Source organism: Blautia coccoides, assembly GCF_034355335.1.
Lineage (GTDB): Bacteria > Bacillota > Clostridia > Lachnospirales > Lachnospiraceae > Blautia > Blautia producta.
This window is the reverse complement of sequence record NZ_CP136422.1, coordinates 4,352,953-4,468,295: the sequence shown is the minus strand read 5'-3', so window position 1 is coordinate 4,468,295 and position 115,343 is coordinate 4,352,953. Positions and strand designations below refer to the sequence as shown.

Annotated in this window: 96 protein-coding genes, 1 tRNA gene, 1 pseudogene and 1 other annotated feature (2 of these 99 only partly in view); of the genes and pseudogenes, 80 read left to right on the top strand and 18 right to left on the bottom strand. The window is 46.3% G+C overall.

Going from position 1 to position 115,343, the window contains the following annotated elements:
* The 20 genes from rsmB to BLCOC_RS20025 all read left to right on the top strand — a co-directional run.
* A protein-coding gene (gene rsmB, locus BLCOC_RS20120; RefSeq protein ID WP_115623163.1) for a 16S rRNA (cytosine(967)-C(5))-methyltransferase RsmB crosses the window boundary here: on the top strand, positions 1-573 show its 3' end. 780 nt of this gene lie to the left of the window's left edge; the window shows 573 of its 1,353 coding nt (coding positions 781-1,353); the start codon falls outside the window, past its left edge; the stop codon is at positions 571-573.
* 1 nt (position 574) lies between these two features.
* Positions 575-1,621 carry a dual-specificity RNA methyltransferase RlmN gene (rlmN, locus tag BLCOC_RS20115; protein WP_115623162.1) on the top strand — a complete coding sequence of 349 codons (1,047 nt, stop codon included), beginning with the start codon at positions 575-577 and terminating at the stop codon, positions 1,619-1,621.
* Position 1,622: 1 nt separating this feature from the next.
* On the top strand, positions 1,623-2,369 hold the full coding sequence (locus BLCOC_RS20110) for a Stp1/IreP family PP2C-type Ser/Thr phosphatase (RefSeq protein WP_115623161.1): 747 nt from the start codon (positions 1,623-1,625) through the stop codon (positions 2,367-2,369).
* Positions 2,363-4,480: a Stk1 family PASTA domain-containing Ser/Thr kinase gene (gene pknB / locus BLCOC_RS20105; RefSeq protein ID WP_115623160.1), complete on the top strand. Its 2,118-nt coding sequence runs from the start codon at positions 2,363-2,365 to the stop codon at positions 4,478-4,480. The genes BLCOC_RS20110 and pknB overlap by 7 nt, the downstream gene beginning before the upstream one ends.
* On the top strand, positions 4,480-5,358 hold the full coding sequence (gene rsgA, locus BLCOC_RS20100) for a ribosome small subunit-dependent GTPase A (protein ID WP_018598421.1): 879 nt from the start codon (positions 4,480-4,482) through the stop codon (positions 5,356-5,358). The genes pknB and rsgA overlap by 1 nt, the downstream gene beginning before the upstream one ends.
* Before the next feature lie 2 nt (positions 5,359-5,360).
* Positions 5,361-6,032, top strand: coding sequence for a ribulose-phosphate 3-epimerase (gene rpe / locus BLCOC_RS20095; RefSeq protein WP_115623159.1), 672 nt, complete (start codon positions 5,361-5,363; stop codon positions 6,030-6,032).
* A gap of 28 nt (positions 6,033-6,060) precedes the next feature.
* A complete protein-coding gene (locus tag BLCOC_RS20090; RefSeq protein WP_018598419.1) occupies positions 6,061-6,711 on the top strand; it encodes a thiamine diphosphokinase in 651 nt (216 codons plus the stop codon).
* A gap of 132 nt (positions 6,712-6,843) precedes the next feature.
* Positions 6,844-7,941, top strand: coding sequence for a redox-regulated ATPase YchF (gene ychF / locus BLCOC_RS20085; RefSeq protein WP_018598418.1), 1,098 nt, complete (start codon positions 6,844-6,846; stop codon positions 7,939-7,941).
* A gap of 15 nt (positions 7,942-7,956) precedes the next feature.
* Complete coding sequence (gene lgt, locus BLCOC_RS20080) at positions 7,957-8,823, top strand: prolipoprotein diacylglyceryl transferase (RefSeq protein ID WP_115623158.1); 867 nt, start codon at positions 7,957-7,959, stop codon at positions 8,821-8,823.
* 2 nt (positions 8,824-8,825) lie between these two features.
* Positions 8,826-8,996, top strand: coding sequence for a Spo0E family sporulation regulatory protein-aspartic acid phosphatase (locus BLCOC_RS20075; RefSeq protein ID WP_018598416.1), 171 nt, complete (start codon positions 8,826-8,828; stop codon positions 8,994-8,996).
* A 311-nt stretch (positions 8,997-9,307) separates the two neighbouring features.
* Positions 9,308-9,739, top strand: a complete 432-nt coding sequence (gene mraZ / locus BLCOC_RS20070) for a division/cell wall cluster transcriptional repressor MraZ (protein WP_018598415.1) — start codon at positions 9,308-9,310, stop codon at positions 9,737-9,739.
* A 22-nt stretch (positions 9,740-9,761) separates the two neighbouring features.
* The gene (gene rsmH / locus BLCOC_RS20065; protein ID WP_029468299.1) at positions 9,762-10,706 is read left to right on the top strand and encodes a 16S rRNA (cytosine(1402)-N(4))-methyltransferase RsmH; all 945 of its coding nucleotides are present in this window, start codon (positions 9,762-9,764) and stop codon (positions 10,704-10,706) included.
* Between the two features lie 29 nt (positions 10,707-10,735).
* Positions 10,736-11,218 (top strand): hypothetical protein, encoded by a 483-nt coding sequence (locus BLCOC_RS20060; protein ID WP_018598413.1) that lies wholly within the window; start codon positions 10,736-10,738, stop codon positions 11,216-11,218.
* A gap of 28 nt (positions 11,219-11,246) precedes the next feature.
* Positions 11,247-13,370, top strand: coding sequence for a peptidoglycan D,D-transpeptidase FtsI family protein (locus BLCOC_RS20055; protein WP_029468301.1), 2,124 nt, complete (start codon positions 11,247-11,249; stop codon positions 13,368-13,370).
* Between the two features lie 153 nt (positions 13,371-13,523).
* Positions 13,524-15,248 (top strand): peptidoglycan D,D-transpeptidase FtsI family protein, encoded by a 1,725-nt coding sequence (locus BLCOC_RS20050; RefSeq protein WP_018598410.1) that lies wholly within the window; start codon positions 13,524-13,526, stop codon positions 15,246-15,248.
* A gap of 250 nt (positions 15,249-15,498) precedes the next feature.
* On the top strand, positions 15,499-16,458 hold the full coding sequence (gene mraY / locus BLCOC_RS20045) for a phospho-N-acetylmuramoyl-pentapeptide-transferase (protein ID WP_029468303.1): 960 nt from the start codon (positions 15,499-15,501) through the stop codon (positions 16,456-16,458).
* Between the two features lie 16 nt (positions 16,459-16,474).
* Complete coding sequence (murD, locus tag BLCOC_RS20040) at positions 16,475-17,860, top strand: UDP-N-acetylmuramoyl-L-alanine--D-glutamate ligase (RefSeq protein ID WP_018598408.1); 1,386 nt, start codon at positions 16,475-16,477, stop codon at positions 17,858-17,860.
* A 158-nt stretch (positions 17,861-18,018) separates the two neighbouring features.
* Positions 18,019-19,080, top strand: coding sequence for an FtsW/RodA/SpoVE family cell cycle protein (locus BLCOC_RS20035; RefSeq protein WP_026255770.1), 1,062 nt, complete (start codon positions 18,019-18,021; stop codon positions 19,078-19,080).
* 95 nt (positions 19,081-19,175) lie between these two features.
* On the top strand, positions 19,176-20,423 hold the full coding sequence (gene murA / locus BLCOC_RS20030; RefSeq protein WP_029468305.1) for a UDP-N-acetylglucosamine 1-carboxyvinyltransferase: 1,248 nt from the start codon (positions 19,176-19,178) through the stop codon (positions 20,421-20,423).
* Between the two features lie 12 nt (positions 20,424-20,435).
* Positions 20,436-21,440, top strand: a complete 1,005-nt coding sequence (locus BLCOC_RS20025) for a cell division protein FtsQ/DivIB (protein WP_018598405.1) — start codon at positions 20,436-20,438, stop codon at positions 21,438-21,440.
* A 206-nt stretch (positions 21,441-21,646) separates the two neighbouring features.
* On the opposite strand, the gene BLCOC_RS20020 is transcribed toward BLCOC_RS20025, so the two are convergent.
* Entirely contained in the window at positions 21,647-23,422 is a 1,776-nt protein-coding gene (locus BLCOC_RS20020) for an IS1634 family transposase (RefSeq protein WP_115623156.1), read from the bottom strand.
* A gap of 529 nt (positions 23,423-23,951) precedes the next feature.
* On the opposite strand from BLCOC_RS20020, the gene ftsZ reads away from it, so the two are divergent.
* From ftsZ to BLCOC_RS20005, 3 genes are all read left to right on the top strand, one after another.
* Positions 23,952-25,139 carry a cell division protein FtsZ gene (ftsZ, locus tag BLCOC_RS20015; protein WP_018598404.1) on the top strand — a complete coding sequence of 396 codons (1,188 nt, stop codon included), beginning with the start codon at positions 23,952-23,954 and terminating at the stop codon, positions 25,137-25,139.
* A 113-nt stretch (positions 25,140-25,252) separates the two neighbouring features.
* Positions 25,253-25,762 (top strand): cyclic pyranopterin monophosphate synthase MoaC, encoded by a 510-nt coding sequence (gene moaC, locus BLCOC_RS20010; RefSeq protein ID WP_029468307.1) that lies wholly within the window; start codon positions 25,253-25,255, stop codon positions 25,760-25,762.
* A gap of 22 nt (positions 25,763-25,784) precedes the next feature.
* Entirely contained in the window at positions 25,785-26,276 is a 492-nt protein-coding gene (locus BLCOC_RS20005) for a MogA/MoaB family molybdenum cofactor biosynthesis protein (RefSeq protein WP_018598402.1), read from the top strand.
* A gap of 209 nt (positions 26,277-26,485) precedes the next feature.
* On the opposite strand, the gene BLCOC_RS20000 is transcribed toward BLCOC_RS20005, so the two are convergent.
* Positions 26,486-27,661: an ISL3 family transposase gene (locus BLCOC_RS20000; protein WP_115622724.1), complete on the bottom strand. Its 1,176-nt coding sequence runs from the start codon at positions 27,659-27,661 to the stop codon at positions 26,486-26,488.
* A 316-nt stretch (positions 27,662-27,977) separates the two neighbouring features.
* Here BLCOC_RS20000 and BLCOC_RS19995 point away from each other — a divergent pair, with 316 nt between their 5' ends.
* Together BLCOC_RS19995 and BLCOC_RS19990 are read left to right on the top strand one after the other, a co-directional pair.
* On the top strand, positions 27,978-28,472 hold the full coding sequence (locus tag BLCOC_RS19995) for an RNA polymerase sigma factor (RefSeq protein WP_026255768.1): 495 nt from the start codon (positions 27,978-27,980) through the stop codon (positions 28,470-28,472).
* Between the two features lie 13 nt (positions 28,473-28,485).
* Entirely contained in the window at positions 28,486-29,640 is a 1,155-nt protein-coding gene (locus BLCOC_RS19990; protein ID WP_115623155.1) for a DUF4179 domain-containing protein, read from the top strand.
* A gap of 142 nt (positions 29,641-29,782) precedes the next feature.
* Here BLCOC_RS19990 and BLCOC_RS19985 read toward each other — a convergent pair whose 3' ends face one another.
* Positions 29,783-30,649 (bottom strand): shikimate dehydrogenase, encoded by an 867-nt coding sequence (locus BLCOC_RS19985; protein WP_115623154.1) that lies wholly within the window; start codon positions 30,647-30,649, stop codon positions 29,783-29,785.
* Positions 30,650-30,894: 245 nt separating this feature from the next.
* On the opposite strand from BLCOC_RS19985, the gene aroD reads away from it, so the two are divergent.
* From aroD to sigE, 3 genes are all read left to right on the top strand, one after another.
* The gene (gene aroD, locus BLCOC_RS19980) at positions 30,895-31,656 is read left to right on the top strand and encodes a type I 3-dehydroquinate dehydratase (protein ID WP_018598398.1); all 762 of its coding nucleotides are present in this window, start codon (positions 30,895-30,897) and stop codon (positions 31,654-31,656) included.
* Between the two features lie 197 nt (positions 31,657-31,853).
* Positions 31,854-32,723 (top strand): sigma-E processing peptidase SpoIIGA, encoded by an 870-nt coding sequence (locus BLCOC_RS19975; protein ID WP_018598397.1) that lies wholly within the window; start codon positions 31,854-31,856, stop codon positions 32,721-32,723.
* Between the two features lie 111 nt (positions 32,724-32,834).
* Entirely contained in the window at positions 32,835-33,539 is a 705-nt protein-coding gene (gene sigE, locus BLCOC_RS19970; RefSeq protein WP_233457061.1) for an RNA polymerase sporulation sigma factor SigE, read from the top strand.
* Positions 33,540-33,635: 96 nt separating this feature from the next.
* Here sigE and BLCOC_RS19965 read toward each other — a convergent pair whose 3' ends face one another.
* Entirely contained in the window at positions 33,636-34,391 is a 756-nt protein-coding gene (locus BLCOC_RS19965) for an IclR family transcriptional regulator (protein WP_018598395.1), read from the bottom strand.
* Between the two features lie 257 nt (positions 34,392-34,648).
* Here BLCOC_RS19965 and eda point away from each other — a divergent pair, with 257 nt between their 5' ends.
* The 6 genes from eda (at position 34,649) to BLCOC_RS19935 (ending at position 41,390) form a co-directional block, all read left to right on the top strand.
* On the top strand, positions 34,649-35,284 hold the full coding sequence (gene eda, locus BLCOC_RS19960; protein WP_018598394.1) for a bifunctional 4-hydroxy-2-oxoglutarate aldolase/2-dehydro-3-deoxy-phosphogluconate aldolase: 636 nt from the start codon (positions 34,649-34,651) through the stop codon (positions 35,282-35,284).
* Between the two features lie 68 nt (positions 35,285-35,352).
* Entirely contained in the window at positions 35,353-36,378 is a 1,026-nt protein-coding gene (locus BLCOC_RS19955) for a sugar kinase (protein WP_018598393.1), read from the top strand.
* A gap of 195 nt (positions 36,379-36,573) precedes the next feature.
* Positions 36,574-37,596, top strand: a complete 1,023-nt coding sequence (locus BLCOC_RS19950; protein WP_018598392.1) for a sugar kinase — start codon at positions 36,574-36,576, stop codon at positions 37,594-37,596.
* 186 nt (positions 37,597-37,782) lie between these two features.
* The gene (locus BLCOC_RS19945) at positions 37,783-38,037 is read left to right on the top strand and encodes a YlmC/YmxH family sporulation protein (protein WP_018598391.1); all 255 of its coding nucleotides are present in this window, start codon (positions 37,783-37,785) and stop codon (positions 38,035-38,037) included.
* 76 nt (positions 38,038-38,113) lie between these two features.
* Positions 38,114-39,646, top strand: a complete 1,533-nt coding sequence (locus tag BLCOC_RS19940) for a glucosyltransferase domain-containing protein (RefSeq protein WP_115623153.1) — start codon at positions 38,114-38,116, stop codon at positions 39,644-39,646.
* 241 nt (positions 39,647-39,887) lie between these two features.
* Positions 39,888-41,390 (top strand): alpha-N-arabinofuranosidase, encoded by a 1,503-nt coding sequence (locus BLCOC_RS19935; protein WP_018598389.1) that lies wholly within the window; start codon positions 39,888-39,890, stop codon positions 41,388-41,390.
* A 124-nt stretch (positions 41,391-41,514) separates the two neighbouring features.
* Here the strand turns inward: BLCOC_RS19935 and BLCOC_RS19930 are convergent, their stop codons facing one another.
* The 4 genes from BLCOC_RS19930 to BLCOC_RS19915 form a co-directional block, all read right to left on the bottom strand.
* Positions 41,515-42,342 (bottom strand): undecaprenyl-diphosphate phosphatase, encoded by an 828-nt coding sequence (locus BLCOC_RS19930; protein WP_115623152.1) that lies wholly within the window; start codon positions 42,340-42,342, stop codon positions 41,515-41,517.
* A gap of 44 nt (positions 42,343-42,386) precedes the next feature.
* Positions 42,387-44,348 carry a threonine--tRNA ligase gene (thrS, locus tag BLCOC_RS19925; RefSeq protein WP_115623151.1) on the bottom strand — a complete coding sequence of 654 codons (1,962 nt, stop codon included), beginning with the start codon at positions 44,346-44,348 and terminating at the stop codon, positions 42,387-42,389.
* Positions 44,349-44,391: 43 nt separating this feature from the next.
* Positions 44,392-44,586 (bottom strand) — a binding site (T-box leader).
* A gap of 110 nt (positions 44,587-44,696) precedes the next feature.
* Positions 44,697-45,476 carry an RNA polymerase sporulation sigma factor SigG gene (gene sigG / locus BLCOC_RS19920; RefSeq protein WP_115623150.1) on the bottom strand — a complete coding sequence of 260 codons (780 nt, stop codon included), beginning with the start codon at positions 45,474-45,476 and terminating at the stop codon, positions 44,697-44,699.
* A 211-nt stretch (positions 45,477-45,687) separates the two neighbouring features.
* A complete protein-coding gene (locus BLCOC_RS19915; RefSeq protein ID WP_115623149.1) occupies positions 45,688-46,863 on the bottom strand; it encodes a Gfo/Idh/MocA family protein in 1,176 nt (391 codons plus the stop codon).
* Between the two features lie 386 nt (positions 46,864-47,249).
* On the opposite strand from BLCOC_RS19915, the gene BLCOC_RS19910 reads away from it, so the two are divergent.
* The 5 genes from BLCOC_RS19910 (at position 47,250) to BLCOC_RS19890 (ending at position 53,892) form a co-directional block, all read left to right on the top strand.
* Complete coding sequence (locus tag BLCOC_RS19910) at positions 47,250-48,581, top strand: sugar ABC transporter substrate-binding protein (protein WP_018598383.1); 1,332 nt, start codon at positions 47,250-47,252, stop codon at positions 48,579-48,581.
* Positions 48,582-48,653: 72 nt separating this feature from the next.
* Positions 48,654-49,562, top strand: coding sequence for a carbohydrate ABC transporter permease (locus tag BLCOC_RS19905; RefSeq protein WP_018598382.1), 909 nt, complete (start codon positions 48,654-48,656; stop codon positions 49,560-49,562).
* A gap of 12 nt (positions 49,563-49,574) precedes the next feature.
* Complete coding sequence (locus BLCOC_RS19900) at positions 49,575-50,414, top strand: carbohydrate ABC transporter permease (RefSeq protein ID WP_018598381.1); 840 nt, start codon at positions 49,575-49,577, stop codon at positions 50,412-50,414.
* A gap of 149 nt (positions 50,415-50,563) precedes the next feature.
* A complete protein-coding gene (locus BLCOC_RS19895) occupies positions 50,564-52,402 on the top strand; it encodes a cache domain-containing sensor histidine kinase (protein WP_018598380.1) in 1,839 nt (612 codons plus the stop codon).
* On the top strand, positions 52,399-53,892 hold the full coding sequence (locus BLCOC_RS19890) for a response regulator (protein ID WP_044911949.1): 1,494 nt from the start codon (positions 52,399-52,401) through the stop codon (positions 53,890-53,892). The genes BLCOC_RS19895 and BLCOC_RS19890 overlap by 4 nt, the downstream gene beginning before the upstream one ends.
* 60 nt (positions 53,893-53,952) lie before the next feature.
* Here the strand turns inward: BLCOC_RS19890 and BLCOC_RS19885 are convergent, their stop codons facing one another.
* On the bottom strand, positions 53,953-54,360 hold the full coding sequence (locus BLCOC_RS19885; RefSeq protein ID WP_018598378.1) for an HIT family protein: 408 nt from the start codon (positions 54,358-54,360) through the stop codon (positions 53,953-53,955).
* A gap of 271 nt (positions 54,361-54,631) precedes the next feature.
* Here BLCOC_RS19885 and BLCOC_RS19880 point away from each other — a divergent pair, with 271 nt between their 5' ends.
* Both BLCOC_RS19880 and BLCOC_RS19875 read left to right on the top strand, forming a co-directional pair.
* Positions 54,632-55,141 carry an L-2-amino-thiazoline-4-carboxylic acid hydrolase gene (locus BLCOC_RS19880; protein WP_115623148.1) on the top strand — a complete coding sequence of 170 codons (510 nt, stop codon included), beginning with the start codon at positions 54,632-54,634 and terminating at the stop codon, positions 55,139-55,141.
* Between the two features lie 30 nt (positions 55,142-55,171).
* Positions 55,172-56,152 (top strand): GNAT family N-acetyltransferase, encoded by a 981-nt coding sequence (locus BLCOC_RS19875; protein ID WP_115623147.1) that lies wholly within the window; start codon positions 55,172-55,174, stop codon positions 56,150-56,152.
* Here BLCOC_RS19875 and BLCOC_RS19870 read toward each other — a convergent pair.
* The 3 genes from BLCOC_RS19870 to BLCOC_RS19860 are packed head-to-tail and all read right to left on the bottom strand — an operon-like array spanning position 56,133 to position 58,660.
* A complete protein-coding gene (locus tag BLCOC_RS19870) occupies positions 56,133-57,164 on the bottom strand; it encodes a M42 family metallopeptidase (protein ID WP_044911948.1) in 1,032 nt (343 codons plus the stop codon). The genes BLCOC_RS19875 and BLCOC_RS19870 overlap by 20 nt on opposite strands.
* A gap of 58 nt (positions 57,165-57,222) precedes the next feature.
* Positions 57,223-57,939, bottom strand: a complete 717-nt coding sequence (locus BLCOC_RS19865; RefSeq protein WP_029468321.1) for a queuosine precursor transporter — start codon at positions 57,937-57,939, stop codon at positions 57,223-57,225.
* Entirely contained in the window at positions 57,929-58,660 is a 732-nt protein-coding gene (locus tag BLCOC_RS19860; RefSeq protein ID WP_018598373.1) for a radical SAM protein, read from the bottom strand. Before BLCOC_RS19860 ends, BLCOC_RS19865 begins: the two co-directional genes overlap by 11 nt.
* Positions 58,661-59,203: 543 nt before the next feature.
* Here BLCOC_RS19860 and nrdR point away from each other — a divergent pair.
* The 14 genes from nrdR (at position 59,204) to BLCOC_RS19790 (ending at position 77,716) form a co-directional block, all read left to right on the top strand.
* Positions 59,204-59,653, top strand: coding sequence for a transcriptional regulator NrdR (nrdR, locus tag BLCOC_RS19855; RefSeq protein ID WP_018598372.1), 450 nt, complete (start codon positions 59,204-59,206; stop codon positions 59,651-59,653).
* Positions 59,654-60,076: 423 nt separating this feature from the next.
* On the top strand, positions 60,077-61,648 hold the full coding sequence (locus BLCOC_RS19850) for an ABC transporter substrate-binding protein (protein WP_026255765.1): 1,572 nt from the start codon (positions 60,077-60,079) through the stop codon (positions 61,646-61,648).
* Between the two features lie 58 nt (positions 61,649-61,706).
* The gene (locus tag BLCOC_RS19845) at positions 61,707-62,651 is read left to right on the top strand and encodes an ABC transporter permease (protein ID WP_018598369.1); all 945 of its coding nucleotides are present in this window, start codon (positions 61,707-61,709) and stop codon (positions 62,649-62,651) included.
* A 15-nt stretch (positions 62,652-62,666) separates the two neighbouring features.
* The gene (locus tag BLCOC_RS19840; protein ID WP_018598368.1) at positions 62,667-63,479 is read left to right on the top strand and encodes an ABC transporter permease; all 813 of its coding nucleotides are present in this window, start codon (positions 62,667-62,669) and stop codon (positions 63,477-63,479) included.
* 1 nt (position 63,480) lies between these two features.
* The gene (locus BLCOC_RS19835) at positions 63,481-64,314 is read left to right on the top strand and encodes an ABC transporter ATP-binding protein (protein ID WP_018598367.1); all 834 of its coding nucleotides are present in this window, start codon (positions 63,481-63,483) and stop codon (positions 64,312-64,314) included.
* Positions 64,311-65,036, top strand: a complete 726-nt coding sequence (locus BLCOC_RS19830; RefSeq protein ID WP_029468326.1) for an ABC transporter ATP-binding protein — start codon at positions 64,311-64,313, stop codon at positions 65,034-65,036. The genes BLCOC_RS19835 and BLCOC_RS19830 overlap by 4 nt, the downstream gene beginning before the upstream one ends.
* Before the next feature lie 684 nt (positions 65,037-65,720).
* Entirely contained in the window at positions 65,721-66,941 is a 1,221-nt protein-coding gene (locus BLCOC_RS19825; protein ID WP_018598365.1) for an aminotransferase class I/II-fold pyridoxal phosphate-dependent enzyme, read from the top strand.
* Positions 66,942-66,955: 14 nt separating this feature from the next.
* The gene (locus BLCOC_RS19820) at positions 66,956-67,843 is read left to right on the top strand and encodes a DMT family transporter (RefSeq protein ID WP_018598364.1); all 888 of its coding nucleotides are present in this window, start codon (positions 66,956-66,958) and stop codon (positions 67,841-67,843) included.
* 18 nt (positions 67,844-67,861) lie between these two features.
* Positions 67,862-69,250 carry an MATE family efflux transporter gene (locus tag BLCOC_RS19815; protein WP_018598363.1) on the top strand — a complete coding sequence of 463 codons (1,389 nt, stop codon included), beginning with the start codon at positions 67,862-67,864 and terminating at the stop codon, positions 69,248-69,250.
* 249 nt (positions 69,251-69,499) lie between these two features.
* Positions 69,500-69,934: a MarR family winged helix-turn-helix transcriptional regulator gene (locus BLCOC_RS19810; RefSeq protein ID WP_018598362.1), complete on the top strand. Its 435-nt coding sequence runs from the start codon at positions 69,500-69,502 to the stop codon at positions 69,932-69,934.
* Between the two features lie 18 nt (positions 69,935-69,952).
* Positions 69,953-72,118: an ABC transporter ATP-binding protein gene (locus tag BLCOC_RS19805; RefSeq protein WP_018598361.1), complete on the top strand. Its 2,166-nt coding sequence runs from the start codon at positions 69,953-69,955 to the stop codon at positions 72,116-72,118.
* Positions 72,111-73,955, top strand: a complete 1,845-nt coding sequence (locus BLCOC_RS19800) for an ABC transporter ATP-binding protein (RefSeq protein WP_018598360.1) — start codon at positions 72,111-72,113, stop codon at positions 73,953-73,955. Before BLCOC_RS19805 ends, BLCOC_RS19800 begins: the two co-directional genes overlap by 8 nt.
* 538 nt (positions 73,956-74,493) lie before the next feature.
* Positions 74,494-75,504 (top strand): 3-deoxy-7-phosphoheptulonate synthase, encoded by a 1,011-nt coding sequence (gene aroF / locus BLCOC_RS19795; protein ID WP_018598358.1) that lies wholly within the window; start codon positions 74,494-74,496, stop codon positions 75,502-75,504.
* 4 nt (positions 75,505-75,508) lie between these two features.
* A complete protein-coding gene (locus BLCOC_RS19790; RefSeq protein WP_018598357.1) occupies positions 75,509-77,716 on the top strand; it encodes a DNA topoisomerase III in 2,208 nt (735 codons plus the stop codon).
* A gap of 70 nt (positions 77,717-77,786) precedes the next feature.
* Here BLCOC_RS19790 and BLCOC_RS19785 read toward each other — a convergent pair whose 3' ends face one another.
* Positions 77,787-78,140: an ArsR/SmtB family transcription factor gene (locus BLCOC_RS19785; protein WP_018598356.1), complete on the bottom strand. Its 354-nt coding sequence runs from the start codon at positions 78,138-78,140 to the stop codon at positions 77,787-77,789.
* A gap of 197 nt (positions 78,141-78,337) precedes the next feature.
* Between BLCOC_RS19785 and BLCOC_RS19780 the strand changes: the two genes are divergently transcribed.
* The 6 genes from BLCOC_RS19780 to BLCOC_RS19755 all read left to right on the top strand — a co-directional run bounded on the left by BLCOC_RS19780 (position 78,338) and on the right by BLCOC_RS19755 (position 83,633).
* Complete coding sequence (locus BLCOC_RS19780; RefSeq protein ID WP_018598355.1) at positions 78,338-79,696, top strand: citrate/2-methylcitrate synthase; 1,359 nt, start codon at positions 78,338-78,340, stop codon at positions 79,694-79,696.
* 161 nt (positions 79,697-79,857) lie between these two features.
* Positions 79,858-80,370, top strand: a complete 513-nt coding sequence (locus BLCOC_RS19775) for a YqeG family HAD IIIA-type phosphatase (RefSeq protein WP_018598354.1) — start codon at positions 79,858-79,860, stop codon at positions 80,368-80,370.
* 85 nt (positions 80,371-80,455) lie between these two features.
* Positions 80,456-81,013, top strand: a complete 558-nt coding sequence (efp, locus tag BLCOC_RS19770; protein WP_029468334.1) for an elongation factor P — start codon at positions 80,456-80,458, stop codon at positions 81,011-81,013.
* Positions 81,014-81,556: 543 nt separating this feature from the next.
* A complete protein-coding gene (locus BLCOC_RS19765; protein WP_018598351.1) occupies positions 81,557-82,447 on the top strand; it encodes a DUF5688 family protein in 891 nt (296 codons plus the stop codon).
* A 125-nt stretch (positions 82,448-82,572) separates the two neighbouring features.
* Positions 82,573-82,645: transfer RNA gene (locus BLCOC_RS19760), tRNA-Arg, on the top strand.
* Positions 82,646-82,712: 67 nt separating this feature from the next.
* The gene (locus BLCOC_RS19755; RefSeq protein WP_018598350.1) at positions 82,713-83,633 is read left to right on the top strand and encodes an SH3 domain-containing protein; all 921 of its coding nucleotides are present in this window, start codon (positions 82,713-82,715) and stop codon (positions 83,631-83,633) included.
* A 59-nt stretch (positions 83,634-83,692) separates the two neighbouring features.
* On the opposite strand, the gene BLCOC_RS19750 is transcribed toward BLCOC_RS19755, so the two are convergent.
* Positions 83,693-85,321 carry a polysaccharide deacetylase family protein gene (locus BLCOC_RS19750; RefSeq protein ID WP_049946352.1) on the bottom strand — a complete coding sequence of 543 codons (1,629 nt, stop codon included), beginning with the start codon at positions 85,319-85,321 and terminating at the stop codon, positions 83,693-83,695.
* Positions 85,322-85,550: 229 nt separating this feature from the next.
* On the opposite strand from BLCOC_RS19750, the gene BLCOC_RS19745 reads away from it, so the two are divergent.
* The 15 genes and pseudogenes from BLCOC_RS19745 to BLCOC_RS19675 all read left to right on the top strand — a co-directional run bounded on the left by BLCOC_RS19745 (position 85,551) and on the right by BLCOC_RS19675 (position 107,237).
* Complete coding sequence (locus BLCOC_RS19745) at positions 85,551-86,288, top strand: pseudouridine synthase (RefSeq protein ID WP_018598348.1); 738 nt, start codon at positions 85,551-85,553, stop codon at positions 86,286-86,288.
* A gap of 1 nt (position 86,289) precedes the next feature.
* Positions 86,290-88,245, top strand: coding sequence for an NAD-dependent DNA ligase LigA (ligA, locus tag BLCOC_RS19740; protein WP_115623144.1), 1,956 nt, complete (start codon positions 86,290-86,292; stop codon positions 88,243-88,245).
* Between the two features lie 17 nt (positions 88,246-88,262).
* Positions 88,263-89,822 (top strand): cardiolipin synthase, encoded by a 1,560-nt coding sequence (gene cls, locus BLCOC_RS19735; protein WP_018598346.1) that lies wholly within the window; start codon positions 88,263-88,265, stop codon positions 89,820-89,822.
* A gap of 58 nt (positions 89,823-89,880) precedes the next feature.
* Positions 89,881-90,801 (top strand): homoserine O-acetyltransferase MetA, encoded by a 921-nt coding sequence (metA, locus tag BLCOC_RS19730; protein WP_115623143.1) that lies wholly within the window; start codon positions 89,881-89,883, stop codon positions 90,799-90,801.
* A gap of 483 nt (positions 90,802-91,284) precedes the next feature.
* The gene (locus tag BLCOC_RS19725; RefSeq protein WP_115623142.1) at positions 91,285-92,556 is read left to right on the top strand and encodes an AAA family ATPase; all 1,272 of its coding nucleotides are present in this window, start codon (positions 91,285-91,287) and stop codon (positions 92,554-92,556) included.
* A 2-nt stretch (positions 92,557-92,558) separates the two neighbouring features.
* The gene (locus BLCOC_RS19720) at positions 92,559-93,044 is read left to right on the top strand and encodes a hypothetical protein (protein WP_115623141.1); all 486 of its coding nucleotides are present in this window, start codon (positions 92,559-92,561) and stop codon (positions 93,042-93,044) included.
* Positions 93,045-93,148: 104 nt separating this feature from the next.
* Positions 93,149-93,379 (top strand): annotated as a pseudogene (locus BLCOC_RS19715) (hypothetical protein); the annotation flags it as partial.
* A 182-nt stretch (positions 93,380-93,561) separates the two neighbouring features.
* Positions 93,562-95,277 carry a DUF4091 domain-containing protein gene (locus tag BLCOC_RS19710; RefSeq protein ID WP_115623140.1) on the top strand — a complete coding sequence of 572 codons (1,716 nt, stop codon included), beginning with the start codon at positions 93,562-93,564 and terminating at the stop codon, positions 95,275-95,277.
* A 217-nt stretch (positions 95,278-95,494) separates the two neighbouring features.
* Positions 95,495-95,914, top strand: a complete 420-nt coding sequence (locus BLCOC_RS19705) for a YjdF family protein (RefSeq protein ID WP_018598343.1) — start codon at positions 95,495-95,497, stop codon at positions 95,912-95,914.
* A gap of 197 nt (positions 95,915-96,111) precedes the next feature.
* Positions 96,112-96,807 carry an aspartate/glutamate racemase family protein gene (locus BLCOC_RS19700; protein ID WP_115623139.1) on the top strand — a complete coding sequence of 232 codons (696 nt, stop codon included), beginning with the start codon at positions 96,112-96,114 and terminating at the stop codon, positions 96,805-96,807.
* A 206-nt stretch (positions 96,808-97,013) separates the two neighbouring features.
* The gene (locus tag BLCOC_RS19695; protein WP_115623138.1) at positions 97,014-98,522 is read left to right on the top strand and encodes a catalase; all 1,509 of its coding nucleotides are present in this window, start codon (positions 97,014-97,016) and stop codon (positions 98,520-98,522) included.
* 282 nt (positions 98,523-98,804) lie between these two features.
* On the top strand, positions 98,805-102,248 hold the full coding sequence (locus tag BLCOC_RS19690; protein WP_115623137.1) for a pyruvate carboxylase: 3,444 nt from the start codon (positions 98,805-98,807) through the stop codon (positions 102,246-102,248).
* Positions 102,249-102,445: 197 nt separating this feature from the next.
* On the top strand, positions 102,446-104,980 hold the full coding sequence (locus BLCOC_RS19685; RefSeq protein ID WP_018598339.1) for a ribonucleoside-diphosphate reductase subunit alpha: 2,535 nt from the start codon (positions 102,446-102,448) through the stop codon (positions 104,978-104,980).
* On the top strand, positions 104,977-106,020 hold the full coding sequence (locus BLCOC_RS19680; RefSeq protein WP_115625449.1) for a ribonucleotide-diphosphate reductase subunit beta: 1,044 nt from the start codon (positions 104,977-104,979) through the stop codon (positions 106,018-106,020). The genes BLCOC_RS19685 and BLCOC_RS19680 overlap by 4 nt, the downstream gene beginning before the upstream one ends.
* A gap of 233 nt (positions 106,021-106,253) precedes the next feature.
* Complete coding sequence (locus BLCOC_RS19675; protein WP_115623136.1) at positions 106,254-107,237, top strand: ROK family protein; 984 nt, start codon at positions 106,254-106,256, stop codon at positions 107,235-107,237.
* A 60-nt stretch (positions 107,238-107,297) separates the two neighbouring features.
* Here BLCOC_RS19675 and BLCOC_RS19670 read toward each other — a convergent pair whose 3' ends face one another.
* Positions 107,298-108,653: an MATE family efflux transporter gene (locus BLCOC_RS19670; RefSeq protein WP_018598336.1), complete on the bottom strand. Its 1,356-nt coding sequence runs from the start codon at positions 108,651-108,653 to the stop codon at positions 107,298-107,300.
* A gap of 260 nt (positions 108,654-108,913) precedes the next feature.
* Here BLCOC_RS19670 and BLCOC_RS19665 point away from each other — a divergent pair, with 260 nt between their 5' ends.
* Positions 108,914-110,089: an IS110 family RNA-guided transposase gene (locus BLCOC_RS19665; protein ID WP_115622538.1), complete on the top strand. Its 1,176-nt coding sequence runs from the start codon at positions 108,914-108,916 to the stop codon at positions 110,087-110,089.
* A 152-nt stretch (positions 110,090-110,241) separates the two neighbouring features.
* Here the strand turns inward: BLCOC_RS19665 and BLCOC_RS19660 are convergent, their stop codons facing one another.
* On the bottom strand, positions 110,242-110,661 hold the full coding sequence (locus BLCOC_RS19660; protein ID WP_115623135.1) for a MarR family winged helix-turn-helix transcriptional regulator: 420 nt from the start codon (positions 110,659-110,661) through the stop codon (positions 110,242-110,244).
* Between the two features lie 194 nt (positions 110,662-110,855).
* Between BLCOC_RS19660 and BLCOC_RS19655 the strand changes: the two genes are divergently transcribed.
* Together BLCOC_RS19655 and BLCOC_RS19650 are read left to right on the top strand one after the other, a co-directional pair.
* On the top strand, positions 110,856-111,653 hold the full coding sequence (locus BLCOC_RS19655) for a GNAT family N-acetyltransferase (protein WP_115623134.1): 798 nt from the start codon (positions 110,856-110,858) through the stop codon (positions 111,651-111,653).
* A gap of 331 nt (positions 111,654-111,984) precedes the next feature.
* Positions 111,985-112,491: a coiled-coil domain-containing protein gene (locus tag BLCOC_RS19650; RefSeq protein WP_029468362.1), complete on the top strand. Its 507-nt coding sequence runs from the start codon at positions 111,985-111,987 to the stop codon at positions 112,489-112,491.
* On the opposite strand, the gene BLCOC_RS19645 is transcribed toward BLCOC_RS19650, so the two are convergent.
* A complete protein-coding gene (locus BLCOC_RS19645) occupies positions 112,488-113,327 on the bottom strand; it encodes a LysR family transcriptional regulator (protein WP_029468363.1) in 840 nt (279 codons plus the stop codon). The genes BLCOC_RS19650 and BLCOC_RS19645 overlap by 4 nt on opposite strands.
* Before the next feature lie 177 nt (positions 113,328-113,504).
* Between BLCOC_RS19645 and lysA the strand changes: the two genes are divergently transcribed.
* On the top strand, positions 113,505-114,755 hold the full coding sequence (lysA, locus tag BLCOC_RS19640) for a diaminopimelate decarboxylase (protein WP_115625448.1): 1,251 nt from the start codon (positions 113,505-113,507) through the stop codon (positions 114,753-114,755).
* 251 nt (positions 114,756-115,006) lie between these two features.
* Here the strand turns inward: lysA and BLCOC_RS19635 are convergent, their stop codons facing one another.
* Positions 115,007-115,343: the 3' end of an ABC-F family ATP-binding cassette domain-containing protein gene (locus tag BLCOC_RS19635; RefSeq protein ID WP_018598329.1), read on the bottom strand. The gene runs 1,295 nt beyond the window's last position; 337 of the gene's 1,632 nt are visible here — the last part of the coding sequence; its start codon lies off the right edge, out of view; it ends in the stop codon at positions 115,007-115,009.

Below are 115,343 nucleotides of genomic sequence, written 5' to 3'. Positions count from 1 at the left end.
ATTGATCTGTGCGCGGCCCCGGGAGGAAAAACCATCTGTGTGGCGGACAAAATGCAGGGAACAGGACTGGTGGATTCCAGAGATGTAAGCGAGAAGAAAGCGGATCTCATCCGTGAAAATGTGGAACGTATGGGTATGGCAAACATCAGTGTATCGGTTCATGACGCCACAGTATTTGACCATGAGTCTGTGGAAAAAGCAGACCTTGTCTTGGCGGATGTGCCCTGTTCCGGACTTGGCGCCATGGGGAAAAAGACGGATATCAAGTATAAGATCACACCGGGAAAACAGGAGGAACTGGTGGAGCTTCAGCGAAAGATCCTGGAGCAGGCAGCCTGCTATGTGAAACCCGGCGGTGTACTTCTGTACAGCACATGCACGGTGTGCAGAGAGGAGAACCTGGAAAATGTACTCTGGTTTACCAGGGAATATCCATATAAGCTGGAGAGCATAGATGATTTTCTCTGTGAAGAGCTGAGAAGTGAAACTACAAAACAAGGATATTTACAGCTTCTGCCCGGGGTCCATAAGTGCGATGGATTCTTTCTGGCAAGGCTTAGAAGGATAGAGTAAAATGGAACCAACAGATATAAAATCCCAGTCTCTGGAAGAGCTGAAGGAGACAGTGGAAGCCCTGGGAGAAAAGCCCTTTCGGGCGAAGCAGCTCTATGAGTGGATGCATGTGAAGCTGGCGGAAAGTTATGATGATATGACAAACCTTTCCAGGACCTTCCGTGAGAAATTAAAGGAGTCCTGCGTCCTCACCACGCTCACGGCCCTGGATGTACAGACTTCCCGGATCGACGGCACACAGAAATACCTATTTGCCCTCCACGACGGGAATGTGGTGGAGAGTGTGCTCATGCGGTATAAGCACGGAAACAGTGTCTGTATTTCCTCCCAAGTAGGGTGTAAAATGGGGTGCAGATTCTGTGCCTCCACCATAGGCGGATGGACCAGAAACCTGACTCCGGCAGAGATGCTGGAACAGATATACAGGATCCAGAAAAACAGCGGTGAAAGGGTGTCTAATGTGGTCGTCATGGGAACCGGTGAACCCCTGGACAATTATGATACTCTGCTTCGCTTCATACATATGATAAGCGATGATAACGGGCTTCATATCAGCCAGAGAAATATTACGGTTTCCACCTGTGGGATCGTTCCAAAGATGGAGGCCTTGGCTGAGGAAAAGCTGCAGATCACACTGGCTTTATCCCTCCATGCATCCAGTCAGGAGAAGCGGGAAGCGCTTATGCCCATCGCTAAAAAATATACCATTTCCCAGGTTCTGGAGGCCTGCAGAAATTACTATGAAAAGACGGGCAGACGCATTACATTTGAGTATGCTCTGGTAGGGGGAGAGAACGATTCCCAGGAGGATGCAAAGCGTCTGGCTGAGCTTATAAAGGGCCTGAACTGTCATGTGAATCTCATACCTGTAAACCCCATAAAAGAGCGCAGTTACGTGCGTTCTGATAAAAAAGTTATCGGGAATTTTCAAAATAAACTTGAAAAATACCAAATTAATGTTACTATTAGAAGAGAAATGGGCCGGGATATCGATGGGGCCTGTGGGCAATTAAGAAAAAGTTATATCGATAAGAAAGAGGATTCGTAGGATGAAGTCATATTCTATCACGGATGTGGGACAGAAGCGGACAGTGAATCAGGATTTTGTATTCACGTCTGAGACCCCTGTGGGCAATCTGCCAAACCTCTTTGTAGTTGCTGACGGCATGGGCGGACACAAGGCAGGAGATTTCGCTTCCAGTTATGCGGTAGAGGTTCTGCTCTCTACTATCAGGGAAGATGAAAACAGCAATCCGGTGAAAATCATCCGGGCTGCGATCGAGACTGCCAACACCCAGCTGCTGAGAGAAGCATCGGACAATGAGGCGATGAGCGGCATGGGCACCACTATGGTGCTGGTGACCATTGTAGGGCATTATGCATATGTGGCCAACGTGGGAGACAGCAGGCTGTATCTGATTGATGAAAATAAGATATCGCAGATCACCAAAGACCATTCTCTTGTGGAGGAGATGGTCCGCATGGGAGAGATATCCAGGGATGATGCAAGGAATCACCCGGATAAAAATATTATTACCAGAGCACTTGGAGCAGGAAGAGATGTGGATGTGGATTTCTTTGACGTTCGCCTGACTCCGGGTGACATTTTGCTGCTTTGCTCAGACGGTCTTTCCAATATGGTGCCGGATGAGGATATCAGGCAGGTGATACTGACCAGCGAAACGCTGGAGGAGGCGGGCCGCAGGCTTGTTTCCATGGCAAACGACAACGGAGGCAGAGATAATATAGCAGTAGTTCTGGTAGAACCAGAGACAAAAGAGGTGGAAGTATGTTAAATGTGGGAGTTATCGTAGGAGAGCGGTACGAGATTGCCGGCAGGGTAGGCTCCGGCGGTATGGCCGATGTCTATAAGGCAAAGGATCATAAATTAAACCGTTTTGTAGCCATGAAAGTTCTGAAGCCGGAATTCAGCGCTGACACGAACTTCATTAAAAAGTTTCAGAGGGAAGCCCAGGCAGCAGCCGGACTTGCCCATCCCAATATTGTAAATGTATTTGACGTTGGAGAGGACCAGGGGATCAATTATATTGTTATGGAACTGGTGGAAGGTATTACTTTAAAAGAATACATCTCCAAAAAAGGCAAACTGACCGTAAAAGAGGCAACCAGTATTGCGATCCAGGTGGCAATGGGACTGGAAGCTGCTCACAACAGAAATATTGTGCACAGGGATATTAAGCCCCAGAATATTATTATTTCTACAGACGGCAAAGTGAAGGTGACGGACTTTGGTATTGCCAGAGCCGCATCCTCCAACACCATCAGCACCAACGCTATGGGTTCTGTACACTACAGTTCACCGGAGCAGGTGCGCGGCGGTTACAGTGATTATAAGAGTGACATTTATTCCCTGGGTATCACCATGTATGAAATGGTCACAGGCAAAGTTCCCTTTGACGGGGATACCACTGTGGCGATCGCCATCAAGCATCTGCAGGATGAAATGATCCCCCCTTCCGAATTTGTGCCTGAGCTTCCCCACAGCCTGGAGGAGATCATTTTAAAATGTACACAGAAAAGCCCGGACAGACGTTACAGCACGCTGGCTGAGCTGATCAATGACCTGAAGCATTCCCTGATAGATCCAAACGGAAGCTTTGTCAATCTGGCTCCTCTGAGCAATCATGCACAGACTGTAGTCATCTCACCGGATGAGATGAAGGAGATCAAGAATGCGGCCTATACTCCGTCCGGCTCCGGCCGTTACAGCGATGATGACGAGGATGAGGATGACGACGATTACGGCTATGACGACGATGAGGATGATGACGAGGATGACGATGACAACGGCAAAGGGATCAGCACAAAGCTTGAAAAGGCCATGACCATCGGCGGACTGATCGTGGGAGCGATCATCATCTGTATCCTGGTATATTTTATTGTGTTTGCATCCGGCGGTTTGAAATTTGGCGGCAAGGATAAAGACAATGATAAAAAGGTTGAAAATACGGATAACTCCGATAAAGAAAACAGCGAAAAAGTTGAAGTTCCGGATCTGACAAACAGTACACCGGATGAAGCACGTACCGCCCTTAACAACCTGAAGCTGGGCTACAAAAAAGGCGGAGAGGAACCCTCCGACACAGTGGAGGCCGGAAAGATCGTCCGTCAGGAAACAGAGGCGGGAACAAAAGTAGACCCCCATACGGAAATCGTATGTTATATCAGTACAGGAACCCAGGAAGTGGAGATTCCAGACCTGGAGAACGAAACCCAAACATCAGCAGAGGCAACTTTAAAAGAGCTGGGATTGCAGACACAGATCAATAAGGCAAACAGCAGTTCTGTGAGCATCGGAAATGTTATTTCCACAGACCCGGCGGCAGGAACCTCCGTGAAGTCAGGCACCACAGTGACGCTGACCATCAGTATCGGTGAAGGCGATACGGCAGCAAGAGTCCCGGATGTGCGCGGATGGGCCGAAGCAGATGCCAAGACAGCTCTTTCTGATGCCGGTCTTGTGCCGGTGGTACAGACTGGTTCTGACCAGACTGTGGACGTAGGTGAAGTGTATGACCAGAGTGTAGCTGCGGGAACGAGAGTGGATGCAGGTACTACAGTGACCATATATGTGAGAAGTGAGGATGCCTCCGGTGAAACACCTACGGGTGAAGGAGGAACCTGGAAAGCTGAAGGCCAGGCACTGGGACAGCCTGCAAGCTATCAGGGCGGCAAAGTCAAGATAGAGCTGGTTCAGACAGATGACCAGGGTAACACCTATTCTGATCAGTCCATGGAAGTGGAAAATCCAGAGTTTCCGCTGTCTATCAGCGATCTTACGGGACACCCGGGAATCACTACCGGTACAGTAGGTCTCTATGAATGGATTGGCGACAGCTATCAGATCATTGACCAGTATGATGTAACATTCCAGAAGGTAGATTAATGCAGGGAAAGATTATCAAAGGAATTGCCGGATTCTACTACGTAAAAGCAGTAGGATCCGGAATTTATGAATGTAAGGCAAAAGGAATATTCCGCAAGGAGAAGATCAAACCCCTTGTGGGGGACAATGTAGAGATTGAGGTCCTGAGTGAAGAGGAAAAGCTGGGAAATGTAGTGGATATCCTTCCTAGAAAGAATGAGTTGATCCGTCCGGCGGTGGCCAATGTGGATCAGGCACTGGTCATATTTGCTGCCAGGGAGCCGAAACCAAACTTCTCTTTGCTGGACCGCTTTTTGGTTATCATGGAGCGCCAGGAAATTCCCGTGGTCATCTGTTTTAACAAGCAGGACCTGGCTGATTCCGGGGAGGCAGACAGAATGCTGGAAATTTACACCTCCTGCGGCTACCGGGTATTGATGACCAGCGCTGCCCGGAAAGAGGGACTGGATGAGCTGAAGGAAATTCTGCGTGGCAGGACCACAACCGTGGCAGGCCCCTCCGGTGTGGGAAAATCTTCCCTCACAAATCTCCTGCAGCAGGGAGTGGTGATGGAAACCGGAGAAATCAGCAAAAAGCTGGGCAGAGGACGCCATACCACAAGACATTCCCAGATCATTGAGGTAGAGCCTGATACGTATCTTCTGGATACACCGGGATTTACTTCTTTTTATGTGGAGGATATGGATAAAGAAGAGCTGCGCCACTATTTCAGGGAGTTTGTTAAATATGAGGGAACCTGCCGTTTCCAGGGCTGTACCCACACCCATGAACCTGGATGCAGTGTAAAAGCAGCGCTTGAGGCGGGAGAAATCCCAAAAGAACGATATGAAAGCTATCTGGAGCTTTACCGGGAGCTTGCAGACAAGAGGAGGTATTGAGGATGAGATACGAACTATCGCCCTCCATTCTGGCAGCAGATTTTGCGTGTCTGGGGGAACAGATAAGCCAGGTGGAAAAGGCCGGGGTAAACTGGCTTCATATTGACGTTATGGACGGGAATTTTGTACCCAGTATTTCCCTTGGGATGCCGGTCATCGCATCTATCAGAAAAAAAAGCAGTCTGTTCTTTGATGTGCATCTGATGGTACAGGATCCGGAGCGTTATATTGAAGAGTTCAAAAAAGCTGGTGCTGATATGCTTACCGTACATGCTGAGGCATGCCCGCATCTGGACAGGACACTGAACTGTATCCGTGAGGCCGGTATGAAAGTCGGCGTTGCCCTGAACCCGGCGACTCCTCTTGTGGCAGTGGAACAAGTGCTGGAATTGGTGGATATGGTCCTTCTTATGACAGTAAATCCCGGATTCGGCGGTCAGAAATACATCCCCTATTCAGCGGATAAGATCCAAAGACTGAGGAAAATGCTGAATGACAGAGGTCTTACAGCTGATATCCAGGTGGATGGAGGCATTTCCGCAAAGACCATTGACCAGGTCCTGGAGGCAGGCGCTAATATTCTGGTGGCCGGTTCGGCTGTCTTTGGCGGGGATATTTTGGCGAACACCAAGGCGTTGACGGAAAAAATAGAGGAATTCCGGAACAGGCAGTGACAGTTGTGCGAAGAGAGGAACATAGAATATGGACACAATACTTTTGTGCGGCGGCCATATGGAAGACGCGTTTGTGCTTGGCTGTATAAAGAAAATAAGCCCGGACTGCATCATTGGCGTTGACAGAGGGCTGGAATTCTGCTACAGGAACAAGATCGTTCCCCAGTATATCCTGGGCGATTTTGACAGCATCGATCCCGAGGTGATCCGGTGGTACAGAAGCCAAGAGGAAATACCCATCCGGGAATACAAGCCGGAGAAGGATGCCACAGATACCCGCATGGGTCTGGAACTGGCTATGGAGCTGGGCAGCGACCGGATCTTCCTGCTGGGGGCAACGGGCGGCCGTCTTGACCACTATATGGGAAATCTGCAGTCCCTGATCGTTCCTGCCAAGTGTCATAAAGAGGCCTGGATCCTGGATGAACAAAATGCCGTCACTGTTCTCTGGGACAGCCGGACGATCAAAAAAAGGTGTGCTTTCGGCAAATATATCTCTTTTTTTTCTATGGGCGATGAGGTGCGGGGAATCACACTTTCCGGGTTCAAATACCCTCTGAAAGATTATAATATGACAAATTTTGATGGGATCGGTGTCAGCAATGAGCTGGCCGAAGATACAGCATTAGTGGAATTTCGACAGGGATATCTGCTGATGGTCATGTCAAAAGACAGATAAAAAGAACGAAAAAAGTCGATAATTTTTTAACGGTTGTCGAATAACAAGGCGGGTCAAAGGCTTGATTCGCCTTTTTAGGTGTGTTAGAATAATTCCATGTGAAGGAATACAGAAGAAAAGAGGACATATAAAATGAAGTTAGGAATTGTCGGTTTACCGAATGTAGGGAAGAGTACCCTTTTTAACTCTCTGACAAAAGCTGGAGCGGAGTCAGCAAACTATCCGTTCTGTACGATAGATCCCAATGTGGGCATTGTGGCTGTGCCGGATGAGCGACTGAAACTCTTAGGGGATTTTTATCATTCCAAAAAAGTGACGCCGGCGGTAATTGAATTTGTGGATATTGCAGGGCTTGTGAAAGGGGCATCCAAAGGAGAAGGCCTTGGAAATCAGTTCCTTGCCAATATCCGGGAGGTGGATGCCATTGTTCATGTTGTGAGATGCTTTGAGGATGAAAACGTAGTACATGTTGACGGAAATATTGACCCGCTGCGCGACATTGAAACGATAAATCTGGAGCTGATATTCTCAGATTTGGAGATATTGGAGAGAAGGATTGCCAAAACAACAAAATCTGCCCGTATGGACAAAGAGGCAGCAAAAGAGCTGGAGCTTTTAAAGAAGCTGAAGGCTCATCTGGAGGATGGAAAACCTGCCTCCACATTTGAACCTGATAACGAGGATGAGGAAGGCTTTATGAAAGATTACAACCTCCTCACCGGAAAACCGGTCATCTACGCGGCTAATGTATCCGAGGATGACCTTGCAGATGATGCAGTCTCCAATCCTCACGTACAAAAGGTAAGGGAATATGCAGAAGAGACAGGAAGCGAAGTGTTCGCACTGTGTGCTCAGATAGAGCAGGAGATCGCGGAGCTGGATGATGATGAGAAGAAAGAATTCCTGGAGGATCTGGGAATAGAGAAGTCAGGGCTGGAGAAACTTATAGTAGCCAGCTACAGGCTGCTTGGACTTTTAAGCTTCCTCACATCCGGTGAAGATGAGACCAGGGCATGGACCATAAAGGTAGGTACCAAAGCGCCGCAGGCGGCAGGAAAAATACACACGGATTTCGAGCGCGGCTTTATTAAAGCCGAGGTAGTGAACTACAGGGATTTACTCGACTGCGGTTCCTATGCAGGCGCCAGGGAAAAAGGCCTGGTCCGCATGGAAGGAAAAGACTACGTTGTGCAGGACGGCGATGTGATTTTATTCCGCTTTAACGTTTAAAGGAGGCTTACTTATATGGATATGTCCATTCGCTTTCCGCATCTGGGGATTTCACTGCCCCATGTGGGAAAAACAATCACAATTTTTGGCTTTGATATCGCTTATTACGGGATCATCATCGCTCTGGCCATGATTGTGGGAATCTCCATTGCCATGAAAGAGGCAAAGCGCACGGAGCAGAATCCGGACACTTACCTGGACATGCTAATGATTACCATGGTAACTTCTGTAATCGGGGCGAGAGCCTTTTATGTTATCTTTTCATGGGAAGACTATAAAGACGACCTGATACAGATATTCAATACCAGAAACGGCGGCCTGGCGATCTATGGGGGGATCATTGTCGGTGCCGTCACGGTTTACATTTTCGGCAGAGTGAAAAAGATGAATTTTCCGCGGACAGCGGACACAGTATGCATGGGACTTGTTGCCGGCCAGATCATTGGACGGTGGGGCAATTTTTTCAACCGGGAGGCCTTCGGCGGTTATACAGACGGGCTTTTCGCCATGCAGCTCCCTGTCTCAGCAGTCAGGAAAAATGAGATCACATCTGCTATGTGGGACCATCTGGTAACGATAGGCGGTGTGGAATACATCCAGGTTCATCCCACATTCTTCTATGAAGGATTGTGGAACCTGGGAGTCCTGCTGTTCCTGTTGTGGTTCCGAAAAAAGAAAAAATTCCAGGGAGAGTTGTTTTTATGTTACCTGGCAGGTTACGGAGCCGGCAGGCTTTGGATAGAAGGACTTCGTACGGATCAGCTTTTGATCCCGGGTATAGGAATTCCGGTGTCACAGGTGTTATCCGCCGTTCTCGTGGTATGTTCCCTTATGCTTATCGTACACAACAGAAGGAAGAGGCTGAAAGAACAAGGAGTGTAGCGATGAGAGATAAAGAGTTAGAAATACGAATAGAAGACGCACGGCAGAGACTGGACAGGGCAATCACTGAAAAACGAGGCATGCAGACCATTATGGCACTCAGCCAGATCTTAGACCGTTTGATTGAAGAACATATTTGTATCAACCAGAACAACGCAGAGCTTGTGGGGTAGTAAACGTTCAGATAAGCAGAATTGTAACGTGGGCGGCCCCACCACCGCTGCCATATATTGGAAACTCTTAAAAAGAATCGGCAAAATAGCGTAAAATCATTGATTTTACGCTATTTTTCGATTCTTTTAATATTTCTAAAGAATGTATGTTCCCCTTGCTTTTTTCCCGGTTGTGTTATAGAATGGGCATGTAAGTGGTAGAAAGTGGTGAAAAGTGGTGGCAAATGGGGAGCTAGTGGCAGAAGCGCCTGTTGTCCCATGGAGGGTGCGAAGGGGAGACTCGCATCTTCACGAAAGAAGGTGACATTCATATGTTCATGGGAGAGTATAGTCATACAATCGACGCAAAAGGAAGACTGATCATTCCGGCTAAATTCCGCGATGAGTTAGGCGAGGATTTTGTGCTGACCAAAGGTCTGGACGGTTGTCTGTCTATCTACCCGAACAATGAATGGAAGGATTTCGAGGAAAAGCTGAAAGCTTTACCGCTTAATGATAAAAATGCAAGGGCCTTCGTACGTTTTTTTGTTTCCAGTGCAACACAATGTGAACTGGACAAGCAGGGGAGAATTCTCGTACCGGTTACGCTGCGGGAGTTTGCTGGTCTGTCGAAGGATGTGGTGCTCACAGGAAACCTCACCAGGATTGAAATCTGGAGCAAGGAAAAATGGATGGAGAACAGCAATTGTGAAGATATGGATGCCATTGCAGAAGGGATGCAGTCCATGGGTATCTTAATATAATTGCAGGAAGGTCGAGGAAACTATGGAATTTAAACACAAATCCGTATTGTTAGAAGAGACAATCCGGAATCTGAAGGTAAAACCGGATGGGATTTATGTTGACGGAACGTTAGGAGGCGGCGGCCACGCCTATGAGGTGTGCCGGCAATTATCTGCCAAGGGGAGCTTGATAGGTATAGATCAAGACGAAGCTGCAATCGAAGCTGCGGGTGAGCGGTTACAGGAATTTGGAGACAGAGTTACGATCATCCGCAGCAACTATTGCAACATGAAAAAAGAACTGCAGAAAATAGGGATCACGTCTGTGGACGGGATCACACTGGATCTGGGTGTTTCGTCCTTTCAGCTCGACAATGCCGAGCGTGGGTTCACCTACAGGGAGGACGTGCCCTTAGATATGCGTATGGACCAAAGAGGCAGCCGTACCGCAAGAGATATTGTAAATACTTATACTGAAAACGAACTGTATCGTGTACTCCGGGACTATGGGGAAGAAAAATTCGCTAAGAAGATCGCCAGAAATATCTGTACGGCGAGAACGGACAAGCCTATAGAGACCACCGGAGAACTGATTGAACTTATAAAACAGTCCATTCCCATGAAGATGAGAGCAGTGGGTGGACATCCTGCGAAAAAAACATTTCAGGCAATTCGTATCGAGCTGAATCAGGAGCTGGAAGTCTTGAGAAATTCCCTGGATGATATGATCGAACTGTTAAATGACGGCGGACGTATCTGCATTATCACGTTCCATTCTTTAGAAGACCGCATTGTGAAGACTATTTTTAAGAGGAATGAGAACCCATGCACATGTCCGCCGGATTTTCCGGTCTGTGTGTGTGGAAAGATGTCGATGGGGAAGGTCATAACCAGGAAACCAATACTTCCCAATGAGGAGGAGATTGCTGAGAATAAGCGTTCCAAGAGTGCAAAGCTGCGCGTCTTTGAACGGATTAGAAATGAATAGGCGGAGAAATCTGAATCGGGGTTGATTTCATGAAAAAGGTATCCGGAAGTGAGGGATATGACAGCAGAAAAGTAAATAGAGGCACCGGGTATTATGTGGATGGGAACACGGTCCGCCGTGTAGAGGAAGTACCCCAGCGTAAAAAAAAGCAGGTAAGTACAGCCGCACAGAAGAACAGAGCCAGAAACATGCAGATGAGCAAAGGGTATGTTATGTTTTTAGCAGTGATGTGTGTGGCTGTCTTGTTTGCATGTGTGTATTTTCTGAAACTGAAATCCGAACTGACAGAGCAAAAGAGCCAGCTTACCTCAGAGGAACTCAAGTACAGCCAGTTGAAGGCTGAGAATGATGCCTATTACAGCGAGACGATCTCCAGTGTGGATCTGGATGCCATCAGAAAAAAAGCCATTGAGGAGCTGGGGATGAAATTTCCCACAGAGGATCAGATCAAGTATTATACACCGGGCGGCAGCAGTTATGTGAGACAGTATCAGGATGTGCCGCATAAGTGACGGTACATAGGACAAAGCAGGTGATAGATTGAATAAACAGGAATCAAAGAAAAGAAAAATGACAGGTACCATGAAAAAAAAGCTGGCGGGATTGTTTGTGTTGATTCTGCTGGCTTTCGTGTTTCTGATCATCGGCATTACTATTATCAATGCCAAGAGCGGGGACAAATACACCAAACAGGTGCTTGCACAGTCCCAGCAGCAGTACGACAGCACCACGATCCCTTACAAACGTGGTGATATTCTGGACAGAAGCGGCAATATCCTGGCCACCAGCATAAAGGTTTATAATGTCATTCTGGACTGCCAGGTGGTGAATTCCAGGGAAAGTTTCAAGGAGCCTACAAAACAGGCGCTGTCCGAATATCTGGGGATCGATGAGGACACCGTGGAAGAACTGCTTACCAGTGAAGAGACAAAAGACAGTCCTTACCAGATCTTAAAGAAGCAGATCTCCATGGATGAAAAAAAGAACTTTGAAAAGATGACAGAGATCCCGGCGGATAAAGAGGAGGCAAAGGCACTCTCCGAGGAAGAGACAGTGCGCAGGAATAACACACAGGGCGTGTGGTTTGAGGAGGATTATGAGAGAACGTATCCTCTCAATGAACTGGCCTGTGATGTGGTCGGCTTTACCTATTCCGGGAATACGGCGGACTGGGGGCTGGAGGGATACTACAACAGCACTCTGAACGGTACAGACGGCAGAAAGATCGGTTATTTCAACGATGATGCTTCCCTGGATCAGAATATAATTGACCCTGTCAATGGAAATAGTCTGGTAACCACTCTGGATGTAAATATCCAGAGCGTAGTGGACAAATATATTGAGGCCTTTATGGAGAATCTGAAGGACGGACCCAATACAGATTACCGGGGAGCCAGGAACATAGGCGTAATCGTGGCAAATCCCAAGAACGGGGAAATTTTGGCTATGGGCAGTAATGATCCTTATGATCTGAATAACCCGAGGGATTTGACAGCCCAGTATTCTGACAGTGAGATCAAGGCCATGAATGATGACCAGACAAAAGAAGCCCTTTACAAGATGTGGAGGAATTACTGCATAACGGATGCCTATGAACCCGGCTCTGTGGTGAAGCCCATTACTGTTGCATCTGCTTTGGAATCCGGAAGCATTACAGAGGAGGATACCTTTGTGTGCGACGGCGGAGAGCAGGTGGCTGACCGGTATATCAACTGTGCGGTTTATCCGGACTCTCACGGGACAGAAACTGTGGGGGAAGCAATCCAGAATTCCTGCAATGATGCCCTGATGGCAATTGGGCGGAAAATGGGGAAGGAGACACTGCTTTCCTATCAGGACAAATTTAATTTCGGAACAAGGACGGGAATTGACCTTCCGGGAGAGGGAACAGGGATCCTGTTCAGTCTGGACAACATGTTCGACACAGAGCTTGCGACGACCACCTTTGGTCAGGGCTTTACCTGCACCATGATCCAGGAGATCGCGGCGATCAGTGCATGCATTAACGGAGGCACTTACTATCAGCCGCATTTGGTGAAAGAGATCAGGGACCAGGATAACAATACCATAAAGAGTATCAGCGGAAATGTCTTAAAAGAGGTGATCTCCCAGGAGGTTTCCGCAGATATCAGAAAATATATGGGTATGAGTGTGGAGCACGGCACCAGCCAGACCGCCAAGATTCCCGGTTATTCCATGGGAGGCAAGACCGGTACTGCTGAGAAGGTTCCCAGGGGAAACCATAAATATTTGGTATCCTTTGTGGGATTTGCGCCTTTGGATGATCCGGAAGTGGTGATCTATGTGGTAGTGGATGAGCCGAATGTGGAGGAGCAGGCAAGCAGTACATATGCCCAGTATATCGCCCAGGCCATCCTCTCAGAGATCTTTCCGTATCTGAACATTTATCCGGATCAGCAGACAGACCAAAAACTTCAGTTGTGGGATGAATTTACGGGAACCAAAAGGATGGATGAAAGCGTCAACGGGGAGGACGGCAATGGCCCTTCAGGTGTGGTCATTGACGGTACGGAGAACCCGGATATGCCGGAACCGCCCCAGGATGATTCTGAAGAAGAGATCGATCATAATGACGCGGAGAGTGACGGAATTACAAACGAGGATGCGGGATTCGACGACGAGGATTATGATGAGCAGGAGTGAGAGAAACTAAGCATATCCGCTGTGAAAACCGCAGACAGGATTCATGGCAGTGGGAGGGAATGCAGTACAGATGATAAATCTGTGCAGCATTCCCTTCTTTTTTTCGCGGGGCTGTGCATATATTTATAAGGATAAGCTGCAGGGGAACCGGGAATGAAAAAAAACAGGACGTACCACAAGAAGAAGACAGTGATCGTGTTTGCCGCCTGTGTGCTGATGCTTGCAGGGCTTATGGGCCGTATGGTCTATCTCATGGTGATAAAGTCTGATTACTATGCAAAGAAGGCGGAACAGCTCCACGAGAGAGAGCGTGACATCAAAGCCGCCAGGGGCAGGATCATTGATGCAAAGGGGGAGATCCTGGCAGATAACAAGGCTGTTTGTACCATATCTGTTATACACAGCCAGGTAAAGGAACCGGATAAGATCATTGCCATGCTCCAGAAGGAGCTGGGACTTTCTGAGGAGACAGCCAGGAAAAGGGTAGAGAAGGTTTCTTCTATTGAGAAAGTAAAGACAAATGTGGAGAAGGAGGTGGGGGACAGAATCCGGGAATACGGTCTTGCAGGCGTCAAGGTGGATGAGGATTTTAAACGCTACTACCCCTGCAATGAATTGGCCTCAAAGGTACTTGGATTTACGGGAGGAGACAATCAGGGGATCATTGGGCTGGAAGTGTGGTACGATGACATTCTGAAAGGCATAGACGGCAAGATCCTTACCACCACAGACGCCAGAGGCGTGGAGATTGACGAACTGGGGGAAAGCCGTGTGGAACCGGTGGCGGGATATGACCTGCACATCAGCCTGGATAAAAATATTCAGATGTACGCCCAGCAGGCAGCGGAGAAGGTCATGGAAGAAAAGCAGGCAGACGCCGTCTCCATCCTGTTCATAAACCCACAGAACGGGGAAATTTACGCGGATGTAAATGTTCCGGAGTTTGATCTCAATGAACCCTTTACCCTGAATACAGACGCGGATACCTCCGGCATGACCGATAAGGAGAAGCAGGATGCCTGTAATCAGATGTGGAGAAATCTGACCATCAACGATACCTATGAGCCGGGGTCCACATTTAAGATCATCACTATGGCAGCCGGGCTGTCTGAGGGGGTAGTCAGCATGAATGACACCTTTTCCTGCCCCGGATTTAAAATTGTGGAGGACAGGAGGATCCATTGCCATAAAAGGACAGGACATGGCGCGGAAAACTTTGTACAGGGTGCCATGAACTCCTGTAATCCGGTATTTATCGAGGTTGGTCTGAGACTGGGGGTGGACAATTACTATAAGTATTTCAAACAGTTCGGGCTGCTGAAGAAAACGGGGATCGACCTTCCCGGGGAGGCAGCTACCATTATGCATAAAAAGTCAAACATCGGACAGGTGGAACTTGCAACTATTTCTTTTGGCCAGTCTTTCCAGATCACGCCGATCCAATTGGCCACAACCGTCAGCTCCATCATCAACGGGGGCAGAAGGATCACACCCCACTTTGGGGTCAAGGTGACAGATGAGGATGGAAATCTGGTGGAAACCCTGGAGTATCCGGAGGAGAAAGGGGTGGTGACAGAGGAGGTATCTGAGGAGGTGCGCTATATTTTGGAAAAAGTAGTCTCTGAAGGCTCCGGAAAGAATGCGGCCATTGAAGGCCGGACCATCGGGGGCAAGACAGCTACATCCCAGACGCTGCCCAGAAGTGCCAACCGGTATATTTCCTCCTTCCTGGGATTTACACCGGCTGAGACGCCTCAGATACTTGGAATCTGCCTGATCCATGACCCTCAGGGCGTCTACTACGGCGGTACCATAGCGGCTCCGGTCATCCGGGATATCTATGAGAATATTCTTCCATACATGGGGATAGAAGGCTGATACCTGACTTTTGCCAGACTGCTTTTTTGCAGTCTGGCGCATGTCCCTGGGTTATGGTCTTCTCTGTGCCCGGAAGAGCCCCTGCCGCCGTGAAACCGGGCAGCTGAATAGTTACGGTTGATAAATGAGGACAAAAGCTTTATACTATAACCAGTGTTGTCAAAAGGGAGTATGGCGGCAGCCTTTTTTGCGCTCCCGGGACAATGGCCTGTGAACAGCAGCTAAAAAATACATAAAAATGAGGTGTGTTATGACAGAGTATAAGATGGTACTGCCTGTGCTGACAGCATTTATAGTCAGTGTGATTCTGGGGCCTATCATTATCCCCTATTTACGAAAGTTGAAAATGGGGCAGACTGAGCGGGTAGACGGCGTACAGTCCCATTTGAAAAAGGCGGGGACGCCAACCATGGGCGGAATAATATTTCTGCTCTCCACAGTGGTCACCTCCCTGTTTTATGTGAAGGATTATCCGAAGATCATCCCTGTATTGTTTCTGACACTGGGATTCGGGCTGATCGGCTTCTGGGATGACTACCTAAAGGTGGTCCTGCGGCGGTCGGACGGGCTTCTGGCCTGGCAGAAGATGCTGTGTCAGCTTGTGGTGACAGGGATCTTCGCTTTTTATCTGATGAGATTCACAGATGTATCCATGACCATAAAAGTGCCTTTTGCAGCAGGCTATGAGATAAATCCAGGATTTCTTACGGTACCGCTTTTGTTTTTTGTGGTCATCGGCACTGTGAACGGCGTGAACTTTACAGATGGTCTGGATGGACTGGCCTCCTCTGTCACGATCATGGTGGCCACCTTCTTTTCTGTGGTTGCCATTGGGACAAAGAGCGGCATTGAGCCTATCACCTGTGCGGTAGTGGGAGCGCTGATGGGATTTTTACTGTTTAATGTCTATCCCGCCAAGATCTTTATGGGGGATACAGGTTCCCTGGCACTGGGCGGCTTTGTGGCAGGCACAGCGTATATGCTGCAGATGCCTTTGTTCCTGCTGATCGTGGGATTGATCTACGTGGTGGAAGTGCTCTCTGTCATGATCCAGGTGACTTATTTTAAGGTATCCCACGGCAAAAGAATTTTTAAGATGGCACCTATCCACCATCATTTTGAATTGTGCGGCTGGTCTGAGACAAGGGTGGTAGCCGTATTCTCTATTATTACAGCCATTCTGTGTCTGATCGCACTGCTGGCATTATAAGAAAGGAAAAAGTGAAATGGACAGAACAAATTTAAAAGGAAAACGTGTACTTGTATTTGGCTCAGGAATCAGCGGCATCGGCGCAGTGCGTCTGCTGGAAGCGGTACAGGCTGACGTGATATTATATGATGGGAATAAAGCGCTGGACAAAGAGGAGATAAGAGGGCGCCTTCCCAAGAATGCTGCCTGTGAAATTGTCCTTGGAGAACTGCCGAAAGAGCTGCTGGCATCCCTTGACCTGGTGGTAATGAGCCCTGGAGTCCCTCTGGATATTGCCCCGGTGGAGGCTATAAGGCGTGAGGGGATCCCGGTGTGGGGTGAAGTGGAGCTGGCTTACCGCATGGGCGCGGGCACGGTGCTTGCCATAACAGGAACCAACGGAAAGACTACCACCACAGCTCTCCTGGGTGAGATCATGAAGGCGTATGCCAAGTCTGTCTTTGTGGTGGGTAACATCGGAAACGCCTACACAGGCGCTGCCCTTTCCATGACGGAAGAGAGTTATACGGTGGCGGAGATCAGCAGCTTCCAGCTTGAGACAACCATGGAATTTCATCCTAAGGTATCCGCTGTCCTGAACATTACGGAGGACCATCTGAACCGCCATCACACCATGGAGGAGTACATCCGGGTGAAGGAGATGATCGCGGGGAACCAGACAAAAGAGGATTTCTGTGTTCTCAATCATGAGGATGAGGAGCTTCGGCGGTTTGCCCAGGTATGTCCGGCAGAAGTGGTCTTCTTTTCAAGCTTACATAAACTGGAAAAAGGAATTTTCCTGGACGGAGGGCAGATTGTCATGCGCACCGGGTCAGAGGAGATTTTAGTGGCAGAGACGAAGGAGTTGAAGCTGTTGGGACGCCATAATCATGAAAATGTCATGGCGGCGGTAGCTATGGCCTATTGTGCAGGAGTTCCCATGGATACCATTCGGCAGGTGATCCGAAACTTTACCGCAGTGCCCCACAGGATCGAGTTTGTGGCTGAGATTGACGGTGTGGCATATTATAATGATTCCAAGGGAACCAACCCTGACGCGGCCATCAAAGGGATACAGGCCATGAACAGGCCCACCCTTCTGATCGGCGGCGGATACGATAAGGAGTCTTCCTATGAAGAGTGGATCCGTGCATTTGAGGGCAGGGTGAGATATCTGGTCCTTATCGGGCAGACAAAAGAGAAGATTGAGAAAGCTGCCCACAGTTGCGGGTTCATGAGTACGATCCTGGCGGAAGACCTGGAAGAGGCTGTTAAGATCTGTGCGGAGAAGGCAAATCCCGGAGACGCTGTCCTTCTGTCGCCTGCCTGTGCAAGCTGGGGACAGTTTGACAACTATGAGCAGAGGGGAGACAAATTCAAAGACTATGTAAAAAGTCTGGAAGCGGCCCAGCAGAGTACCTGAAAATCATAAGGAATAATCCGGTGCGGCAGGCAATATAATGCAGTATGAGCAAAAATGAAAGGGAAATGCGTGTGGAGAAGAGATACCTCAAAAGGCATTCGCTGTCAGGTGCGGCAGCTGCTGCGGATCAAAAGGTAAATGAGCAGCAGAAAAGACGCATGGATGGAACGCTTTTAATTCTCGTACTGCTGCTGGTTGTCTGTGGTCTGATCTTTTTATATAGCACGAGTGCATATAATGGCAGGGTGAAGTTTCATGACCCTGCCTATTATTTTAAAAAGCAGCTTTTTGCCACCTCTTTGGGTATGATGGGGATGTATCTGGTGTCCTGCATGGACTACCATGTCCTCACAAAGATGGCTCCCTTTTTGTATGTGGTGTCCATGGGTCTGTCCCTGGCGGTACTTCTGTTCGGAGACGAATATAACGGTTCCAAGCGCTGGCTGTCCATTGGGCCTCTGTCCTTTCAGCCCTCCGAGTTTGCCAAGGTGGCGGTTATCCTGCTGCTCACCTATGTGATAACAAATTCCCGGAAACGGCAGGACAGTCTTCTGCACATGGCGGGAACTATGGCTCTGCTCCTTCCCATTGTAGGCCTTGTAGGTACCAACAATCTGAGCACAGCCATTATTATTCTGGGCATTGGAGTTATCCTGATCTTTGTCTCCAATCCCAAATACCTGCCCTTTGTGGGAATCGGAGGTGTGGGAGTGCTCTTTATCGGAATCTTTTTGAGTATGGCCAGTTACCGTCTGGAGCGTATCGCTATCTGGAGAAATCCCGAGAAGTATGAGAAAGGGTTTCAGACCATCCAAGGTCTGTATGCCATCGGCAGCGGCGGTATTTTCGGCAAGGGTCTGGGGAGCAGCCTGCAGAAGCTGGGATTTGTGCCTGAAGCGCAGAATGATATGATATTTTCCATTATCTGCGAGGAGACAGGTCTCATTGGTGCCTGTCTGCTGATCCTGATCTTCGCACTGTTGATCTGGAGGCTCATGGTGATAGCCACCCATGCCAGGGACCTGTGCGGTGCCCTGATCGCGGCGGGGATCATGGGACATATGGCTATCCAGGTGATCCTGAATATTGCGGTAGTCACCAACACCATACCAAATACAGGGATCACCCTTCCCTTTGTCAGTTACGGCGGAACATCGGTTTTATTTCTGATGGGAGAGATGGGTCTGGCACTGTCTGTGAGCAGAACGCGCTCCCCCTAAAGCGTTCCAGGCGCTGCCCGCAGAGCGAACCGTAACCTTTTTCCCCTCTCTGCATACAATAGTGTATAGCCAGGAGGCGGGAGGAAAGGTAAGACTTGAATGAAATTAGGATAGAAGGCGGAAATCCGCTCACAGGCGAAGTAAGGATACAAGGTTCTAAAAATGCGGCGTTGCCAATGATGGCGGCCGCTCTTTTGCATAAAGGGAAAAGTGTACTGCACCATTGTCCAAAGATTGCGGATGTCTTTGTTATGGAGGAAATCCTGCGGGAGCTTGGCATGCAGATCCATCACGAGGGAGATACTCTGACTCTGGACCCTGCCCATGTGGAGAGGACAGAGATAGACTGCTGTGAAGGCCAGAAAATGCGCTCTTCAGTGATTTTACTGGGAAGTCTTCTGGGAAGATACCACAGTGCGTCTGTGCCCCATCCGGGCGGCTGCGTCATTGGGGAGCGTCCCATTGACCTGCATCTGTACGCTCTGGAACGGCTGGGCGCAGTATTTGAGGAGAAAGAGGGGGTTCTTGTGGCCGGGACAGATGGGCTTGTTGGGAACACCATACATTTTCCTAAAGTGAGCGTGGGAGCTACTCAGAACGCGGTGCTGGCCTCTGTGCTTGCAAAAGGGATCACACATCTGGAGGGATGTGCCAGAGAGCCGGAAGTGGTTTGGCTGTGCCGCTTTTTAAACGCCTGCGGCGCAAAAATTGAGGGAACGGGAAGTGATTCCCTTACGATCACAGGTGTAGAGGAGCTGCATGGTACCGAGTTTACCGTACCCGCAGACCGGATCGTTGCAGGAACCTATGTGTGTGCCTGCGCGGCTACCAGAGGAGAGATGGTCCTGGACGGCGCACCTGTGGAGGAAATGGAAGCCCTCATGAGGGTGTATGAGAAAATGGGTGGACAATATGAAGTAATCGGTGGTAAACTGTCTTTGTGCAGCAGGTGGGTGCAGGTTCCGTTGAAGAGACAGTGTACAGAGGTTTATCCGGGATTTCCCACGGATTTACAGTCACCCCTTATGGCGGTACTGTGTACCATACCGGGAGAGAGCTGCCTGGTGGAGACAATTTTTGAGGACAGATTTAAGACAGCATCACAGCTTCGGCACATGGGAGCAGAGGTCCGGGTGGACGGCAGGAAAGCTGTTATCCGAGGCGGGACGTTACATGGTGCGGCTGTGGAGGCACAGGAACTGAGAGGCGGAGCAGCCCTTGTCATAGCAGGGCTGGCGGCGCAGGGGGAGACCCTTGTGAGGAACAGGCAGTATATTGAGCGGGGATATGAGGATATCTGCCGTGATCTGTCACAGCTTGGCGCCGTGATTGAGAGAGATTAAAGGGGAACATGTATGGACAGGAAAAAACACAGGATATTCTGGGGCTGCCTGGCAGCGGCCATATTAACAGCCATTGCGGTATTCTTTGCCTGCTTTCAGATTACCAGTGTTAAAGTAGAAGGAAATAAGAACTATACGGAAGATGAAATCAAAAAAATGGTGCTGTCAGGCCCTCTTTCGGGCAATTCAGTGCTGGTGAGGTTTCTCGATCCTGATAAAAGAACAAAAGATGCGGAATTTATCAATAAAGTCTGGCTGGAGAGGACAAGCCGTCACAGCCTGGTGATCCATGTCAGGGAGAAAGAGCTGATAGGCTATGTAAAATTTTTGGACGGCAACTTATACTTTGACAGAAATGGTATTGTGCAGGTGAGCACCACAGAAGAGTTGGAGAATATACCCAATGTGGAGGGGCTGAAGCTTGATAAGGTGGGGGTGGGAGAGAAGATCCCCGGACTTGATAAGAGCAGTCTGAGCCTCATCTTAAGCGTTACCAAGATGTTGGAAAAAGGCGATGAGAAACCGGACAGGCTGGTGCTGGATGAGAAGGGGCAGCTTGTGCTCTATTACGGAAAAGTGGAAGCGCGCATGGGCTCTGACAAGAATATGGATGAGAAGATGAGCAGGCTTTTAGGCATTATTCCCCAGCTTGGCGGCATGGAAGGTGTCCTTCATCTGGAAAATGTGGATGAGACTTCAAAAAATGTAGTTTTTGACAAGGTGCTGAGTGAGGCAGAGCAGGAAGCGCTGAAGAAGAATAAAAACGGCGGCACGGATGACCAGGATTCGTCTGATGAGGATGAGGATGGTGACGGCTCCGCAAATGACGACAGTTCCGGCTACGATGACTCCGGAGACGAGGGAGCAGATTACAGCGAAGAGGAGACCGGCTACGAAGAGGGCAGTGGATACGATGAGACTTCTGAATATGAAGACGGCTCCGGTGATGAGGATGGTTCCGGATATGAAAGCGATGGTTCCTATGACGGCTCAGATGATGGTTCCGGGGCGGAATAACAGAGGAATTTTGTTTTTTATGGGACACAAATCGGGAAATTTTGATGTTTTTTTTAAAATTTTTGTGAAAAAATAAATTTACCAGTTGATTAATTTTCCAAAAGACTATATTATATATCCCCATCTTTGACAGCTAAAATCCGTAGAATGCCTTAAACAAGGCTTCCTACGGATTTTTTAGTAGTTAAAAATGTAGCTATATATTATTACTTTTTCTTCTTGGATGTACGTATTACTTTACGCATATTTACATCGGTTATGATCTGATAATCCGTACGGAAACCTGCTGATTCATGCAGGGCATCCGTGAGATCTGTTCTTGTATATACAGGAGTGTAACCCATCTTTTCGCCGGGACGGGCCATAACCATACTTTTCAGTGTGCTCAGGATTTCCTCGCAGGTATATTTTTCATCCAGCTTCTTTTCAAGTGTCCGGTATACTACAAGGGCGATAAAGCATGTGATGAAATGGGCACGGATGTGGTCTTCTGTCTGAAGATATACAGGACGGGCCCTGAAGCCGGTCTTCATAATCCGGAAACATTCCTCAATCTCCCAGCGTTTCTTATTGATTCTTACAATCTCATCTACTCCCATGTCGTTAAGGTTCGTACATACGGCATAGAAACCATCATAGCGTTCCTCTTCCTGAATGGCATCTGTATTCAGGTAAACCCTCTCTTCGGAGCAGATTTCCCCGTCTTTCGTTGCTTTATCTCTGGATATAAACCGGTGGGGATCATTCTGGTTTTTGGGCCGTTGCTTGTAGTTCCCGCTGTCAATAAGCTGCAGGGCCCGTTCCACCTGCCCGTTCCTGATTTTCCTCTGGTAGTTTTTATATTTCAATGAAAATGAAATGATCAGGTGCTGTTCTAAAGGTTTTGTACCGCTTTTGATTTTCCTTTGGGAAAGGTCTTCTTTGATCCAGCGGTCTTTGTAAAAAATCTTATTGTAATCTCTGGTTTCATCAATCTCATCAAGACTGAAAGACTTGTCAGAACCTGCAAGATGCCATCCGGCCGGATCAAGTGCGAAATCTTTGAGGTATCCGGGAAGCTGTTTGACGGACTGTGTGGTAATAAAGCTGCGGATCTGTACCCCGCCAAGTGTCCTGTCATTGAACTTCCTGTTTGTTTTTGAAGAAAGCCCGGCATCCGTGCAGACAACAACCTGTCCAAGGCCATAATCCTGGAGCACCTTCTTCTCCAAGGGCTTCAGGGTGGGCTGCTCATTCTGGTTTCCGGGATAAATATCGAAGGCCAGTGGAATCCCGTCATAATCCATAAATAACCCCATGCCCACGATAGGAAGAGGCTGGTGTTGTTTACTTTTTCCGTACCGGCGTAGGTCATCGGCCTCTTCCAGTTCAAAGAAGTAATTCGTGCAGTCATAGTAAAGGATATCCTTTCTGCGTTCTATGGCTTTTTGGCTGTTTTTGTAAAGCTGTGCCTGTATAAAATCGTTCTCTTCTGAAAGGACAGAAAGCGCGCGGTAGATATCATGAAGTTCAAAGGTTGGCTGTTCTACGAATTTGGCAGCCTGTTTATTGGAAGAGAGCTTTGAAGAGGGGAAAAGTATTCTGGTATAAATAAGTTTTGAGAGGACATCATTCAGGTCATATTCAAAAGAATGACGGGATGAGATATCCCTGCAGATCTTATCCAGTCCCAGACTATAGTAAATGCTCTGTAGAAAGAGGTAGCCGCAGTTGAAAAGTTTTTGCTCCCCCTTTTTGAGAAGCCTGGAAGGGGAATAGCTGACAATGATCTCTTTGTTTTCATCATACTCCCTGCGGTTCAATTCGTTGACGTACTCCTGTGCCCACACGTAGGGATCTTTTCCGCCAGCCTTAGCGGTAACTTCTGTTAGGTTTCCGAGTTTTTCCACGGTTATCGTAGTCACGCTGCCGTTGGGTTTCCGAATCGTTTTTTGGACATAAAAGGATGCAGAATTTTTCGATTTGCTGACTGTAAGTTTCATGTTGCTCACCTCCTGCCCTTATTATATCATATATAGCCATAAATAGCTACAACTAAATGGATAAAATTTGACAAAAAAAATACAGGCTTTATGCGGCCTGCAGGTGTTTTTCTTTTGTTCAGCTGTCAAACTTCCGAGATGATGGTTCCGGGGCGGAATAACAGAGGAATTTTGTTTTTTATGGGACACAAATCGGGAAATTTTGATGTTTTTTTTAAAATTTTTGTGAAAAAATAAATTTACCAGTTGATTAATTTTCCAAAAGACTATATTATATATCTATATGCATCATGAGGGTACTTAGAATTACCGTACCTGGGTTTTCAGAAGATTATTAATAAATGCCTTTTGAGAACATGAAGAGAAACATAGACAGATAAACCTGATTACTGAAATCATACACGTCAGTGTAGCCGAATACGGATAAGATGCAGATATCTGTGTTCATGAAGAAGCAGCGAAGTGGATATCATAACCCGCTTTACAACATACGAGGGAAGCTAAAGGAGGAAGTACTTTGTTAGAGATAATGACAAACGAAGCTGAATCATCTGCAAAAATTATAGTGATTGGTGTAGGTGGAGCTGGTAATAACGCAGTCAACAGAATGGTGGAAGAAGCTATCGGCGGAGTGGAATTCGTCGGAGTCAATACAGATAAACAGGCCCTGACCTTGTGCAAGGCACCGACTGTAGTACAGATCGGTGAGAAGCTGACAAAAGGCCTTGGTGCAGGCGCTAAGCCGGAGATCGGTGAAAAAGCGGCTGAGGAGAGCATCGAGGAGATCAAGCAGGTACTGCAGGGTGCAGATATGGTATTTGTCACCTGTGGTATGGGCGGCGGAACCGGAACAGGTGCCGCACCGATCGTGGCAGGCATGGCAAAAGAGATGGGTATCCTGACCGTAGGCGTTGTCACAAAACCTTTCCGTTTTGAAGCTAAGACCCGTATGACAAACGCGCTGACAGGTATTGAAAAATTAAAAGAGAATGTAGACACACTGATCGTCATCCCAAATGACCGTCTGCTTGAGATCGTAGACCGTCGGACTACCATGCCGGAAGCTCTCAGAAAAGCAGATGAGGTTCTGCAGCAGGCTGTACAGGGCATTACAGACCTGATTAATCTGCCTGCACTGATCAACCTCGACTTTGCGGATGTTCAGACTGTCATGATCGACAAGGGTATTGCTCATATCGGTATCGGTGAGGGCAAGGGCGACGACAAGGCTATGGAAGCTGTACAGCAGGCCGTATCCAGTCCGCTTCTCGAGACAACCATCGAGGGTGCTTCCCATGTTATCATCAACGTATCCGGAGATATCTCTCTTATGGATGCCAACGATGCAGCCAGCTATGTACAGGATCTTACCGGAGAAGATACCAATATTATCTTTGGTGCCCTGTATGATGATAAAGAAGCTGATTTTGTAAGGATCACTGTGATCGCTACCGGACTGGATGATGAGACAGCAAGGAAACCAAGCGTGAGCAGAGACAAGAAAGCAGCGAGACAGGAAGAGCCGGTACAGCAGCAGACACCGGTACAGCCGCAGCAGCAGGCGCCGTCATACGGACAGCCTCAGCAGCAGCCGGCATTTAAGATGCCGTCCTTCCAGCCGCAGCAGGGCTTCGGAGGTACACAGCAGGGTACATTCACAAGTAATGTACCGAAAAAGGACATCCAGATTCCGGATTTCCTGAAGAACAGAAGATAAATCTAAATCACACAGGATAAAGGGGCAGTCCGGGAATCGTTGCGGACTGCCTTTCGTGTATCAAAAGAGCTGTATCAATGGATATCAGGCGGATACAGAAGAGGAGAACAGCTATGGACAACAAGGGACTGACCCATTTTGACGGGGAGGGCAATGCGGTTATGGTGGATGTGTCCGGCAAAGATGTGACCAGCCGGACAGCCACAGCAAAAGGAAGCATTCAGGTAAACAGGGCGGTTATGGATGCGGTGGTAAACCACACCGCTAAAAAAGGTGATGTGCTGGGCGTGGCCCGTGTGGCCGGCATCATGGCAGTCAAACAGACATCCTCTCTGATACCCATGTGCCACACGCTGCTGATCAGCAAATGCAGTGTGGATTTTGAGACGGACCGGGAGAATCTTACCATCACGGCATTCTGTACCGTGAAAGTGGAGGGAAAGACAGGAGTGGAGATGGAGGCTCTCACAGGAGCCAGTGTGGCGCTTCTGACGGTTTATGATATGTGCAAAGCTATTGACAAGGGAATGGTTCTTTCCGACATCCATCTGGTGGAGAAAAAAGGCGGCAAAAGCGGGGATTTTTACTTTACGGATGACCGTATCCGTGAAAAAAACTTATAAGAAAAGGACTGGGGGTATTTTTATGAGAAGAGCAGCAGTGATAACATCAAGTGACAGTGGGTATGCAGGTGAGAGAGAGGATATGAGCGCACCTGTTATCTGTGAGATTCTGGAGAAGGCAGGTTATCAGATCACATATAAGATCCTGCTTCCCGATGAGAGAGGCATGCTGAGCCGTGAGATGGCCAGGCTGGCAGATGAAGACACAGCAGATCTGATCCTGACCACCGGAGGGACAGGCTTTTCGCCGAGAGACTGTATGCCGGAGGCTACCATGGATATCTGTGAGAGGCAGGTTCCCGGTATTCCTGAGGCTATGCGGGCGTACAGTATGCAGATCACAAAACGTGCCATGCTGAGCCGTCAGGCAGCAGGGATCAGAAAGAAAGCACTGATCATCAATCTTCCGGGAAGTCCCAAAGCAGTGAGAGAATGTCTGGAATATATCCTGCCTGAGCTGGGACACGGACTGGATATCCTGCAGGGGACTGCTCATAACTGCGCCAGAACCTGATGAACGGAAATAGAAAGAGCTGATAATGGGATGTGCTGCGGAGTTTGATCGTCCGCAGCACATCCCTGTTTTTTTGGCTCTATGTCAATAGTTGGGGTGGGATTCTTTGAATCCCGCTCCTTTACTACATTTAGGGCCATTTTAATGTTTGGGTCTATAATTCATGTTTTTGGGCATGCCAAATAAGCCTCTTGCCAGTCGTCCGTTTTTTAGATAGAGCAGTGTATAATTCTTGTACGGAATCTATTAAAGTTACGTATTCCGAAAGATAGTCTTTTTAGCACCTTGATTTTATTATTGTAACCTTCAGTAGGACCATTTGTATATTTGTATTTAAAAGCATTTAAAATACCTTCTGACCAGTTTCTATAAGTTTTTGCACAGTTCTCAAACTCGGGTATTCCTGATTTCTCTGCAGACTTAACCCACTCCCAGAAAGCTGTTCGCTGATAGGAGTACTTCTCGCTCTGGCATATCTCATAAAACCATTCCTTAAGAGTATGAGCCAATCTCAAGTCATCGTTATAAAGTAGCATAAGATCGCACGCTTTCTTGTTTTCATCCTTAAGCTTAGCATATCGAGTAAGAATTAACTTTCGGCTGCGTTTATAGTATCTTCTGAGGTTTACAGGCATTGTTTTCTGGAGCCTTTTCCTCACATTTTCAATTGCCCAAGTTACATACCGGATGAAATGATATTTGTCTATAATGATTGTGGCATTAGGGAAGTAAGCTCTTGCTAAGTCTACGTAGGGCTGCCACATATCACAGACAAAGAACTTCACACGGTGGCGCTCAGCTCGGTTTGTTTCTCTGAAATAGGAAATCAAATGGCTCTGCGTTCTGTCCGGTAGGATATCAAGAATACGGTGTTTCTTGGCATCTAAAAGAATACATTGGTACTTTCCGGCGTCTGTATTACCCTTAAATTCATCAATTGATATACACTCTGGAAGAGAGGGTGTAGAATAATTAATGGTGTCCAAAAGTCGGGTAACGGTGTTAACTGAAACATTTGTTGTATCTGCAACGGACTTTATACTCACAAGATTTCTAAGTAGGTCAATTATCTTGTAGGATAAACGTAAAGTCTGCCGTTGATAGGAAGGTAGAAAATGATATTTCTCCATAAATCGTTTACCGCATTTACAGACATATCGCCTTTTCTTAAGTATTAAATATGTATGTTTCATTTGGAACGGTAGATCCTTAATCTTTTGATACCGATAATCATGAATGCGTTTGGTTTGGTTGCCGCACTCAGGACAAGTCTGTAAGGAAGGATCTGTTTGAATAAAAATCTTTACATAATGATCCGCATGCACAACTTTTTTTATTATAACCCCTTCTAAATCTAAGAGATTTTTGGTACAATTAGAGTGCATTTTTGAAACCTCCTTTAAAATGTTAGTTTTGGATGACCGGCATTTTGGGGAGGCTTCTTTTATTTTATAACAAAAAATGAATGTTGAAAATACGTTATTCACATACCCCAACATTCATTATAGAACCGTTTTTTTATTGTGTATTTTTTGAGATATGTGCACCCAAACGCCTTTGGAATTCGTCTAATGTATGTAAATGATAAAGAACCGGTTCAATATGAAATACAAAGCCAGTGTTCCAGTTTCCCTGACATATGCATACCAGGGCAGGGGGAATATTCCTGAGGGCAGGGCGCTGACAGAGAGGAGAAAAAGCATGTGGCTTGTGAAAAAGGCCCAGAGAGGGGATGCAGATGCTTTTGTAGAGCTGATAGAGCAGAATAAACAGGCAATGTATAAGGTGGCCCGGAGTTATCTGAGCTGCGAAGATGATATTGCGGATGCCATGTCTGAAGCCGTACTGTCAGCATATGAACATTTGGGAGAGCTTCGCTCCGCATCTTATTTTAAAACCTGGCTCATCAGGATCCTTATAAACTGCTGTAACGATATCCTGAGGCACCAGGGAAGATGTACGGTTGTGGAGCAGATACCGGAAAAAGGGACGGTGGAAGAAATGGGAGCTGATCAGAATTTTACAGATTTAGTCCAGGAACTGCCAAAAGATTTCAGAATGATATTTGTTCTGTACTATGGAGAAGGATTCTGTACCAGGGAAATAGCAGAACTGCTGGATATCAGTGAAAATACGGTGAAAAGCCGTCTGAGAAGAGGAAGAATGAAACTAGGCGAAGTATTGCAGCAGCAGTAAAGGAGGCACCTATATGAAATACACAGAAAATGAAATGAAGGAAATTCTGTCTCAGAAATTAGAGCTGTCTGATCAGGCGGAAGAACGCCTGCAGGAAACATACAGTCAGATACGTATGGAAAATAAAACAAAAACCATTCACGCAAAGAAGTCCTGGCGTAAGGTCACTGCGGCAGCCGCTGCAGTTGCCCTTGCTCTGACCGTAACAGGAGGAACGGCTGCTGCCGCCTATCTGTCAGAGCATACGGATTTTCTGCAGGGCATGTTCGGAAATACCACGAAACCGTCCCAGGAAGCGGTTCAGGTTCCTGCAGACCCTGATAAAGACGACGGCATGATGGCCGATGTGCCGGGTAAGGAATACGTTCCTGTGGACGAGGAAAAGGCAGATGCGCTCATAGGAGACAATGTGGCGGATCTGAACCTGACGAAAGAGATCAACGGCCATACACTGACTATTGAAAGTATCGTCAGTGACGGAAACGGTATGCTTATGTCCTTCACTCTGGAAAAACCGGGAGGGATCACCTGTCTTTTGGCAGATGAAGGGACAAACCAGACAAAAGGGGCAGCCTTTTCTCAAGATACGGACTTTCTCTTTATAGCGGAAAACCAGGACGGGGATGCTGCAGGGGATTATATGTATATAGATTTAGAGAGGAGTACGGATGAGAAATATTATCTGTATGACTATATGATCTGGCCTTCTGACAGGACAGAGAAGATTCAGCCAAGGCTGCATATTTATAAATACGCTGCCACTTTGGGAGAATTACAGGAGCTTTATGAGACTGACCCGGATAGACAGGAGGAACTGAGCGCTCAGACAGAGGAGGAGTATTGGGAACTGCCCGAGATAGAATCCATCCCTATGCAGTCACTGGAAAAAGACGGCACATGGATCTGCTCTTACTCCCCCATTTCCATGGTCATCAATATGGCTGCGCTGCTTCCCCAGGAGCAGGCCCAGGACCCCTACTATATCAAATATATAGAACTGAAATACAAGGACGGCTCCAGCTATGTGATCAGCAAACAGGATGAGCTGGACAATACCGGATATCTGTGCGGTGTTGACAGTGAGCTGCGCCTTACCTACAACCGTATCGTTGATCCAAAAGACATTGCGCAGATCGTCATCAATGATAATACCTATGATATAAACTAAAGTAACAGTTCAGCCTTTCGCTGTTCCGCCAGACTGCGGTTTCAAACACACTCTGGTAAAAGAGGAATATCCCTTGGTGGATCATGTGCTGGAAAGCATACAATTCCACGGGATATTCCTCTTTTGGGTAAAGCTCCTGTATTTATCTGCCCAGCGTTCTGCGCACCAATTCTACGGGCATTTCTTTCCCTGTCCATATCCGGAAAGCTTCAGCTCCCTGGTACAGCAGCATAGAATATCCGTTAAACGCTTTACATCCTGCTTTTTTGGCCATTTCTAATAACCGTGTCTCCCAGGGGTTGTAAATAATATCTCCCACAGTTAGTCCCGGATGCAGAAAAGATTCATCCGGCAAAATGCACGCCTCCACGTGGGGGGACATCCCCACAGAGGTAGCATTTACAAACAGCGCACTCATATCTACGCTTTTTTTCAGCGCCTCTTTATCCTCATTGTCACATAGATGGATCTCACAAGCGGTTTCCCTTTCCAAACGTTCCAGCAGCTTTTGCATTCTTGGAAGATACTGGCTTGTCATACGAGCAAATACGTTTATTCTGCCGGCTCCGTCAAGGGCTGCCTGGGTGCAGATCGCAGTGGCAGCACCGCCGATGCCCATCAGAGTGATGGTCTTTCCCTTCACGTGGAGACCCTGTTCTCTGACGGAACGCATGAATCCGATGCCGTCTGTATTGTGTCCCACAAACCGTCCATCTCTGTTCTCCACTGTATTGACTGCGCCGATCAGCCTTGCGGCAGGAGAAAGGTCATCCAGGTATTCCAGTATTTTATTTTTATTGGGCATAGTCAGGTTAAAGCCCTTTACATTGAGGGCACGCAGTCCTTTTACCGCGTCCTGCAGTTTATTTTCCTTTACATCAAAACAGAGATAGGCATAATCCAGTTCCAGAGCCTGAAATCCTGTATTGTGCATCATGGGTGAGATGCTGTGCGCCACCGGGCTTCCCAGAAGACCGGTAAGCTGTGTATGTCCTGTGATTGGTATCATGAGTGTTTGTCCTTTCGTATTGAACGGTAACCCTTGCATTACTGTTCCAAGTATTTTAAAAGTGTGATCTTTTACAACGACACTTTTACTTTCAATTTAAAGTGTAAAAGGAAACTTTCATGGTGTCAAGAAAAAAAGTATGCTATAATAGCGGCAGAATGCGCATATCTGTACATCCCAAAGCGTGTCGCTTGGCACAAAGTGAACAGTAAACCAGCGTAATATTGCCGGAAGGAGAAAGAATCATGAAAACCGTAGAGATAAAAGATGTAAAAATCGGGGAGGGAATTCCGAAGATCTGCATTCCCCTTACAGGAAAGACAAGAGAAGAAATCATAAAAGAAGCAGAAATTGTAAAAAACATGGAACCGGATTTGGTGGAATGGCGCGCAGATTGTTATGAAGAGGGAGCAAACAGCGAAAAGCGTTTGGAAATGTTGAAAACAATTCATGACAGATTAGACAAGATTCCCCTTCTTTTTACCTTCAGAACCGACAAAGAAGGGGGCAGTTGTCCCATCACCTATGCGGATTATGTAAATCTTCTGGAAAATACCGCCAAAACCGGCTTTGCAGACCTGATCGACGTGGAGGCTTTTTTTGACACGGACAGGACAAAATACCTTATGGAAAGCCTGAAGGCATGCGGCGCTTTTGTGGTTGCCTCCAACCACCATTTTGACAGGACCCCTTCTATAGAAGAGATGGTAAAGCGGCTGGAGACCATGGACAGTTTCGGGGCTGATATTCTGAAACTGGCTGTCATGCCAAAAAGTGAGGAAGATCTCATGGCACTTTTGACAGCAACCGTCATGATGAAGAGCAGATCAGACAAACCGGTCATTACCATGTCTATGGGAAAAACAGGAGTTTTAAGCCGTCTTTGCGGAGAGATGTCAGGCTCATCCGTCACATTTGCAGCGGGAATAAAGGCCTCCGCGCCGGGACAGATCCCGGCTGAGAGGATGCGAAAAACCCTGTGTCTTCTTCATGAAAGCTTTACATAAAAAGGATAACATAACAAGAAAAAACAGGACCGAAACTGTCGAAAAGATTTTTGATTCGTCCAAGCGGTTTTGACAAAATAAACACCCCCTATCGCCTATAATGAACATTACTTATTCCAGATAAGTATGCGGCGGAAGATCTAACAGTGGATTTTCTGTTGTCATGAATGAGTCATACAAGGTTTAGGGGGTGTTTTGTGTACTACGAATTTTACATTGACGTTTTTTTCGTAGTCAATCTGGTAATGGATTTTTTGCTGCTGCGTCTGGTGAACCGGGTGCTGAAGGGGACTGCCACTCCTCTTAGCTCTCTGGCAGGTGCGGCGCTGGGAGCTGCCGGTATCTGTGTGATCACATTACTGCCCTTATCGTCCCCCTACGTACGGGTATTACTTTCACATGGTTTTTTGGGCGTCCTCATGGTGTGGGTGGGCTGCAGGTGCAGGTCATGGAGAAAACTGGTCACAGGGCTTTTACTGTTGTACGGTTTTTCTTTTCTCACAGGAGGAATTCTTACGGCTCTGCCGGTAAGCACAAAGGAAGGCTTACTTACGTTTTGTTTCATCACCACAGCCACTTACTGGATTCTCATCTTAGGAATGCGACTCTTGGAATACTTAAAAGGAAAAAGCTCCGCCATATGCGAAGTTGTTATTCGCGCAGGCGGCAAATCAGTGAAAGTCAAAGGACTGTATGATACTGGCAACAGGCTGCGTGACACACTCACCAGAAAACCGGTGAGCGTTGTGGAATACGGGAAGTTTGAGGAGCTTCTTGGGGAGGACCAAAAGGCTTCTTTTGAGAGGCTTCTTGACGGAAACGGAAGCACAGAGGATATCTGTGCCCGGTCTGTACTGGCCTTTCATCCCCATTACATTTCATACCGCAGCGTGGGGCAGGATAATGGACTAATGCTTGCCGTCACTGTAGATGAACTATATGTATCAGCAGGAGAAGAAGGCAGTGTGGTGAAACATGCGGTTTTAGGGCTTGCAGGGAACCAGCTTTCCACTGCCGGAAACTTTCAGATAATCGTCAATCCGTGCATTGTGAGTGCAGAACCGTGAGGGGTTCCGGATCCATGAGCACACAGCAGAGCAAAAAGTCAGGATTAGCTTTGACAGTTTTAGGGAGGAGCATAAATGAATATGGAAGCAGCAGCAGAGAGAAAAGTACAGATGCCTGTTTTTTCGGGGTTTTCCAATATTATATTCAGAAGAGGGGAAGAAATTCATTATATCGGAGGGGCAGAGGTCCTTCCGGCGCCTTTGGACGCTGAGTCCGAGGCGGAAATGATAGGAAAATTACAGACAGAGGACAATGCAGACGCAAAATCCCGTCTGATCGAACATAACCTGCGTCTGGTCGTGTATATTGCCAAAAAATTTGACAACACCGGGGTAGGGGTGGAAGATTTGATCTCCATAGGGACAATAGGTCTCATTAAGGCCATCAATACATTTAACCCCACAAAAAAGATCAAACTGGCAACATACGCGTCCAGATGTATTGAAAATGAGATCCTCATGTATCTCAGACGAAACAGCAAGACAAAGATGGAGGTTTCCATTGATGAGCCGCTGAATGTGGACTGGGATGGAAATGAACTGCTTTTGTCCGACATTCTGGGAACAGATGAGGACGTTATCTACAGGGGAATAGAGAGTGAAGTAGAACGGTCCCTTCTGGGGAAAGCCATCGGAAAGCTGACAAAAAGGGAGCAGACCATTGTGCGCCTGCGCTTTGGCATCAATATGCCGGATGGCAGAGAAAAGACCCAGAAAGAAGTGGCAGATCTTCTGGGCATATCCCAGTCCTACATATCCAGGCTGGAAAAGCGGATCATGAAGAGGCTGAAAAAAGAAATTGTAAGGTACGAATAACACAATAGCAGTATATGTAATAAAAAACAGCCGTCCAACAGCGGGAAACACAAATCCATAGGGATTCTCGTTTCCTGTTGTTGGCGGCTGTTTTTATTACATGTTCTGCTGTATATCCTGTTTTTCCTTCAGGATGATCTCTGCAAGCTGTGCAATCCGCTCATCGGACATTCTGGCGGCGGGGGCGGAGATGGAGAAAGCGTAACGGGCACGTCCCTTATAGTCCGGGAGGCTGACAGCAATGCATCTCACTCCCAACTCATTTTCTTCATCATCCAGTGCGTAGCCTTTTTTTCTTACTTCCTCTATTTTTTCCCGGAAACGGGGAAAGTCCGTGATGGTATGGGGGGTCAGGCGTATGATCCTGCTTGCCTCCCAGAAACGCCGTATCTGTTCCTCGTCCATATCTGCGGCCATGGCTTTCCCCACACCGGAGCAGTAAAGGGGAATCCGGTTGCCCACCTTGGAGACCATGCGCACAGAGTTCTGGTAGGATTCTTCTTTATAGATATATACGGCCTCCGCACCGTCAAGCTGGACAAAATGTACGGTTTCCCCTGTTTTTTCGGAGAGCTTTTTTAAGTGAGGGCGTACGATCTCCAAAATGTCCATGCGGCTCAACAGCCGGTTGGAGAGACTTAATATTTTTAGGGACAGATCATATTTCTGTGTGTCTGTGTCCTGTTTCACATATCCCATGTAGATAAGGGAGCAGAGCAGACGGTGTACCGTGCTTTTGTTCAGCGCAAGCTGCCGGCTCAAGTCCGCCAGCGCAATGGGACCGTCAGATGCCAGGGTTTCCAGGACCAGAAAGAGCCTGTCAGCCACTTGGATGGGATTCTTTTCTTCCATAATTTATTCCTGCCTTTGGTTATTTTTCACGAATAGGCTTTGGCGTTATTGTAACACTTTCCCATTCAGGAAACAACCGGAATTTTTTTTCGATTTTCTCTTGACAATCCAGGCGAGAAGAGTATAATTCAAGATAAAGATACCACAATACGAAACGAAGTTTCATAATGTGGAATGAATAAAGCGAATAGGCGAAATTAAACTTTACAGCAAGGCCCATAAAACAAAAAATCATCAACCATTTTAAGGAGGAAGTTATGAGTGCAATTTTAGAACAGCTTTCAAAATTCGGTGTAGTTCCTGTCGTCGTATTAAATGAAGTGAAGGATGCAGAGCCTTTGGCAAAGGCATTATGTGAGGGTGGTCTCCCCTGTGCAGAGGTGACATTCCGTACTGCGGCAGCCGAGGAATCTATCCGTACCATGACAGAGAAATTCCCTGAGATGCTGGTAGGTGCCGGAACTGTTCTGACCACAGAGCAGGTTGACCGTGCAGTTGCAGCAGGTGCGAAATTCATTGTAAGCCCGGGATTCGATCCGGAGATCGTTGACTACTGTCTGAGCAAAGAGATTCTGGTCCTGCCGGGATGCGTAACCCCCTCTGAAGTGGCACAGGGTGTAAAACGCGGCCTGAAGGTTCTCAAATTCTTCCCGGCTGAGCAGTACGGCGGAGTATCCACCATTAAAGCTATGGCAGCAGCCTATGTGGGGATCAAATTCATGCCCACAGGCGGTATCAGTCCCAAGAATGTAAAAGACTATCTGACCTGCGATAAAATCTTCGCATGCGGCGGAAGCTGGATGGTAAAAGGAGATATGATTGCAGCAGGAGAGTTTGATAAGATCAAATCCCTGACAGAGGAAGCGGTAGCTCTGGTGAAAGAAGTAAGATAGGCTGTAAGCTGATAAGAGTTATTATAGTGAAAATAATATAGGATTTATGGCAAAGGAGAATTTTAAAAATGGCAAAAAGAGTGATCACATTTGGTGAAATCATGTTGAGACTGGCACCGGAAGGATATTACCGTTTTGTACAGGCGGATACTTTTGGCGCAACCTACGGCGGAGGAGAGGCGAATGTAGCCGTTTCCCTTGCCAACTACGGATTCGACGCAGCATTTGTCACAAAGCTGCCAAAACATGAGATTGGACAGGCTGCTGTCAATTCTTTGAGAAAATATGGTGTGGATACTACAGAAATCGTGCGCGGTGGTGACCGTGTGGGAATTTATTTCCTTGAGAAAGGCGCATCCCAGAGACCTTCCAAGGTAATCTATGACCGTGCCGGTTCCTCCATTGCAGCAGCAAAAGCTTCCGATTTCGACTGGAAGCATATTTTTGACGGTGCTGACTGGTTCCATTTCACTGGGATCACACCGGCCTTAAATGACGAAGTGGCAGCCATCTGTCTGGAAGCCTGCAAAGCGGCCAAAGACGCAGGCCTGACCATTTCCTGTGACTTAAACTACAGAAATAAACTGTGGTCCAAGGAAAAAGCAGGACAGGTCATGGGTGAAATCTGCAAATATGTGGATGTCTGCATTGCAAACGAAGAGGATGCTTCCGATGTATTCGGCATCAAAGCAGCCAACACAGATGTCACCACAGGTACTGTAAACCATGAGGGATACAAAGATGTTGCAAAACAGCTTGCTGATCGTTTTGGTTTCTCAAAGGTTGCCATTACACTGAGAGAGTCCCTGTCTGCAAATGACAATAACTGGTCTGCAATGTTATATGACGGAAAAGATTACTTCTTCAGCAAAAAATATAAAATGCACATCGTTGACCGTGTAGGCGGCGGTGACAGCTTTGGCGGCGGATTGATCTGCGCATGCTTAAACGGCTATGACGCACAGTCTACCATCGAGTTCGCAGTAGCGGCCTCCTGCCTGAAGCACTCCATTGAAGGTGACTTCAACATGGTTTCCATGGACGAGGTTTCCAAACTTGCAGGCGGAGACGGTTCAGGACGTGTACAGAGATAAGAACAGATTAAATAGTTATAAATGATAGCCCTTTTGCCATGGGTGAACATTTAAATAAAAATGGGATGTTGTGAAAACAGCATCCCATTGTTTATAACAACAGATGATCCCCAGAGAGCTATCTGCCGGATCAAATGGTTTGGACAGCAGCTTTTGTGCTTATTGATAAATTAGAGGAACAGGGAGGGTTTTAGAATGAAAAAAGATTTTGATTTGCTTTCATTGGGAGAAATTTTACTGAGGCTGTCACCGCCGGATAATGAGAGGATCGTGCGCGGTGAGACATTCCAGAAGCAGGTGGGCGGCGCGGAGCTTAATGTGGTGTCAGGCGCGTCCCTTCTGGGACTCAGAACAGGCATCATATCCAAGCTGCCGGATAACGCCCTGGGGGTTTACGCGAAGAACAGGGTCCGGTTCTGCGGAGTCAGCGATGACTATCTGGTGTATGATGAGGAGCCAGATGCAAGGCTGGGGATTTATTACTATGAAAACGGAGCGTACCCCAGGAAACCCAGTGTGGTTTATGACAGGAGGCACGCTTCCTTCTGTAAGATCAAGGTGGAGGAGCTGCCCAGGGAGATGTTTGCCAGCACCAGGTGTTTTCATACCAGCGGGATCACCTTGGCTCTGGCGGAGAATACCAGGAATACAGCCGTTGAGATGATCAGGAAGTTTAAGGAGAACGGGGCACTCATCTCTTTTGACGTAAATTTCCGCGGTAATCTCTGGACCGGGGCGCAGGCAAAGGAATGTATTGAGAAAATCCTGCCCTATGTGGATATTTTCTTCTGCTCTGAGGATACGGCACGGCTGACATTTTTGAAGGACGGGGATGTAAAGTCCATAATGAAGAGCTTTACGGAGGAATATCCCATATCGATCGTGGCTTCTACCCAGAGGATCGTGCACAGTCCTAAGGTGCATACATTTGGGTCTGTGATCTATAACGCTAAAGAGGACAGGTATTATGAGGAGGAGCCATACCGGGATATAGAGGTGGTGGACAGGATCGGAAGCGGGGACGCTTATATCTCAGGGGCACTTTACGGGCTTCTGGCACATGAATTTGACTGTCAGAAGGCACTGGAGTATGGGAATGCCACCAGTTCGGTGAAAAATACCATTCCGGGGGATCTGCCCTCCTGTGACCTGAAAGAGATCAACCGGATCATACGGAACCATAAGGATACAGGAATGCAGGCAGAAATGGACAGATAAGGGATCATAGAGAAGTAAAAATATAGCCCCCAATAGACTCTGTGTGATAAATGACAGGGAACCCCCAAAATAGATTCTGTGTGATTAATAGTAAGGAAAGAATAACTATACCACAGTGAAATTTCATGGAAATTGGACGTGATGGGGAGCATAAGATAGGTAATAAGGGTGTGTTTTGGTGGGATTATGCGGGTTTGTGATCTGAGACAGAAGGAAGTTATCAATATTTGTACCTGTAAAAGTCTGGGGTGTCCTTTAGATGTGGAGTTTGATCCTAAGACAGGGTGTCTGACGGCGATCATTGTGCCGGTTCCGGGCAAGCTCTGCGGGCTGTTTGGGCCGGCCAGTGAGTATGTGATACCCTGGCAGTGTATTAAGCAGATCGGGGAGGATATTATTCTGGTAGAGATCAAGGAAGATAAGTTTCTAAAGAAAGAATAAGAAAGAACACAGGGGTGGTTCCTTGACACGCTTTTTTCGGTGAAGTATGATAAAAGGCGTAAAAGGAGGGGAACCAATGAAGGGATTTTTGGTGAAGTATAAGAGGGCATTTTTGTTCTCGCTGTTGTTTTCTCTCGTTTGTTTTGGATTTATGCTGACGCATTTTACCATAACAATTGATGAGGAGACATGGATTCTGGCCAACCAGCCGTCACTTTTGTGGCTTTTACAGGGGAGATTTTCAGTGTGGCTGTTTGACCTTATTTTTACCAGGGAGGGGAATTTTGCGCCGTTTCTCTGGGATTTTTTGTCAGTGGTGTGCTGGCATTTTTCAGGGGTTATCTTTGCCTATGCACTGTTAGGGAAAGAAAAAGTCAAAGAATGGCAGATGTTTTTCTTTACCGCATACTACGCGTCACTGCCGTTTGTGGTGGGGGAAATACTTTCCTTCTCCATGTTCAATCTCCAGGTATGTACAGCCATGGCGGCCGTGGCTTTTGGGTTTGTATCCAGTGTCAGGTTTGTGGAGGATAAGAGAAAAAGAGATGCCGGTTATGCATTTTTGCTCCTGTTGTATGGGTTTGCTGTGTATCAGGCTCTGATCTGTGTGTATGTGACAGGTGTGGTTGCCTATTGCCTCCTCAGATTTGTGAAGATGGAAAAGAGAGGACTGCTTCGCTTTATTGTGACCTGTGCTGTGCTCTGCGCGGCAGCGGCGGCTGTATATTACGGCATTGATATGGTCATCTGGCATTTTTCAGGGACTGCCGGATATCTGGAGGAGAATTATATCGGCTGGTTCAGCGAGAACTGGAAAGCCATGTTTGCAGCCTCGGTTCTCAATGTGGGAAGGGTATCTTTTGCGATCCCCTATGAGGGAGAGTATATATACGGCGGGGAAGTCATCCGCTGTGTTACTGTGCTCTTTGTGATCTATGCTTTGTGGCTGTTTTTTAGGCGCAGAGGCGTTAAGGAGAAGCTTGGTGTATTTTTTTATACCACCGCTCTTTGTATAGCGCCGTTTATCATGTATGTGATGCTGGCAACCTACAGGACCCACGGCAGGATGCTTTTGGCGATTCCGCTTTTAGGGGCTGTACAGCTCTATCTTATATTCGGTGCACTCAGGAGAAAGACAGTAAAGACGGCAATGATCGTGTTTGTATCGTATCTGCTGTTTCTGAATGCCAGGAATATGAATATGATATATTATTATGGAAGTATTGCTTATGAGAGAGATGTGACCACAGCGTCCCAGCTCATGTACGATATTGGGAGAGCAGGCATGGATTATCATGCAAAGCCCATAGCGTTTGTAGGGATGGTGCAGCCGGACGAGCTGCCGATCCAGAAGTCAGATACGCTGGGAGGTTCCATTTTTGCGTGGGATGAGGGGAATGTTTCCAGGATGAAGGACTTTCTGAGAACGCAGGGATATGCAGTGACAGCGGCATCTGCGGAGATGATCGGAAGAGCCGCCGCAGAGGCCGAATCCATGACATCATGGCCCCAGGAGGGAAGTATCCGGGAACTGGATGACATGATCATTGTGAAGTTCTCACAGCCTACAAAAAAATGGTATGCCGTAAATAATGTGGTGACAGAATAGTACAGATGACCGCAGTGTGAAAGGAAAACGCACTGCGGTCATTTCATATATAAAGCGGACATTTTTATATACAAATATGAAACCAAATTATAAAAAAACAAATTGTATTGAAGTGCATACAAGTGATATTCTATAGTTAAGAGGTATCGTGACGGCGAAGCGGGTCTGCGCACTTCCTGCGCTGTCCGAAGCGGTGAGGCCACTGAACAATTACGAAGTAAAGAGAAAAGGAGTATCGGTAATGACAAAACTGGTAATTAACCCAAATGTAAAGAAGAGCAAAATACATAAGGAGATTTACGGGCATTTCTCCGAGCATCTGGGAAGATGTATTTATGAGGGGCTTTACGTGGGAGAGGATTCTCCGATCCCCAATGTAAACGGCATGCGTACAGATGTGGTGGAAGCCCTGAAGGAAATGAAGATTCCGGTTCTGCGCTGGCCGGGCGGATGTTTTGCGGATGAGTATCACTGGAAAGATGGGATCGGCCCGAAAGAGAGCCGGAAGAAGATCATCAACACCCATTGGGGTGGTGTTGTGGAGGATAACAGCTTTGGAACCCATGAGTTTTTTGAACTGTGCCGTCAGCTTGGCTGTGAGGCCTATGTAAACGGAAATGTGGGGAGCGGAACTGTACAGGAAATGTCAGAGTGGGTGGAATATATGACCTTTGACGGCGTTTCTCCTATGGCTGATCTGAGGAAGGAAAACGGGCACGAGGATTCCTGGGATGTGGCCTTCTTTGGTGTGGGAAATGAAAACTGGGGATGCGGGGGAAATATGACACCGGAATACTACGGCAATGAGTACCGCCGTTACCAGACTTACGTAAGGGATTATAAGTCAGACAAAAAGATCTACAAAATTGCCTGCGGTGCCAATGTGGATGATTATGAGTGGACAGAGGGCGTTATGCACACCTGCTTCCGCCACAGCCAGCCTTTCCAGCATGGATTTATGGATGGTCTTTCTCTGCATTATTATACACATCCGGAGGGATGGGACATCAAGGGAAGCGCTACGGATTTTGACGATAAGGCCTGGTATAAGACACTGAGCAAGACTCTTTATATGGAAGAGCTGATCAACCGCCACGGAGCCATTATGGACAAGTACGACCCGGAAAAGAAAATCGGTATGATCGTGGATGAGTGGGGCACCTGGTTTACAGTTGAACCCGGTACAAATCCGGGCTTCCTCTATCAGCAGAACACCATGAGGGATGCGTTGGTAGCCGGAATCAACCTGAACATCTTCAACAAACACAGCGACCGTGTCCACATGGCCAATCTGGCCCAGTTGGTAAATGTCCTTCAGTCCGTCATCCTCACAGAAGGGGAGAAGATGCTGTTGACACCCACTTACCATGTATTTAATATGTACAAATACCATCAGGACGCAGAACTTCTGGACAGCCATATGGACACAGAGAGAATCGGTGTGGATGAGGAGTATCAGGTGCCGAACCTGACGGAATCTGTATCAGTAGACGCTGAAGGTGTGATGCACATCACCATCACGAATCTTTCCCTGGAAGAAGCGTATGAGGTGGATGCGCTGATCCTGGAAAAACCTGTGACAGAGGTAAAAGGAGAAATCCTGGCAGAAGAGATGCATGCCATGAATACCTTCGATGAGCCGGAAAATGTAAAGGTGAAGGAATTTAAGAATGTGAAGATCACAGACAAAGGAATTGCATTTACTGTACCTGCGTGCAGTGTACTGCATCTGGCAGTGAAATAAATACCTGCAAAGCTGGGGAAACAAAAAAACCAGCCGAGCCGGCCAATGATCAAAGCCGGACTGTCAGCTTACCGCCGACAGCCCGGCTTTTTGTCAGCCCCGGAAATCATCCTGCGTTTCTTTTTCAGGCCAGTAGGCTGAAATATACAATTACAATAAGACCCAATATAATACGGTAAACGCCGAATATTTTAAAATCATGTTTTCTGATATAACTGAGGAGCATACGGATGGCAAACACCGATACAACGAAGGACACCAGTGTTCCAATTATCAGAAGAATCCAATCCGACCCGGAAAACATTCCGGTTTTTAAAAAATATTTCAGCAGCTTCAGTCCGCTGGCGCCTGCCATGACCGGAATAGCCAGGAAAAAGGAAAATTCACTTGCCACATACCGAGAGCAGCCCAGGATGACAGCGCCCAGGATAGTGGCGCCGCTTCTGGAAGTCCCGGGAATTGCTGCCAATACCTGAAAACAGCCTATGAAAAAAGCTGTCTGATAGGTAAGGGCCTCTAAAGTTTCCATTTTCGGCTGTCTTTTTCTGTTTTCAATGACAAGAAAAGCGATACCGTACAGGATCAAAGTGGCAGCGATCACATATACACTGGACAGGTAGTCCTCCAGGATCATGTCAAGAGGCAGGCCGGCGATCACAATGGGAATACATCCCACAACAACTTTTTTCCACAGCGCAAAGGTCTCCTGTTTTTCGGAGGCGCTTTTCTTTGGAGAAAAGGGGTTGAGCTTGTGGAAAAACAGGACCAGAACAGCCAGTATGGAGCCGAACTGGATCACCACTTTGAAAACCTCAAAAAATTCCGGTGTGGAGGTCATGGGCCAGATATTGTCAAACAAGATCAAATGCCCTGTGCTGCTTATTGGCAGCCATTCTGTGATACCCTGGATGATGCCCAGAATGACTGCCTTTAAGATTTCAATCAAATCCATAAATAGCTTTTCCTTTCTGTAGTGAAATCCTTAGTGGGGCAGCTTTATTTGTCGTTCTGTATCTCAATTTTGCGGATTTCTTTTGTTCGGATCTCCTTACAGATATCCTCAATGAAATCCTGCAGAGACTTCTGACCCTCATCGCCCAGGAAACGGCTTCTGACTGCCACTTTTTCTTCCGCTTCTTCTTTTTCTCCCACAACGATCATGTAAGGAACCTTTGAAAGCCGCGCCTCACGGATCTTATAGCCGATTTTTTCAGAGCGCTCATCAATGGTGCAGAGGATTCCGTTTTTCCTTAATTCAGCCTCTACCCTGACTGCATAATCCTGGTATTTTTCTGAGATAGGAAGGATGCGGACCTGTTCCGGGCAGAGCCAGGTGGGGAACATACCGGCGTATTTTTCAATGAGCCATGCAAGGGTTCTCTCATAGCAGCCGATTGAAGTTCTGTGTATAATGTACGGGCGGACTTTTTCTCCGTTCTGGTCAATATAGTACATATCAAACTGTTCAGCCAGCAGCGCGTCCCACTGTATGGTGATCATGGTGTCCTCTTTGCCGTATACATTTTTGGCATTGATGTCAACCTTGGGGCCATAGAAGGCGGCTTCTCCCACATCCTCCACAAACGGAACATCCAGTTCCTCTAAAATACTGCGGATGTGCTGCTCAGTCTCTTCCCAGACCTGGGCATCCCCAATGTATTTTTCTGTGTTTTCAGGATCCCATTTTGATAAATGGAAGGTCACATCATCCTGAAGTCCCAGAGTGGTCAGGCATTTCTTGGCAAGCGCCAGGCAGCCTTTGAATTCTTCCACCATCTGATCCGGGCGGACGATCAAATGTCCCTCTGAAATGGTGAACTGGCGGACACGTGTCAGACCGTGCATTTCTCCGGAGTCCTCATTTCTAAAAAGTGTGGAGGTCTCACTGTAGCGAAGGGGAAGATCGCGGTAGGAGCGCTGTTTGGACTTATATACATAATACTGGAAGGGACAGGTCATGGGACGCAGGGCGAACACCTCTTTGTCCGCCTCCTCATCTCCCAGTACGAACATGCCGTCTTTATAGTGATCCCAGTGTCCGGAAATCTTATATAAGTCACTCTTTGCCATAAGAGGAGTTTTGGTACGGATGTATCCCCAGTTGTTATCCTCCTCATCCTCGATCCATCTCTGGAGTGTCTGGATGATCTTGGCGCCTTTGGGCATCAGCAGGGGAAGTCCCTGTCCGATCACATCGACAGTTGTAAATAATTCCATTTCACGTCCCAGTTTGTTGTGGTCGCGTTTTTTTATGTCCTCCAGATGCTGAAGATATTCGTTCAGCTCATCCTTTGTTGCAAATGCGCTTCCGTAAATTCTCTGGAGCATGGTTTTGTTTGAGTCGCCTCTCCAGTAGGCGCCTGAGGAGGAGGTCAGCTTAAAGGCTTTGATCCCCTTTGTATTCATGAGATGAGGGCCTGCGCACAGATCAACGAAATCCCCCTGGGAGTAAAAGGAAATCTCGGCATCCTGGGGAAGATCTGTGATCAATTCCACTTTGTAAGGCTCATCTTTTTCTGTCATGAACTGAATCGCTTCCTCCCTTGGAAGTGTGAAGCGCTCAAGTTTATTTCCCTTTTTGATGATCCGTTTCATCTCTTTTTCCAGCTTGTCAAGATCTTCTCTTGAAAAAGGTTCTGCCTCAAAGTCATAGTAGAAACCAGTGTCAATGGCTGGTCCGATGGCAAGTTTGGCGTTGGGATACAGATTTTTAACGGCTTCCGCCAGGATATGGGAACAGGTATGGCGGACAACTCGGAGTCCTTCCTGATCTCTGGCAGTGAGGATGTTCAGCGTACAGTCCCTGTCAAGAACAGTGCGCAGGTCCACCACCCGGCCGTCCACCTCGCCGGCGCAGGCGGCCCTTGCCAGTCCTTCGCTTATGTCAAAAGCAACGTCAATGATAGATTTGGATTCAGCATATTCTTTTACTGAACCGTCTTTTAATGTGATTTTCATTCTTTTTTCCTCCATAAAAAAACCCTGAACAATCCTTAGACTGTTCAGGGACGATAAACAAGATACCGCGGTTCCACCCTTTTTGTAAATACCACTCATTCAGACGATAACGGTGTCGGCCGGACTTTATTAAAGCCGCTCCAGGGTGGTCTTCAAATGCTTCCCCATAGAATGCTCACACCAAATGCATTCCTCTCTGCATGGATAGACATTTTACTCTTCCTGTCTACGCGTTGGTCTATATGACAGAGTATATCTGTGATCTGTCCGACAGTCTGCAGAAACACTCTGAATCGGTGTTAGCATATCATTTATGGGAGAGAATGTCAAGCCGGGAGTGCAGGATTTTCAGGGGCGCAGATAGCTCTTCATATTTTTCAGTGCGTGTTTTTCCAGGCGGCTGACCTGAGCCTGGGAGATGCCGATTTCCTGGGCAACCTCCATCTGAGTTTTTCCTTCGTAGAATCGCATTTCAATAATGTGTTTTTCCCTGTCATCCAGGCGTTTCATGGCTTCTTTCAGGGAGAGATCTTCAATCCAATTTTCCTCCCTGTTCTTTTTATCACTGATCTGATCCATGACATACAGGGTATCTCCGCCTTCTGTGTATACAGGGTCGTAGAGGCTGACCGGACTTTGGATGGCATCCAGGGCATAGACAATGTCTTCTTTTTCAATGCCGATCTCCTCGGCGATTTCATTGATGGTTGGCTCTTTGAGATTTTTCTTTACGTAATTTTCTTTGGCGTAGATGGCTTTGTATGCCGTATCGCGGAGAGAACGGCTGACACGGATAGAGTTGTTGTCGCGCAGATACCTGCGGATCTCACCGATGATCATGGGAACCGCATAAGTAGAAAATTTCACGTTCAGAGTCGTATCGAAATTGTCAATGGCTTTCATAAGCCCGATGCAGCCAATCTGGAATAAATCATCCACATTTTCATTGCTGGCGGAAAAGCGTTTGATGATACTGAGCACCAGTCTTAAATTTCCCTTGATATATAATTCTCTGGCTTCCGTGTCTCCCTTTTTGATCCGCTCGAAGAGAATATCCTTCTCTTCGTTGGTAAGGACAGGGAGTTTGGAAGTGTTCACACCACATATTTCAACTTTATTAAGTGCCATTGCAAGAATCCTCCTGGAAATTTTAATGTCTAGTAAAATGATTCTCACCTGGTGCGGACAATATACGACAACCCGGAAAATTTAATAAAGTTTTAGCCCTTGACAATTCGGAAAAACAGATGGGATAAATGAAAAAACAGGAGTTGATATCAATAGAAAAAACCCTTGTTTTCAACAAAAAAGTGTTAAAAACAAGGGTTTTTGACTTCATCTAAAGCTCTTCAAACCGCGGTATGGTGATCACTTCCCCGCCCTTCATGGCGGATTCATGGGCACAGATCCCGGTTCCTGTCCAGTAAGCTCCCATGATGTCATCAATGGCCGGCTTCCGTTCCTCCAAGATAGAACGGATGAATTCATGTACCAGGTGGGGATGGGAACCACCGTGTCCGCCGCCCTGCTTGAATGAGAGATGGGTGTTTTCGTTGTTATATACCGTGTTGGTGGTGAAGGATGCGATCTCATCAGGCAGAAGGTATGCATAATCCGGAATCTTGATCCGCTTTTCCAGGATCTCTCCCCCTCTGCTGGATTCTTCTTTCTCTTCATTGAGTATATCTACTCTCTGTAATTCTCCTGTTCTGGTATAAAGGACAGGGTCCTCGTCTGCTAGCTGCTGCCACTCAAAGCTCTTATTCTCACCGTATACACGGAAACACTCAGAATAACTTCTGGCCACACCGTACAGAAAACGTTCCATCTCAATGGTGATATCACTGTCCTGAAGGGTAATAAACGCGGCTTCAAAAGCGTAAGGGCACCCATATGTTTCCTCCAGTTCTTTACGGACTTTACCGGAACCTCTGGCATACACCTTTTCCGGCAGATGCCCTGCCAGCATCAGGCACGGTGCAACGGCATGAGTGGGATGCATAAGAGGCGGGAACCCCTTCCAGTAATCAGGCCAGCCTTCCATATCCTGATAATGTGCGCATGTCATATACTGCAGGCGCCCCAGTTCCCCTTTTTCATACAGTTCCTTCATATAGAGAAATTCCCGCTGGAAAATAGTGGTCTCCATAAACATATAATTCTTTTTTGAAGCCTTTCTCGCTTCAATGACCTGCTTTAGTTCGTCCAGGCTCATGCCCATAGGGATGGTGCAGCCGCAGTGCTTTCCCGCATTCAGTACCCGCACAGAAAACGGCGCGTGTGTGGAAGGCGGTGTCACCAGATGGACAGCGTCGATCTCAGGGATGTCAAGTACACTCTGTAAATCGGTGAAACACTGGCTTGGGGGAATGCTGTACCTCTCTCTGGCAATGTTCAGAAGCTTTTCATTTTTGTCCACAACATAGACCTTGTCCACATCGGGATGCTTGCAGTAGATGGCGGCAAACTCCAATCCGAAGCTGAGTCCAACTAAGGCTACATTTAATTTTTTCATATTCAAAGTCCTCCTTTTCTTCTGTACATAAGATTTTAGACCAGATATCTTCTTAAGGGAATGAAGAAAACTTTCTGATTGGCGCAGGATCACCGAAAAAACAGACAGGTTTTTCTGCGGATCTGCACATATTTTATTTGGAGACCAGTAAAAATATAAAAAATCCGCAGATGGAAAAATAACAGGGAATCTGAAAATTTTTTAAGATGGAATAGCAAAAAGTCAAATAATATATTTATTCTAAAAATAACAGGGATATGGTTTAATGTGTTTATAGCAATTCAGAACAGCCGGCGTGATGAAGATGCAGAGCGGGGCAGGAATCTTTTCTGCCTGAATACTATGGAAACCAGAAAAGAAACACAGGGAAAAGAGGGTAAGAAAATATGAAGAGAAAAAAAGTGACAGCCCTTCTGATGGCGGCAGCAATGATCCTGGGAACTACAGCATGTGGAAATTCCCAGAGCGGCCGGGAGGATAAGACCGAAGAAGACAATACACCTGACAAAAAGGAGAGCAGTCAGGAGAACAGTGCAGAGGGAGACGCGGCAGAGATCACACTTCTTATGACAAATGACTGGGTTGACGAATCCACGGAATTGGGCGCGGAATTCACAAAAACCATCAGACAGTACGAGGAGGAACATCCCGGAACGAAGATCACGGTTCAGGGAGCCTCACAGCAGGATATCAAGGAGTCTTTCCAGACGGCAGCACTGGCAGGAGGCGGAGCGGATGTGGTGATCATGGACAATTCCGGACATGCCATTGATCTAGCGGCAATGGGACTTTTATATCCGCTGAGCGAGCTGTCCACAGCAGAGGATCTGGTATCTCAGTATCAGGAAGGACCTCTTAATTCCGGTAAGTTCCAGGGAGAATACTATTCTGTTCCCTGGTATATGGACTGCTGCGGCCTGTATTATAACAAGGAACGTCTGGATGAACTGGGCCTTTCAGTTCCCACAAACTGGGAGGAGCTTTCCGGTGCCCTTGAGAAAGTAAAGGAGGCCGGATACGGAGGGATCATCACATATCAGAGCGCATATGCATTTTATTCTTTTTTCTATCAGAATGAATGCCCGGTCATTGATACCAGCGGTGAGACGCCGTCTGTGGTGATCGACAATGAACAGGGAAAAGAGGCCTGGAATTATATCTGCGACGTGATAGAAAAAGGAGGCCTGGTAGAATCCTTTAAAGAGGCTACCACATGGGATAAGGTTTATGAAAGCTTTGCCAATGGAGAGGCCACATTCCTCCTGGGCGGAGACTGGTGCGCAACCGGTATTGACGGCATCAATCCTGATCTGGATTACGGTATCACTACCATGGTGGAGGGAAAGACCCAGGCAACCGTACTGGGCGGATGGACCTGGAATATCAATGCCAACAGCAAAAATCCCCAAGCAGCATATGATCTGATCCAGTACATCAATTCAGAAAAGGGAGATCCCATCCTGGCAGTGGAGGGAAAGATCTCTGCTCGAAAAGATTTTGATTATGGGAAAGCGCTGGAGGGGAAAGAACGGCTGAAAGTATTTACCGATGAATTCCCATATACCTGTGCCCGTCCGGCTGTTATCAATGAAAAGGCCATTGATGAATTGATCACCAATGCCATCCTGGAGGTGGACTATGGAAAGGCCACAGCAGAGGAGGCACTGGAATCTCTCACACAGAAGCTGAATGAGAATATTGCATCTAATTATAAGTAATGAAGAAACGGGTTATCCTTTCTCCGGCAAAATAGCAATGCCGGGGAAAGCTGCCCGTCCTGAGGTGGGAATATGGGAAGAAAACAAAAAGGGGCGGGACTGGAACTGAAGAAAAACTGGCCCGGATATCTGCTTCTGGCACCTGCGGTCATAGCTGTCCTGGCCCTCTCCATTTATCCGCTGTGCCGCGGAATTTATCTTAGTTTTGTCAATTACAATCTGGTACGTCCAAAGGACAGCATTTTTAATACATTTGCGGGACTGGAAAATTATAAGAATATATTTGCGAACAAGGTTTTTCTGCAGTCCATTGGAAACACCGTGAAATGGACATTGGTGAACCTTATCGTACAGCTTGTGGCAGCCATGCTGCTGGCGCTGGCGCTGAATATGAAACTGAGAGGAAGGTCATTATACCGCACACTGATCCTGGTGCCCTGGGCTGTCCCCCATGCCATCGCGGCAATGACATTTACCTTTTTATATAACGCGAATGTGGGGATCATCAACATACTGGCAGTCAAGCTGGGAGCTATCACGGAATCGGTCTCCTGGCTGGGAAATATTGGCTCTGCTTTCTGGTGTGTGGTACTGGTGGCAATCTGGAAGGGCATTCCTTTCCAAATGATATTTATCCTGGCGGCCCTGCAGGGAATACCCCAGGACGTCTATGAGAGCGCTGAAATCGACGGCGCCGGGCGCTTCCAAAGTTTTTGGAGAATAACCCTGCCCATTATTAAGGAGCCGTTGGCAATTGCCACGATCTTAAATCTGATAGGTATTGTATCCTGCTTTAACACCATCTGGCTGATGACGGGAGGCGGGCCTCTGTACAGCACGGAGATACTTTATACCTTTGCCTATCGTGAGGCTTTCATCAACCATAATTTCGGGACGGCAGCAGCGGCGTCTGTGATATTATTTATTTTCATGGCAGTATTCTCCGGGATATATCTGCGCATGGTAAGTGAGAAAGAGTAGAGGAGGAGCAAGATGCTGAATAAAAGACAGAAAAAGAATATCAGAATGGCAGTTGCTTATGTCTTTACGGTTCTGATGGTATTTGCCGCTGTGGCGCCGTTTGTGTATGTTGTGCTGACTGCTCTGAAGACACAGGAACAGATTTATGATCCTAAGCAGATCATCCCTACCTATGTGACCTTTGAAAACTTCCGCCATGTGATTTTTGAATCCAATTTTGTCAGATATTTTATGAACAGTATTTTTATCACGGTTGTGACAACTGCTATCTGTATGGTGCTGTCTGTTATGGCAGCATACGGACTGACAAGGTACCGTATTTTGGGGGCGGGGAAGATTAAGATGGCAGTGCTGATGACGCGGATGTTTCCGGGAATCCTGCTGTGTATTCCGTATTATATTATCATGAAACATTTTCAGCTCATTGACAGCTATGTGGGGCTGATACTTATGTACTGCTCCTTTACTCTGCCGTTTGCCATCTGGAATACCTGCGCATTTTTTTCCACGATCCCATGGGAGCTGGAGGAGTCGGCTATGATCGACGGGTGCAGCAGGTTGCGGTCATTCTTTTCCGTTATATTTTATGTGGCGAAGCCGGGACTGTTTGTGACAGCGCTTTTCTGCTTCATGTCATCCTGGGATGAATATATGTACGCGTCTATTTTTATCAATACAACGTTAAAAAAGACGATTCAGGTGGGAATGCAGGATTTTATCGGGCAGTATTCCGTGGACTGGGGGCTTTTAATGTCAGCGGTGGTCATCAGTCTGATTCCTATACTGTTATTTTTTGCCCTGGTACAGAAGAACCTTGTGGAGGGGCTGTCTGCCGGAGCTGTAAAAGGATAGACTTTAGGGTTGGCGCATGTTTAAAGTGCGCCAGCCCTGTTTTGCCTGTTTGATATAGGTTGGGAAATAATGTAAACTTCATAAGGGAAGTTGACAAAAAGATTCAGTATATTAGAATAGATGGATAATATAAAGAGGGCGGAAATAGAATGGGGAAGGAAAAAGGTATACATTTTAGTCTGAAACATAAAAGTATCAGGACACAGCTCATTGTGTACATGGGGTGTTTTGTGGTTTTGCCGCTGTGTCTGGCACTTATGGTTTTGAACATTTATTTACAGAGGGTCACCACAGAAAATAAGACCGGTTACGATACAACACTTTTGTCCCAGATCAAGGCAAACGCGGATCAGATGATCGAGGTGACCAATTATTCCACCAGCATGATGATGACCAGCAAAAGCGTGCTGGAGAACCTGCGCACCATGGCACGCTCTGAGGACAGCTACGATCTGTACCAGGCAAAAACCCAGCTTTCTGCAAGGCTTTCGGAGATGGAAAGCTCTGTCTTGAATGCTGTGGGCGGTAAAATAGCCATTTTGACAGACTCGGGATATTTGATAGGTGCCCACAATCTAAGCCGAACTTCTGTGGAGTATGAAGGAGAGAACTGGTATCAGCAGATCAGATCCAATGGGCGAAAAACAACTTTTTCAGCAGAACTGCAGGAGTTTTTCGCGGAAATGACCTCCTCTCCGATACATGATCACCGTTATCTTTATATCGGAAGAAGCGTGCTGGACTATTCCGGGGAGAATCTTGGTATCCTTTTGATCCAGCTTTCCGGTACAAAAATATGGGGGAAATTTACGCAGGCCATGGTGCCGGCAGATGAGGGTACACTCTATATTTTTGACAGCGGCAGAAAGATGCAGATGGAATACAACGGGGAAAAAGAGGCGTTGGCAGAGTCCCTGGCAGAAGAGGACGCGGCCTTTTGGGAGGGCACGGATTCCATTATCCAGGGGACGCTGAAAAACGGTTATAAGTACATGGCGGTTTCCCTGGAACATGGCGGAAATACTTTAGTATATGCGGTTCCCGGGCGTGTCTATCTGGAGGGGAACCTGAGGATATCAAGAAATATTCTGGGAATGGTTCTGCTATTGATCGCGGCCACCATAATCACCATGGTTTATTTTTCTAAGAAACTGTCAAAACCCCTTACAGATCTGGTGGAAAAGCTGGAGAACTCTGAAAGCGGTATTCTGACCCTTCAGGAACCGGAGCTGTCCTTCCTGGAGATACATAAATTTATTTCCAGCTACAACAGGGCGGGTCACAGGATCGAAGAGCTGATAGAAAAGGTAAAAACAGAAAGCCACCTGAAAGAGAAGGCCCATTATGAGATGCTGATGTCCCAGATTTCTCCGCATTTTATTTTTAATACTGTAAATTCAATCCGGATCATGGCAAGAGAAGAACATGACGAAAGGACATCACATGCCCTGGAATCCCTTGGGGAAATTCTGCACGGTGTCTATGACAATAGAAACGGCATGACAACAGTAGGACAGGAGACCGCACTTCTGGAAGCCTATGTGGATATTATGAAACTCAGGTTTGGAAATTCCTTTCAGTATTATAATGTGATCCCCACAGATCTGTATTTCTATGAGATTCCGGCATTTACCATGCAGCCCATTGTGGAAAACGCTATTCTGCACGGGGTTAAGGATGTCACGGCAGGCCAGATAATCGTATCCGCAGTGGAATATGAGCAGGATTTTCTGATCTCCATATTCAACAACGGCAACTCTGCTGACAGGGATATGGTGGAGGAGATGCTGAAAAGTCCTCACAGGAACCGAAGGACATTTACCGGGATGGGGTTATACAATGTAAATTCCAGATTAAAAATGCTGTACGGTGACAGCTACGGGCTGATATTTAAGGAACAGGTAAAAGCGGGATTTGAAATATGGATAAGGGTTCCAAAAAGAACAGATTTTCAGGCACATTCCGCCGGCAGAAAGGAAAGGGAATGAAAAATAAGGTATTGATCATAGAGGACGAAATATTGGCCAGAGTGGGTCTGCACCAGCTTCTCGACTGGAACGCTCTGGGGTTCACTCTGCTGGATGATGCGAAGGACGGACAGGAAGCAATCCGCTCCATAGAGAATGAGCACCCGGACATTCTGCTCCTTGACCTGAACATACCGAAAATAAACGGGCTGCAGATCCTGGAATATTTAAGGGAGAACCATCTGGACTGCAAGGTGATCGTCATAAGCTGCAATGAGGAATTTGAGATGGTAAAGGAAGCCATGAAGCTGGGAGCTTATGATTATCTTAGAAAACTGAATCTCTCCTCTGAGTCTCTGCAGGAGATTCTTCAAAAATGCAGGGGGGAGAAGCACCCGTCTTTTCGTGTCAGGGAAATACGTTATGAGGAGATCATCAGCCATACAGGGAAAGATATCTTTCAGGACGTGGGCACTTACCGGACGCTTCTGTGTATCCTGCCCCATAAAGAAAAACAGGAGGGAATTTTTTCCGTCATGGAACAGTGCCGGGCGTGGTTTCAAAAGCGGGGGCAGGAATTTCTGCAGATCCACAAAGGGGTGCAGTGCTGTTATTTTCTGTTTGACAGGCGGTTTTCCGGAGAATTTTATAAAGAACTTTATGAGAGACTGGCCCAGCGCTGCGCTGTAAAGCTGTATCTGGGAATCTGTGAGGAAGTCATGAAAGAAGAGACGGATATCAACCGGGCCATTGCACTTGCGGAGCAGATCCACATGGTGAGCTATTATGATGAAGAACAGAGGATACATTATTTTACAGAGAGGATACCGGCAGGGGAGCACAGTCCAAAAGGAATGACCCACATGCAGGCAGCTCTGAAAAAGGCAGTGGGCGAGTTCGCAAAGGAGGATACGAAAAAGTCCATAGCACATATTTTTGCGGCTGTCCGCGATGAAAGGTATACAAGCATTAATGTGCTGCGGCGTATTTTTATGGACATGCTGGGTGTCTTTTCCATGACGGCACAGAGCCTGAATGGGGCTATTGAGGAAATTGAGGTGCGGGGTGATAACTGTCATTACCAGTCTTTGATGACGAGCAGCAGTCTGTCAGAGATAGAGGAGTGGTTTCTGGAATTCACAGATGCCTTCTATGAACGTTTTCTGATCGATTACAAATGCAGCCGCTCAGAGATTCTAAACAGCGCCTTCCACTACATTGACACGCATCTGAAGACACAGATACACCAGGCAGACGCAGCCAGAGAAATCGGCGTTTCCAGCGCTTATCTGAGTACCGTGTTCAAAAAAGAGATGGGTCAGAATTTTATTGATTATGTGAATATGAGGAAGGTGGGACTGGCAAAGGAAATGCTGGAGGAGGGACTTCTCGTATACGAAGTTTCTGAAATATTGGGATTTGAGAACTGTACATATTTTTCTAAGGTATTTAAAAAATACACAGAAATATCGCCGGATACGTTCCGGAGAGAGCGAGTGAATAGAAAATGAGTTTCCGCCTATTTTTTACTGTCTTCGGTGCTGCGGATAGTAAAAATAGGCGGCATACGGTCATTGAAAGCCCGGGTGAAGCTGTTCTTTCAAGCAGTGGGAAAGCTGTTCCTGTAAAAGCTCATGCTGTTTTACTTTCTGGTTTGCCCAGAAACAGTCATCGGTATACCGGGGAATGATGTGCACATGAAAATGTGTTCCTTCATCCATGACTCGGCCGTTATTTTGCATGACAGTAACTCCCAGCACATCAAAATTTGTTTCTATGATCTCAGTCACCTGCTGTTCAAGCAGGATCAATTCAACCAAAACCTGCTTTGGAACCTCCCGGATATTTTCATAATGCTGTTTGGAAATAATCAGTAAATGCCCTTTTTGAATGGGATTTATATCGTAAACCAGAATAAAGTGATCTGTTTCAGCCAGTATTTGTGAAGTTTCAATGCAACTGCAAAAAATACATTTCATATGTGTGATCCTCCTGTTATTGTTCAGAGTATTAGATAGATGGAATCATAAAAGAGTTCCTGATTGTGCCCGGATGTCTCCCATGCTATAATTTATACAGCGGCATGATACCTAATTACTTGACAGGGCTCAGGGCTGCGCAATTTACTGCGCTGGCCGTAAGAATGTCTTCTTAGGGATAACAGAAAGTAGCCGGACATGTATCATTATACCACAAGGCTATAGTGACCGGGAATCATGATCGTAAGAAAAATGCAGAGGGGGTTTTAATATGCCAAACAATTGTACATCTAAGATCAAAAACGAACCAAAGATTAAAAATAAACTGATTCAGGCTGTCAGAGGACAGTTGGAACAGCGTGCGGCCTGGCTGTATCTTCTATGTGATGAAGCCGGAAAAAGAGGACTTGACTGGGAGGACTTCGGAAGCGCCGCGATCCGTCGCTGCGGTCTGGGACAGGGGGCAGAGTTGGTAAAACAAGGTGGGACCAACAGTCTGACCGGTCTCAGAAAACAGCTTTTTACCAAACCGGCCCAGTGGGTATTTGAGATGAAAATCAGAAAAAGCACAGACAAAGAGCTGGCAATTGATTTTCACTATTGTCCGTTAGTAAAGGCCTGGCAGAAAGCCGGCTGTACGGACGAGGAGATAGGGAAACTCTGTGACATAGCAATGTGCGGCGACCATGGCATAGGAGAGGCTTACGGCGGCCGTCTGAAACTTTTGAAATCCATCGCCAAGGGGGATGAGGTATGCCGTTTATATTATCATAAAAAGTAATGCCGCACGGAGATCTTACGAGGAGACGAAATGCACATTATTGATTTTACACGTGAACATATTACAAACGCAAAGGAACTTGCTTTGTCATGCTACAAAGAGGAGCAAAGCAAGGTGCCTGTTCTTCCGAAAGCAGAAGAACTTCTTGACTTAACATATTTTGCGGATAATGGATTTGGAGCAGCCGCATACGAGGGGAAAACCATGATAGGTTTTCTCTGCGGTACGGAGCCTTTTGACCATGCATTTGGTTCAACTGATGCCAAGGGGATATTTTCTCCTATGGGTGCCAATGCTGCAGCGGCACAAAACAGAGCAGATATATATGCAGCCATGTACCAGTATGCCGCTCAGAAATGGGTGAGAGCCGGGGCTGTCAGCCATGGTGTTTGTCTCTATGCTCATGATGAAGCAGCACAGCAGCAGTTCTTCCGGTATGGTTTTGGCCAGCGGTGTGCAGACGCCGTTCGAGCCATGGAACCCATATCCTGCATCCAAAATGAAAAATATGAAAAGCACAGCTTTGAAAATGAGGAGCTTGATCCGGAAACCATCGCTCAGGCATATCCTCTGGAGGTTATGCTGAACCGCCATTATGAAAGCAGTCCGTTTTTCATGAACCGTACCGTAACCACATGCCAAGACTTCTGCAGCACATTTACAGCAGAAAAAGAAAGATGCTTTATAACAAGATACAAAGGACAGCCATGCGCATATCTGAAAATTTCAGAGTCCGGTGAAACCTGTATCACAGAAAACCGGGAATATCTGCACATTACAGCAGCCTACTGTCTTACGGAACATCGGGGAAAAGGTGTGATCCAAAATCCTCTGAACTATGCCGTAAATATTCTAAAAAAAGAAGGCTATGCGTATTTGGGCGTAGACTATGAAAGTCTGAATCCAACAGCATATGCCTTCTGGCAAAAATTTTTTTCAGTGTATACCCATGGTCTTGTCCGCCGTATTGACGAACGTATTCTTAAGGCACCTATCCAAGTAATCCTTTGATCAGCAGGAAGGTATTTTTCACTCCCTCCACATGGCTTCTTTCATATCCGTGGGAAGCGTACACGCCTGGGCCGATCAGCCCATGACGCACATCATATCCTGCTGTAAGAGCCACATCCGCATCTGACCCGTAGTGGGGATATACATCCACTGCGTATGCAAGCCCCATATCCCGGGCTGTCTTTACAAGAGAAGTAACCAGATCATAGTGATAAGGCCCTCTGCTGTCCTTGGCACAGATGGATACCTGCTGCTCGGTACAGCAAAGGCCTTCTCCTACACATCCCATATCCACAGAAATAACATCCTTCACGCCATCCGGAATAGAAGATGCCCCGCCGTGGCCGACTTCCTCAAATACAGTCATGTGCTGATAGACCCTCTTTTTCAGAGATATGCCTTCCTCCCTCACATATTTTGCATAACCCAGTAAAATGGCGGCGCTGAGTTTATCATCCAGAAAACGGCTTTTGATGTATCCTGATCTTGTTATCACAGTCCTGGGGGCAAAACACACATAATCCCCTGGGGAAATTCCCAGTGCAGCCACTGCCTCTTTATCTGCGGCCGGTTCATCCGGCACGATTTCCACAGTGTCGAAAGTTCGTCCGGTCTTATCATAATCCCCATTTACATGAACAGAAGCGTTGATAAGCTGACAGGTTCCTTCGTATATACCGCCAAATCGTGTGACGATCCTGCAATTCTCCCCCTCTGCATTATTTGCATTCATTCCGCCGATCGGTGTGACTTTCAGCCGCCCGTTTCCCTTGATCTCTGAAACCATAGCTCCAAGAGTGTCCACGTGTGCCTCCAGGAGAACACCCTGCCCGGCATCACCGCTTTCCAAGTCCGTAAGCACACCGCCCTTGACGGTTTTTAAAGGATGGTATCCCAGGCGCTGGTATTCAGCCATCAGGTAGTCTGTAACCTTTTGTGTGTACCCTGACGGGCTGTCTATTGCCAGAAGCGTTTTCATTTGTTCCAGAATATAATCCAGATATTTGTCCATGATCATAGCCCTTTTCCTTTTATGATTTTGTAACTGTTATTGCCAATATAATATATAGTTAAGATACAGCTGCTATATTTCCATCTTTTCTATGTTTGATCCGCCGTGCTATATAGACAAAGGGAGTGTCAAGCAGGCTGGTAAATACAAAAATCACATAACTCGATATGCAGATATGCAGAAGTACCGGCAGGGAATACATTCCCCAAAATGCCCCAAACGTATACAGGATCGTATTTAAAAGCTGCGATACTAAAGTGGAGCCGTTGTTGCGAAGCCATAAAAAACCTTCCGCGTCCCCAAAACGTTTTGTCGTAAACGCCCACCATTTATGATAGGCCCAGACGTCAAATTTCTGAGATACCGCATAGACCAGAAGACTGGCAAACAGCAGTCTCGGTGTATTTGAAAAAATCGTATGGAACGCAGGACTTGCCCAGTCGCTGGCAGAAGGGGTATATAAAAGCCACATCTGGGAGATCAATATAAAACAGAAGGAAGTACAGATTCCCAGGTTGACCGCTTTCTGCGCCTGTTTTTTGCCGCCCACTTCACTGATGATATCCGTCACAAGAAAAGACGAGGCAAACAGTACATTTCCAAGTGTCTGCTCCATACCAAAAGCCCGCACCATGAGCAAAACCTCAATATTGGCAGTGATGGTACAAAAGACAGTCCACGCATACAGACCGGACAGGTCAAAAAAGTTATAAGCAAGCAGGACGAAGCTGTATATCAGAACAAGAGATATAAGTAACAAAATTTCATTGCTCATATTTGTCACCCACCCCAAATTCCGTGTTTTCCATCAGGATATCAACCCGTTCATTACCTATATAAAGGGGATAAAGATTTTCTGCAAAGATCCGGATCACATCTCTGTCAGGTTTCATTTTGGTGGAATTTGCCACCATGATATTGATACAGATCCTCTCAAAAAAGGCAAGTCCGGTCTCAATATCCCTTTTCATTGAAGCAAGGGTCTGCCCTGTAAGCCCGAACAACAGACACACCTCATGGGCATATTCGGCAATTTCCTGGGGAGAGTCAGCGGTAAAGCCCTTCCGGAGAACAGTTTCACGGAATTGAGGATCAAAGGTTTCCACACCCATCTTAATCTTTAGGCAAATATCTTTCTCGGCAAAAAAATCCTTCGCGGCCTTGATCTCATCCCTATGCATCCAGTGACACTCAAAATGCAGTTCCCGGATTTCTTTTTCTTCGCAGACCTGGCGTATCAAATGCAAAGTCTTGTCATCCAGGTCACAAAAACTCCCGGAATTGATCACTTCCAATCGGTGGAAACAGCCGGTGACTTTGGTCAGTTCCTTTTGATTCAGAAGAAAATTGGCGTCCTCATCTCTGGAAAAATCCAGATGATAGTCGCAGAATGTACAGCGGCGCCATTTGCACCCGCTGCCCCGAAGAAGCAAGATCTCCCGGGGATTTTTTTCCCGTATCACACTATAACGGTTCGTTGGTTGTTCAATACTCATTTTTTTCACTCCTTAGTTTTATTTATAGACAGGATGGTTACGAACTGTCTTTCAGGAAGAGACTCCCTAAACGGTAACATTCTGTAACAGTTCAGGCAGGCTGAACTGTTACACATCCGGCCATTAAAAATCGCTTCGCGATGGGCCGGATGCCTGCTGGAACTACCTGTTCATACGGGCAGCGCAATAAATGCGCAGACCTGTCTGAACTGCTACAACATTCTAGCAGAAAACCCCAAAAAATACAAGGGAAATGATTGACGTAAGACGTCTATATGTACTATACTGTTACTGTTCACGGACCGTTATCCCGGGAGGCATTTTGCAAAGCAAAATCCCGAGTTAGCCAGCGCCAAAATGCAATTTATTGCATTTTGTGTGCATCGCGAAGCGTGTTACTATACAAAAAACTACACTTTAAGTAGACTTTAAATAGTAACACTATACTGTTACTGTTCACGGGCCTGTTGATTCACTCTGTGCCCGGTAACCTATATTTACCGCAGGCAGCCTTATATAACATAGATCAAGGAGGACCTTTACATGAAATGTCCATTTTGTAATCAAGACAACACACGCGTCATCGATTCCAGACCGGTTCCGGACAATAATTCCATCCGAAGGAGAAGACAGTGTGACGAGTGCGGCAAGCGGTTCACCACTTACGAGAAAATAGAGACAATTCCACTTGTTGTTATCAAAAAAGACCAAAGCCGCGAACAATACGACCGCACCAAAATCCAGGACGGCATCATGCGTGCCTGCTACAAACGTCCGATTTCCGTAGAGCAGATTGAAAAGATCCTGGACGAGATCGAAACCGAAATCTTCAACAAAGAAGATCGTGAAATACCAAGCACCGAAATCGGTGAAATCGTCATGGACAAACTCAAAGACCTGGACGCTGTAACCTATGTACGCTTTGCCTCTGTCTACCGTGAATTCAAGGATGTAAACACCTTCATGGACGAACTGAAAAAAATTCTGAACTAGACACCACAGCAAACATTCTACAGTAAACATGATATGAACCTGAACAAACAAAACATCATTTTTTGTTTTTTAGCCGTAACCTACAGGATTTGGAGGGGATGGGGGCAGGGCAGCAGAGGGAAATTCAGGAGGCTAAGTGGAGCGGCGGGCAGATCCACCTGCGGCAGACACTTAATGAGGAGGCCATTGCCGACGAATTTAGTGAATGCCAGCAGGTTAGCTGCCCGCCAGCGAAACGTCGGATGAATTTCCCTCTGCTGCCCTGCCCCCATCCCCTCCAAATCTCACAACCCCTCACAACCCCTCCAAACATCTCATCTATTCCCATGTACCCCAAATAATACTTGCAATCTCCCCCCCATTTCGCTACAATGAACTTGACAATTAAATAATGAGGGAACTTCTATGTTTAAAGGAGAGATCATGAAAAGAGCAAGATTAATACCAACACTTCTCTTTGCACTTACCCTGACTATTGTACTCGGCGGCTGCCAAGACAAAAAGGAAAGCGGTAAAGAGTCCAAAAACAACGAAAGTTCCACAGAAACAAAAGCGGAACCAACCATGGGAGGTTCCATTGTAGTAGGAATTCCTCAGGATATAGAGGATAGTCTTGACCCACACAAATCGGTAGCGGCAGGAACAAAAGAAGTCCTATTCAATATTTATGAAGGCTTAGTAAAGCCTGATGAAAAAGGCAATTACATCGATGCAGTAGCCCAGTCGCACACCATATCAGAGGATGGCAGGACTTACACCTTTACACTTCGTGAGGGCGTAAAATTCCACAATGGAGCGGACGTTACCGTAGACGATGTGAAATATTCGATCGAGCGATGCGCCGGTATCACGGAAGGAACAGAACCGTTGATAGCGGCGTTTTCTAATGTGGAAAACGTGGAAACTCCCGATGACAAAACCATTGTCATCAACTTAAAAGAAGCCGATACAGAATTCCTGGCATATCTGATCGTGGCAGTTGTCCCCAAGGATGTGCAGGATCTGGAAACGAATCCGGTGGGCACCGGTCCCTTTATGTACGAATCCCGCTCTCCCCAGGAGAATATTAAGATCAAAAAGTTTGCAGACTACTGGGATACAGAGAATCCGGCATATCTGGATGAAGTCACCTTCAAGGTGGTGAGCGACAGCAATGCGATCGTGACCGGGTTAAAAGGCGGTTCTCTGGATATGGTGGCACGTATTGATTCCAACCAGTCTGCTCAGTTGGAAGGCGGGGACTTCACCATTTATGAAGGCGGCATGAATCTGGTACAGGCACTCTATCTGAACAATGCCGAAGCCCCTTTTGATGACATAAAGGTACGCCAGGCGCTCTCATATGCTGTGAACCGCCAGGATGTTCTGGATATGATCGCAGACGGAAAAGGAACCATCATCGGAAGCAGTATGTTCCCGGCCTTTGACAAATATTACATGCCTGAACTGGCAGACAAATACCCCCAGGATGTAAACAAAGCCAAAGAACTGCTGGCAGAAGCCGGATACCCGGATGGATTTGACATGACCATCACGGTTCCTTCCAACTATCAGCAACATGTGGACACAGCCCAGATACTGGTGGAGCAGTTAAAACAGATCGGAGTCAACGCAAAAATCCAGCTTGTGGAATGGGATAGCTGGCTCAGTGACGTATACGGTGACAGAAAATTCCAGTCTACAGTAGTGGGTGTGGACGCAGCTTATTTAAGCGGCCGCGCACTACTGGAGCGTTTTACCTCAGATTCTTCCAAAAACTTCATCAACTTCAGCAATGAAGAGTATGATAAACTCTATCAGCAGGTGAAGAAAAGCACAGACGACGCAGAACAGACAGAGCTTTACAAGAAAATGGAAACCATTTTGGCTGATGACGCGGCAAATGTCTATATTCAGGATATGGCCTCAGAGGTTGCGCTGAGAAAGTCTTACAGCGGGTTTGAATTTTATCCCCTGTATGTGCTGGACATGGCAAAAATCTACAAAGTAAAATAAAGCCCGGCAATAAGGAAAGCTGTACCGGGAACCATACACGGAGAAGGAGAAAGACAGAATGAAATATATTGTGAAAAAAACGGGAACTCTCATTATAACATTGTTAATTGTCTCTTTTCTTTCTTTTATGGCCTTCTCCGTGATTCCAGGTGACGCGGCAAAGTCAAAGCTGGGAACAGAGGCTACAAAGGAACAGGTAGAGGCACTGCAGCATGAGATGGGACTTGATAAACCGGTTCTGGTGCGCTACGGTCTGTGGCTGAAGGATTTTGTCACCGGTGACATGGGTGAGTCCTACAGTTATTCCATGCCGGTACAGGAGATGATAGGGGATAAAATACCTGTCAATATCACTATGGTGCTTATGGGATTTTTCATCATCCTGCTGTTCTCCATACCTCTAGGAATTTTTACGGCACAGCATGAGGGCGGAAAACTTGACCGTTTTTTAATGATCTGTAATCAGGTGATCATGTCAGTCCCGGGATTTTTCCTGGGTATCTTGATCACATATATCTTTGGATTGGTGCTCAAATGGTTTACGCCGGGAGCCTACGTATCCCCCAGGGAAAATTTCGGAGGGTTTCTGGCCTACCTCGCAGCGCCAAGTATAGCCATCGCGCTGCCCAAAAGTGCCATGGCGGTAAAAATGCTGCGAAGCTCCGTGATCACCCAGCTTCGCATGGATTATGTGCGAACTGCCTACAGTCGGGGAAACAGGGCAGGGCGTGTGCTCTACCGGCATGTACTGAAGAACGCTCTGATACCGGTGCTCACTTTCTGGGCTATGACCATTGCAGATATTATGGCCAACAGCATTATTTTGGAACAGGTGTTTACCATTCCCGGTATGGGAAGCCTGCTGATCACGTCTATTTCCAACAGAGATTACCCTGTGGTCCAGGGGATCATTGTACTGATCGCGGCTATGGTGGTCATCATTAATTTTGCAGTGGATATTTTATACGGAAAAATCGACCCGCGTATCCGCATGGACGCATAGGCAGGAGGAGAGAAGATGAGAAAAGACAGAAAAATTAAGTCGGGCAATTTGATCATCGGTGCCTCCCTTGCAGGATGTATGCTGCTATTTTTGCTGATCGGACTGCTGTATACCCCCTATGATCCGGATGCCATGAGCGGCGGCGCGAAATTCGCAGCGCCTTCTCTGGCACATCTGTTTGGATGTGACCAGTTTGGACGGGACATTTTGAGCCGGGTCATGAAAGGCACAGGAACCACTTTTTTTGTGGGGGCGGCAACGGTCCTGATCGGCGGCGGAGTCGGGCTTTTAGTGGGCGCTTTTACCGGATATTTCGGAGGCTGGCTGGATGAAGTGCTTATGCGCTTTAATGATGCAGTGGTTTCTTTTCCGAGCATTTTGCTGGCCCTGGTATTTATCAGTATTTTAGGGCCCGGAAAATACAATGTGATCCTGGCCCTTGGAGTGGTGTTCATTCCCAGCTTTGCCAGAATGACGAGAAGTGAATTTATCTCCCAGAGGGAAATGGATTATGTGAAAAGTGCAAGGCTTATGGGCGTATCCCATCTGCGCATCATTTTTGTGCATATTCTTCCAAATACACTTCCCACAGTTCTCGCGACTGCTGCCATTGGGTTTAACAATGCAGTTCTGGCTGAGGCAGGTATGAGTTATCTGGGAATCGGTGTACAGCCGCCGGACGCCAGCCTGGGAAGAATGCTGTCAGAGTCCCAGGCGTACCTGGCAACAGCTCCCTGGTGTGCCCTGTTTCCCGGGGCAGCCGTTATCCTCCTGGCACTGGGATTTTCCCTGTTAAGTGACGGACTGCAGAAGAAAGGCGGGAAGTGATATGGCATTATTGAAAATTAAAAATCTGACAATTGAATTTCACGATACCGTACCGTCCACAAAAATCGTGGAGGATATTTCTTTTTCCATGGAGGAAGGAGAAATACTGGGAATCGTGGGAGAATCCGGGTCAGGAAAAACCCAGACTGCCCTGTCTGTCATGGGGCTTTTGGGAGAGTACGCAAGAATGCCAAAAGGAGAGATCTTGTTCCAGGGCAGGGATATCCTGCAGATGCCGAGAGAGGAACTGTGGAATATTCGGGGCAGGGAGATCGGTATGATCTTTCAGGAACCCATGACTTCCCTGAATCCGGTGATGACCATTGGGGCGCAGGTGGAGGAAGCCATGAAGATACACAGCCGTTTCAATGCCCGGGAGCGAAAGGAGAGGGCACTGCAGATGATGCAAAATGTGGAGCTTCCAAATCCCCAACTGCTGTATGAAAAATATCCCCATCAGCTCTCAGGCGGTATGCGCCAACGTGTCATGATCGCCGCGGCGCTTGTGATGGAACCAAAGCTTTTGATTGCGGATGAGCCGACCACAGCGCTGGATGTGACCATACAGGTACAGATTTTAAAGCTTCTTCAGAAGATCAACAGGGAACAGGGGACCGCGGTTTTGTTTATTTCCCATGATCTGGGTGTTATTCGCCATCTCTGCAGCCGTGTCATTGTCATGAATCAGGGAAAAGCCGTAGAACAGGGAGATGTGCAGGAGATTTTCCGGCACCCTTCCATGGAATATACGAGAAAGCTTCTGGCGGCAATACCAAACAGAAGAACTTCCCTGAGAAGACGAACCGCAGCAGATCAGGAAAGGGGTGAGGGATGATGGAACCTGTACTGGAAGTAAAACATGTAAGCGCATCTTACCGGGAGGGCAGAAAAGAACAGCAGGTGTTAAAGGATATTGATTTTACGGTCCGGGAGAATGAGATCCTGGGTCTGGTGGGGGAGAGCGGCTGTGGTAAAACCACCCTCTCCAAGGCGATCCTGGGATTTGTAAAAGTACAGGAAGGCCAGATTATACATCACACGGGTAAACCCCAAATGATCTTCCAGGATCCATACTCATCCCTCAATCCGGGAAAGCGCGTGGGATGGATCCTGGAGGAGCCGCTGCGCATGCAGAAGATACCAAAGGAAGAGCGGCGCAGGAAAGTTTTGGCTATGGCAGAAAAAACAGGGCTTACAAAAGAACATCTGAAACGACGTCCCAGAGAACTGTCCGGGGGCCAGCGCCAAAGGGTAAGTATCGCGGTATCCCTTCTCCAGGGTTCACGCTTCATCATTGCCGATGAACCGGTATCAGCGCTGGATGTCACCATTCAAAGACAGATCATGGAACTGATCATAAAACTCCAAGAGGAGATGAAGTTCTCCGTCCTTTTCATCTCACACGACTTGAATGTGATCTATCAGATGTGTGACAGAGTCATGGTGATGAGTAACGGAAGAATTGTAGAAGAAGGGGAAGTGGAAGAGGTATTTGCCAATCCCCAAGCTGTTTATACAAAAGAGTTGATGGCAGCAACCTTGGATGTGGAGGAATAGTGGCATTTGGCGGACGCCGGGTCTGGCCATAAGCCTCCCTGTACGGACGGGAGCAGAGAACTTCCGAGCTAACACGCAACCCGCACTAAGTTCATCGCCTTAGGGCTCTTCACTAAGTGCTTACTAGCGTGTGTATCTCGTAAGCTTCTCTATGCGCTCCTAAACGCCCGTACAGGGAGGCTTACGGCCAGACCCGCCTGTATTTCAAAGAGGCAGAGGAATCAAAACCAATTTTTTTCATCTGGATTTATCCACTATCTACCGTTTATAGATTTTTAATCGTTCCACATACAAAGTCAGCCGAACCTGGCCACAGGCATCCCCCCACGGGCGTTTAGGAGCGTCTAGAGAATCTTGCAAGATCCATGCGTTAGCAAGCACTTAGTGAAGAGCCCTAAGGCGATGAACTTAGTGCGGCTTACGCATTAGCTTGCAAGTTCTCTGCTCCCGCCCGTGGGGGGATGCCTGTGGCCAGGTTCGGCGTCCCTGTATACCCTCCCCCACATTTTGCCACCAACATAGCACTTTTTACCACATAAAAAGCATCATCCCGCTTGCGTTTTCCACGGCGAAGTGATAAAATTTTCAACAATAACAACCTTCATACAGCTGCCCACGCAGTGTTTTGAATGGCATATTATTATTTCGCAGGAATATATTGGGAAAATGGAGAGGAGAGCTAACATGAGAACCTTTGATAAATCTTCAAAATTGGACAACGTCTGCTATGATGTCCGTGGACCGGTGCTGGATGAGGCAAACCGCATGCAGGAGAGCGGCATTGACGTTTTAAAACTGAACATAGGAAATCCGGCACCCTTCGGTTTCAGTGCGCCGGAGGAAGTGATCCTGGATATGATCTACACACTTCGGGACTCCCAGGGATATTCCGACTCCCATGGGATATTTGCCGCCAGAAAAGCGATCATGCAGTATTGCCAGATCAAGAATATAAAGGATGTTGCGCTGGAGGATATCTATACAGGCAATGGCGTCAGTGAGCTTATCAATATGGTGACACAGGGACTGATCGACGATGGAGACGAAATTCTGGTTCCATCCCCGGACTATCCTCTGTGGACCGGCTGTGTGACGCTGGCAGGCGGCAAGGCTGTGCATTATATCTGCGATGAGCAGGCGGACTGGTATCCGGATATAGAGGATATGCGCAGCAAGATCACAGATAAGACAAAAGCCATTGTCATCATCAATCCCAACAATCCCACAGGTGCGGTCTATCCGAAAGAAGTGCTGGAGGAAATCGCTGCCCTTGCAAGGGAACATGACCTGATGATCTTCTCGGATGAGATTTATGACCGCCTGACCATGGACGGCGTAGTGCATCATTCCATCGCTGCCCTGGCACCGGATGTGTTCTGCGTTACCATGAACGGACTTTCAAAATCCCACATGGTGGCTGGATTCCGCTGCGGCTGGATGGTCTTAAGCGGACCGAAAGAGAGGGCAAAGGGATATATTGAGGGATTGAACATGCTGTCCAACATGCGTCTCTGCTCCAATGTCCCGGCACAGTCCATTGTACAGACTGCTCTCGGTGGATTCCAGAGTGTCCAGGAATACCTGCAGCCGGGGGGACGTATTTATGAACAGAGGGAATATATCTACAAGGCCATCAATGACATCCCGGGTCTGTCGGCTGTGAAGCCAAAAGCAGCTTTCTATATTTTCCCGAAATTAGATACAAAACGCTTCAATATTCTAGATGATGAGAAATTTGTCCTGGATTTTCTGAAGGAGAAGAAGGTGCTTCTGACCCATGGAAAAGGATTTAACTGGGGAGAGCCGGATCACTTCCGCATTGTGTATCTGCCGAATCTGGAACAGCTTAAAAGCGCGGCAGATAAGCTGGCTGATTTCCTGAGTGATTATCAGCAGAAGCTCTGAAAGCGGCAGATATCATGAAACAGAGACAAAAAGGAATTCTTTGTATTCTCATAGCAGCTTTTTGTTTTGCACTGATGAACACTTTTGTCCGTCTGTCGGGAGATTTGCCTGCTGTGCAGAAGAGTTTTTTCAGGAATCTGGTGGCAGCTGGTTTTGCCGGGTTCATACTCATTAAAAATAAAGCCTGGTATTCAGGCAGAAAAGGAAATATGAAATATCTGCTGTGCCGTGCAGTTTTCGGCACAGCAGGTATTTTATGCAATTTTTACGCCGTTGATCATCTGGTGCTGGCAGATGCCTCCATGCTCAATAAAATGTCCCCGTTTTTTGCTATAATCTTCAGTCTGTTCCTGCTGAAAGAAAAACCGAATAAACTGCAGACAGGGGCCGTGATCCTGGCCTTTGCAGGCAGTCTTATGATCGTTAAACCCACAGGTACAGGCATGAGTTTTCTTCCTGCGCTTATTGGCCTTGCAGGTGGGATGGCAGCAGGACTTGCCTATACCATGGTGCGTGTGCTGGGAGGCAGGGGAGAGAAAGGACCGTTTATTGTGTTCTTTTTCTCCTGCTTTTCCTGTCTGGTTACCCTTCCGTATCTGATCTTTGATTATCACCCTATGAGTCATATGCAGCTATTATATCTGCTTTTGGCCGGAGCGGCAGCGGCCGGGGGACAATTTTCCATCACGGCGGCCTATTGCTTTGCCCCTGCCAAGGAAATTTCTGTTTATGATTACTCCCAGGTCATCTTTTCGGCTGTTCTTGGCTTTTTTCTGTTTTCGCAGATGCCGGATGCACTCAGCATTCTGGGGTATGTGATCATCTGCGCCATGGCGGTCTTGATGTATCTGTATAATATGGGAAAGCTGGGACATGGGAATGTTTTGGGCCGGTCCCGCTGAAAGGAAGTGTAGGAAAGAATGCAATGGATAAAAAAACTGCATGAGGCCAGTGACCAGGAGCATGATTTTTCCCGGGGTAGTGTTCCGGGGAATATCTTAAAGCTGTCCCTGCCTCTTATGGCCGGGCAGTTTATCAATGTACTTTATAGTATTGTGGACAGAATGTATATAGGACGTATTCCGGGGGCAGATTCTGCGGCGCTCACCGGTGTGGGCGTCTCATTTCCCATCATTACCGTTGTCATGGCATTTGCTTTTCTGATAGGAACCGGGGGACCGCCTCTTTGTTCCATTGCAAGAGGCAGACAGGAGGATGAGAAGGCGGAAGCCGTTATGGGCAATGCCTTTGCCATGGTGCTGATCACAGGCGTTCTGATCATTATCCTGGGTCTGGCGGTGAAGCGGCCTCTGTTGTACGCCCTTGGAGCCAGCGAAGCCACATTTCCTTATGCGGATGATTATATCAGTATTTATCTGCTGGGCAGTGTATTTGTCATGATCAGTATGGGGATGAACGGGTTTATAAACTGTCAGGGATTTGCCGGGATCGGTATGATGACTGTGCTCATAGGCGCTGTGATCAACATTGTGCTGGACCCTGTGTTTATCTTTCTGTTCCACATGGGAGTACGGGGGGCGGCCATTGCCACGGTCATATCCCAGGCTGTGTCGGCACTGTGGATCGTTCGTTTTTTGACAGGCAGGCGTACGCTTTTGAGACTCAGGGCAGGATGTATGAAGCTGAGATTGTCCTATGTAAAAGATATTCTGTCACTTGGACTTTCAGGATTTATCATGCAGGCCACCAATTGTATGGTACAGATCGTCTGCAATGTTACCCTGCAGAGCTTTGGCGGGGATATATATGTAGGGGTTATGACCATCATCAACTCCGTGCGGGAAGTTTTGAGTGTCCCTGTCAACGGGTTTACCCAGGGTGCTCAGCCTGTCATAGGTTTTAATTACGGGGCGGGAAAATATGGGAGAGTAAAGCAGGGAATCAAATTCATGTCCGCGGTCTGCATAGGATATACCACTGTGGTATGGGTTCTTACCATGCTGGTGCCGGGGGCTTTTATCGCCATTTTCAACGGCAGCGGGGAGCTGATGGAAGCAGGTGTTCATGCTATGAGGATTTATTTCTTTGGATTCTGTTTTATGTCCCTGCAGTTTTCCGGGCAGACGGTCTTTACAGGCCTTGGCAAGGCGAAGCAGGCAATTTTCTTTTCCCTGCTCAGGAAGGCAGTGATCGTGGTACCGCTCACCCTCATTCTGCCGCATATTGCAGACCTTGGAGTAAACGGCGTATTTTTAGCAGAGCCTATCTCAAATTTTATCGGGGGGACCGCATGTTTTGTTACTATGCTGTGTATTATGTGGCCTGCACTCTCAAAAGAAAAAGCATGACGAAAGAGAAAACAGTATTGACGGACGCGCATCGTGCGATTGACGAAAATATCGTCGGCACGATGCTTTTTTTCGTCTTTTTTTCTTAGGTAATTTATTGGTTCATGTAACAAAAAGATTAGGCGGCTAATAAAATAAGATTAATAAATTATAAAAAAAGGATAAAATATAAAGCTTTGTATTGAAAAATCATAAATCTTGGGATAAACTAAGTTAGTCGACTAACTAATGAGAAGGGAGGCGGAAGAAATGATGTGTGGAAATGAAGACAGTCTGCAAAGTCTGTTTATGAAAACAACCCATATGTATTTTGGCAGGGCCTACGCTGCGCTGCGGGAGATGGATGTGCATCCCAGACAGGTGCCGATGCTTCATTTGCTGGCGAGACAAGAGGGACTGAGCCAGCGGCAGATCTCGGAAGAGATGAAGATCACCCCTCCAACAGTAGCGGTCTCCATTAAAAGGATGGAGAAGTCAGGGCTGATCATCCGCAAGGCGGATGAGAAAGATCAGCGCATGAGCCGTATATATCTGAGTCCCAAAGGACGTGAACTCAGTAAAAACGTCCAGAAAATGGTTGAAGACAGTGAAAAGGCTATTTTTCATGGCTTTTCGGAGAGTGAGATCTGTCTTATGAAACGGTTTTTTAAACAGATGATCGAGAATCTGGAACAGACTAAATAAACTAAAAGGAGTGACACCATGATAAAAATGTTTCATTACATGAAAGAGCGCTGGTACTATATTGTGCTGATCATTGCTCTTTTATTCCTCCAGGCGAACTGCGATCTGGCTTTGCCTGATTACACATCCAAAATCGTCAACATAGGAATCCAGCAGAAGGGTATCGAGGACGGAGTTCCGGAAAAGATCCGGGAGGAGTCCATGGAAAAATTGTTTCTGTTTATGGAAGACAAAGACGTGGATACGGTAAAAGACGCCTATACATTAAAGGGTGATATTTACAAATTAAAAGAGATCAACAAGGATGAGAGGGAAAAGCTGAACAGTATTTTCGGTATGCCCATGATGGCTGTGGAAAGCTTTGAAGAGGACGGCGACCAGGTGAAGCAGATCAAAGAAAAGATGCAGCTTCCCGAGGACGCGGATCTGTTCCAGGTATTTTCACAGATGCCAAAAGAGCAGCTTCTGAAAATGATGGATGCTATGACCTCGAATATGAAAGATATGCCGGACTCCATTGTAACACAGGCGGCTGTGCAGTATGTACAGCAGGAGTACGAAGGACAGGGAATAGATGTGGACCAGATGCAGATCCGGTACATTCTTATGTCAGGTCTTAAAATGCTGGGACTTGCACTTGTCATAATGGTAGCTGCCATTTCCGTTACATTTTTGTCTGCAAGGGTAGCGGCTATTCTGGGAAGAAACCTGAGAAATGGCGTGTACCGGAAGGTTATATCTTTTTCCGGTGAAGAGCTGAACCATTTTTCAACGGCTTCTCTTATCACCAGAAGTACCAATGATATCCAGCAGGTACAGCAGGTGTTTGCCATGATCTTCAGAATTGTGCTCTATGCACCGATCCTGGGTATTGGCGGAGTCTTAAAAGTGCTGCAGACAGATGCATCCATGACCTGGATCCTGGGCGTGGCTGTTGCGGCGATCATTATTTTAGTAGGGCTTTTGTTTTCAATCGCAATGCCCAAATTTACAAAACTGCAGTATTTGATCGATGAGCTGAATCTGGTTTCCAGGGAAATCCTGACAGGTATTCCTGTTATCCGCGCGTTCAGCCGTGAGAAACACGAGGAGGCACGTTTTGAGGATGCCAATGAGAGGCTGACCAAAACAAACCTGTTTGTCAATCGCTGCATGACATTTATGATGCCTGCCATGATGCTGATCATGAACGGTATTACAATTCTGATCGTCTACAACGGAGCACATGCAGTGGATAACGGAACCATGCAGGTTGGAAATATGATGGCGTTTATGCAGTATGCAATGCAGATCATTATGTCCTTCCTGATGATCACCATGATGTCAATTATGCTTCCAAGGGCAAGCGTTGCGGCAAAACGTATCAATGAAGTTATGGGTACAAAGGTTTCCATTCTGGACGGCGAAGCCCATGCGCTGCCGGACAAAGGAGCAAAAGGTGAGGTTCGCTTTGAACATGTGGGATTCTCATATCCGGGTGCAGATGAGGAGACGCTTACAGATATTGACTTCTCAGCCCATAAAGGAGAGACTGTGGCATTTATCGGAAGTACAGGCAGCGGAAAGAGTACGCTGGTGAACCTGATACCGAGATTCTTCGATGTGTCATCAGGACGGATTCTGGTGGACGGTGTGGATGTCCGGGATATGAAGCTTACAGATCTGCGTGACCGCATCGGTTATGTTCCGCAGAAGGGTGTTCTTTTCTCAGGAACTATTGACTCCAATATCCGCTACGGAAAAGAGGACGCAACAGACGCAGAAGTTCAGCGGGCGGCTGAAGTGGCTCAGGCATGGGACTTCATACAGGAAAAAGAGGAGAAGGTGGATTCTGAGATAGCCCAGGGAGGTACCAATGTATCCGGCGGGCAGAAACAACGTCTCTCCATTGCCAGGGCTATTGCAAAACGGCCGGAGATCTATATTTTTGATGACAGTTTTTCTGCTCTTGACTATAAGACAGATGTGGTGCTCCGCCGTGCACTGAAAAAAGAGACAAAAGATGCTACAACTCTGATCGTTGCACAGCGTATCAGCACGATCCTGCATGCGGACCGGATCCTGGTTCTGGATGAGGGACGTGTGGTCGGTCAGGGAACCCATAAAGAGCTTTTGAAATCCTGTGAGGTATATCGTCAGATTGCCATGTCACAGCTGTCGGAGGAGGAATTGGCTAATGAGTGATACAGCGAGAAGACCGAGAGGGCCGATGGGTGGTCACGGAAAAGGAATGCCGGGCGAGAAGGCAAAAGATTTTAAGGGTGCCATGATGCGTCTGGTGAAATATATGGAGCGGTATAAGTTCAGGCTGATACTGATGGTCCTGTTTGCCGTAGGCGGTACGGTATTTAATATTGTGGGGCCTAAGATTTTAGGTAAGGCTACCACTGAACTGTTTAACGGACTGGTATCCAAGATAAACGGCGGCAGCGGAATCAATTTTGACAAGATTGTTCAGATCCTTTTGGCATGTCTCTGTCTGTACCTGGTCAGCGCCCTGCTGTCCTTTATCCAGGGATTTATTATGACAGGGATATCAAATGATGTCACATACAGCCTGAGAAAAGACATCTCCCAGAAGATCAACAGAATTCCCATGAAATATTTTGAGAGCAGGACCCACGGTGAGATTCTCTCAAGGATCACCAATGATGTGGATACCCTGCAGATGGGTATCAACCAGAGTGTAACCCAGCTCATCACGTCCTGCACCACGCTCATAGGCGTGCTTGTGATGATGCTGAGTATCAATGTATGGATGACACTGGCGGCACTGCTGATCCTTCCTATCTCAATGGCGATCATCAGCAAGGTCATGAAGCATTCACAAAAATATTTCCAGGCACAGCAGAAGTATCTGGGTGAAGTAAACGGACAGGTGGAGGAGATTTATAGCGGACATAATGTTGTAAAGGCATTTAACAAGGAAGAGTCCGTGATCAGCGAATTTGAGAAGACCAATGAAAAGCTGTACAGCTCTGCATGGCGCTCTCAGTTTTTCTCCGGTATGATGATGCCTATCATGCAGTTTGTGGGTAACCTGGGATATGTGATGGTTGCTCTGTTGGGCGGATTCATGGTGATCAAGAGCAAGATCGAAGTAGGTGATGTGCAGGCGTTTTTCCAGTATATCAGAAACTTCACACAGCCTATCCAACAGATCGCCCAGGTGACAAATATGCTGCAGTCCTCGGCAGCGGCATCTGAGAGAGTGTTTGAATTCCTGGATGTTGAGGAGGAAGAGCAGACAGTGGAAAACCCGGCAGATGTCAGCCATGTTGACGGCAATGTAGAAATCCGCCACACATCATTTGGATATGACCCCAATAAGATCATTATCCATGACTTCTCCGCAGATATAAAAGCAGGGCAGAAGGTGGCTATTGTGGGTCCCACAGGTGCCGGCAAGACAACCATGATCAAACTGCTGATGCGGTTCTATGATGTCAATTCCGGAGAGATCCTGATCGATGGTCATAACATCAAGGACTTTAACAGAAGTGAGCTGCGTGAGCTGTTTGGTATGGTCTTGCAGGATACCTGGCTGTTCCACGGAACAATTATGGAAAATATCCGCTATGGCCGTCTGGATGCCACAGATGAAGAGGTCATTGCAGCGGCAAAGGCAGCACATGCCCATCACTTTATCATGTCACAGCCCGGTGGTTATCAGATGGTGCTGAACGAAGAGACAAACAATATCTCCCAGGGACAGAAACAGCTTCTGACCATTGCCAGAGCAATTCTGGCGGATAACAGGCTGCTGATCCTGGATGAAGCTACTTCCTCTGTGGATACAAGAACAGAAGAGCGTATCCAAAAGGCCATGGATAATCTGATGAAGGGTAGAACCAGTTTTGTGATCGCCCACAGGCTGTCCACTATCCGGGATGCGGATCTGATCCTTGTTATGAAAGACGGAGATATTATTGAACAGGGAACTCATAAAGCCTTGCTGGAAGCCGGCGGATTTTATGCAAACCTGTATAACAGCCAGTTTGAGAAGGCAGAGGCCATGTAAACTTAGAGGCTGAAATTATTTAAATAAAAGTATTTGGAACGTCAGTGCCGAAGTGGTCCCGGCGTTCTGAGACTCCGGTCAAAGGACCGGACAGAACTGCTGTCGTCAATTTGTAAAAACGGTGGTTTTGTCCCGGGTATTTCGGTAAACCGCCGAAATTGTTCTTTGGCAGGAGTCTTTTTTGCATAGAAAACTCTCCGGGCAGGATATGACGCGTTCATGGTTTAAAGCGTTACGGTTTAAAATGGTAAAACAATTTTAGATAAAAAGATTGACAAAGCAGATGCAGGGTAGTATGATTGGGAATATCAAAGTGAGATTGAGGTTTTATTATGTCAGCAGAAAAGAACGTATGGACAAAAGCATATTATTTTGGCTTTCTGGGTTATTTTTATAACGCGGGTTCTTTTTGCTACGGTAAAACATCTATTTCATAAGATCTTTTAAAGAATTGAAAGATACTGAAAATAGGCCGGTGTTTGCGCGTAGCAGACATCGGTTTTTTTTGTCTGAATTTATGAATGGGAGGAATTAGAACATGATCATTGTACTGAAAAAGAACGCGGACGAAAAAAAGGTGGAGGAGCTGAAGGAAAGCCTGATCCGGCGGGGACTGAGACTTCATATGTCACAGGGGCTGGATACCATGCTGATCGGATTGATCGGAGATACCACAGAGCTGCAGGAGGACCAGTTTCAGGCACTGGAAATAGTGGAATCTGTGAAAAGGATCAAGGAGCCGTATAAGAAAGCAAACAGAAGTATGCACCCGGAGGATACTGTGGTCGATGTGTGCCAAAGAAAGATCGGCGGCGGAAATTTTCAGGTGATCGCCGGGCCTTGCTCTGTGGAGACCAGGGAACAGATGATCAAAGTGGCTGAGGATGTGAAGAACTCCGGAGCCGGACTTTTAAGAGGCGGGGCATTTAAGCCGAGAACCTCCCCCTACTCCTTCCAAGGGCTGGGAGATGAAGGACTCAAATTGCTGCTGGAGGCCAAGAAGCAGACCGGTCTTCCTATTGTGACAGAGATTATGCGTCTGGGGCATCTGGACCTCTTTGAGGATGTGGATGTGATACAGGTTGGTACCAGAAATATGCAGAACTTTGAGCTTTTGAAAGAGCTGGGAAAACTGAAAAAACCCATTCTTCTGAAACGCGGCATGGCAAACACCCTGGATGAATTGCTTATGAGTGCAGAATATATTATGGCAGGCGGAAATGAACAAGTGATCCTCTGCGAGAGAGGTATCCGCACCTTTGAGACTTCCATGAGGAATACACTGGATATATCAGCCATCCCTATGCTGAAGAAGAAGACACATCTGCCTGTCATCATTGATCCAAGCCACGCGGCGGGCATCCGTTTCATGGTGGAGCCTCTTACTATGGCGGCAATTGCGGCGGGAGCTGACGGTGTAATGATAGAAGTGCACAATGATCCGGAAAAAGCCCTGTGTGACGGCATGCAGTCTTTGACACCGGCCATGTTTGACGATATAATGCAGAAGGTGAAGAAGACAACAGAATTTTTCGGAAAGGTAATGTAATTTCATGAAATCATTAGTTTTAGCAGAAAAACCGTCCGTTGCCCGGGATATTGCCAGGGTGCTAAAATGCGGCAGAAAATTAAACGGAGCCATGGAGGGCGATAAATACATTGTATCCTGGGCACTGGGCCATCTTGTCACGTTAGACGACCCGGAAGGGTATGACAAGAAGTACAGAGAGTGGAAAATGGAGCATCTTCCCATGATCCCCAAGAAAATGGAGCTGGTGGTGATCAAACAGACGGCCAAGCAGTACAATGCTGTGAAAACACAGCTTTACAGAAACGACGTGGGAGAAATCATCATTGCCACTGACGCCGGCCGGGAGGGAGAGCTTGTAGCCAGATGGATACTGGAAAAAGCAAACTGCCGAAAGCCCATCAAACGTCTGTGGATCTCTTCTGTCACAGACAAGGCCATCCGTGACGGCTTTGCAAATCTGAGAGACGGAAGAGACTACAATAACCTGTACGCAGCGGCTGTATCCCGTGCGGAAGCTGACTGGCTGGTGGGGATCAATGCCACAAGGGCACTCACCTGCAAATACAATGCTCAGCTCTCCTGCGGGCGTGTCCAGACCCCCACACTGGCCATGATAGCCAAGCGGGAGGAGGAGATCAGAAACTTCAAGCCGGTTGATTACTATGGCATGACAGTGCAGTCCCAGGGTATACATTTTACCTGGCAGGACAAAAAGAGCGGTTCCTGCCGTTCCTTCCAGAAGGAGAAGATGGAGAGCCTGTTAAATCAGGTAAAAGCAGGCTCCCTTACCATAGAATCCGTGGAGAAGACGGCAAAAAAGACCTTCTCACCAGGACTTTATGATCTGACAGAGCTTCAGAGAGATGCAAATAAAAAGTATGGTTTATCCGCAAAGGAGACGCTGAACATTATGCAGCGTCTGTATGAAAACCACAAAGTCTTGACGTATCCGAGGACCGATTCCCGCTACATCGGAAGCGATGTGGTGGGGACCCTGAAAGAAAGACTGAAGGCCTGTGCGGTAGGACCCTATCGGAAGCTGGCCGGCAGCCTTTCCATGAAGCCCATAAAAGCAAGCAAATCCTTTGTGGATGACAAGAAGGTGAGCGATCACCATGCGATCATCCCCACCGAGCAGTTTGTCCAGTTGGACCATATGACAAATGAGGAGCGCAAGATCTATGATCTGGTGGTGCGCCGCTTTTTGAGTGTTCTCATGCCGCCTTTTGAATATGAGCAGACAACCATAAAAGCCCAGGCAGCAGGAGAAATATTCTTGGCAAAAGGCAAAATAGTAAAAAGTCCGGGCTGGAAAGAAGCCTATGAGAGCGGCTGGACCGACGACGATGATGAGGAGGAATACAGCGGCAGCCAGGAGCCGGCCCTGAAGGATCAGACACTTCCGACCGTCAAAAAAGGCGACACATTCCCGGCTTCCAAAGCTGAGCTGACCACAGGAAAAACAAAACCTCCGGCTCATTTCAACGAGGCGACCCTGCTCTCAGCCATGGAGAATCCTGTGAAGTTTATGGAGAGCCATGATGCCAAAGCGGCTAAAACACTGGGGGAGACAGGCGGACTGGGAACGGTTGCAACCCGCGCAGATATCATTGATAAACTGTTCAACACTTTTCTGATGGAAAAACGAGGCAAAGATATCTACATCACCTCCAAGGCAAAGCAGCTTCTGGAGTTGGTGCCTGAGGACTTGAAAAAACCGGAGTTGACGGCTGACTGGGAGATGAAGCTCTCAAAGATTGCAGAGGGCAGACTGAAAAAAGATACATTCCTCTCTGATATTAAAGATTACACCCAGGATATCATACAGGAAATTAAAACAGGGGACGGCACTTTCCGCCATGACAACCTGACCAATACAAAATGTCCTGTCTGCGGCAAGCGCATGCTCTCGGTAAACGGCAAAAACAGCAGGCTTTTAGTCTGCCAGGACCGCGAATGCGGCCACCGTGAGACTATTTCCCGCACAACCAACGCCCGCTGTCCAAAATGCCATAAACGCATGGAGCTTTATGTCAAAGGCAAGGAAGAGACCTTCATCTGCCCCTGCGGATACAAGGAAAAGCTCTCCTCCTTCCAGTCACGCAGAGAAAAGGAAGGTGCCGGCGTCTCTAAAAAAGATGTTCAGAAATATCTCACCAAACAAAAAAAAGAAGCCGCCGAACCGCTGAATAATGCCTTTGCCGACGCCTTCGCAAAACTGAAACTATAATAAAAACTGCCGTTGTCCGGCTTTCAAAATATCACGGATGTTGAGAAAGCCGGACAGCGCCATCTGCTGATCACTCCTGCACATGCTCCAGCCCCTGGCTGAGTATGGTCTCCACATGTGTATCTGCCAAAGAATAATAGACTGTCTTACCGTCTCTTCGGAACTTTACCAGTTTGATCTGCTTCAACACTCTGAGCTGATGGGAAATTGCGCTCTGTGTCATATTCAGCACGGAAGCGATATCACATACACACAGCTCCCCGGCTGACAAAGCATACAAGATCCGAATTCTGGTGGGATCTCCAAAAACCTTGAACAAATCTGCCAGTCCATATAGTGTATTTTCATCGGGTATTACCTTTTTTTGTATATGTTCATGTGTATGCACGCAATCACACATCTCTACAGTTTCATCCATTTTCATAAGCGAATCATTCCTTTCCTTCCCTATAGTTTAAAGGAAAAAATCCTTTTCTGCAAGTATATCCAATGCAAAAACATTGTTATGTCTGATAAATTTATAGAATGTTTAGAAAAATTTTTCTTGTTACCGGCCTTTTCTTATGGTAAAATATCGTTATGCTAAAGCGATGAAGATAAAAGAACAAGGGGGAATCTAAAATGGGATTTAATATGAAAGTAACACCTGAAATCGAAGCCCTTACAAAGATTTGCGAGGATCACAGCAAGATGGACGTGTCCCTCTATGGGAAGTATGATGTAAAACGAGGCCTGCGTGATATTAACGGAAAAGGCGTTCTTGCCGGACTGACCCAGATATCCAACATAGTCTCAAGTAAAGAAGAAGACGGAAAATCCGTTCCCTGTGAAGGAGAGCTGTACTACAGAGGAATCAACATTGAGGAATTGACAAAAGGCTTTCTTCAAGAGAAGCGTTTTGGATTTGAAGAAGCAACCTACCTGTTGTTGTTCGGAACACTGCCCACACAGGAGCAGTTAGATGATTTCTGCAAGATACTTGGCGAGCAGAGATGTCTGCCGCGGAACTTTGTCCGTGATGTCATTATGAAAGCTCCCAGCAGGGACATGATGAATACTCTTTCCAGAAGTGTTCTTACCTTATATTCCTATGATACGAATCCGGAGGACATATCTCTTCCGAATGTACTCCGCCAATGCATCAATCTGATCAGTATTTTCCCGATGCTGTCCGTTTACGGATATCAGGCACACCGCCACTATAACCAGAATAAAAGCTTATACATACATAATCCGAAAAAGGAACTGTCCACGGCTGAGAACATTCTGTTAATGCTGCGGCCGGATAAAAAGTATACGCCATTTGAGGCAACCATTCTAGATTTGGCACTGGTACTGCATATGGAGCACGGCGGTGGTAACAACTCGACATTTACCACACACGTGGTTTCTTCCTCAGGAACAGATACCTATTCTGCCATAGCAGCAGCTCTCGGTTCCCTAAAAGGCCCCAAGCACGGTGGTGCCAACATCAAGGTTGTCCGCATGTTCGACGATCTGAAGAAGCATGTAAAGGATTGGAAGGACGAGGAGGAAGTGTCAGATTATCTCAGAAAACTGCTCCACAAGGAAGCGTTTGATAAGAGAGGCCTGATCTATGGTATGGGCCATGCGGTATATTCCATATCCGACCCGCGTGCCCAGATATTCAAAAAATTTGTTAAGCAGCTAGCAGAAGAAAAGGGCAGACAGAAGGATTACCAGCTCTACGAGATGGTAGAGCGTCTGGCACCGGAGATCATCGGACAGGAGCGTCACATTTACAAAGGTGTAAGTGCCAATGTGGACTTCTACAGCGGTTTTGTGTACAGTATGTTGGAGCTTCCTCTTGAATTATATACCCCCATGTTCGCCATTGCCAGGATCGTGGGTTGGAGCGCGCACCGCATGGAAGAGCTGATCAACACAGATAAGATCATTCGTCCGGCTTATAAAAATGTATTGGAGACACAGCGGTATACAGTTCTGGGAGAAAGATAATACGAAAAGAATTGACAAACACCTGGGAAAACTGTTACCATCACGGTATACCAAGCACATCTGATGTGCGGATGCCGTGGAGAATATATGTTTTCAAGAAACGCGGCAGGGATAGAGCCATGCCGCGTTTTATTATGCATACAGATAGGAGAGAGCTAGTCATGTTTCGCACTTTTTTTCCGGACGAATATTTGGATTCCACATATGTAATCGATTTTGAAAAGTTGTATGCCCAGGGATATAGAGGGCTGATATTTGACATTGACAATACCCTGGTGCCTCATGGTGCGCCTGCGGATAAGCGGGCAAAGGCCCTTTTTAAAAGGCTGAAGAAAATTGGGTTTCAGTGCTGCCTCTTGTCTAATAACCAGTATGAAAGGGTCTCTTCCTTTAATAAGGATGTTCAGGTGCATTTTATAGAGAATGCCCATAAGCCTTCCCGGAAAAATTACAGAAGAGCTATGGAGCTGATGGGAACAGATTTGGAGACTACTGTGTTTGTGGGGGATCAGCTCTTTACAGATGTGTATGGGGCAAAGAGGACCGGTATGCACAATATTTTGGTAAAACCGATTCATCCGAAAGAGGAGATTCAGATTGTTTTAAAGCGGAAATTGGAAAAAATCGTCCTTTATTTTTACAGGAATGACCAAAGAAAGCGAAAAAACAGTTGAAAAATCGGAAGAGGTATTATACAATGGAGTACAGTGGAAAAAGAGATGCTTTTCCAATGGAAGAATTTAAGGAGGAATATTCATTATGATATCAGCAGGAGATTTTAAAAATGGTCTCACTCTGGAAATTGATGGCAATGTAGTGCAGATTATGGAATTCCAGCACGTAAAACCTGGAAAGGGTGCTGCTTTCGTAAGAACAAAATTAAAAAATGTTATCAATGGCGGTGTTGTGGAGAAGACTTTCAGACCTACTGAGAAATTCCCGCAGGCACGTATTGACCGTGTGGACATGCAGTATTTATACAATGATGGTGATTTATATTACTTTATGAACAATGAGACATATGATCAGATTGCCATTGACGATCAGACTGTGGGCGATGCGCTGAAGTTCGTAAAAGAGAATGAAACTGTAAAGGTATGTTCCTACAACGGGAATGTATTCGCTATCGAAGCTCCGTTATTCGTTGAACTGGATATTATTGATACAGAACCGGGATTCAAAGGTGACACAGCTCAGGGAGCTACAAAACCTGCTACTGTTGAGACCGGTGCAGTTGTATATGTTCCGTTATTCGTAGATCAGGGTGATAAAATTAAAATCGATACAAGAACAGGAGAATATCTGTCAAGAGTTTGATATGACAGTTAAAAGAAAAGCCTGTAAAAAAGTGTAAAAAAGCCTGGAAAGTTGAATCTCCAGGCTTTCTTTTATTTTCACTTCTCGGCAAAGGGCCATAAAAAAGGAGGGCCGGGTACGCAATGACCCGGCAGTATGAAAAAGAAAAGATATATATGAAAAAGGTTTTGTCCTTTGATGGTTATTACTATAGAGGATAAATGTGAAAAATCTGTGGTGAAAATTTAAAAGAATTGTGAAAAAAATAAATCATAAATCAAAAAGAAAACATGAAAATATTTTAATATCTACTTGAAAAAACATTTATACTCCTGTATAATAATATTTACATTTTTATTGCGTATACCAGTCAGGTATAGATCAGTATTCTTGCACATTCGTGCAGTATTTTCCAATTACAGCAGAACAGAATATTTATGGACTGTCAAAGGGAAAAGTATGTCCATTTGCAGCCCTTAAATAGAAGAGGCAGTATTTTTTACTGTCTATGCACCTATACGGCAAAATGCCGGAAGGCAGAATAAAAGAAAGAGAGGTTCACAGATGGACTACAAAACATTTACACAGGAGATACTCAGCAGCCTGAGGAAAAAAGCCGGAGAAAAGACAGTCACTCTACACAGGATCGAGAAAAACAATGGAAAGATTCTGGACGCTGTCACGATCATGGAGAGAGGGGCAAACATCGCGCCTACCATTTATCTGGCAGATTTTTATGACTTTTTCAAACACGGCATGTCTTTGGAGGAGGTGGCACTTAAAATCTTGGAGCTTAACACAGAGAGGCAGTTGGAGGAGGGAGAGTTTCAAAATGCTGGATTTGAAGATTACAAGAGGGCGAGAAGCCATATCTGCTACAAACTGATCAACTTTGAAATGAACAGGAAACTTCTGAAAAATGTACCCTATATCCCCTATCTTGATCTGGCTGTTGTATTTTATTACCGGCTTGATGAGGAAATCCTGAACGGGGCAAATTTTCTGGTTCATAACTGTAATCTGGAATCCTGGGGGATAACGCTTCAGGAAATATATGATGACGCCCATAAAAATACAAGCCGCCGACTGCCTTTTACCTTTCAGGGAATGGAGGCACTGATCCGGCAGATGACAGGAGAAGATGATTTTTTGTCTTTTGGTCTTCAGAAAAAGGAGCAGATGTATATCCTTACCAATGAAGAGAAATATTACGGTGCTGCGGTGATCCTCTATCCCCATGTACTGTCCCACATTAGCAGACTTCTGCACAGCAATTTCTTCGTGCTGCCCAGCAGCATTCATGAATGTATTCTTGTGCCTGATTCCGGGCAGTTTACCAAAAAAGAATTGGAGACTATGGTCAGGGAGGTCAATGAGACCCAGGTGGAGGACGAGGAGGTCCTGTCCCAAAATGTTTACTATTATGACAGCAAAAAGGAGGCGCTAATCCTGTAAAAGTGGGGGATAGCCGCCGAAATCTGCTGGTTTTCGGCGGCGTATGCCCAAATTTCTGCGTAAGGCTTTACAATTTCAAAAATATGTGGTAATATACTAGGGATGTCATTTCTAAGAAGACATATGCACTCGTAGCTCAGGGGATAGAGCAGTGGTTTCCGGTACCACGTGTCGGGGGTTCGAATCCCTCCGGGTGTGTTTGGTGCTTTGGGGAAAAGCATTGGAATAAGGGAATGAAGGGTAACAGTCTTGAAGGAGGACAAGGATGTTAGACAATTTCAGAGAATGGCTTTCAGACAATCTGAGGTATATTCTTCTGGGTCTGGCTATTTTGGTCGTTCTGGTGGTTCTGTTTTTCGGCATTAAAGCCCTGACGGGTGGAGCTTCTGATAAAGATAAGAAGCCGGATGCGCAGACAGAGCAGCAGAAAGGGTCTGACGATACCAAGAAATCGAAAGATTCTGATGCTGATGCAAAAGCACAGGACGAGAAAAAAGAGGATGAAAACTCTTTGGAGAAAAATGCATACCCTGAAGTAAATTCTTTGATTGATGCATTTTATACAGCCTGGGGCGATAAAAATGTTGACCGTATGAAGGAGCTTACGGACAGTTTTGACGCCACAGATGAAGCGAAAGTATTGAATGCTACTTATATTGAAAGTTACAGTAATATCAATGTATATACAAAAAAAGGTCTCACGGATGACAGCTATGTAGTATTTGTGTCCTATGATCTGAAGTTTACGGATGTAGCTACACCAGCTCCGGGACTTGCGCAGCTTTATGTGGTCAAAAAGGATGATAAATATACGATCCACAATGACAAGAGTGATACAGAGGTCAATGAATATATTGACAAGACCAATCAGGATGAGGATGTAAAGAAGCTGATCAGCGAGGTGGAGACCAACCTGAATAAAGCTATGGAATCGGATGCTGATCTGAAAGCATTTGAGGAACAGCTGGGACAGGAGACCAGTATGGCGTCCATGGCAGACAACGGTTCAACATTGACAACACAGGATGTCTGCAATATGCGTTCTGAGGCGGGAACAGACGGAGAAATCCTTCAGGAACTGCAGGCGGGAACAAAAGTGACAAAGGTTGACAATGCAGAGAACAATTGGATCCAAGTAGAATATAACGGTCAGACCGGTTATATTTTCGGAGATTTATTACAGTAATTACAGTAAAATAAAACTGCTGTACAGTGATGAAATTCGCTGTACAGCAGTTTTTTGCTTTATCTGAGAGCGCCGTATGCAATGCCTTCGCCCAGAGAGATTCCTTTGGCAGCAGCCAGTTCACTGACAGTGACCATTTGGAAGCCTTTGGCTTTAAGCGCCGGTACGATCATATCTACTGCATCTGCAGTGGGACCGTGGATATCATGCATGAGGATCACATCTCCATCCTGGGCAGCCATGACCGCGTCGTAAGTGCTCTGCGCGTCTCTGGTTTTCCAGTCCAGTGTATCCACAGACCAGAGGATCATGGGAAGCCCCACATTGGACTTGGTGGTGGAATTATAGGCGCCGTAGGGTGGACGTACCAGGGTAGCTCCATGTCCCGTGATAGCTGCTATGCTGCTGTTGGTGGAACCTACCTCGTCCTGTACACCTGAGGCATCCAGGGAATCCAGGCTAACGTGATCATATGTGTGGTTAGCCAGCTCACAGCCCATACTGTCCATTTTTTTGACTGCGTCAGGATAATTTGAAACATTCTTGCCAAGCATGAAAAAGGTTGCTTTTGCCCCGTTTGCCTGCAGTGTATCAAGAATTCTTTCCGTGTATTTTCCGGGACCGTCATCGAATGTGAGGGCAACCATTGGGCCGGAACCCGCAGCGGCAGTTTTTGCCGCTGCTTTGCTGTCCCAGACACCATTGTCTTTCAGGAAATACGCTTTGCCGTCAACTGTGATCCATCCTGTTGCCATACTGCCGTCTTTGTTCAGATAGTACCAGTCTTTTCCGATCTGGAGCCATCCGGTATTAGCAGTACCGTTACTCTTCAGGTAGTACCATTTACCGTTGTCCTCTATCCAGCCTTTTCCTGCCAGGGTACCGTCTTCCTTCAGATAGTATTTCTTACCATCCATTGTCACCCAGCCGGTCTGAGGCTTGCCGTCTTCACCGAGATAATATTTCTTTCCGTCTTTTTCTTCCCAGGAGTTCGTGACCATCTTGCCTTCACTGTCCAGGAAGAAATTGGTGCCGTCAGAGGTGACCCATCCGATCATCATAGCACCGTCTTCATCACGGAAGTAATACCAGGAATCCTCGATCTCTTTCCAGCCGGTACTTATGGACCCACTGCTGTCCAGATAGTAGCGGTTGCCGTCACGCTCTACCCATCCCGAGGCCATTGAGCCGTCATCCTGCAGATAATAGCTCTTGCCGTCCACGTCTATCCATCCGGTAGCCATGGTTCCGTCATCCTTCAGATAGTACCACTTTTCGTCATTTTTGACCCAGCCGGTCTTGGGAACTCCGCTTTCATCCAGATAATACCAGGATTCTCCTTCGGGCTGTACCCAGCCGGATGCGGGAGTGCCGTTTTCCTTCAGGTAATACCGCTTACCCTTATCGGTAACCCATCCGGTTTTAACATACCCTTCATCGTCGAAATAGTAGCGGGTCCCGTCCACTTCACGCCAGGTGTTCTCAATGACAACACCGTCGTGATAGACGAATTTCCTGCCGGAGTCATTATAGACCCAGTGGTCTTCCTTCAGGGCTTCCTTCTTGTTGTTGTAGGTGTCCATGCTGGCTTTTACCGCAGAAAAAATATACTTTGGCACAAAAATCAGCACGGCTCCCAGGATGCAGGTCAGCAGAAGGATGCCCGCGGTTTTCTTTTTGTTTTTCATTACATTAACCCCTTTGTAATTCATATGTCCGATCATGGTCTGATCGGGCACATTCATAAGTACACGTTATCATTATACTATCGCATTGGAAGTATTGGCAAGGCGCAAAGCGAAAAAATGTCGAAATAACTGCTTAAGATATCTTAAAGGCAGGAAAAGCGAGCGCTTTACTTGCGGGCAGAACCTGTGATATACTCTTTATCATAATACATAAAGGAGCGCACAGAACATGCGTTTAAATAAATATCTGAGTGACGCCGGCGTCTGTTCCAGGCGGGAGGCGGACCGTCTTGTACAGGACGGAAGAGTTATGGTGGACGGTAAAACTGCCGTTCTGGGCATGCAGATCCAAGAGGGGCAGGAGATTTTAGTGAACGGAAAAAAAGTCCGCCGCGAAGAAAAAAAAGTGCTTCTGCTCTTTCACAAACCAAGAGGAATTGAGTGTACAGCCAATCCCAAAATAAAAAAGAATGTGATCTCTTATATAGATTACCCAATTCGGATATATTATATAGGAAGGCTTGACAAAGATTCGGAAGGACTTTTGCTTCTGACCAATCAGGGTGAACTTGTGAATAAGATGATGCGGGCCGGCAACTGCCATGAAAAAGAGTATCTGGTGACTGTGGATAAGCCTGTGACAGATGATTTTATCAAAAAAATGTCATCCGGTGTCCCTATTCTGGGCACGGTGACGAGAAAGTGCCAGGTGGAAAAGACAGGGAAGAAAACCTTTCGCATTATCCTTACCCAGGGTCTGAACCGTCAGATCCGGCGGATGTGTGAATATCTGGGATATAGAGTGGAACGGCTTGTGCGGGTTCGTGTTATGAATCTGGAGCTGGGTGACCTGCCGGTCGGACAGTACCGGGAGGCTGCGGAAAAGGAACTGGAGAATTTAAAAAGTCTCATTCAGGATTCTTCAGAGACGACTGTCATAAGGAAAAATGAACGGAGGAAAAGGTAACATGGATAAGACAGCGAGGATGAAAGAACTGATTCCTCTTTTAAATGAGGCGGCAAAGGCATATTATCAGGAAGACAGGGAGATCATGAGCAATTTTGAGTATGATAAGCTCTATGATGAACTGACGAAGCTGGAGCGGGAGACTGGGATCACCCTGACCGGCAGCCCAACGGTCTCCGTGGGATACGAAGCATTGGATGAACTGCAGAAGGAAGCCCATGAAAGCCCCATGCTCTCCCTGGACAAGACAAAGGATGTGGAAATCCTGCGGGAGTTTATCGGGGAACAGAAGACCCTTCTCTCCTGGAAACTGGACGGACTCACCATTGTACTGACTTACCGGGACGGCAGTCTTTTGAAAGCAGTTACCAGGGGAAATGGTGTAGTGGGGGAAGTCATTACCAACAACGCCAAGGTCTTTAAGAATATCCCCCTTCAGATCGCCCACAAAGGGGAGCTGATCCTGCGCGGGGAGGCCATTATCACCTATTCTGATTTTGAGAAGATCAATGAACAGATCGAGGATGTGGATGCCCGCTATAAAAATCCCAGAAATCTGTGCAGCGGCTCTGTACGGCAGCTCAACAATGAGATCACGGCAAAGCGGAATGTGCAGTTTTACGCATTTTCCCTGGTCCGGGCCGAGGGTGTGGATTTTGAAAATTCCAGGCAGAAGCAGTTTGAATGGCTGGAAGCACAGGGCTTTGATGTGGTGGAGTACCGGATGGTGACTGCGGAAACCCTGGATGATGCCATCGCTTACTTTTCTGAGAAGATCACTAAAAATGATTTTCCGTCAGATGGCCTGGTTGCACTCTATGATGATATTGCTTACGGAGATTCTCTGGGAAGCACCGCAAAATTCCCACGGAATGCATTTGCTTTTAAATGGAAGGATGAGATTCGGGAAACTACTCTGAAAGAGATAGAATGGAGTCCGTCAAGGACCGGCCTGATCAATCCTGTGGCAATCTTTGAACCGGTGGAGCTGGAGGGAACTACAGTGAGCAGGGCCAGTGTGCACAATATCAGTATCCTGAAGGATTTGGAGCTGGGAATCGGGGACAAGATCCAGGTCTACAAAGCCAATATGATCATTCCGCAGATCGCGGAGAATCTGACGAGAAGCGGAGCCATTGAGATTCCCCATGCATGTCCGGTCTGCGGGCAGGAGGCCAGAGTCATAAAGACCAATGATGTGGAATCCCTGTACTGCATGAACACGGAATGCCAGGCCAAGAAAATAAAATCCTTTACCCTGTTTGTAAGCAGAGACGCCATGAATATAGACGGATTGTCAGAGGCAACCCTGGAGAAATTCATATTAAAAGGATTTATAAAGGATTTTGGTGATATCTTTGAGATTGAAAAATACAGAGATGAGATTGTCTCCATGGATGGTTTCGGACAGAAGTCCTATGACAATCTGACTGCCAGCATAGAAAAAGCGTCCCATACCACATTGCCGAGACTCCTGTACAGCCTGGGAATCTCCAATGTGGGCATCGCCAACGCAAAGGTGATCTGTAAAGAATTCCGGTATGACCTGGATAAGATCATACACGCCACCCCCGAGGAGATCAGCAGCGTGGAGGGGATCGGACCGGTTATCGCGGGAACTTTTACAGAGTATTTTTCAGATGAGGGAAATATTAAAAGATTGGAGCATCTCTTATCCCATCTGACCTTTGAGGAAGTTAAGACAGAGAGTACCCAGAGTCTGGAGGGAAAACAATTTGTGATCACCGGAAGCGTGGAGCATTTTGCAAACCGGGCACAACTGAAAGAATTTATCGAAGAGAGGGGCGGCAAGGTTACGGCGAGTGTAACTTCCAAGACAGATTACCTGATCAACAATGACACCACATCCTCCTCTTCAAAGAATAAGAAAGCCAAGGATTTAGGAATCCCCATTCTGTCAGAGGAGGATTTCCTGAAGCTTTCAGAGGAAGCATGACAGAAAGAAGGTAGGAAATGCAGTCTGAAGAGATGAAAAAGAAAGGGCTGAAAGGTGTTAAGACCATCATTTTCGGCAGGACGTTGATCGTGGTCTTTGCTTTTCTGATCCAGTTTGCACTGATCATATCCAGTTTTATCTGGCTGAAGGATTACAGCTTTTATATTTATGCCGGATTTGTAGTTTTAGGTGTGCTTGTGCTTCTGCATCTTTTCAACAGCAGAGGAAATCCCGACTTTAAACTGGTCTGGATGCTTCCCCTGACTGTTGTTCCTGTATTCGGAGCCTTATTTTACCTCTATATCAACAGTCAGCCGGGAACCAGAATGATTTACCAGAGGCTTCAATACCTTGGAAAATTTACAAAACAGTATGTGACCCAGAAGGAAAAGGTGAAAAAAGATTTAGAACAGAAGAATCCCCAGATGGGGCATCTGGCTTCTTATCTGATGGAATATGGCACCTGCCCGGTCTATGAGCACACTCTGGTGACCTATTTTCCTCTGGGAGATGAGCAGTTTCCGGCCATGCTTAAAGAGCTTGAGAAGGCTGAGAAGTTTATTTTCATGGAGTATTTTATCCTGGAAGAGGGATATATGTGGAATACCGTGCTGGAACTTTTGAAAAAGAAAGTCAAAGAAGGCGTGGAGGTCAGAGTCATGTATGACGGTATGTGTGTGCTGGCCCTGCTTCCCTCTTTCTATCCGAGGATTTTGGAGAGAGAGGGGATCCAGTGCAAAATGTTCGCTCCGATCAAGCCATTCTTCTCCCCCCATTACAATAACAGGGACCACAGAAAGATCCTTGTGGTCGACGGTAAAGTGGCTTTTACTGGAGGGACGAACCTGGCAGATGAGTATATTAATAAGAAGGAACGTTTCGGACACTGGAAGGATACGGCAGTCATGCTGAAGGGCGAGGCAGTGGAGCGCTTTACCTTCATGTTTCTGGAAATGTGGGGTGTGTCAGAGCGGGGAGATCTGGAATATGAGCCATATAGGACTCCCGCAGATCTGCAGATACCGAATGACGGATATGTCATTCCCTATGATGTGATGCCCTATGGGTATGAGAGAATGGGGAAACAGGTATACCTGGACATATTGAATACAGCGCAGCGCTACGTACATATTATGACGCCGTATCTGATCCTTGACCATGAGATGATCATGACGCTGACCTATGCGGCAAAACGCGGTGTGGAGGTCTGCATTATCATGCCCCATATTCCTGATAAAAAAACTGCCTTTGCCCTTGCCAAGACGTACTACAACGAACTGTTGGAGGCGGGTGTGGAAATCTATGAATACACGCCCGGATTTGTCCATGCAAAAGTCTTTATATCAGATGATGAGAAGGCTGTTGTAGGTACCGTGAATATGGACTACAGAAGCTTTTACCACCATTTTGAGGATGGTGTGCTCTTTTACCGGAACTCCCAGATTCCCTATGTGGAGCGGGATTTTCAGTATACAAAAAATAAATGTGTGAAGATTTCCGTGGCAGACTACAAACGCCTGGGTATTTTCACAAGGATCATGGGAAAAGTGCTGCGTATATTTGCACCGCTGATGTAAAATAAAGGCGCAGCCTGCTGAATAGTTAAAAAATACAGAAAGAAAGAGGGAATACAATATGCCGATCAAAATACAAAGTGACCTGCCTGTGAAGGAAATACTGGAAAAAGAAAATATATTCGTCATGGATGAGGGGCGTGCTGTCCATCAGGATATCCGCCCGATCCGGATCCTGATCCTGAATCTGATGCCTCTCAAGGAGGATACCGAACTGCAGCTTCTTCGCTCGCTGTCCAATACACCTCTGCAGGTGGATGTATCTTTTATGATGGTGGCGACTCATGAGTCGAAAAACACAGCCACCAGTCATCTGAATAAATTCTATGAGACCTTTGAACAGGTAAAGGACCATAAGTTTGACGGAATGATCATCACAGGCGCTCCGGTAGAGCAGATGGAGTTTGAGGAAGTGGATTACTGGGAAGAGCTGAAAGGGATCATGGAGTGGACCAAGACGAATGTGACCTCCACGATTTATCTGTGCTGGGCTGCCCAGGCCGGTCTTTACTATCATTATGGCCTGGAGAAAAAAATGATGGATCACAAAGTATTCGGTCTTTTCCGCCACAGGGTGGAAAACCGAAAGGTGCCTCTTGTGCGCGGCTTTGATGATGAATTTTTAGCGCCCCACTCCCGTCATACAGAAGTGGCGGCAGAGGATATCCATGCATGTGATGCGCTGACTGTTCTGGCTGAATCCGACGAAGCCGGTGTGTTCCTTTGTATGGCAATGGACGGGCGTCAGATTTTTGTGATGGGACATCCGGAATATGACCGGGTGACCCTGGACGGGGAATATAAGAGGGATAAAGGGAAAGGTATGGATATTAAACTGCCTGAGAATTATTATCCTGAGAATGACCCTGATAACAAGCCTCTTCTGCTTTGGAGGGCACATGCAAATAACCTGTACACCAACTGGCTCAATTATTACGTTTACCAGATCACGCCTTATGACTTGGATGGGACGCCGTTTTAAAGGCTGTTTTGAGTGGTCTTTGGGTACTGGGAAGGTACCGTTAAATATCGCCAATTATCGTATGAAATGGAGTAAAAATGGAGTGAATTTAATGTTTTTATGGAGTAAATAAAATTTAGGCGATATGACGAAATTATCTTAATCTGGAAATATTAGTATGGTTAAGCCTTGGCATATGCTGGGGCTTAACCTTTAAAATTGTATCATAGCTTAGAGTAGTCAAACACACTCTAGTTTTTATTGAGATATTATTAATTCTGAAACATAAATCAAATAATCTAAGATATCATCTATTCTTTGATGTTTCTGACACTGTTTCAGTATTTCATAAATGGGTCATCCGGCATCTCTGTGTGAGGTGCTTTTTGTTTGTGCGGGTGTACAAAATATAAAGTATAGGATATAATTACTAAATAGGAAAAGGTGTAATGGTAGATGTTGTTGATCGCTATATAATATATAGAAAGAGATGGAAAGGCAATTATGATAAAAAGCTTTATATATGAGAACTTTAAAAGTTTTGAAAAAGCAGAATTGAATTTGGAAGCTGTCACAAGCCTGGTGGGTACCAATGCTTCTGGAAAAAGTAATGCAATTGAAGGAATCAGTATTTTGGCAGAACTGGCAATGGGAGTTGAGATTAGTGTTGTCCTGGATGGTACCAGGAATCATGACAGTCACGTCAGAGGGGGGAGCAAAGCGTGTAGCAGATTCAGAACATCTGCATTTCGTCTGGGATGTCTTGTGGACTTGGATGATGAGTATGATTTGCTGTATGATATAAAAATCAATACATTAAGAAGAAATGTAGTAGAAGAAGAGTCTTTGTATAAAGTGAAAAATGGAAAGACGGTTCATCAGGGTGACAAGATATTCAGAACAAAATTACAGCAGGAAGAAAGTGGTGATATCAAGGTAGAATATAGAAACGGCAAAAGAGGAACAAATCCCGATATTGTATGTATCAGGACGGTTTCCATTTTATCACAAATGAAAAGCAAGCTGCCTGAGAATACAGAAATAGACACTGAGAACCTGCAATATGTTAATTTGGTGTTGGAAAACTTGAGGGGGATATTTGTGCTTGACCCAATACCTTCTGAAATGAGGGATTATGTAAGGATAACGGATGTTGAGTTAAAAACAAATTGTGAAAATATATCCCCGGTGCTTTACAATCTTTGCCAAGAGAAGGAGAAAAAGAAGCGGCTGCTTGATATCGTATGCAGTCTTCCGGAAAATGAAGTGAAAGATATAGAGTTTGTGGTAACAAAATTGGGGGATGTTATATTTGGCTTAAAGGAGCAGTATCTTTCCTCTTCTGAGCTTGTGGACGCGAAAAAGCTTTCGGATGGAACGTTGCGCTGTATTGCCCTGGTATCATCCATGTTAACAATGCCTGAGAATGGTGTTCTTGTTATTGAAGAAATTGATAATGGCATTCATCCGGGCAGGGTACGGAAGCTAATAGAGAGTTTGCAAATGTTAGGCAGGGAAAGAAATATAGATATTATTCTTACTACACATAATGCATTTTTATTAAACAGTTATGATAAGAATAAACTTCTGGGGGTTTCTGTTGTTTACAGAGATAAAGAAAAAGGGACAAGCAGATTTATTCCTTTTGTTGATGTGAAGCAGTCACCAAAAATACTTGCATCTGGCGGTTTGGGATATGCGATGGCAGAAGAAACGCTGACGGACAGTATTAAGTCAACAGATACAAGTATAGATTATTCATGGCTGGGGGTATAAAAATGAATGTGAGATTTATAGATACCTCTATCATTATGAATCTGCTTGAGATACCGGATATGTGCAGGGACAAAGAAGCAGTAAAAGAAGAATTTAAAAAAGCAGTTGAGGAGGGAGAGATATTGATTCTTCCCGTTGCCACTATTATTGAGAGTGGAAATCATATTGCCCATATAAATAATGGAAATATCAGAAGAGAAAAGGCAATAAAGTTTAAAGAGTTTCTGGAAAAAACAGCTAAGGAGGAAGCACCATGGACATTGTATGGAACCGAGTTGAAAAAGGATGACCTGTTGGCATTGGCAGGTGAGTTTCCAGAAAAAGCCCTTACGTTGCGTATGGGAATTGGAGATATGAGTATTATCCGTTTTTATGAAAATTTTAAGGCCACTGTTCCGGCAGTAGGAAGAATTATGATATGGAGTACAGATACACATCTAAAAAATTATATAGAAGACCTAACGGTTAGCAGAAGAAAAAATAAATAACTCAAACTTCCCATATCATTTGGTGTGGTGAACCTTGAAAAATCAATACTTTAGCCCATAAAAAGGCATAAACCGCTTGCCGCTAAGATTATCCATGATTTCATGAAACATTCTTTTGCCGGATGGATGAAATGGATGATATTACATTCAGCCAATCCATGTGGATCATTTTAAATGCATTGTTGGATTCTGTTAGGGAGTATTTCCGCATCACGGAACAACAACTGGAAGAATTTACAACCGGCTTTATTCAGAGACTGCCTAAATATATACAAAAAGCCCTGGAGTATGGTCAATGTGCTGCACGATTATTATTTTGCGAGCTAAAGTATTGATTTTTCAAGATACAAGTCCCATTTTTTATGTGTGAAGTTTGAGTTATTAAGAAAAAATATAACTGTTATATATCCCCATTGTGTTTGGGATTGACAGTGTTAAAATTTCTGAGATATATTAAATACATGGCTCTTAAGGCTATTTGACAACTAATCGATTTTGAAATAAAGAAAGGAGAAGTATGCCGGAATTTGAATTTTATTTAACCGGAAGTCTTGAAAAGATATTTCCGGACTCTGATCCCCAGACAATGGATACAGTGGGCAGAATATCCATCCTGAAGGGGGAAGTACCTGCAGTGCAGATCGCTTACACAAGAAGATGCAGCAGGGAAAAGCTGCCATATAAATACCAGTTTCAGTGTGAAGTGACGGGAATAGCGGCCCCAGCGCGTTTCCGGGATGTGGAGCTGGTTCCCTCTGCATTTCCCTGTTATGAAGTGACAGATGAGAATTATCTGTCAACCAGGCCGGGCTTGTTTCCTGATTTGCTGAAGCCTAAAAAGGATAATTTTATCACACCAATGCCCGGGCAGTTCCGGTCTCTTTGGCTCGATTTTCCGGATACCGCCATGCTGGAGGCAGGTTTGTATCATGTCTCAATCCGGCTGACCATGCTGCCGGAAGTCTGTATGGGGGACGGTACTCTGCAGAAGTTAGGAGAAGATACTGTTGAAGAAGTGTTGACCTTTGAGCTGGAGGTGGGGGAGGCTGTGAGAGCGCCCCAGTCTCTCATACATACAGAATGGTTTCATGCTGACTGTCTTGCAGATTACTACGGGACAGAGGTATTTAGTGAGAACCATTGGGAGATCATAGAAAAGCAGATCGCCCTTGCAGGGAAAGAGCTGGGTGTGAATATGATCCTCACACCTGTGTTCACGCCGCCTTTAGACACGGCAAAAGGTGGTGAGCGCACAACAGTCCAATTGGCAGAGATAGAGCTGGCAGAGGACGGTTACCATTTTGATTTTTCAAAGCTGAAAAGATGGTGTGATATATGCAGAAGATCAGGAATTGAGAATCTTGAGATTGCCCATCTCTTCACTCAGTGGGGAGCTGAAGCAACACCAAAGATATATGTCACAGAGGATGGCGTCAAAAAACAAAAATTTGGCTGGCATATGCCTGCGGTGAGTCTTGAGTACAGAAGATTTCTGGAAGCCTTCCTTCCGGCGCTTCAGACAAAATTGGAGGAATTTGGTTTTGACAGGGAGCATGTCTATTTCCACATTTCGGATGAGCCGTCAAAAGAAAATCTGGAGAGCTATATGCAGGCAAAGGCAGCGGTGGAAGATCTGCTGAAGGGGTGGAAGGTGATAGATGCCCTAAGTGATTATGTGTTCTATGAGAAAGGGATCGTGGAGAAGCCCATTCCGTCCAATGATCATATTCAGGCTTTTATTGATCATGGGGTGGAGGATCTATGGGTATATTACTGCTGCGGACAGAGTGATAAAGTGCCAAACCGTTTTTTTGCCATGCCAAGTGCAAGGAACAGGATCATGGGAGTGCTGATGTACCTATATAAGATAAAAGGATTTTTGCACTGGGGATATAACTTCTACAATTCTATGTTTTCCATAGAGCATATAAATCCCTTTTTTGACACCCATGCAGGCTATGCGTTTCCATCCGGGGATCCATTCCTTGTGTATCCCGGCGCGGACGGGGAACCGTGGTCTTCCATACGGGCAGAGGTACAGCGGGAAGGACTGGATGACATGCGGGCACTGGAAGAATTGGAAAAAAGAGTGGGAAGGGAGAGGGTTGTAGAGATCATTTACGAAAATGTGAAGGAAAAGCTCACTTTTGAGAAGTATCCCCGGGATGCGCAATATCTTTACCGATTGAGAAACAGAGTGACAGCCGAGATGAGAGAGGCTGCGGAAAAATAAAGTTTCATAATAAGTATACACATAAATGCAAAGATAAAAACACAACGTATGGCAAGACCATACAGACCCGGCCGGTAGTCCGGGCGCAGACAGGATCGTAACAGTCCCATCTGTAAGTAACCTTCCTCCTTAGGTCGTCCCTTCTTTGCCGGACAGGTGCAGAATTATCAGGAAAAATTCTTCACAGTCCATATAAACATTTCAAGGAGGAATCATTATGGACAGAATATCGATAACAGTAAGAGTTTTCTTTCAGGACCCCTTTTGGATCGGTTTATGTGAAAGAACAGACAGCACAGGCTGTTCTGTATGCAAGATCACATTTGGGCCGGAACCAAAGGATTATGAGGTGCAGGAATTTATCAGTCAGAGCTGGTATCGGCTAAGTTTCAGTCCGGCTGTTGCCGAAGCTGTGAGGACAACAGAGCACAGGAATCCCAAAAGGATGCTGCGGGAGGTAAAAAAGCAGATGAACCAGACGGGCATCGGCACAAAATCCCAGCAGGCTTTGAAGCTCCAGCATGAGGAGAGCAAAGAGAAGCGAAAATCCCTTTCCAGAGAGAGAAAGGAAGAGGAGGAGCAGAGAAAATTTGCCTTGAGGCAGCAGAAAAGAAAGGAAAAGCACAGAGGAAGATAGCCTTTGGTGTTTTTTAAGAGACCTGGAATAGAAATTTATTCCGGGTCTTTTTGCGTAATTCTTAAGTCTGCGCTGTATTTGTATGGAATTATGAAAAAACAAAAGAAATACTGTACATTATGCTGAATCGTGGTATGATGAAAGAAAAGTGATATGTGATAAATTTATATATTTTGGGTTTTCGGAGGAATGTTATTATGAGAAAGTTGGGAATACTGGGCGGGATGGGACCTGAATCAACATTACTTTATTACAAAGAAATTGCTTCCGGGTTCAAAAAAAGAGATAAAAACGGATATTTCCCGGCACTTACGATAGAGACTGTCAATATGTATGAAATGTTGGATTTTTGTAAGACACAGCAGTATGAGGACTTGTCAAACTATCTGCTGCAGGGAATTCACAATCTTGAAAAAGCGGGAGCGGACTTTGCTGTCTTAGCCTCTAATACACCCCATGTTGTGTTTGATATTCTTGAAAAAAGAGCCAATATACCATTACTCAGCATCGTAGAGCCTTCCTGCAGGGCAGTCAAAGCTGCCGGAATAAAGAAAACGGCCTGGCTGGGAACCGGGTTTACTATGGAACAGTCGTATTTTAAAAAATTATTTGTGGAAAATGGTATTCAAGTAGTGGTTCCCCATGAAAAAGAGAGAATGTTCATTGACAGAGTAATTGCAAAAGAGCTTGAGTTCGGTATCGTAAAGGAAGAGTCCAAAAGGGGAATAGACAGTATTATAAAGCGGCTGATCGCAGAGGAGGGAATAGAAGCTGTTATCATGGGATGCACAGAATTGCCTCTGATGTATTCCGGTGAGGTATTGCCTGTGCCTGTTTTTGATACTTTAAAATACCACATACAGGGGATTCTTGACTATATGTTTGAAATATAATACCTATCGTGCTGCTTCTGTTCTGTAAATGAGTTACAGGCGGAGGAACTGAATCTTTTTGCGGGAAAACAGAAAAATTTACCGGCTTTGAACTTATTTTCTGCCCTGTGACGACTGCGTGGTGTTTGTACAAGAAACATGTTTATAAGGAAGCACGAGTTGCCTCACATGTTATGGAGGTGCCTAAAAGAAAGGGAGATTTAAGCATGGAAGAAAACAAATGGAAACTTACAAACGAAGCCGGCGCACCTGTGGCAGAGAACGAGCATTCTGTGACAGCAGGACCAAGAGGCCCGGTGGTTATGCAGGACGTCTGGCTGATGGAGAAGCTGGCCCATTTTGACCGGGAGGTGATCCCGGAGCGCAGAATGCATGCAAAGGGATGGGGAGCCTACGGGAAGCTTACGGTTACTCATGATATTTCCAAATTTACAAAAGCAAAAGTTTTACAGCCCGGAGCCGAGACAGAGCTTTTTATCCGTTTTTCCACGGTTGCCGGGGAACGCGGGGCTGCGGACGCGGAACGTGATATCCGTGGTGTGGCAGTGAAATTTTATACAGAAGAGGGAAACTGGGATCTGGTTGGAAACAACACGCCCACATTTTTCCTGCGTGATGTACATAATTTTCCTGATCTGAACCGGGCAGTAAAGCGGGATCCAAGGACCGGTATGCGTTCTGCGCAGAACAATTGGGATTTCTGGACACTGCTTCCTGAGACCTTCCATCAGACTACCATTGTGATGTCTGACAGGGGAATACCGGCATCTTTCAGAAATATGCATTTTTACGGTGAGCACACTTATTCTTTTTATAATGCAAAAAATGAACGGTTCTGGTGTAAATTCCATTTCCAAACACAGCAGGGGATTAAAAATCTGACGGATGAAGAGGCGCAGAAGATTTGCGGCATGGACAGGGAAAGCCATGGGCGTGATCTTTTTGAAGCGATTGAGCGGGGGGATCATCCCAAATGGACCATGTATGTGCAGATCATGACAGAAGAACAGGCCCGCAGCCATTATGAGAATCCTTTTGATATTACAAAAATCTGGAGACACGGAGAGTTTCCGCTGATAGAGGTTGGTGAGCTGGAGCTTAACAGAAATCCGGAGAATTATTTTGCGGAAGTTGAGCAGGCTGCATTTACGCCTGCCCATGTGGTGCCGGGAATCGGATTTTCACCGGACAAGTTTCTGCAGGGGCGTCTGTTTGTATATGGAGATGCCCACAGATACCGTTTGGGAGTCAATTACAATGAGATTCCGGTGAACCGTGCAAAATGCCAGGTGAATGATTATCACCGGGACGGCGCTATGCGTGTGGATGGGAATTATGGAAGAGCGCCTTCCTACTCTCCAAACAGCGCAGGTGTATGGTCCTCACAGCCGGAAGTCATGGAACCGCCCCTTGATTTGTCAGGGGCCATGTACGCCTATGATCCCGCAGATGATCCTACTGATGACTGTTTCAGAGCGGGCGGGGATCTGTGGCGTTTGTTAAAAGAAGATAAGAAGGAGCTTTTGATCAGAAATACGGCCAGAAATATTGAACCGGTGACAGACAATATCAAGTATCGCCATGCGATTCACTGCTACTGGGCAGATACGGAATACGGAGAACGGATCACAGAGGCTATGCATTTGGACCTGAACCGGGTAAAGGAATTGGCAGAGGGGGATCATGACAGTCCGATCCGGGCAACTTTAAAGTGAAGGTGATCATATATGTGAGGCATAGGTGGATATCCATCTGTGCCTCACGTGCTGTTGTGCACGGAGTAATCAGCACCTCTTCTGTAACAGTTCAGCCTGTCTGAACTGTTACCCCTTCTGTTTTTGTGCGCATAAAAAGATGATTTTATTCTTGCTTTTTTGTTTTAAATAGAGTATAGTGGAAATAAATATTTTGTCTTTCGTAAAAAGACAAATGACTTTTAAGGAAAGACAAAAATGAAACAAATCACATTTTGGTCAAAGTAAAACAGGAGGAAAGGTATGGAAAATGAAAGGTGCGGCAAAAATTTTAAGAAAGTGATGGCAGCGAACAGAGGAGAGATTGCCATCCGTATTTTCAGGGCGTGCTGTGATTTGGGGCGCAGTACGGTTGCAATTTATTCAAAAGAGGACGAATACAACGTATTTCGGACAAAGGCGGATGAATCTTACATGATAGGGGAAAATAAAAGCCCTTTAGGTGCTTATCTTGATATTGGGATGATCATTGATATCGCCAGGAAGCACAAGGTGGATGCGATCCATCCGGGCTATGGATTTCTCTCTGAAAACGCAGATTTTGCCAGAGCCTGTGAGGAGAGCGGGATCGCTTTTATCGGACCGCCGTCTCATGTGCTGGAGAAGATGGGCGATAAGCTCAGTGCAAAGGAAATTGCAAAACGCTGCGGCGTACCAACAGTTCCCGGTTCTACAATGCCCATCCGGGATGCGGATGAGGCCGTGGAGCTGGCAGCATCTTATGGCTTTCCGGTGATATTAAAGGCATCCGCAGGCGGCGGAGGAAGGGGGATGCGCCGGTGTGCGGATGAACAGGAAGTGAGAGATACGTTTCCCCTGGTACAGAGCGAAGCACTGAAAGCCTTTGGATGCGGTGATATTTTCATAGAAAAGTTTCTGGAAGAGCCAAAGCATATTGAGGTTCAGATACTGGCAGACCAGTATGGCAATATCGTACATCTTTTTGAGCGGGATTGTTCTCTGCAGCGGCGCTATCAGAAGGTGGTGGAGTTCACGCCTGCATTTGCCATTTCACAGGATATACGGGAAAAAATCTGTGGAGACGCGGTAAAAATAGCAAAAGAAGTAGGCTATGTGAATGCGGGAACAGTAGAGTTTCTGGTTGACCGGAAGGGCGGGTATTATTTTATTGAAATGAATCCCAGGATCCAGGTAGAACACACGGTCACGGAAATGGTCACAGACATTGATATTGTCCGTGCCCAGGTTCTCATTGCCGAGGGGAAGACTCTGGCAGCACCGGAAATCGGAATTGAACGGCAGGAGGATGTGAAGCGGCATGGATTTGCCATCCAGTGTCGTGTGACTACAGAGGATCCCCAGAATAATTTTGCGCCGGATACGGGAAAAGTTACAGCCTACCGGACCGGCGGGGGATTCGGGGTTCGTCTGGACGGCGGTAATACCTATGCCGGGGCAGAGATATCTCCTTACTATGACAGTCTCCTCGTAAAAGTGACCACCCATGACAACACCTTTGAGGGGGCCTGCAACAAATCTCTCAGGGCACTCAGCGAGACCAGGGTGCGGGGGGTGAAGACGAACATCGGGTTTATTGAAAATATTTTAATGCATCCCATGTTCCGCACTGGAAAATGTCACACAAAATTTATTGACGAGACCCCGGAACTGTTTTCCATCAAAAGCTCTCAGGACAGGGCTACAAAAATGCTGAAATACATAGGCAACATTGTGGTAAATGATCCCACTGCCGGAAAGTACCGCTATGAGCCGCCCCGTTTTCCAAAGGTGACAGGAACGAGAAGAGACGGATTGAAGCAGATATTGGATACACAGGGACCGGAGGCAGTAAAGCAGTGGGTGCTGGAACAGAAAAAGCTGCTCATTACAGATACCACCATGCGGGATGCCCACCAGTCGCTTCTGGCTACCAGAGTGAGAACACGTGATATGGTAAAAGGAGCGGAAGGGACAGCGGAGATACTGGCAGATGCATTTTCCCTGGAAATGTGGGGAGGTGCCACCTTTGACGTGGCCTACCGTTTTCTGAAGGAATCGCCCTGGGAGCGCCTTGACCTGCTCAGGGAAAAGATCCCAAACATTCCTTTCCAGATGCTGCTGCGCGGTGCCAACGCGGTTGGATATACCAATTATCCTGACAACCTGATACGGGAATTTGTGAAGGAGGCGGCCAGGAGCGGAATTGATGTGTTCCGTATCTTTGATTCCCTGAACTGGATACCGGGAATGGAAATTGCACTGGATGAGGTGCTGAACCAGAATAAGATCGCAGAGGCAACCCTTTGTTATACCGGGGACGTATCTGACCCGAAAGAGGATAAATATACACTGGGATATTACACGGAGATGGCGAAAGAACTGGAACACCGCGGTGCCCATATTCTATGCATCAAAGACATGTCAGGGCTTCTCAAACCTTATGCTGCGTATAAGCTGGTGAAAGCTCTGAAACAGGAAACAGGCCTTCCTATTCATCTTCACACCCATGATACCAGCGGTAACCAGATCGCAGCTCTGCTCATGGCAGCGGAGGCCGGGGCAGACATTGTGGACACTGCCGTTTCCAGTATGTCGTCCCTTACCAGCCAGCCTTCCATGAATTCTCTTGTGGCGGCACTTCAGGGACAGAAGAGAGACACCGGACTGTCGCTGGAACGTCTGCAGGAGCTGACAGATTACTGGAGTGATGTAAGGGAGAGATACCGCTCCTTTGAGGGAGGAATCAAATACCCTGCAACAGATATATACCGCTATGAAATACCGGGAGGCCAGTACACCAATCTGAAACCCCAGGTGGAGAGCCTTGGACTGGGCCATAGGTTTGAGGAAGTAAAAGAGATGTACCGGACGGTCAATGAGATGCTGGGAGGACTTGTAAAAGTGACCCCGTCTTCAAAAATGGTAGGTGATATGGCAATTTTCATGGTTCAGAATGACCTGACACCGGATAATATTGTGGAACGGGGAGAAAATCTCACATTCCCGGACTCCGCGGTCAGCTATTTTAAGGGAATGATGGGGCAGCCCCGCTGGGGATTTCCAAAAGAACTGCAGAGGGTAGTTCTGAGAGGGGAGGAGCCAGTCACATGCCGTCCCGGCGAACTGCTTCCGCCTATGGATTTTGAAGCGGCCAGGGAAAGACTAAAACAATTTGTGCCGGAGCCTGACTGGAGAATGGTCATAAGCTGGTGCTTTTATCCCAAGGTAGTGGAGGATTTCCTTAAGAGCCGCAGGGAATACGGTTACATCACCCGCCTGGGCAGCCACGTATATTTCCACGGGCTTGCCGAGGGAGAGACCAACCGGGTGGAGATAGAGGACGGAAAGACACTGGTCATAAAATATCTGGGCAAGAGCGAACTGAACCCGGACGGAACCAGAAATGTGTTTTTTGAACTGAACGGTATACGGAGGGAAATTTCCGTGCAGGATAAGAGTGCCAAGGTGACTGTGGAATCCATACCTATGGCTGATCCCAATGACCTGAGCCATGTGGGTGCCTCCATACCCGGTCTGGTGAGCAAGATACTTGTAAAGCCGGGAGAAAAAGTGAGGAGAAACCAGGTTCTCGCGGTGGTTGAGGCTATGAAGATGGAGACAAACGTCATCGCTCTCATGGATGGGGAGATGGATAAGATCCTTGTAAAAGAAGGAAAGGAAATTAAGGCGGGAGAACTGTTGATGACAGTTAAGACGGTAAAATAAATAAAGGTAAAAACTGTAAAGGGATAAGAACGGATCTGTGGGTCAGAAAAGTTCTTATCTCTTTTTTAAAATTAAACTAGACTAAAATAGTTGAGTATATATCTTCTCTGTGTTACAATATCAATGATTCCTATGTCCTTACAGGATGAGATTAAAATACAATGGACAGAATAGGGAAGAGGAGGCAGAAGAAAAACATGATCATCATAAAAAGAAATGGGCAGACAGAGCCTTATGACATACAGAAAATAAAGAACGCGGTCCTACTGGCATTTAAAAGTGTCGGACAGGTATATAAAGAGGAAGAAATTGAAAAGGTAGCAGAACTGGCAGAATATAAGATTAAAAAGGACTGTCCCCAGGAATCCTGTCAGCTTCAGGTAGAACAGATCCAGGACATTGTAGAGCGTTCCCTGACGGAGCTTAATCACTATGAGGTACTGAAAAGCTTCATATTATATAGGAACGAGAGGAGCAGGAGGCGGGAAGCCAGAAGAAAGATCATGGAGTATTTCCGGGAGGCAGAAGAACTGGACACAGTTCTCAAGGAGATACAGAGAGAATATACGGACCATGTCTACCACCTGGAACATCTCCATGCAAAATTTCTCACATTTTACAGAGATGGAATACAAGTGGAGGAACGTCTGGACCTGCTGAAAAAGGCGGCAGTAGAGCTTACTACTCAGGAGGCGCCTCTCTGGGAATTTGCTGCGGGCCGAATTCTGCACCTGCAGTTTACCCGCCGCTTAGAGCAGGAACTGAAAAAATTCCAGATACACGATTTTTATGAAAAGATCCATTGCCTTACAGAGATGGGGCTTTACGGCGGCTATATTCTGGAAAATTATTCAAAGGAGGAGATCCTCAGGTACGAGACCTATATGCAGGAGGACAGAAATCATCTGTTCAATTACTCTGGACTGGAACTTCTTTTAAACCGATATGTGATCAAAAGCCGCCAGAATGTTCCCCTGGAAAGTGTACAGGAGATGTTTCTGGGCATTGCCATGCATCTGGCTATGCCGGAAAAAAAGGACAGAGATATGTGGGTTCAGCGTTTCTATGACATACTCAGTACCTTAAAAGTGACTATGGCTACTCCTACGCTGTCAAATGCCAGAAAACCATATCATCAGTTATCCTCCTGTTTCATAGACACGGTACCGGACAGCCTGGACGGAATTTACCGCAGCATTGACAATTTCGCAAAGGTCAGCAAATTCGGCGGGGGAATGGGACTGTATTTTGGAAAGGTGCGAGCAGCAGGCAGTGACATCCGTGGTTTTGAGGGGGCGGCAGGCGGTGTGATACGCTGGATCAAACTGGCAAATGACACGGCAGTGGCGGTGGACCAGTTAGGTGTCAGACAGGGAGCAGTGGCAGTGTACCTGGACGCCTGGCACAGGGATCTCCCGGAGTTTTTGAATCTGCGCACAAATAACGGGGATGACCGGATGAAAGCACACGACGTATTTCCTGCAGTCTGCTATCCGGATCTGTTCTGGAGGACAGCAAAGGAGAACATTGAGGGGGACTGGTATCTCATGTGTCCCCATGAAATCCTTACAGTGAAAGGATATGCGCTGGAAGACTCTTTTGGCCCGGAATGGGAGAGAAAGTACATGGAATGCGTGGCTGACAGCAGGATCAAAAAAAGGGTGATCCCCATAAAGGAACTGATCCGATTGGTGATCCGAAGTGCTGCTGAGACAGGAACACCGTTTACTTTCAACAGAGATACGGTGAATAAGGCAAATCCAAACAGCCACAGGGGAATGATCTACTGCAGCAACCTCTGCACAGAGATCGCCCAGAATATGAGTCCCATTGAACAGGTGGAGCAGAGAACCGAGACCGTGGATGGGGAGACAGTGGTTGTGACGGTAACACGTCCCGGGGAATTTGTAGTGTGTAATCTGGCAAGTCTTTCCCTGGGAAGGATTGATGTGGATAACAGACAGGAGATAGAGGAGATTACAAGAAGTGCTGTGAGGGCACTTGACAATGTCATTGACTTGAATTTCTTCCCGGTTCCCTATGCGAAGATCAACAACATGAAATACCGCCCTGTGGGATTGGGGGTCAGCGGATATCACCATATGCTGGCTAAAAAAGGCGTTCTCTGGGAGTCTGAGGAACATTTGAAATTGGTAGACCGGATATTTGAAGATATCAATTATGCCGCTGTGAAGGCGAGCAGTGAAAATGCACAGGAAAAGGGATGCTATGCGTATTTCCGGGGGAGCGACTGGGAGAGCGGTGCATATTTTGAAAAACGGGCATATGTCTCAGATCGCTGGCGTCTGCTCAGAGATCAGGTGAAAACCGGGGGAATGCGCAATGGCTATCTTCTGGCGGTTGCGCCCACAAGTAGTACCAGTATGATCGCGGGAACCACGGCGGGCGTAGATCCAGTGATGAACCGGTACTTTTTGGAGGAGAAAAAGAATGGCCTTGTGCCCCGTGTGGCACCGGAACTGAATCCCGATACGTACTGGTATTACAAAAACGCGCATCATATCGGCCAGGAATGGTCGGTCCGTGCCTGCGGGATCCGGCAGCGCCATATTGACCAGGCCCAGAGTATGAACCTGTATATAACCAATGACTATACCTTCCGGCAGGTTCTGAATCTTTATCTGCTGGCCTGGGAAGAAGGGGTTAAGACGATATATTATATCCGTTCCAGAAGTCTGGAAGTAGAGGAATGTGAGGTGTGCGCAAGCTGATGGAAATGAAGAAAAAACCACTGTTTAATCCCCAGGGAGACAGGGAAGTACAGAACCGCAGAATGGTAGGCGGCAATACAACAAATTTAAATGACTTCAATAATATGAAATATACCTGGGTCAGTGACTGGTACCGCCAGGCTATGAACAATTTTTGGATTCCGGAAGAGATCAATTTGAATGTGGATGTGAGAGACTATACCGGTCTGCCAAAGAAAGAGAGACGGGCATATGATAAGATCCTTTCTTTCCTTGTCTTTCTTGACAGTATCCAGACTGCCAATCTGCCGGCAGTCAGTGAGTATATTACAGCAAACGAGATCAATCTGTGCCTCTCCATCCAGGCTTTTCAGGAGGCAGTGCACAGCCAGAGCTACAGCTATATGCTGGATACCATCTGTGAGCCGCAGAAACGCACAGAGGTTCTGTACCAGTGGAGGGATGACGAGCATCTGCTGAAAAGAAATACCTTTATCGGAAGTCTCTATAATGATTTCCAGCAAAAAAAAGATATGTTCACCTTTATGAAGACCATCGTTGCGAATTATATTTTGGAGGGTATTTATTTTTACAGCGGATTTATGTTTTTCTATAATCTTGGCAGGAACCATAAGATGCCGGGCACAGCACAGGTCATCCGGTATATCAACCGGGATGAAAATACACATCTGTGGCTGTTCAGGAATATTCTCATGGAACTGAAAAAGGAAGAACCCCAAATGTTTATCGCAGACAAAGTAAATGTCTACCGGGAGATGATTAAGGAGGGCTGCGAACAGGAAATGACCTGGGCGGCTTATGTGATCGGTGAGGATATTGCCGGGCTTAACGGGGAAATGGTCAGGGATTATATTAAATATCTGGGTAATCTGCGCTGCGCCGGTCTGGGATTTGAAAACATTTACGAGGGCTGTGAGACTGAGCCGGAGAGCATGCGCTGGGTGGGTCAGTACAGCAATGCAAACCTGATCAAAACGGACTTTTTTGAAGCCAGAAGCACGGCTTACGCAAAGAGCAGTGCACTGGTGGATGATTTATAAAAGCATATCTGCCGCTGCCGGGATAGTTTTGGCAGCGGTTTTTTTGCTATGTCAGAAGCCGGTTTGCCCGCTGCTGCAGTATTGTTTTCAGTCGGAATATTATGTATAATCATAACTATCAGCAGGTTTGCGCTTTTACGGCGCTGACTGTAAGAAAGTCCCTTTTGGGGAAACTTTCAGCAGTCAGGCAGAATCCATGGTTAATACGGGGAGACTGCCGGAAAGGACAGATAATGAAAAAATATAGGATCGGAATGGATCTGGGAGGAACGAATATCAAGACATCTCTGTTTGCAAAGGATTTTTTGGCTGTGGCTGAACAGAGGACACCGACCATGGTCCAACTGGGCTCTGATGGGGTTCTGGAACGGATGGAGAATAATATCAGGGAGCTTTTGTCAAAGGCAGGGGCAGTGACAGAGGAAGTGGAGTGCATGGGAATGGGAGTGCCGGGACTTTTGGATATAGAAAACGGCATCTCCCTGTTTTCGCCTAATTTTCCCAAGTGGGAAAATGTTCCCATTGCCGGATGGTTTAAAGAGCGGCTGGGCATTCCGGTATTTATTGACAATGATGTCCGGGTAAATTTGTACGGAGAGTGTTATTTCGGCGCGGGTAAGGGAAAAAAGAATGTTGTGCTTCTGACTCTGGGAACAGGTTTAGGTGCAGGAGTTATGATAGACGGACACATCCTGTACGGTGCAACCGGCAGTATGGGTGAAATCGGCCATATGAATATGTATCGGGAGGGAAGGCCCTGCCGCTGTAAAAGCTCCGGCTGTCTGGGGCGTTATGTGTCTGCTCTGGGACTTTTAAGGACGGTAAAAGAAAAGATAGAGGCAAAAGAGGAGACAATACTTACAGACTGGGTCGGGAATCCGGATGAGATCACAGCCGAAATGGTATCCAGAGCTTTTGATGCGGGGGATCTGCTTGCAAGAGAGGCTATGGAGGAGACAGGGGAAATCCTGGGATTTGGACTTGTAAATGTGATAAATTTATATAATCCTGAATGTGTGATCATTGGAGGCGGTATGTCTGCGGCAGGGGAACGCCTTTTGTCGAAGGCGAGAAAGATCGTGGATACCCATGCGCTGGAGATTTCCAGAAAGGCCTGTACCATTGTTACGGCCCAGCTTGGCGATGCGTCGGGAATGCTGGGGGCAGCGAAGGCCGCCTCTATTAAAATGGCAGAGCAAATAAGAGATATAAGATAAATATCCGGTTCATGAAGAGAAAATTTTTCTGCATGAACCGGATATTTATATGCTGCATGGTTAGTTTACCAGCTTTTTCAGTTTCCATTTTCCGCTCTGTACACGGATAAAGGAGAATAGGGCACCGATTCCCCATCCGATGGGAATGGACCACCAAATCGCGCTGGAACCGATGAAATGAGCCAGAAGGTATGCGATGGCAACTCTGGAGAATAGGTTGGACATGGAGCTTAACATAAAAGCGCCCATATCCCCGGCACCTCTCAGAAGGCCGTTGCCCACAAACATAAGCCCCATTAATACATAGAACACAGAGACGGTCTTCATATATTTCAGCCCGTATCCCATAGCGCTTCCCTCAGAACCGCTGTTCAGGAACAGACTGAGGAGCTGTGGACCGAAAAGATAAATGATACCGGTGATGATTAAGGAAAAAATAAGTACCATGAGCAGACAGGCTTTATAGCCTTGGACTACACGTTTCTCTTTTCCGGCTCCGATATTCTGTGCCGTGTAGCTTGACATGGCATTTGAAAAGTTCATGTTGGGCATCATGGCCAGCGTATCAATTTTTGTGGCTGCCGTATAGCCGGCAACGAAAACCTTGCCGTAAGAGTTGACCAGTCCCTGCATGAACATCATACTCAGAGAGACTATGGACTGCTGCAGCATGGAGGGAACACCCACACGGGCGATCCTGCGGGCTGCGTTGGCTTCAAAAAAGGCGAATTTTTTATCAGCGGCAGCAGGCTCATTTTCCATAGCCTTCATTCTCCTGATCAGGACAAAGAAGGAGGCCACTGCGCACAGACCCTGCGCGATCAGCGTTGCCCAGGCAACACCTGCCACGCCCATATGGAAACGGATAACAAAGAGCAGGTCAAGCCCGATGTTTGTCAGAGCTGATACCATTAGAAATTTAAGAGGTGTATTACTGTCTCCCAGGGCATTGTAGATACCGTTTAAAGTGTTGTAAAGAAACAGGAAGACCGCTCCTCCAAAATAGATCCTCAGATAGATGAGGGAATCCGCCATGATATCGGGGTCTGTTCCAAGAATCTTCAGAAGCGGGCCGGCTGCCAGTTCACCGGCTGCCATGATAGCCAGTCCGATCACCCCTAATGCTATCAGTGCAGTGGAGATAGTGGTCTTCATCTCTCGGATCTGCCCGGCTCCAAAGAGCTGGGAAATGACAACGGTACATCCCATGGAAAGACCGGCAGCGATGGCTACGGCCAGAAAAACAACGGGAAAAGAGGAACCTACAGCGGCGAGGGCATCCTCACCCACAAATTTTCCCACCACCATGGAATCTACCATATTATAGAGCTGCTGAAAAAAGTTTCCTATGACCATGGGCAGGGCAAAGAAAAAAAGCAGCTTGAGAGGCTTTCCCTCTGTCAGACTTTTTACCATTTAACTTCCTCCTACTATTATATAAAGTCATAGTCTTTCTTTACCTTTTCTACAGGTTTGACTATGCTATTTTAAGATACTGTGGATTGGTTATCACCTCCTACCACTTGATGGTTTAAAAAAGGCTCCAACCACAGTCTCTTTGTTTATTTGTTAATCAGTTAGTTACCGCATGACGGTTTATCAAGAAGTAGGTTACGATTGCAAGGAGCCCTGTGGATCTTAAGACAGTATCAATACTTTATATCAGGAGGTCCTATATGATTTACGTAGGAATTGATGTCGCAAAAGATAAGCATGATTGCTTTATCACAAACTCTGATGGCGAAGTCCTTTTCAAGGCTTTTACCATCAAAAACAATCTCGATGGGTTCGACGAGCTTTATCAGAAAATAGAATCCGTTATGGAAGATGCTTCTAAAGTAAAAGTAGGCCTAGAAGCCACTGGACACTATAGTTACAATCTTCTCGGATATCTGCTTGATAAAGGTCTGGCCACCTTTGTTATCAACCCGTTACATACTAATCTGTACAGAAAAAGTCTAAGCCTTAGACAGACGAAAACGGATAAAGTTGATGCCCATACAATTGCTTCTATGCTAATGTCTGACGTGAACTTAAAGTCCTACTCAGACACATCGTATCACAACGAAGAGCTTAAGTCACTTACTCGCTATCGTTTTGATAAAGTTAAAGAACGCGCGAAGCTTAAAACATCTATATCCCGTCTTGTATGTATCCTTTTCCCTGAGTTAGAAAAGCTTGTTCCAACACTTCATCAGAATTCTGTTTATGAGTTACTCTACGAATTTCCTGGTGCAAAACAGGTAGCTAATGCACATCTCACAAGACTTTCAAATCTTCTTGAAACCGCATCTAAAGGCCACTACACAAAAGAAACCTCTATCGCTTTTAGAGAGGCTGCAAGAACCTCTATCGGTTCAAATATGCCAGCTAAATCGCTTGAATTAAAGCACACCATTAAGCTCATTAGAGAGCTAGATTCTGAAATCGAAGAGATTGAAAACGAGATTAAAGTCATCATGGATGAAATCAATTCTCCAATCCTTAGCATTCCTGGAATCAGCTATCGAATGGGTGCCATGATTATTGCTGAAATAGGTGACTTTAGCCAATTCGACTCTCCAGATAAGATCCTTGCTTATGCAGGAATGTCGCCTTCTACCTATCAATCCGGCCAGTTAGATAACTGTTATGCCAGAATGGAAAAACGTGGTTCTAGATACCTTAGATATGCTCTGTTTAATGCAACCGCATATGTTTGTCTATGGGATCCAACCTACAAGGCTTATCTTGCCAAGAAACGAGCTGAAGGCAAGCATTACTATGTTGCAATGTCTCACGCGACCAAGAAACTAGTTCGGCTAATTTATCATCTCGAACGCACTGGACAGCAATACCAAAAAGCAATCTAATTCTTCCAACATCATATCTTCTTGTCAGAGCATCATACTCGATGCTCTATTTGTCATGCAATTTTCAAGGTACTGATTGCGATGAATAAGTCATCGCCACTATACTCAAAACATCTCTGTTTTTGAAACTATTTATTGACTTTCTTTAATAGTTAGTCTTTTTTTCTGTATGCAACCGCATTGGCTGCAATTCGTTTGATGTGGTCCTGATGTATAAGCTGTTCCTCCCGGGAAAAGCCGGTGTAGCAGATTTCGTCCCAGGATTTGTAGATATCCCGGATATGTTCATAGATCTCCTCCCCTTTTTCTGTCAGGGATACAAATTTCTGACGGCGGTCCTTTTCATTGATCCTGCGGCATACGAGGCCTTTTTCCTCCAGGGATGCCAGATTTTTGGCAATTCGGCCTTTGTCTAGATTCAGATATTCTGCCAGATCGTCCTGACTGCAGCTTTTATCCTTGAGAATACGGATCAGTCTGCCTTCCAGGGGGATTACCCCGTACTTTTCCATTTCGCCTCTTACATATGACAATTCGCAGCGCCGTATGATGCTGACAAAATGATTGTTCATAAATGAGCCTCCTTAAATTAGTTGTAATATACAACTGTTGTAGTGGACAACTATTTATTATATGCAGGGAAGAAGAAAATGTCAACAGGAAATTAGGTGTTATGTTATACTGGTGTTACCATCCGTTGCTAAAAGGACGGGGCAGCAGCTTAACAGAGAGCATATGTGAGTAGAAAAGAGGTATATAAGTATATATGGAAAAAACAGTGGAGATTATGGAGAAAAATAGAATCGCGGATTTGTTTGCAGGCTGGGAGGAAACCTTGATCTGGTCCTGTCTTCAGGACTGTATGGGAAGGGCCTTTGCGGATTCTGTGGAAAATCCCCGGTCAGCACAGATTCTGGTGGGAGATTTCTGCTTTTTTGCAGGCAGGCCTTCAGAATCTCTTGTGCGGAATAAACCGGATGACAGGGAATCGAATTTTGTCATTATGGTACCGTCTTCAGAAGAATGGGCACATGTGATAGAGGAAGTCTATCAGGGGTGTTCCAAGAAGATCAAGCGCTATGCCATAAAGAAGGAACCTGATGTGTTTGATAAGGATAAGCTTGAAAATATAGTAAAAAATTGTCCAAAGGGGTTTTCCCTGCGCAGGATCGATGAAGAGGTTTACAGGCAGGCGATGGAGAATCCATGGTCTGCAGACTTATGTTCACAGTTTAAGGATTACGAAGACTACCGGGAGCGTGGTCTGGGCACTGCTGCTTTTGATGGGCATATTTTGGCGGCAGGCGCATCTTCTTATACTGTGTACAGAGGAGGAATTGAAATAGAGGTAGATACCCGCCGGGATTACAGAAGAAAGGGATTGGCTCTGTGCTGTGCTGCACAGCTCATACTGGACTGTCTGGAGCGGGGTCTGTATCCCAGTTGGGATGCCCACAATCCCGCTTCTGTGGCCTTGTCAGAGAAACTGGGATATCATTTTGAGAAGGAATATACAGCCTATGAGGTGTATGGATTTACAGGGAAGGACGAAGGGCAGTTATAGTAAAAACTGCATAAGGATTGAAAGGAGGGTAACGGAAATTGGCGGGTGGGAAAACAGAAAGTACGGAGAATACATATAATTTCAGCAGATAGATACAAAAGCAAGAGATATAAAATCCATAATTTTTTGCAGGGTTTACAAAAAGTGTGAATATGCAAAATGTCAATAGAAATATGCAGTGCAGTGTGGTAAGCTATACAGCATAACAGACAGAGGGGGCATGCCTCCGGCCACTACTGATTCAGGAATAAAACTGGCAGCTAAGGACAGCGATCGGCCGGGCATGGATATCCTGATATATGGAATAAATAACCGAAAAGGAGAGTAGTATATGGGGATTACATCAGAAGAAATGAATATGCTGGAAGTGCTGTTTGATAATAAGCTGCAGCCATTTTACCTGCAGATGAACGAAAAGTTTGAACAGGTAAATAAACACCTGGAGGAAAATGCGAAGAAAACGGAGGCGCGGTTTGAACAGATAGACAAGAAGTTTGAACAAATAGACAGAAGATTTGAACAGATAGAAGAATCTATAAAGCAAATAAAAATACAGCTAAATAAGCTTGAAACAAGGTTGGATTGTCTTGAAAAGGAAATTGCGGCTGTGAGAAGTGAACTGGAGCAGACGAAGTTTATTATAGAAAATGAAGTCCAGCGGAATATTAAAATAATAGCAGAAAATCATGTGAATTTAAGCCGCAAATTTACCGATGCCCTGCGGGTTTCTGAAACCGATGAACTATATCATCTGAAAGTGAACCAACTGGAATCAAGACTTGTGATACTGGAGACTAGATATGAACAATTGGCACAAGAACAGAAAAAAATTGTTTAAAGGTCAAATGGAAAAGTCATACCCTCTTTCATGGTCAAATAATTATTTATTATAGGCGAATCAAAATCCAGCAGCGGGATCATGCGTAGTCTGCCGGCATTGATTTCCTTTTTTACGAGGCTGAGAGGGAGGAAGCTATATCCCAGACCGGCCAGGACAAAGTCGAGAAGTTTTGTGCTGTTGTCGATCTCAAAGGGAAACTGGTAATTGTCAGGAAAGAGCTGTCTGATAAAGAGACCTACCTCCTGCAGGGCAAAATTGCAGAAAAGGTAATTCAGTTTTGGAAGCTCTTTTCTGGTGATTCCTGTCTGGTATTTGGTATCGCTGAAACGGCAGACAAGAACCAGCTCATCTTTTTTAAAGCACTGACAGTGAAACCCCTGTTTTTTCAGAGGAATATAGGTAAAAGCAAAATCCAGCAGATCATCCTGCAGCGCATGGAGCAGTTCCATAGAGTGTGAGATGGTGATTTTGGTATTTACATTTCGATTTTCCTGCATATAGCCGAGAAGAGGTGTTCTCAGGTGGCATTCATAAATGGTATTGGTTGTGCCCAGGTGCAGATTTTCTCTTGAACAGTCCTGTGCGTTCAGCGTCGTGATGGCTGACTTTTCCAAGGCAAGGATACGGTTGGCGTAATCTATGAATCTAATGCCGGCTTCTGTAAGCTTCAGGCTTCTTGGACTGCGGATAAAGAGAGGCTGGCCAAGCTCTTTTTCTAATTCGGCAATTCTGTTTGTGACAGTGGACTGGGCTACAAAAAGTGCTTCGGAAGCTTTGGTAAAATTAAGGATTTTGCTGAGTGTTAAAAATGTTTCAAGAGAGGTTGTGTTCATAATAACTCCTATCATAAAAACGAATCATATCAATGCAATTAATTTATTTTACAAATTATAAAGAATAGGATATAATTTGTCAAGAATCGAGCATGAAAAAGTGGAAAAAGGAGGTTACTGTTTTATAGAACTGTGTTTTTTGTAGGACTGAGAATGGTAGCAAAAGGAGAGTTGTTTATGGAGCACAATTTGAGAGAAGCGGGCTTCTTTGGGAATATGGAGCCTGAACAGATAACAGAAAAGTATGGAAGTCCGGTTTATGTATATAATGAAGAAACTCTGCGTTCCCGATGCAGGGAACTGAAAAGTATGGCAGAATATCCTCATTTTGTCATTGACTATTCTATTAAGGCCAATTTTAATCCGGCCCTTTTGCAGATCGTGAAGGAGGAAGGCCTTGAAGTGGATGTGATGTCCCCGGGAGAGATTTATCTGGCTAAGATGGCAGGGTATGAGGCAGACGAAATTTTTTATATCTGTAATAATGTCTCTGAGGAGGAGATGCGCTATGCCATAGAAGCGGGAGTGACCACCAGTGTAGACTCTTTGTCTCAATTGGAGCAGTACGGCAGGTTGAACCCAGGTGGGAAAGTGGCCATTCGTCTGAATCCGGGACATGGCGCAGGCCATCACCAAAAAGTTGTCACAGCGGGCAAAAAGACAAAATTCGGGATTGATGTGGAAATGATCAGTGAAGTGAAAGCGATTCTTGCTCGCTATAATCTCACACTAGTTGGTTTGAATCAACACATAGGGTCTCTGTTTTTGGATAAAGAGCAGTATTTAAAGAGTGTGGATACGCTTTTAAACTGCGCAAAGGAATTTCCTGATCTGGAGTTTGTGGATTTTGGAGGTGGTTTTGGTATTTCTTATTACAAAGATGACAAGGTCCAGAGGCTGGATTTAAAGGATTTGGGTAAATCCCTGGATGAAATCATGTATCGGTTTGCAGAAGAATATGGAAGAGAGATCATATTCAGAGTAGAGCCGGGACGCTATGTCACAGCGGAATCCTCTGTGCTTTTGGGAACTGTGAACACAGTGAAGACCAACCATGGGAAAAAATATGTGGGTACTGATATTGGGTTTAATGTACTCATGCGCCCTGTGTTATATGATTCTTACCATGAGATTGAGCTATATGGGAAACATGCAGAGACATCCGGTGTAAAGGAGACAGTTACAGTTGTAGGTAATATTTGCGAGAGCGGTGATATTCTGGCAGAGGACAGAGAGCTTCCGGCAGTGAAAGAAAAAGATATCATTGGCGTACGGGATGCAGGGGCCTATGGTCATGTCATGAGCTCCAACTATAATGGGAGACTCAGGCCGGCAGAGGTGCTGGTGAAAAATAGTGGAGAGATCTGTCTCATCAGAAAAAGGGATACCTTGGAAGATTTAGTGAGAAATTATGTTTTGCTGCCATAACAGGCTTATATTTTAACAGGTAACTATGCAGTACCCCACAGTTACAAAGGAGCATTCCTCTCTGACGGGCAGAGTGAAATGCTCCTTTTTCATTACTATTCAGCCTTTCGGCTTCATAGCAACAAAAGCATGTACACAGACTGCAAAAATCGCAGTCTGACGCGTGGCTGCCTGGGGATTGCCTTGCAAATGCAAGGCAACACCTCGCGGGACAGTGGAAGGCTGAACTGTTACCTTTTTCTTCCCGCTTTTTAATTGTCTTCCTCTGTCATGGTATATACCTGACGTTTTCTTGCCATTTCATCGCTTGCCAGATATTCATCATAAGTGGTGATCTTGTCGATCAGCACACCGTTAGGAAGGATTTCCATAATACGGTTGGCTGTGGTCTGTACAATCTGGTGGTCATGAGACGCAAACAGAATAACACCGGGGAATTTTATCATACCGTTGTTAAGCGCTGTGATGGATTCCATATCCAGATGGTTGGTAGGCTCATCAAAAATCAGCACATTGGCACCGGAAATCATCATTTTTGATAAGAGACATCTCACTTTTTCACCTCCGGAGAGAATGCGCACTTTTTTT

Bases quoted from the DNA above. Each gene is read 5' to 3' on its own strand.
- rlmN (WP_115623162.1), top strand. From the start codon at position 575: ATGGAACCAACAGATATAAAATCCCAGTCTCTGGAAGAGCTGAAGGAG.
- BLCOC_RS20110 (WP_115623161.1), top strand. From the start codon at position 1,623: ATGAAGTCATATTCTATCACGGATGTGGGACAGAAGCGGACAGTGAAT.
- pknB (WP_115623160.1), top strand. From the start codon at position 2,363: ATGTTAAATGTGGGAGTTATCGTAGGAGAGCGGTACGAGATTGCCGGC.
- rsgA (WP_018598421.1), top strand. From the start codon at position 4,480: ATGCAGGGAAAGATTATCAAAGGAATTGCCGGATTCTACTACGTAAAA.
- rpe (WP_115623159.1), top strand. From the start codon at position 5,361: ATGAGATACGAACTATCGCCCTCCATTCTGGCAGCAGATTTTGCGTGT.
- BLCOC_RS20090 (WP_018598419.1), top strand. From the start codon at position 6,061: ATGGACACAATACTTTTGTGCGGCGGCCATATGGAAGACGCGTTTGTG.
- ychF (WP_018598418.1), top strand. From the start codon at position 6,844: ATGAAGTTAGGAATTGTCGGTTTACCGAATGTAGGGAAGAGTACCCTT.
- lgt (WP_115623158.1), top strand. From the start codon at position 7,957: ATGGATATGTCCATTCGCTTTCCGCATCTGGGGATTTCACTGCCCCAT.
- BLCOC_RS20075 (WP_018598416.1), top strand. From the start codon at position 8,826: ATGAGAGATAAAGAGTTAGAAATACGAATAGAAGACGCACGGCAGAGA.
- mraZ (WP_018598415.1), top strand. From the start codon at position 9,308: ATGTTCATGGGAGAGTATAGTCATACAATCGACGCAAAAGGAAGACTG.
- rsmH (WP_029468299.1), top strand. From the start codon at position 9,762: ATGGAATTTAAACACAAATCCGTATTGTTAGAAGAGACAATCCGGAAT.
- BLCOC_RS20060 (WP_018598413.1), top strand. From the start codon at position 10,736: ATGAAAAAGGTATCCGGAAGTGAGGGATATGACAGCAGAAAAGTAAAT.
- BLCOC_RS20050 (WP_018598410.1), top strand. From the start codon at position 13,524: ATGAAAAAAAACAGGACGTACCACAAGAAGAAGACAGTGATCGTGTTT.
- mraY (WP_029468303.1), top strand. From the start codon at position 15,499: ATGACAGAGTATAAGATGGTACTGCCTGTGCTGACAGCATTTATAGTC.
- murD (WP_018598408.1), top strand. From the start codon at position 16,475: ATGGACAGAACAAATTTAAAAGGAAAACGTGTACTTGTATTTGGCTCA.
- BLCOC_RS20035 (WP_026255770.1), top strand. From the start codon at position 18,019: ATGGATGGAACGCTTTTAATTCTCGTACTGCTGCTGGTTGTCTGTGGT.
- BLCOC_RS20025 (WP_018598405.1), top strand. From the start codon at position 20,436: ATGGACAGGAAAAAACACAGGATATTCTGGGGCTGCCTGGCAGCGGCC.
- BLCOC_RS20020 (WP_115623156.1), bottom strand. From the start codon at position 23,422: ATGAAACTTACAGTCAGCAAATCGAAAAATTCTGCATCCTTTTATGTC.
- ftsZ (WP_018598404.1), top strand. From the start codon at position 23,952: ATGACAAACGAAGCTGAATCATCTGCAAAAATTATAGTGATTGGTGTA.
- moaC (WP_029468307.1), top strand. From the start codon at position 25,253: ATGGACAACAAGGGACTGACCCATTTTGACGGGGAGGGCAATGCGGTT.
- BLCOC_RS20005 (WP_018598402.1), top strand. From the start codon at position 25,785: ATGAGAAGAGCAGCAGTGATAACATCAAGTGACAGTGGGTATGCAGGT.
- BLCOC_RS20000 (WP_115622724.1), bottom strand. From the start codon at position 27,661: ATGCACTCTAATTGTACCAAAAATCTCTTAGATTTAGAAGGGGTTATA.
- BLCOC_RS19995 (WP_026255768.1), top strand. From the start codon at position 27,978: ATGTGGCTTGTGAAAAAGGCCCAGAGAGGGGATGCAGATGCTTTTGTA.
- BLCOC_RS19990 (WP_115623155.1), top strand. From the start codon at position 28,486: ATGAAATACACAGAAAATGAAATGAAGGAAATTCTGTCTCAGAAATTA.
- BLCOC_RS19985 (WP_115623154.1), bottom strand. From the start codon at position 30,649: ATGATACCAATCACAGGACATACACAGCTTACCGGTCTTCTGGGAAGC.
- aroD (WP_018598398.1), top strand. From the start codon at position 30,895: ATGAAAACCGTAGAGATAAAAGATGTAAAAATCGGGGAGGGAATTCCG.
- sigE (WP_233457061.1), top strand. From the start codon at position 32,835: ATGCCTGTTTTTTCGGGGTTTTCCAATATTATATTCAGAAGAGGGGAA.
- BLCOC_RS19965 (WP_018598395.1), bottom strand. From the start codon at position 34,391: ATGGAAGAAAAGAATCCCATCCAAGTGGCTGACAGGCTCTTTCTGGTC.
- eda (WP_018598394.1), top strand. From the start codon at position 34,649: ATGAGTGCAATTTTAGAACAGCTTTCAAAATTCGGTGTAGTTCCTGTC.
- BLCOC_RS19955 (WP_018598393.1), top strand. From the start codon at position 35,353: ATGGCAAAAAGAGTGATCACATTTGGTGAAATCATGTTGAGACTGGCA.
- BLCOC_RS19950 (WP_018598392.1), top strand. From the start codon at position 36,574: ATGAAAAAAGATTTTGATTTGCTTTCATTGGGAGAAATTTTACTGAGG.
- BLCOC_RS19945 (WP_018598391.1), top strand. From the start codon at position 37,783: ATGCGGGTTTGTGATCTGAGACAGAAGGAAGTTATCAATATTTGTACC.
- BLCOC_RS19940 (WP_115623153.1), top strand. From the start codon at position 38,114: ATGAAGGGATTTTTGGTGAAGTATAAGAGGGCATTTTTGTTCTCGCTG.
- BLCOC_RS19935 (WP_018598389.1), top strand. From the start codon at position 39,888: ATGACAAAACTGGTAATTAACCCAAATGTAAAGAAGAGCAAAATACAT.
- BLCOC_RS19930 (WP_115623152.1), bottom strand. From the start codon at position 42,342: ATGGATTTGATTGAAATCTTAAAGGCAGTCATTCTGGGCATCATCCAG.
- thrS (WP_115623151.1), bottom strand. From the start codon at position 44,348: ATGAAAATCACATTAAAAGACGGTTCAGTAAAAGAATATGCTGAATCC.
- sigG (WP_115623150.1), bottom strand. From the start codon at position 45,476: ATGGCACTTAATAAAGTTGAAATATGTGGTGTGAACACTTCCAAACTC.
- BLCOC_RS19915 (WP_115623149.1), bottom strand. From the start codon at position 46,863: ATGAAAAAATTAAATGTAGCCTTAGTTGGACTCAGCTTCGGATTGGAG.
- BLCOC_RS19910 (WP_018598383.1), top strand. From the start codon at position 47,250: ATGAAGAGAAAAAAAGTGACAGCCCTTCTGATGGCGGCAGCAATGATC.
- BLCOC_RS19905 (WP_018598382.1), top strand. From the start codon at position 48,654: ATGGGAAGAAAACAAAAAGGGGCGGGACTGGAACTGAAGAAAAACTGG.
- BLCOC_RS19900 (WP_018598381.1), top strand. From the start codon at position 49,575: ATGCTGAATAAAAGACAGAAAAAGAATATCAGAATGGCAGTTGCTTAT.
- BLCOC_RS19895 (WP_018598380.1), top strand. From the start codon at position 50,564: ATGGGGAAGGAAAAAGGTATACATTTTAGTCTGAAACATAAAAGTATC.
- BLCOC_RS19890 (WP_044911949.1), top strand. From the start codon at position 52,399: ATGAAAAATAAGGTATTGATCATAGAGGACGAAATATTGGCCAGAGTG.
- BLCOC_RS19885 (WP_018598378.1), bottom strand. From the start codon at position 54,360: ATGAAATGTATTTTTTGCAGTTGCATTGAAACTTCACAAATACTGGCT.
- BLCOC_RS19880 (WP_115623148.1), top strand. From the start codon at position 54,632: ATGCCAAACAATTGTACATCTAAGATCAAAAACGAACCAAAGATTAAA.
- BLCOC_RS19875 (WP_115623147.1), top strand. From the start codon at position 55,172: ATGCACATTATTGATTTTACACGTGAACATATTACAAACGCAAAGGAA.
- BLCOC_RS19870 (WP_044911948.1), bottom strand. From the start codon at position 57,164: ATGGACAAATATCTGGATTATATTCTGGAACAAATGAAAACGCTTCTG.
- BLCOC_RS19865 (WP_029468321.1), bottom strand. From the start codon at position 57,939: ATGAGCAATGAAATTTTGTTACTTATATCTCTTGTTCTGATATACAGC.
- BLCOC_RS19860 (WP_018598373.1), bottom strand. From the start codon at position 58,660: ATGAGTATTGAACAACCAACGAACCGTTATAGTGTGATACGGGAAAAA.
- nrdR (WP_018598372.1), top strand. From the start codon at position 59,204: ATGAAATGTCCATTTTGTAATCAAGACAACACACGCGTCATCGATTCC.
- BLCOC_RS19850 (WP_026255765.1), top strand. From the start codon at position 60,077: ATGAAAAGAGCAAGATTAATACCAACACTTCTCTTTGCACTTACCCTG.
- BLCOC_RS19845 (WP_018598369.1), top strand. From the start codon at position 61,707: ATGAAATATATTGTGAAAAAAACGGGAACTCTCATTATAACATTGTTA.
- BLCOC_RS19840 (WP_018598368.1), top strand. From the start codon at position 62,667: ATGAGAAAAGACAGAAAAATTAAGTCGGGCAATTTGATCATCGGTGCC.
- BLCOC_RS19835 (WP_018598367.1), top strand. From the start codon at position 63,481: ATGGCATTATTGAAAATTAAAAATCTGACAATTGAATTTCACGATACC.
- BLCOC_RS19830 (WP_029468326.1), top strand. From the start codon at position 64,311: ATGATGGAACCTGTACTGGAAGTAAAACATGTAAGCGCATCTTACCGG.
- BLCOC_RS19825 (WP_018598365.1), top strand. From the start codon at position 65,721: ATGAGAACCTTTGATAAATCTTCAAAATTGGACAACGTCTGCTATGAT.
- BLCOC_RS19820 (WP_018598364.1), top strand. From the start codon at position 66,956: ATGAAACAGAGACAAAAAGGAATTCTTTGTATTCTCATAGCAGCTTTT.
- BLCOC_RS19815 (WP_018598363.1), top strand. From the start codon at position 67,862: ATGCAATGGATAAAAAAACTGCATGAGGCCAGTGACCAGGAGCATGAT.
- BLCOC_RS19810 (WP_018598362.1), top strand. From the start codon at position 69,500: ATGATGTGTGGAAATGAAGACAGTCTGCAAAGTCTGTTTATGAAAACA.
- BLCOC_RS19805 (WP_018598361.1), top strand. From the start codon at position 69,953: ATGATAAAAATGTTTCATTACATGAAAGAGCGCTGGTACTATATTGTG.
- BLCOC_RS19800 (WP_018598360.1), top strand. From the start codon at position 72,111: ATGAGTGATACAGCGAGAAGACCGAGAGGGCCGATGGGTGGTCACGGA.
- aroF (WP_018598358.1), top strand. From the start codon at position 74,494: ATGATCATTGTACTGAAAAAGAACGCGGACGAAAAAAAGGTGGAGGAG.
- BLCOC_RS19790 (WP_018598357.1), top strand. From the start codon at position 75,509: ATGAAATCATTAGTTTTAGCAGAAAAACCGTCCGTTGCCCGGGATATT.
- BLCOC_RS19785 (WP_018598356.1), bottom strand. From the start codon at position 78,140: ATGAAAATGGATGAAACTGTAGAGATGTGTGATTGCGTGCATACACAT.
- BLCOC_RS19780 (WP_018598355.1), top strand. From the start codon at position 78,338: ATGGGATTTAATATGAAAGTAACACCTGAAATCGAAGCCCTTACAAAG.
- BLCOC_RS19775 (WP_018598354.1), top strand. From the start codon at position 79,858: ATGTTTCGCACTTTTTTTCCGGACGAATATTTGGATTCCACATATGTA.
- efp (WP_029468334.1), top strand. From the start codon at position 80,456: ATGATATCAGCAGGAGATTTTAAAAATGGTCTCACTCTGGAAATTGAT.
- BLCOC_RS19765 (WP_018598351.1), top strand. From the start codon at position 81,557: ATGGACTACAAAACATTTACACAGGAGATACTCAGCAGCCTGAGGAAA.
- BLCOC_RS19755 (WP_018598350.1), top strand. From the start codon at position 82,713: ATGTTAGACAATTTCAGAGAATGGCTTTCAGACAATCTGAGGTATATT.
- BLCOC_RS19750 (WP_049946352.1), bottom strand. From the start codon at position 85,321: ATGAAAAACAAAAAGAAAACCGCGGGCATCCTTCTGCTGACCTGCATC.
- BLCOC_RS19745 (WP_018598348.1), top strand. From the start codon at position 85,551: ATGCGTTTAAATAAATATCTGAGTGACGCCGGCGTCTGTTCCAGGCGG.
- ligA (WP_115623144.1), top strand. From the start codon at position 86,290: ATGGATAAGACAGCGAGGATGAAAGAACTGATTCCTCTTTTAAATGAG.
- cls (WP_018598346.1), top strand. From the start codon at position 88,263: ATGCAGTCTGAAGAGATGAAAAAGAAAGGGCTGAAAGGTGTTAAGACC.
- metA (WP_115623143.1), top strand. From the start codon at position 89,881: ATGCCGATCAAAATACAAAGTGACCTGCCTGTGAAGGAAATACTGGAA.
- BLCOC_RS19725 (WP_115623142.1), top strand. From the start codon at position 91,285: ATGATAAAAAGCTTTATATATGAGAACTTTAAAAGTTTTGAAAAAGCA.
- BLCOC_RS19720 (WP_115623141.1), top strand. From the start codon at position 92,559: ATGAATGTGAGATTTATAGATACCTCTATCATTATGAATCTGCTTGAG.
- BLCOC_RS19710 (WP_115623140.1), top strand. From the start codon at position 93,562: ATGCCGGAATTTGAATTTTATTTAACCGGAAGTCTTGAAAAGATATTT.
- BLCOC_RS19705 (WP_018598343.1), top strand. From the start codon at position 95,495: ATGGACAGAATATCGATAACAGTAAGAGTTTTCTTTCAGGACCCCTTT.
- BLCOC_RS19700 (WP_115623139.1), top strand. From the start codon at position 96,112: ATGAGAAAGTTGGGAATACTGGGCGGGATGGGACCTGAATCAACATTA.
- BLCOC_RS19695 (WP_115623138.1), top strand. From the start codon at position 97,014: ATGGAAGAAAACAAATGGAAACTTACAAACGAAGCCGGCGCACCTGTG.
- BLCOC_RS19690 (WP_115623137.1), top strand. From the start codon at position 98,805: ATGGAAAATGAAAGGTGCGGCAAAAATTTTAAGAAAGTGATGGCAGCG.
- BLCOC_RS19685 (WP_018598339.1), top strand. From the start codon at position 102,446: ATGATCATCATAAAAAGAAATGGGCAGACAGAGCCTTATGACATACAG.
- BLCOC_RS19675 (WP_115623136.1), top strand. From the start codon at position 106,254: ATGAAAAAATATAGGATCGGAATGGATCTGGGAGGAACGAATATCAAG.
- BLCOC_RS19670 (WP_018598336.1), bottom strand. From the start codon at position 108,653: ATGGTAAAAAGTCTGACAGAGGGAAAGCCTCTCAAGCTGCTTTTTTTC.
- BLCOC_RS19665 (WP_115622538.1), top strand. From the start codon at position 108,914: ATGATTTACGTAGGAATTGATGTCGCAAAAGATAAGCATGATTGCTTT.
- BLCOC_RS19660 (WP_115623135.1), bottom strand. From the start codon at position 110,661: ATGAACAATCATTTTGTCAGCATCATACGGCGCTGCGAATTGTCATAT.
- BLCOC_RS19655 (WP_115623134.1), top strand. From the start codon at position 110,856: ATGGAAAAAACAGTGGAGATTATGGAGAAAAATAGAATCGCGGATTTG.
- BLCOC_RS19650 (WP_029468362.1), top strand. From the start codon at position 111,985: ATGGGGATTACATCAGAAGAAATGAATATGCTGGAAGTGCTGTTTGAT.
- BLCOC_RS19645 (WP_029468363.1), bottom strand. From the start codon at position 113,327: ATGAACACAACCTCTCTTGAAACATTTTTAACACTCAGCAAAATCCTT.
- lysA (WP_115625448.1), top strand. From the start codon at position 113,505: ATGGAGCACAATTTGAGAGAAGCGGGCTTCTTTGGGAATATGGAGCCT.